This is a genomic window from Achromobacter sp. MUI-25009338, assembly GCF_057359325.1.
This window is the reverse complement of record NZ_CM170627.1, coordinates 5222590-5333647: the sequence shown is the minus strand read 5'-3', so window position 1 is coordinate 5333647 and position 111058 is coordinate 5222590. Positions and strand designations below refer to the sequence as shown.

The following is a 111058-nucleotide window of genomic DNA, read 5'->3' as shown; positions in this document are numbered from 1 at the left end:
CGGCCTGGGGATGGTGGAACGGGCCACCCGGCTGCGCCGCCACCGGCCGATGGTCATGATAGACCTGGCCGTGCCGCGCGATATCGAGCCCGAAGTCGGCCGCCTGGACGACGTCTATCTGTATTCGGTGGATGACCTGGGCCGGCTGGTCCAGACCGGCACGGACGCGCGCCGCGCCGCCGTGGTGCAGGCCGAAGCCATCATCGAAACCCGCGTCCAGGGCTTCATGCACTGGATGCAGTCGCGCGAAGTGGTGCCTGTCATCCGCGACCTGCACCAGGCCGCCGAGGACGTCCGCAGCGCCGAGCTGGAGCGCGCCCGCAAGCTGCTGGCGCGGGGCGAATCGCCCGAGGCCGTGCTCGAGCAGCTGGCCCACGGCCTGACGCAGAAATACCTGCACGGCCCGCTGGCGGCCCTGAACCGCAGCGAAGGCGAGGACCGCAAGCAGCTGCTTGCCTGGATGCCGCGCCTGTTCCCCGGCCGCGACTCGCGCCGTTAGCGACGCTGTCCCACGTCCCGCCCTCTCTGGCGGGCGTTCCGTTTCTGGGCGCCCGCTGTCCTGCTTTTCTTTTTGGTCATTCCCCATGAAATCTTCCATGCGCAGCCGGCTGGAGCATCTGTGCCACCGCCTCATCGAGGTCGACGCCATGCTCGCCGAACCGGAAACCGCCTCCGACATGGAGCGCTTCCGCAAGCTCTCGCGCGAACGCGCCGAACTGGAGCCCGTGGTCGAGGCGTTCACCGCCTTCACGCGCACCGAGGAGGACCTGGCGGCCGCCCAGGAGATGCTGGCGGACCCGGACCTGAAAGCCATGGCCGAGGACGAACTGAAGTCCGGCCGCGCCAGGCTGGAGGAGCTGGAAGCGGCGCTGCAGGTGCTGCTGCTGCCGCGCGACCCCAACGACGGCCGCAGCGTGTTCCTGGAAATCCGCGCGGGCACGGGCGGCGACGAGAGCGCGCTGTTCTCGGGCGACCTGCTGCGCATGTACACGCGCTACGCCGAGCAGCGCGGCTGGCGCGTGGAGCTGATGTCCGAAAGCCCGTCCGAACTGGGCGGCTACAAGGAAGTGATCGCGCGTATCGACGGCGACGGCGCCTACGGCCGCCTGAAGTTCGAATCCGGCGCGCACCGGGTGCAGCGCGTTCCCGCCACGGAGGCGCAAGGCCGCATCCACACGTCAGCCTGCACCGTGGCGATCATGGCGGAAGCCGACGAGATGTCGGACATCGTCATCAACCCGAACGACCTGCGCATCGACACCTTCCGCGCCAGCGGCGCGGGCGGGCAGCACATCAACAAGACCGATTCGGCCGTGCGCATCACCCACCTGCCTACCGGCCTGGTGGTCGAGTGCCAGGACGACCGCTCGCAGCACCGCAACAAGGACAAGGCCATGCAGGTGCTGGCCGCGCGCCTGAAGGACAAGGAAGTCCGCGAGCGGCAGAGCAAGGAGGCGGCCGAGCGCAAGAGCCTGATCGGCTCGGGCGACCGCTCCGAACGCATCCGCACCTATAACTATCCGCAGGGCCGCGTGACCGACCACCGCATCAACCTGACGCTGTACAAGCTGCAGCAGATCATGGAAGGCGATCTGGAGGAACTGACCGGCGCGCTGATCGCCGAACACCAGGCCGAGCAGCTGGCGGCGCTGGGCGACGATCTCTGACCGGAGCCGCGCCATGACGCCGCCGCAGCTCAAGACCCTGCTGCTCGATGCGCGCCTGCCGCGGCTGGAGGTGCGCATGCTGCTCGAGCACGTGCTGGGCAAGCCGCGCGCCTGGCTGCTGGCGCATGACACCGATGCGCTCGCGCCGGAAGTCGCGGCCGCCTACGAGGCGCTGGCGCAACGCCGCCTGGCCGGCGAGCCCATGGCCTATCTGGTGGGCCATCGCGAGTTCATGGGCCACCGCCTGCGGGTCACGCCGGACGTGCTGATTCCGCGCCCGGACACCGAGGTGCTGGTGGAAACCGCGCTGGAATGCCTGGCCGGCCTGTCCGCGCCGGCGGTGCTGGACCTGGGCACGGGCAGCGGCGCGATCGCGATTTCGATCGCGCTGGCGCGCCGCGACGCGCGCGTGATGGCTTCGGACGTCAGCGCGGCCGCGCTGGCGGTGGCGGCGGGCAACGCCTGGGACCTGGCGGCCTCGGTCCGACTGGTCGAGGGCAGCTGGTACGAGGCGGTGCCGGCGGGCGAGGGTTTCGACCTGATCGTGTCCAACCCGCCGTACGTGGCCAGCAACGATCCGCACCTGGAGCAGGGCGACGTGCGCTTCGAGCCGCGCGGCGCGCTGACCGACGGCGCCGGCGGCCTGCAGGACCTGTCCCGCATCGTGCAGGGCGCGCGGCGCCACCTGAAGCGCGGCGGCTCGCTGTGGCTGGAGCATGGCTGGGACCAGGCGCAGGCGGTGCGCGACATGCTGGCCGCCGCCGGATTCGAGGCCGTGCACAGCCGGCGCGACCTGGCCGGCATCGAGCGCATCTCCGGCGGCCGGCTCCCCGCCTGAACGATACCCCGGGCCGCTCCCGGGGTATCCGGGCGATTTTTCCCGCTGTACCTATAATTGACGTATTCCCCTACGCCTGTCCAAGAGACCACCATGAGCGACGTTCAAGAATTCATCCGCGAAACCGTGACCCAGCACCCCGTCGTGCTGTTCATGAAGGGCACCGCCCAGTTTCCGCAATGCGGCTTTTCCGGCAAGGCCATCCAGATCCTGAAGAGCTGTGGCGTGAAGAAGCTGGTCACGGTCAACGTGCTGGAGGACGAGGAAGTCCGCCAGGGCATCAAGGAATTCTCCAGCTGGCCCACCATTCCGCAGCTGTACGTGGGCGGCGAATTCGTCGGCGGCTCGGACATCATGAATGAGATGAACGAGTCCGGCGAACTGAAGACCCTGCTGGAGCAATCCGGCGCAATGGCCTGAGCAAGCCCGTGCGGCGGCTGGTCATCGGCATCACGGGCGCCACCGGGGCGCTCTACGCGGTGCGCATGCTGCAGGCGCTGCGCGGCGTGGACGACGTGGAGACGCATCTGGTGGTGTCGGCGTCCGGCGTGCTCAACATCAAGCACGAGCTGGACGTCAGCCGCCACGACGTCTACGCCCTGGCCGACCACGTGCACAGCGTGCGCGACGTGGGCGCCACGCTGGCCAGTGGCGCGTTCCAGACCGCCGGCATGGTGATCGTGCCCTGTTCGATGCGCACGCTGGCGGCCGTGGCCCACGGCCTGTCGGACAATCTCATCACGCGCGCCGCCGACGTCACGCTCAAAGAGCGGCGGCGCCTGGTGCTGATGGTGCGTGAAACCCCGTTCAACCTGGCGCACCTGCGCAACATGACGGCCGTCACGGAAATGGGCGGCATCGTCTTTCCGCCGCTGCCGGCCTTCTATCACCGCCCCGCGTCCATCGAGGAAATGGTGGATCACACCGTGGCGCGCGTGCTGGAACTCTTCGATATCGCCGTGCCCGGCCCCCACTGGGAAGGCATGAAGTAGGTCCTACTGGACCAGGCCCAATCCGTTCAGCGCCGCCAGGTTCTCCGGCCATTGCCGGGCCCTGGCATTTTGCAGTTCGATGCGCGCCCAGGCCATCCATCCGGCCCATTCGATGCGCTTGTCCCAGGCCGTGCCCCAGGCCTGCAGGGCCGCGAGGCCGGCGGCGGCATGCGCCTGCGCGGCGTCGAAGTCGCCCGCGGTCAAGGCCAGCTGCGCGAGCAGCAGGCGCGGCTCGCCCACCCAGGGATTGTGCGCCACGGCGGCTTCCAGCAAGTGGCGCGCGCTGTCCATTTCGGTCATCGGGTGCATGCGGGTCACGACCTGCCAGTACAGCGCGCTGGCGGCGGCTTCGTCGCGCGGGCTGAGGGTGGCGCGGCAGCCGTCGAACGCGGGCGGGACCGGAATGCCGGTGTCGGCGGGCATGCGCGACAAGGGCGCCAGCAGGTGCGACAGCATGGACAGGATGTTCGACGGCGGCTTGAGCGGACCGGGCCACATCGAGGCGGCCCAGTTCGTCTTCAGGTCGCGGCGCTGCTGCTGCGGATAGCCGGCGAAGATCTCGTCCTGCCAGCTGTGCCATTGCTCGCCGATGTCGGCGGCCGACACGACGATGAAAGCGGCGACCTGGCGCGGCGTGAGCGCATAGACCTGGCCGTCCGCGCCTTCGAGCTTCAGCCCGTCCGGGCCCGCGCCCTGGCCTTGCAGGATGGCCTGCACGAACTTCGTGCGCGGCATGGCGCAGAACAGGCTCACCCATTCCTCGGCCTCGGCGCCCAGCGCCTCGCGCAGCGTGCTGCGCTCGCGCTCGCGGTCGAACAGGGTGAGGTCCACGTATTCATTGCCGTAGACGCTGTGGAACAGGCCCAGCAGGCGCACTTCGCGCGGCTGGTTCCACAGCGCCAGCGTGCGGTAGACGCCCAGCAGGTGGTGCTTGAAGGTGCCGGCCTTGTGCCAGTCTTCGCCGGCGCTGCGGGCGAACAGCAGGTCCAGCAGGGCGGGTAGGTCGGCGTCCACAGCGGCGTAGTGGTCGGAGAGCAGGGCGCGCGCGTGGGGGTGGAGTTCTGTGGTGGCGGACATGGGATCGCGATGAATGAAAGCAAGCCCGTATTGTGTCCGGATGCCGCCGGCTTGTCATGGCGCGCGGCTTTATATCGTAATTCGCATATCAATATGAATATTCATCGCTTCCGGTTTTGAAGCCCGCTCACTAGAATGCGGGGTCTTTCCTACCGACTTTGCGAGACTCGTATGCGCCTACGCCATTTCCTGGCCGTTTTCACCGCCCTGGCGGGCTTTGCCGGCACCCAGGCCATGGCGCAGGACGCCGAACTGACGGTGGGCGTGACCGTCGGCCCGCACGCGCAGATCGGCGAGGTCGCGCAGCGCGTGGCGGCCAAGGACGGGCTGAAGGTCAAGCTGGTGGAGTTCAGCGATTTCATCCAGCCGAACGCCGCGCTGGACGCCAAGGAGCTGGACCTCAACATCTACCAGCACAAGCCCTTCCTGGATTCGCAGAACAAGGCGCGCGGCTACAAGCTGGTGCCGGTGGCGACCGCCGTGGTGCAGCAGATGGGCATCTATTCCAAGCGCCTGAAGTCGCTGGACGAGCTGCCGCAGGGCGGCAAGGTGGCCATCCCGAACGATCCCACCAACGGCGCGCGCGCCCTGCTGGTGCTGGCCGCCGCCAAGCTGATCACGCTCAAGGACGGCGTGACCGTGACGGCTTCGCTGTTCGACGTGGAGCAGAATCCGAAGAAGCTGAAGTTCATCGAGATCGAGGCCGCGCAACTGCCGCACTCGCTGTCGGACGTGGACGCGGCCGCGGTGAATTCGGCCTACGCGATCCCGGCCGGCCTGTCGCCGGCCAAGGACGCGCTGGCCCTGGAAAGCAAGGACGCGCCCTTCGCCGCGGTGGTGATCGCGGCCCGCGAGGACAACAGGAATGACCCGCGCGTCGCGCGCTTCATCAAGGCCTACCAGTCGGACGAGGTGAAGGCCTTCGTCGCCCGGCAGTTCCCCGGCGCCTATTCGACCTCCTGGTAAGCCCGCCGTTTACACGTACTTGCCGGTAAGCCCGCCGTCCACGACCAGTTCCGTGCCGGTGATGTAGGACGCTTCATCCGACGCCAGGAACGCGACGGCATTGGCCACTTCCCACGGCGTGCCCATGCGCCCCATCGGGACCTGCTTGTCGCGCGCCGCGCTGGCGGCCTTGGCGTCGGCGTCGAACATGCGCGCCACATTCTTCGCCACGCGCGGCGTGTCGATCAGGCCCGGAATCACGGTGTTCACGCGGATGCGGTCGGCGGCGTATTGTTGCGCGGCCATGCGGGCGAAGTGGATCACGGCCGCCTTGGTCACGCTGTACGCCAGGTGCGGATAGCCCGTGTAGCGGATGCCGGCCACCGACGAGACAGTGACGATGGCGCCGCCGCCTTGCCCGCGCATCAGCGGGGCCAGCAGCCGCGTGGCGATGAGCAGGCTGGTCACGTTGACCTGCTGGATGCGGTCCCAGTCCTGCAGCGAGATGTCCTCGGGGCCGCCGACCTTGCCGATGCCGGCGTTGGCCTGCAGCACGTCGATGCGGCCATAGCGGCGCAGCGCCGCGTCCACCGCGGCCTGCATCGCGTCCGGATCGGCGACGTCGGCCTGCACGGGCAGGGCGCTGCCGCCGGCCAGTTCGACTTCGTGGGCCGCGTCTTCGGCCGCTTCCATGCTGGCGTCCAGCGCGACGATGGAGGCCCCCTGGCGCGCCATGGTCACGCAGCTGGCCTTGCCGATGCTCCAGCCGGCGGCCGAGGCGCCGGCGCCGGCCACCAGCACGATCTTGCCCGCCAGGCGGGTGTCGTTGACGGCGGTCATGACTGTTCCCCGCCCTGCTGGTGCGACTTGCCCGCGCCCACGTACGGAATGGCGTGGTCGATGGTTTCCCAGATATAGCGGCCCGAGGGGCTTTGCTGTTCCTCGGCCACGTGCGACACCAGGCCGGCGGCGCGCGAGATCACGGCGAAGCCGCGCATCAGGTCGGTGGGCACGCCGATCTCGCTCAGCAGCGCGGCCACCGCGCCGGTGGCGTTGATGGTGATGTGCTTGCCGTAGGTGGCGTCGATGGCCGAGGCCAGCAGGCGCAGCGCCTTGAGCGAGTCTCCCGGCAGATCCGGCTCGGCCTCGGCCAGCGCCAGCAGCTTGATCGAGCGCGGATCGTCCGGCTTGTGCAGATGGTGGCCGAAGCCCGGCAGGGGGCGGCGCGACTCGCGGAATTCGCGCGCGATGGCCAGCGCCTCGGCCTCGCCGTCGGCGGCCTGGCGGATGCGGTCCAGCAGGCGCGAGCAGTTCTCCATGGTGCCGACGAACTGGCTGCCCACCGCCATCAGCCCGGAGGCCACGGCGCCCTGCAGGTTTTCCGGCGCGCTCATGTAGATCAGGCGCGTGGTGATGGCGCTGGGCGTCAGGCCGTGTTCCATCAGCGTGACCAGCACCGCGTCGACGATGCGCAGGTCCACCGGGCGCGCCTCGCGGCCCAGGATCTGCATGATCATGACTTCGGTGAAGGTTTTCTTGCCGATCAGGTCCTCGACCAGATCGACGTCGCGGTAGGACATGCCGGTGAGATGATGCGCGCACAGGCGGGTTTCGGGCGTTTTCATGCTGTCTCCTTGAGGGCCGCGTCGCGCACGGCGTTCTTCAATACCTTGCCCACGTTGGAACGCGGCAGGCTGTCATGGATATGGAACTGCTTGGGCGTGGCCACCGGCCCGAGCAGGCCGCGCACGTGCGCCTTGAGCTCGTCGGCGCTGGCCTGCGCCCCGGGATGGAACTGGACGGCGGCGTGCACGGCCTCGCCCCATTTGTCGTCGGGCAGGCCGAAGACCGAGCATTCGTACACGGCGGGATGCGCCGACAGCGCATTCTCGACGTCCACGGGATAGATGTTGAAGCCGCCGGTGATGATCACGTCGCGCAGGCGGTCTTTCAGGAACAGGTAGCCGCGCGCGTCGATCAGGCCGGTGTCGCCGGTATGCAGCCAGCCGTCGACGATGGTCTCGGCGGTCTTTTCCGGCAGGCGCCAGTAGCCGGACATCATCAGGTCGCCCTGCACCACGACTTCGCCGATTTCGCCGCGCGGCAGCAGCGCGCCGTCCGGTCCCATGATGGCCACGTCGCTCAGCCAGGTGACGCGCCCGACCGAGGCGCGGTTCTCCGGCGCTTCGAGGTCGGCGGGGCGCAGCACGGTGACGATCTGCGGCGCTTCGGTCTGGCCGTAGGTGGTGCCCAGCACCGGGCCGAAGAAGGCGCGCGCCTTGTCGATCTTTTCGACGGGCATGGGCGCGCCGCCATAGATCAGGTTGCGCAGGCGCGGAAAGTCCGCGCGCGAGACGCCCGGCTGCGCCATGATCATGTAAATCAGCGTGGGCGGCATGAAGCACAGCGTGCCGCCGCGTTCGCGGAAGGCGGCGGTGATGCTGGCCGGGGTGACGGTGTCGAGCAGCAGATGGGTGCCGCCCTGGGCCAGGACCGGCAGCAGGTAGGTGCCGGTGCCGTGCGTGACGGGGGCGGCCACGACGTAGCGGTCGTCCTCGGTCAGTTCCCAGCTGGCGATCTGGTTGACGATGCCGGCGTTCCAGGCGTGGTACGGCTGCATCACGCCCTTGGGCAGCCCGGTGGTGCCGCCGGTGAACTTGATGGCCTGGGTGGCGTCGCGCGGCAGCGCGTGCCGCACCGGCGTGCGTCCGGCGTTGCTGGCCAGCAGGGCGTCCAGGGCCAGCGGCGCCGAGCCGTCTTCCAGGTGGATGCGATGGCGGCCCTGGGCCTCGGGCGCTAGGGGCGCGCCCACGCCGTCCACGATCACGATGGACGGCTCGGTGGCCTCCAGGATGCGCCCGATCTCGCGCTCGGTGCTGCGGTAGTTCAGCGGCACCCAGACCTTGCCGCTGGCCAGCACGGCCAGCAGCGCCAGAATGTGCCGCGCGGAATTGCCGGCGCAGATCGCCACGCGGGTCTGCGGCGCCGGGTCCAGCTCCTGCAGCGCGGCCGCCAGGGCGCGCACTTCGGCGGCCAGCCGGGCATACGTCGCCTGGCCCTCGGGGCCGTCCAGCGCGATGCGGTCCGGATGGCGTTCGGCGGCGCGGAAGAAGAAATCGATCGGGTACACCTGTGCTCCTTGGTCTTGATGGGGCCTAGTTGGCCTTGATGTCGGCGCTCTTGATGACGGCGCCCCACTTGTCGATTTCGCTGGCGATCTTCTTGCCGAACGATTCGGGCGTATTGGGGGGCTGCGGCGCGTAGAAGCCCGACTGCTTGTAAGAGGCCTGCAGCGCCTGGCCGGCCAGCGCCTTGTTCAGCGCCTGGTTGAGGCGGTCGATGACCGGCTTGGGCGTGCCCGCGGGCGCGACCAGGCCGAACCAGGATTCCACGTCGAAGCCGGGCAGGCCGGATTCGGCCAGCGTGGGCGTATCGGGCAGCGAGTCCAGGCGCTGCGGCGACGTCACGCCGATGGGGCGCAGCTTGCCGGCCTGCACGTGGGGCAGCGACGAGGGCAGGTTGTCGAACATGGAGTCCACCTGGCCGCCCAGCAGATCGGCCACCGCCGGGCCGCTGCCGCGGTAGGGCACGTGCAGGATGTCGGCGCCCGTCTTCATCTTGAACAGTTCGCAGGACAGATGGATGGACGAGCCGGTGCCCGAGGACGCGCAGCTCAGCTTGCCGGGATTGGACTTGGCGTAGGCGATGTATTCCTGCACCGTCTTGACCGGCATCTTGGGGTTGACCACCAGGACGTTGGGGATGGTGGCCAACAGGCCGATGGGCTCGAATCCCTTGACGAAATCGTAGTTCAGCTGGCTGTAGAGCGTGCGGTTGATGGTGTTGGCGATGGAGCCCACGTACAGCATGTAGCCGTCCGGCGCGGCGCGCGAGACGATTTCCGCGCCGATGTTGCTGTTGGCGCCGGTCTTGTTCTCGATCACGAAGGGCTGGCCCAGCTCCTCGGCCAGAGATTTGGCCACCAGGCGCGCGACGATGTCGGTGGCGCCGCCGGCGGCATAGCCGACCACCAGCGTCACCGGGCGTTCGGGATACTGGCCCGCCAGGGCGGGGGCCGCGAACATCGTAGTCAGGGCAGCCGCCGCGGCCCACCGCTTGCTGAAAATCTTCATTGTTGTCTCCGTCCTGTGTTGTCTAGAATTTGGACAGTTCTTTGCCTGTCCCGCCCCATAATGGGCTTTGATAGGGTCCCCATCAACGCAACTTGTCCAAAAATTGAACAAAACGGAACCGGAATCGGAAGGCTCGGGCCCGCGCGTGCTGCGCCGCGGCCTGCGCGTGCTGGGCGTGCTGCGCCAGGCCGGGGCGGCGGGCATGCACGTGGTCGACATCGCGCGCGCCGCCGGCATGCAGCGCTCCACTGTCTATCGCTACCTGGACGTGCTGGTGGAAGAGGGCTATGCGCTGCGCGAATCGGAGGCGCCGCGCTGGCGCGTGGCCGAGCTGGGCGTGATGATGGCGGGCGATCCCCATGCGCAGGCGGTGCGCGGCCTGCGGCCGGTGCTGCGCCAGATCAGCGACGTGAGCGGCGATTCGGTATTCCTGATCTGCCGGGCGGGCAGCGATTCGCTGTGCCTGCACCGCGAGGTCGGGAACTACCCCGTGCAGGTGCTGGCCGTGACGGTGGGGCATCGCCAGCCGCTGGGCGTGGGGGCGGCCGGGCTGGCGCTGCTGGCGGCGCTGCCGCCGGACGAGGCCGAGGAAGTGATGGCGCAGAACGAACGGGCGCTGCGCGCCTACGGCGGCATGACGGTGGCGCAGATGCGCCGCCTGGTGGAGAACACCCGCGGCCGCGGCTGGTCGGTGGTGGGCAACTCGGCGGTGCCCGGCGTGCTGGGCGTGGGCGTGGCGCTATGCGACGCCGGCGGCTATCCGCGCCTGGCGGTCAGCGTGTCCAGCCTCATCGACCGCATGCAGGCGCAGCGCCAGCGCAGCATCGCCGACCTGATCCGCGCGCAGCTGGCGCCCGTGCCGATGTTCTAGGCGAGCGCCGGCTCGGGCACGCGGTAGGTCTTCTGGTAATGCACGGTGAACGTCCGGAAGGCCTCCAGCGCCTTGTGCGGATCGTGGCCGGGCTTGACCAGGAAGCTGTCGAAGCCGACCCGCGCCTGGTAGTGGATGGTGTCGATCATCACGTCGCCGACCGCGCGCAGCTCGCCCTGCCAGCGATAGCGGGTGCGCAGCAATTGCGCCAGCGAATAGCCGCGGCCGTCGGTGTAGACCGGAAAGTCCACCGCAATGAAGGCGATGCCGGCGGGGTCCAGCACGCCGTCGGCATCGGCCAGCTCGCGCAGGTCGGCGTCCGGCTCCAGCAGGATCGCGACCGGGTGGCGGTGGCGGCGCAGCGTGGCGCGCGAGGTCTTCCAGACCGCCAGCGGCACGATCCAGCCCGGCTCGTCGCCGGGCACCTGGCCTTCGGCGGCCACCTCGGGTTCGGGCACGAACGGGCGGGACGTGTCGGCCTCCAGCCGGCCGTCGCGGATCAGGTGCGGGCCGGGAGCGTCGTGGGCGTAGATCTCAGACATGGGCGGGTTGCTCGATGGGCGCGGGTTTGGCGAAGGCGGGGTCCGAATACACGTCCTGCTTGAACGGCTCGATCCCGACGCGGTCGACCACGTCGATGAAGCGTTCCGCCTCGCTGTCGCGCAGGCCCAGGTAGGTGCGTATCAGGCGGTCGACCACGCCGGCGACCTGGTCGCGCGCGAAAGACGGGCCGATGATGCGGCCGATCGCGGCGCCGCCGCCGCGCGTGGATTCGATGTCGGGCAGCGGCTTGGCCGCGCCGTTCTGGCGTCCGCCTATGGTGACCTGGTACCACTCCTCGCCGGCCTTGTCGACGCCGAGGATGCCGATATGCCCCACGTGATGGTGGCCGCAGGAGTTGATGCAGCCCGAAATGTTCAGGTCCAGCTCGCCGATCTCGAACAGGTAGTCCAGATCGTCGAAGCGGCGCTGGATCGCTTCGGCCACGGGGATCGACACGGCATTGGCCAGCGCGCAGAAATCCCCGCCCGGACAGGCGATGATGTTGGTCAGCAGGCCGATGTTGGGCGTGGCCAGGTTGAGCGCCTCCAGCGCCTTCCACAGATCGTGCAGGCGCGCGCGGCGCACGTCGGCCAGGATCAGGTTCTGCTCGTGCGAGACGCGCAGCTCGCCGAAGCCGTAGTCGTCGGCCAGGTCGGCCACCGCGTCCATCTGGTCGGCGGTGACGTCGCCCGGCGGCACGCCGGTGGCCTTCAGCGACACGGTGACGGCGGCGTAGCCGGCCACTTTGTGCGGATGCACGTTGGTGCGCAGCCAGCGGGCGAAGCGCGGGTCGGCGGCCGCCTGCGCGGCGGTGTCGTCGGGTTCCTGCGCGGCGGCGGCGTCGTACTGCGGCCACACGAAACGCGACTTGATGGTGTCGACGAATTCCTGCGTGATGGTGTCCGGCCCGCCCTTGATCAGCTGCCACTGTTCATCGACCTGCTGGGCGTAGACCTCGGGAGTCAGGTCCTTCACCAGGATCTTGATGCGCGCCTTGTACTTGTTGTCGCGGCGGCCGTGCAGGTTGTAGACGCGCAGCGCCGCCTGCAGGTAGGTCAGCAGGTCCTGCCATTCGACGAAGGGATTGATCAGCTTGCCGACGATGGGCGTGCGGCCCAGGCCGCCGCCGATCCAGACGCGAAAGCCCAGCTTGCCGTCGCGCTCGACCGCCTGCAGGCCGATGTCGTGCACGCCGACGGCCGCCCGGTCCTGCACCGCGCCGCTGACCGCGATCTTGAACTTGCGCGGCAGAAAGGCGAATTCGGGGTGCAGCGTGGACCACTGGCGGATGATTTCGCACCAGACCAGCGGATCGACCAGCTCGTCGGGCGCGACGCCGGCGAAGTGATCGGTGGTGGTGTTGCGGATGCAGTTGCCGCTGGTCTGGATGGCGTGCATCTGCACCGTGGCCAGTTCGGCCAGGATGTCGGGCACGTGCTCCAGCCTGGGCCAGTTGAACTGGATGTTCTGGCGCGTGCTGAAATGGCCGTAGCCGCGGTCCCACTTGCGCGCGATGTGGGCCAGCGTGCGCAGCTGGCGCGAGGCCAGCATGCCGTACGGGATGGCCACGCGCAGCATGGGCGCGTGGCGCTGGATGTACAGCCCGTTCTGCAGGCGCAGAACGCGGAATTCGTCTTCGGTGAGCTGGCCGTCGAGAAAGCGGCGCGTCTGGTCGGCGAACTGCGCGACGCGCTGCTCGACGAGCTGCTGGTCGACGGGGTCATACACGTACATGTCACTGCCCTTGAAGTCTTCGGTCGGCGCAAGGCGCGAGGGGTTCATAACCGTAGCAGGCAGCCGCCGGGGCCGTCTAAGTCATTGTGGTAATAAGGTAATGTCGCGGCAAGGCGATGGGTTGCGCGCGCGACCGGGCCTTCGTAGGATGGGTGCAGCGCGAGAATCCTTGCGCAAAAAACCGGATATCGAGCGCGCGCAACCCATCGGCCACCCCGCCTCCCGCATCGTAGCCCCCTCCCGCTCCACACCAAAGACTCCCCGCAGCACGCATTTGACCCTGCGCAAGCAACCTGCCTGCGCCTTATTCGACCGACGGCGACGCGCCGATGCCGCGCACGATGTGCTCCAGCAGTTCGCGCGCGGCCGGGGAAATGTGACGGCCGGCGCGGCTCAGCACCTGCAGGCTGCCCTGGTTGAGGATGGGGTTGGCCAGCGGCAGGCTGGCCAGGCGCCGGGCGCGCATGTCGGCCGTGACCGCGATGGGCGGGGTCAGGGCATAGCCGATGCCGGCGGCGGCGAACTGCCACAGCGCCTTGAACGAGGAGGTGGTCAGCACGTTGCGCAGCCGCACCTGCTCGCTGATCTCGGCGGCCTGGATGTGCTGGCGCACGCCGAAGCCTTCCTGCATCGCGGCCCCGGGATACTCGGCCAGGTCGGTCAGCAGCAGGGGGCGGCGCAGGCGGGCCAGCGGATGGTCCTGGCGCACGATGGCGCGGATCGGCTCGGGGCGCGCGTAATGGGCGCGCAGCCGGGCGTCGTTGGGCGGCTGGAACACCAGGCCGATATAGGCGCGGTCGTCGACGATGCGCTGCACGATCTCGGAGGTGCGGGCCACGTCGATGTCCAGCGTGACTTCCGGATGGCTGCGCCAGTAGCCGGGCAGCACCTGGTCGAACATCAGCTCGACGAAGCCTTCGCCCAGCACCAGGTCGATATGGCCGCGCTCGGCGTTGCGCAGGCTGTCGATCTCGGAGAAAAAGCTCTCCTGGATGTTCTGCTGGCGCTTGACGTAGCGCGCCAGGATGTGGCCGGCGTCGGTGGGCACCACGCCGCGGCCGCGGCGTTCGAACAGCGTCATGCCGCAGTCGCGCTCCAGGGCGGCGATGGCGCGGCTGACCGCCGAGGGGTCCATGTCCAGCGCCTCGGCGGCGCCGCGCACGGAACCCCGGCTCATGACCTGCATGAAGTAATGGGTGCGTCGGGCGTCCAGTTTTTCGTCCATGGCGGCGGGAAGTGCGGCGGCAGGTCCACAGGTCGATGCTAGGGTTTACCCTTGCTTTATCCGGGATCATGCAAAATTTTCCCTGGAAAAGCATATGCGTTGCATTTTACGCAACGCTTGGACGCTTGTCCTGTCATGGTTGCATGCCAGCCCCGGGGCGAAAATCGGCCCTGCCGCGCGCAACGCCGGCGCCTGCGGTCCGGCCAACCGTCGCCGCGACCCATTCACGTTCACCAGGGGAATCCGATGTCTCTAGCCAGCGCCAGCCTGGCCGCGCCCACCATGCCGCTTTCCAGCCGCATCCGCATGCTTGCCGCCATCTTGCTGGTGGTGGTGATTGCCGAAGCGATCGGCAGCCTGACGTTCACGGTGGGCCCGGGCAAGATCATCCTGCAGCCGATGCTGTGGGCCATCTTCATCGGCGCGATCGTGGCGGCCTTCGGCCAGCGCCTGCCCGCCGCCGCCGGCGTCGACACCGCCATGCAGACCCGCATCAGCGGCTATCTGCAATATGCGCTGCTGCCGTTCCTGGCCAAGCTGGGCCTGATGGTCGGCGGCGCGCTGCCGCAGGTGCGCGAAGCCGGCTGGGCCCTGGTGTTCCAGGAGTTCGGGCATTTCTTCGGCACCATGGCCGTGGGCCTGCCGCTGGCGCTGCTGCTGGGCATCAAGCGCGAGGCGATCGGCGCCACCTTCTCGGTGGGCCGTGAGCCCAGCCTGGCCATCATCGGCGAGCGCTACGGCATGAACTCGCCCGAAGGGCGCGGCGTGATGGCCGAGTACATCACCGGCACGGTGATCGGCGCGCTGTTCGTGGCGCTGATGGCCGGTTTCATCACCAGCCTGAATATCTTCGACCCGCGTTCGCTCGCCATGGGCGCCGGCGTGGGCTCGGGCAGCATGATGGCCGCGGGCGTGGGCGCGATCGCCTCGCAGCAGACCCCCGAGATGGCGCACCAGGTGGCCGCGCTGGCGGCCGCCGCCAACCTGCTGACCACGGTGGTGGGCGTGTACTTCACGCTGTTCATCTCGCTGCCGACCACCATCTTCCTGTACGGCAAGCTGGAGCCGGTGCTGGGCCGCTTTTCGCGCGGCAAGGCGCCGTCGGCCATCGAGGACGGCGTGTCCGAAGACGCGCCGGTCCACGGCGCCAAGCTGGGCTTCGGCGACCGCCTGACGGCCTACATCGTGTGCGGCCTGTTCGCGCTGGTGGGCAACCGCCTGGGCTATGGCGTGCCGTTCGCCGACGCCCTGCCGGGCATGGCCATCATCGTGCTGCTGGTCGTCATTACCGACCTGGTGCTGCGCGTGGTGCCCAAGCTGCCGGCCGTGTTCGTGCTGTCGGTGATCGCCATGACGGCGGGCTGTCCCGGCGTGCTGCCGTACTCCGACCAGATCATCGCGATGGTCGGCAAGGTGAATTTCCTGCCTTTCACGACCGTGATCCTGGCGATGGCCGGGCTGTCCATCCTCAAGGACCTGCCGGCCTTCCGCAAGCTGGGCTGGAAGATCGTGGTGGTGTCCCTGGCCGCCAACGCCGGCACCTTCCTGGGCGCGACGATGATCGCCGAGTTCTTCCACTAAGACCAAGGCTGAGGCGCGAAGCCCGGACGGTAGCGCGCCTGGTCGGTGGCGTTTTCCGTGGCGCCGATGCTGGCGACCTTGGGCACGGCCGCGCCCATGGCCTTGACGGCCGCGGCGGCCTGCCATTCCTGCACCTGCGGGTTGCCCATGGCCAGGCGGTAGGGCTGCAAGGGCGCCAGGCCTTCTATGGTGCCCCAGTCGTTGGCCCGGGCCGCCGCCTCGGCAGGCGCGGCGGCGTAGTCGGCGATGGCGCGGCGCATGCGCGCCTCGGCGTACTGGTCGCGCAGCAGGTCCGGGTCGGGGCGCGGCGCCATGCCGGCGATGGGGGCGGGCGGCGCCTGGTCGCGGCTGCGCGCAGGCTGCGGGGCGGGTGGGCTTTCAGCCGCTTCAGCCGCCCGAGGCGTCGCCCAGGCGGGCCGGGTCTCGTCGATCAGCGGCACGCGCGCCGGGTAGGGCGCGGCGACGCGGGCAATGGCGGGGATCGCTGCAATGTCCATGCGAGGCTCCCTGTCGTGGCCGGTCCGCGGGCGGGCCGGTTCAGCGGGTCACAAGTCCAATGTAGCAGGAAACGCCCCGGCGCTCCGGGGCCGCGGCTCATTCGACGATGCCGGTTTCCAGGCAGGGATTGAATTCGCCCGTCTTGGGATCGCGCAGGAACAGCACGCCGGTGGCCACGCCGAAGTAGGTGCCGTGCAGCTCCAGCTCGCCCTTCTGCACGCGGCGGCGGATGGACGGGAACGTCATCAGATTCTCCAGGCTGTGCTCGACCGTGGCCAGCTCCAGGCGCTTGAGGTTGGCCTGGCGGTCGCCGGTGGCCGGGCCGAGGCGTTCGGCCACGGGCTCGATCTGCGACATCCACTTGCCGATGAAATCGCCCTTGGACAGCGGCTTGGCGCCGTCGAAGAAGGAGCGGATGCCGCCACAGGAGGCGTGGCCCAGCACCACGATGTGCTTGACGTTCAGGCCGTTGACGGCGAATTCGATGGCGGCGCTGGTGCCGTGGTAGGAGGATTCGGTGTCGGGGTCGCAGGGCGGCACCAGGTTGGCGACGTTGCGGATCACGAACATTTCGCCGGGGCCGGCGTCGAAGATGACTTCGGGCGAGACGCGGGAGTCGCAACACCCGATGATCAGGATTTCCGGGCTTTGCCCAATTTCGGCCAGTTTCTGGTATCGGCTGCGTTCCGAGTGGAAACGGCCTTTCAGGAATGATTGATAGCCTTCAGAGAGTCTTTTTGGAAACATGATCTTTTCTTCCTCGTTGCGCCGACATACGCGACAAGGGGCTTCGTTGGAAGCCCCTTTTATCGAGTCGACAGCCGTGATTTTCCCACACCTGGACCCGCGCCACGGCCGCTAAACCCTGATGAAATCAGGGTTTTTGGCGGCGGGCTGGCCGGCTAGCGGGCGTCTACGTCCAGCGCCGTGACGCGGGCGAACCGCAGCGGCGTGACCGCCCGGATCGGCTTGATCTGACCGGGCGCAAGCGGGCCGGGCACATCGTTGCGCAGGCGGCCCACTTCGCGGCCCTGCTCGTCGTACAGCACGAAGGTCAGCCAGACGCCGTCGATGGCGCGGTCGGACTGGTTGGCCAGCAGGCCGGTGATGGCCGAGAGGTTCTGGCTGACGTCGCGCACCGCCTGGACGTTGCCCAGCGTGACGCCATAGACGAGATCCTGCGCGCCGGCCGCAAGAGGCAGGCCGGCGAGCAGTGCGCAGGACACGAGTACGGATTTCATGGCGCTCTCCTGTGCGGCCGGGACGGATTGCGCCTATCTCACACCTTTCCGGGCGCGGACACAACAGGGCAAAGGTATGAATCGCCGCCTTGGCGATTCTTGACTTTCCGGGATCTTGCGGCGGCGTCCGGTTTGTTCGATGATGACCGGGCCGGCGATTGGGCCGGCGGATCGAGCGGTCCGCGTCGCGCCTGACCCCGAGGCGCGCGGACGCCCAAGGGAGGAACCATGCTTTCCCGTACCAGCCAGTTTGCTTCTGCCATCCTGTTGTCCGCCTGTTTCGCCGGCGCGTCCTGGGCCCAGACGCCGGCCGCGACCACGCCCGCCAAGACCCCCACGCCGCAGCAGCAGCGCATGACGGACTGCAACAAGTCCGCCGAAGGCAAGAAGGGCGACGAGCGCAAGGCCTACATGAGCAGCTGCCTGAAGGGCGAGACCGCGCCGGCCAAGCAGCTCACGCCGCAGCAGCAGAAGATGACGGACTGCAATGCGAAAGCCGGCGAGCAGAAGCTCACCGGCGACAAGCGCAAGGCCTTCATGAGCACCTGCCTGAAGGGCTAGCGCCGCGGCTCGGCGCCTCGGCCTACACCGTCGCGACCGGCGTCACCGGCGAACCGATGGCGTGCGGCAGGCGCAGCGGCGGCGCCGTCAGCATGAAGCGGTGGCGGCCGTTGGCGTGCAGCCAGTCGGCCAGCTCCTTCAGGTACCACAGCTCCGCCAGGGGCAGGCCCAGCTTGAACAGGCAGTGGTGGTGCAGCGGGAGCATGGCGCGCGGCCCGCTTTTTTCGCGGGCCGGGTAGGCCTCGACCGCGTAGTTGTCGGCGCAGATGGCGGCGATGCCGCTGTCGGTGATCCATTGCAGCAGCGCCGCGTCGGTGCCGTCCAGCGCGGCGCCGTAGCCATGCAGCACTTCGGCGTCGGGCTTGCCGTTCATGGCGACGACCGCTTCGGCGTAGCCGGTGCGCAGCACCAGCATGTCGCCGGCCTCGATCTCGATGCCGTCGGCCTCGAGCGCGCGGATCAGTTCCGCGTGGCCGATCAGCGTGCGCCCGGGGCCGTAGTGGCGCAGCAGGTCCACCAGCACGCCGCGGCCCTGCATGCCTTTCTGGGCCAGGTTTTCCACGCCCAGCTTCAGCGCCGCCGAGGGGCCGCCGCTGTTGCAGCCGCAGCCGGTGTGGTCGCCGTCGGCCGGGCCGATCACGTCCACGCCGGCCTGGTAGCCGTTGTAGTAGCGCAGTTCCGGCTTGCCGTCGCCGTCGGCGTCGAACAGCGCGCCGACGTGGGCCAGCGCGTCCCACTGGGTGGAGTACTGCATGGACAGCAGCACCTGGTCGTCGCTCAGCACGTCCACGGCGTCCGGGTTGACGTTGCGCAGCGGAAAATTCAGGTACGGCGTGTCCGCCAGGCGGGTGGGGCTGAGCTGCGGCGGATGGCGCCGCGGGTTGAGCACGTTGCCGCCCGGCAGGTCCAGCGGCAGCGACAGGCAGAAGGTCTTGCCGGCGCGGATTTCGCGCGCGCCCTTGAGGACCTGTTCTTCGGTGATGAGATTCAGGCGGCCGAGTTGGTCGTCGGGCCCGAAGTCGCCCCAGTTGGAGCCTTCGGGCCGCTGTTTCCAGCGCTGCATGCGGGTTACTCCGTCAGGAAGTCGAGCACCGCGCGGGTGAAGGCTTCCGGTTGCTCCCAGTTGGAGATGTGGGAGGTGTTCAATTCGAGATAGCGCGCGCCCGGGATGGCGGCGGCCAGTTCCTGGCCCTGGGCGGGCGTGGCGGCCAGGTCGTGCGTGCTGCTGATGACCAGCGTGGGCGCAGAGATGGAGGCCACCTGTTCGCGGAAGTCCGCGTCGCGCAGCGCGGCGCAGTTGCCGCAATAGCCGGCGTCCGGCGTGCGGCGCAGCATGTCGACCAGCACCTGGGTCAGGCCCGGCTCGGCGGCGCGGTAGCCGTCGGTGAGCCAGCGCTCGACCAGCGTCGGCGCCATGTTCTCCAGCTTCTGTTCGGTGACCGCGGCGATGCGGGCGCTCCAGCCTTCGGCCGAGCCGATGCGCGCGGCGGTGTTGCACAGGATCAGCCGGTCCACCAGTTCGGGGCGCGCCAGCGCCAGCCACAGGCCGGTGGGGCCGCCCATCGACAGGCCGCAGAAGTGCGCGCGCTTGATGCCCAGGTGCGCCAGCAGTTCGGCGACGTCGTTGCCCAGTTGCTCGAAGCTGTATTCGCCTTCGGGGACCGAGGATTTGCCGTGGCCGCGGGTGTCGTAGCGCAGCACGCGGAAATGCTTGCTCAGTTCGGGGATCTGGCGGGCCCACATGTCGGCGCAGGTGCCCAGCGAATTGGAGAGCACGAGCACCGGCGCGTCGGCGGGGCCATCGATGACGTAGTACAGCCGGGCCTGGCTGAGATCGGCGTAAGACATGTGGGTTTCCTTCAATTACAGATAGCAGGCGCCGTCGACGTAGGCCTTGCGCCAGCGCGTGATGGTCACGCGTTCGAACAGGTCGGCCTTGGAGAACGGATCGGCGTCGATGAATTGCTGCGCGGCTTCGCGGCTGTCCAGGTCGACCACGTACAGGCCGCCGCCGGCGTCCGTGCCGTCGTCATGCAGCTTGGCGCCGCAGGCCAGCAGCAGCCGCTTGTTGGCGTCCAGGAATTCCAGGTGGGCGGCGCGGTGCTGCTTGCGCACCTCCAGGTGGCCGGGCTTGTCGAAGGTTTCGATGATGTACGGCATGGACGCCTCCGTTCAGATCGCCGAGGGATGGCGCGCCAGCGCCGTCACCTGGATGTCCATGTAGGGGAACAGCGGCAGCGACGACAGCAGCGTGTGCAGCTCGTCATTGCTTTCGACGTCGAAGATGCTGACGTTGGCGTAGCGGCCGGCCACGCGCCAGAGGTTCTTCCACTTGCCGTCGCGCTGCAGCTGCTGCGCCAGCGCCTTTTCGTCGGCCTTGAGCTTGTCGGCGCGCTCGGCCGGCATGTCGACGGGAAGATTGACCTGCATTTGGACCATGAACAGCATGATGATTCTCTCCGTAAAAAAATCCGCCCCGGCGGGACCGAGGCGGCGCTTCGAAACTCAGTTGGAAAACTTCAGCGGCAGGCCGGTCAGGCGCAGCAGCTCGTCGGCGGTGGTGCCGCCGAACATGTCGGTGACGGTCACGCCGTCGGCGCCGATGTCGAACACCGCCACGTCGGTGTAGACGCGCGACACGCAGCGCACGCCGGTCAGCGGATAGGTGCAGGCTTCGACCAGCTTGCTCTGGCCGTCGCGGGTCTGCAGCTCCATCATCACGAACACGTCCTTGGCGCCGATGGCCAGGTCCATCGCGCCGCCCACGGCGGGGATGGCGTCGGGCGCGCCGGTGTGCCAGTTGGCCAGGTCGCCGTGCTGCGACACCTGGAAGGCGCCCAGCACGCAGATGTCCAGGTGGCCGCCGCGCATCATCGCGAACGAGTCGGCGTGGTGGAAGAAGGAGCAGCCGGGCAGCTCGGTCACGGGCTGCTTGCCGGCGTTGATCAGGTCATAGTCTTCCTCGCCCTTGGCCGGCGCGGGGCCCATGCCCAGCATGCCGTTCTCGGTGTGCAGGATGACTTCGCGGTCGGCCGGCAGGTGGTTGGCCACCAGCGTGGGCAGGCCGATGCCGAGGTTGACGTAGGCGCCTTCGGGGATGTCCCGGGCGACGCGGGCGGCGATCTGGTCGCGGGTCAGTTTGGTGCTCATTGCTGCTCCTTGGGGGCGGGGCGGGCATCGATCTGCACGACGCGCTTGACGAAGATGCCGGGGGTCACGACGGTTTCGGGGTCCAGTTCGCCCAGTTCCACCACTTCGCGCACCTGGGCCACGGCCACGCGCGCGGCGCTGGCCATGATGGGGCCGAAGTTGCGGGCCGTCTTGCGGTACACCAGGTTGCCCCAGCGGTCGCCGCGCTCGGCCTTGATGAGCGCGTAGTCGGCATGCAGCGGATATTCCAGCACATACTGGCGGCCGTTGATTTCCCGGGTTTCCTTGCCGTCGGCCAGCGGGGTGCCGTAGCCGGTGGGCGAGAAGAACGCGCCGATGCCGGCGCCGGCGGCGCGGATGCGCTCGGCCAGGTTGCCCTGCGGCACCAGTTCCAGCTCGATCTTGCCGCTGCGGTACAGGCCGTCGAAGATCTGCGAGTCCACCTGGCGCGGGAACGAGCAGATGATTTTGCGCACGCGGTTCGCGCCCAGGAGGGCGGCCAGGCCGGTGGTGCCGTTGCCCGCGTTGTTGTTGATGATGACCAGATCCTTGGCGCCCTGTTCGAGCAGCGCGTCGATCAGTTCCATGGGCTGGCCGGCGGTGCCGAAGCCGCCGATCATGACGGTGGCGCCGTCGGGGACGTCGGCGAGGGCGTCCGCAGCGCTTGCAACGAGTTTAGAGATCATGGTGTTCGCTCATAAGGTGGCGTGTCATAATTTGTTCTCAATTAGAACTTTCGTTCTTCAGAAGAACATTGATTTCATGGGGGATGGCAATGCTGCGCCGCCCCGGTACAGGGTTGCCGACCAGGGCAACGTTTCTCTTCGCGGTAGACGGATGGCCGAGCAAATCACCCAGCAACCCAGCGACAGCTACGTTCAATCCTTTGCGCGCGGCCTGTCCGTGATCCGGGCCTTCGGCCCCGAGCGTTCGCAGATGACGCTGTCCGAGGTGGCGGCGGTGACCGGCCTGACGCGCGCCGGCGCGCGCCGCATCCTGCTGACGCTGGAGCACCTGGGCTACGTGACCGTGGACGACCGCAAGTTCTCGCTCACCCCGCGCATCCTGGAGCTGGGCTACGCCTACCTGTCCGGCACGCCGCTGTGGAACCTGGCGCTGCCCTACATGGAAGAGGTGGCCGAAGAGACCCGCGAATCCTGCTCCGTGTCGGTGCTGGAGGGCGCGGACATCGTCTATATCCTGCGCCTGTCCACCCACAAGGTGATGACCATCAACCTGGCGGTGGGTAGCCGCCTGCCCGCCTGGGTCACGTCCATGGGCCGCGTGCTGCTGGCCGGCCTGACGGAACCGGAGCTGGACCGGGTGCTGGCGATGAGCCAGATCCGGACCTATACGCCGCACACCATCACCGGCATCGACGCGCTCAAGCGCGTGCTGGCCGGCGTGCGCGCCGACGGCTACGCCTGCGTGGCGCAGGAACTGGAGCCGGGCCTGCAATCGGTGGCCGTGCCCATCATGGACCGCAGCGGCCGCGTGATCGCCGCGATGAACGTCAGCGGCCATGCCAACCGCTATTCGCGCCAGGAAATGCTGGCGGCGTTCCTGCCGCCGCTGCGCCGCGCCGCCGACCAGATCAACCACGCCCTGCTGCGCCGCTAGGCGGCGCAGGCAGGACGGGAGGAAGGACGGCGTGCGCATGGCGGGCCTCAGACGGGCGCGACGCCCAGCGTCGTGCCGCCGCAGACGTACAGCGTCTGGCCGGTGACGAAGCCGTTGTCCGGCGACAGGAAGAACATCGCCGCGCGCGCCACGTCTTCGGGCGTGCCCAGGCGCTTGACCACGATGCTCTTGATGATGCGCTCGGTCTGCGGGGCGCCGGCGGGATTGCTCTTGGTGAACAGTTCGGTGGCGATGGGGCCGGGGCCGATGGCGTTGACCGTGATGCCGTCGCCGCCCAGCTCCATGGCCAGCGTGCGCGTCAGGCCCAGCAGGCCCGCCTTGGTGGCCGAATAGACCACGCGGTCGGGCTTGCCCAGCGCCGCGCGCGAGGCCATGTTGACGATGCGCCCGAAGCCGGCCGCGCGCATGGCCGGCAGCACCGCCTGCACCAGGATCAGCGCCGTGCGCAGGTGCAGGTTGACCACATAGTCCAGGTCCGCCAGCGTGGCGGTGTCGGCCGAGCCCGGGCGCGTCGCGCCCGCGTTGTTCACCAGCCCGACGATGTCGTAGGCGTCGGTCACTTCCTTGGCCACCGCCTTGGTGCGCGCTTCGTCGGTCAGGTCGGCCTGGTACGACACCAGCCCGGCGGGCGGATTCTCGGGCAGCTTGTAGTCGATGTTGACGACCTTGTGGCCGGCATCGAGCAGCATGCGGATGATGGCCGCCCCGATCCCGGCGCTGCCGCCGGTCACGAGATACGCGGTAGGTTTGCTCATATCAACTCCGTTCCGGAAGAGTGCGTGTGGCTCAATGGGTCAGATAGCCCCAGAGGAGGACGGCCGTGATGTGGATCACGCCGACCCACAGCATCATGATGACGGTATAGCCCATAACATCGCGCAGTTTCAGCTTGGACAGCGCCAGCGCCGGCAGAATCCAGAAGGGCTGCACCAGGTCGTTCCAGGCGTTGCCCAGCATGACGGCCATGGTGGTCTGGTTCAGGGCGCTGCCGATTTCCTTGGCGGCGTCGATCATGAACGGACCCTGGATGACCCAGTGGCCGCCGGCCGACGGCGCGAAGAAGTTGATGACGAAAGAACTGATCAGGCCCCAGAACGGCAGCGTCTCGGGCGTGGCCACGTCGACGAAGACCGCGGAAATCGTGGTGACCAGCCCCGAGGCGGCCATGATGGCCATGATGCCGGCGTAGAACGGGTATTGCAGGATGATGCCGGAAATCGTCTTGATGCCTTCGGTCAGCTTGGCCACGTAGGCGGCCGGCGTGCCCAGCAGGATGATGCCCAGGAACAGGATGATGAAGTTGATCAGGTTCAGGTCCAGCGAGCCGCCGTCCATGAAGTGGAACACCACGTAGGCCACGCCCAGCGCGCCGATCAGCAGGCTCAGCAGGCGGCTGTTGTTCAGGCGCGAGGCCAGCGTGCCCTTTTCCAGCAGGTCTTCGGCGGCGTTGGCGGCGGTGGTGTCGCGGTCGATCGCGGGATCGACCTCGATGACCTTCTCGCCCTTTTTCGGATGCAGCCAGGCGTTGAGCAGCGGCAGCGTGACGATGATGACCAGGCTGGTGATCAGCATGGGCATCGAGAAAATCGTTTCCGACAGCGGGATGGTGCCCATCTGCTTGGCGGTGGGATGGTTGGGCGTGGCCACCAGCACCGGGATGCTGGCCGACAGGCCCAGGCCGTACATGGTGAAGCCGCTGTACGCGGCGGCGATGATCAGCGGGTAGTGCACGCCCTTGACCTTCAAGGCCAGCTTCTTGGCGACGATGCCGCCGATGACCAGGCCGAAGCCCCAGTTCAGGTAGCTGCCGATGCCGCCGACCAGCGTCGCCACGATGATGGCGGTGTGCGGCTTGTGCACGTGGCTGACGATGCGGTTGAGCATGCGGTCGGTCAGCGGGGCGGTGGCCAGCACATAGCCCATCGCCAGGATCACCGCCATCTGGGTGGTGAAGGCCAGCAGGCTCCAGAAGCCGTTGCCCCAGGCGCGGGTGATGTCGCCCAGGCCCTTGCCTTCGACCCCCATGGCCAGCAGTACGGTAAGCAGGGTCAGCGCGATGGCGAAGACAAAGGGATCGGGCAGATACTTGCGCATCAGCTCCGTGAAAAATGAAGCCAGTTTATTCATGGTGCCTCCAACGAACTCCGGTAAGGCTGGTTTTCTGTGATCGGTTTTCTTTGCGTGGCGGGGCCTTGGGGCCCGACGGCGCGGTAGCGGCAGGCTCCGCGCCTTATGTAGTAATGGGTATGCGCCGGCCTCAGGCGTCGTCGGCCCGGGCGTTGAGCCAGGCGGCCAGTTCTCCGAGCGCCGCGCTCTTCTCGCGCAGCACGCGTTCGCGGCGCTCCGGGCTCCAGGTGTAGAAACCCTGGCCGCTCTTGGCGCCGATCTGCCCGCTTTCGACCTTGCTCTTCAAAAGCGCCGAGGGCTCGGTGCGGTTGTCGAGATCCTTGTAGAGGTAGCTGGCGATGGCGTAATGCACGTCGATGCCGTTCATGTCGCGCTGCTCCAGCGGGCCGGACAGCGCAAGCCGGATGCCCAGGCTCCACTTGACCACTTCGTCGATGTCCTCCGCGCTGGCGACGCCTTTTTCCAGCAGCGAAATGGCTTCGCGCGCCAGCGCGTGCTGGATGCGGTTGGCGATGAAGCCGGGAATGTCCTGGCGCACCAGCACCGGCCGCTTGCCGGCGTGGCGCAGCGTGGCCATGACGCGCGCCACCGTCTCGTCCGACGTGGCGTCGTTGCGCACCACCTCCACCAGCGGAATCACGTCGGCGGGGGTGAAGAAGTGCGTGCCCACGAAGCGGTCGCGCCGCAGCACGGCGGTGGCGATGGCGTTGATGGACAGGCCGGAGGTATTGGTGGCGAAAAGGGTGTGCGCCGGGCACAGCGCGTCGAGCCGGGCGAACAGGTCGCGCTTGAGCTCGAGGTTTTCGGGTACGGCCTCGATCACCAGGTCGCTGTTGCAGGCCGCTTCCAGGCCGGGCGACAACTGGATGCGCTGCATGGTTTCCTGGACCCGGCCGGGCGCGTAGACGTTCAGTTGGCGGTCTATCGTCTTGAGCGCGCGCTCCAGCGCGCCTTCGACCGGGTCGATGAGGACGATGTTCAGTCCCTTCGAGGCGAACAGGGCCGCGATGCCGCTGCCCATGGCGCCTGCGCCGACGATGGCGAGATTTTTGAGGGGAGTATCCATGATGGTTCGCTCGGGCTGACTCGCCGGGCTTGCGGCGGGCACGCGCGGAACCAGGGATTGCCGTCTCTTCCGGGTGTGCCTTCCTGTGCGCCTGGCCAGAAAAATCGTTATGTTCTAGATACGAACATTTGTGCGTATATAGAATTAATGAAAACGATAGTACTAAATGTCGCGGGGGGCGGACAAATCAGGGATTTTGGGTGTCCGGCTGGTGGACGGGGGGCGTGGGGACGTAGGATGGGTGCAGCGCGGCACCGGCGGGGTAAGAAGCCGGACGCCGAACGCGCGTAACCCATCGGCCGGCGAGAGCCGGCTTTATTTCTTGCCACGAAGCGAGAGCCGGCTTTGTCTCTTGCCACGAAAAGCGGCGGCTGGCGCCGCCTGATGGGTTACGCGCGTTCGATATTTGAGTTCTTGCTTAAGGGCTCTCGCGCTGCACCCATCCTACGCCCGCCCACGATCAGCCTGGTCCGGCGCTGTTGGACCAACCCTTGGACAGCTCCACCGCCTGCCGCCAGCGCGCCATCCGCGCTTCGCGCACGGACGCGGGCCAGCTCGGTTCGAACGTGCGTTCGGCCTGCCACTTGGACGCGAATTCGTCCTGGCCGGACCAGAAGCCCACGGCCAGGCCGGCCAGGCCGGCCGCGCCCAGCGCGGTGGATTCGGGCACGCGGGGGCGCACGACCGGCACGCCCAGCAGGTCGGCCTGCATCTGCATCAGCAGGTCGTTGCGGGCCGCGCCGCCGTCGACGCGCAGCTCGGTCAGGGCGATGCCGCTATCGGCGTTCATGCAGGTCAGCAGTTCGGCGCTTTGCAGGGCGATGGATTCGAGGGTGGCGCGCGCGATGTGGGCGCGGGTGGTGCCGCGAGTCAGGCCCACCAGGGTGCCGCGCGCGTAGGGGTCCCAATGCGGCGCGCCCAGGCCGGCGAAGGCCGGCACCATGAAGACGTCGTCCGTGCTGGACACGCTGGCGGCCAGCGCCTCGATCTCCTCGGAGCGCTGGATGATGCCCAGGCCGTCGCGCAGCCACTGCACCGCCGCGCCGGCCACGAACACGCCGCCTTCGAGCATGTAGGTGGGCTGCCAGCCGCCGCCGTCGCGCGGCAGGCCCCAGCCCACGGTCGACAGCAGGTTGTTGCGCGACTGCACGGGCTGCCCGCCCACGTTCATCAGCATGAAGCAGCCGGTGCCGTAGGTGTTCTTGGCCATGCCCGGCCTGTAGCAGGCCTGGCCGAAGGTGGCGGCCTGCTGGTCGCCCGCCACGCCGGCGATGGGGATGGCGCCGCCCAGCCATTCGGGCAGGGTGTCGCCCACCACGGCGCTGCTGGGGGCGATCCGTGGCAGCACGCTGCGCGGGATCTTGAGCAGCGCCAGGATGTCGTCGCTCCAGTCCTGGGTATGCAGGTCGAACAGCATGGTGCGCGAGGCGTTGCTGGGGTCGGTGCTGTGGACCGCGCCGCCGGTCAGCTGCCACACCAGCCAGGTGTCGACGGTGCCGAAGGCCAGTTCGCCGCGCTCGGCGAGCTGGCGCGCGCCGGGCACGTGGTCCAGCAGCCAGGCCAGCTTGGTGCCCGAGAAATAGGCGTCCACCACCAGGCCGGTGCGCGATTGCAGGAAATCGGCGTGGCCGTCCTGGCGCAGCTGGTCGCACATGGGCGCGGTGCGGCGGTCCTGCCAGACGATGGCGCGGGCCAGCGGCCGGCCGGTGGCGCGCTCCCAGATCAGCGTGGTTTCGCGCTGGTTGGTGATGCCGAGGGCGGCGATGTCGGCCGCGGCCGCGCCGGCGTTGCGCAAGGCCTCGCGGGCCACGTCCAGCTGGCTCTGCCAGATTTCGCCGGCGTCGTGCTCGACCCAGCCCGGACGGGGATAATGCTGGCGGAATTCGCGCTGGCCTACGCCGCGCACCACGCCTTCGCGGTCGAACACGATGGCCCGGGAGCTGGTGGTTCCCTGGTCCAGGGCCAGGACAAATTCATTCGTCGTCACGATTCTTTGCGCCGTTCAGGTGAGCCCCGGCCAGCGGGTCGAGGCGTCCAAATGAGAAGACCGAGGCCATGCACAGCACGCCGATGACGATGAAGCCCGCGACCACGTCCCGTATCGCCAGCGTCTCGGCGCCGCGCAGGGCCATGCTGATGTTCAGCGTGACCGCCGCCACGCCCACGCCCAGGCTGATGCCGAGCTGCTGCGCCATGGCGGCGAAACTGCTGGCGCGGCTCATCTGGGTCGGGGGAATGTCGGCATAGGTTAGCGTATTTACCCCCGTGAACTGCAGCGAGCGGAAAAACCCGCCCACCAGCAGCACGGCGATCATCAGCCAGACCGGCGTGGCGGGCGTGAAGGCGCCGCAGACCACGATGAAAATGCCGGTCAGCAGCGCGTTGACGGTCAATACCCGACGAAATCCGAAGTGCTGCACGATGGGGGTGGCGACGAACTTCATCAGCAGCGCGCCGGCGGCGCTGGCGAAGGTGATCAGCCCGGCCGAGAACGGCGACAGGCCGAAGCCCACCTGCAGCAGCATGGCCAGCAGGAACGGCGTGGCGCCCACGGCGAAGCGGCACAGGTTGCCGCCCAGGGTGGCGATGGCGAAGGTCGGTATCCGCATCAGGGACAGATCGATGATGGGATGGGGCGCCCGGCGCGCGTGCCAGCCGTAGAGCAGGCCGCAGGCCAGGCCGGTGGCGATCAGGCCCAGCAGCATGGGCAGTGGCATCACGTCGCGGCCGATCGCCTCGAAGCCGCTGACCAGCGTCGCCAGGCAGATGGCGCTGAGCAGAAAGCCCGGCCAGTCCAGGCGCGGCGCGCCTTCCACGCGGATTTCCTCCACGTAGCGCAGCACCAGGAAAATGCCCAGGATGCCGATGGGAATGTTGATCAGGAAGATCCAGTGCCACGACATATAGGTGACCATGAAGCCGCCCAGCGGCGGCCCGATCACCGGCCCCAGCAGGGCGGGGATGGACAGGAAGGACATGGCCTTGAGCAAGTCCTGCTTGGGCACGGTGCGCAGCAGGATGATGCGCCCCACCGGCACCATCATCGCGCCGGCCATGCCCTGGACGACGCGGGCCGCCACCAGCTGCGGCAGGTCCTGCGACAGGGCGCAGGCCACGGAGCTCAGGGTGAACAGGCCGATGGCCGCCACGAACACGCGCCGCGCGCCGTAGCGGTCGGCCGCCCAGCCGCTGACGGGCACGAACACGGCCACCGACAGCAGGTAGGAGGTGATGGCCACGTTCAGCCGCACCGGGGTCGAGCCCAGGGCCCGCGCCATCGCCGGCAGGGCCGTGGCGACCACCGTGGCGTCCAGCATCTGCATGAACAGCGCGCAGCCGACGATGAAGGGAATCATGCGTGCCGCGCGCATCGCTTCCGGGGTGAGTGAGGGAGCGGGATGGGCGGCGGCGGCGGATTCTGCGGACATGGGCGAGGATACGTAGGGGGCCTCCAGATTGTAACGCCGGGGGAGGGGCCGTCGTGAAGTAAACTCCCCTCATCCGAAACCCACTGAAATTGGCGTCATGGCGACCAACTACGAATCCGAGATCACCCGTTTCCTGAAAGACTACAAGCAGTCGCATCCCGGCACCGAAGAGCGCCAGCGCGAGGGCCGCGCCCGTCTTTGGGACAAACCGCAGGACCCGGAGCTGCTGGAGGCCTTCCGCGCCGGCCGCGTGCCGCAGAAGCCGTACGTATACCAGGCCGACTGAGCCCCTTGCGGCAACCATGGCCCAGAACGCTTTCCCGGGCGACGCCCTGGCCGCGCTAGTGGAACCGCCCGTCGACAGCACCCCCGACACGGTAGACAGCGTGGCGTTCGCGCGCCTGTACGGCGAGCCGCTGTTCCAGATGCCGACCGACCTGTACATCCCGCCGGATGCGCTGGAGGTCTTCCTGGAGGCGTTCGAAGGGCCGCTGGACCTGCTGCTCTACCTGATCCGCAAGCAGAACTTCAACGTGCTGGACATCCCGATGGCGGATGTCACGCGGCAATACCTCTCGTACGTCGAGCAGATCCGCATCCACAACCTGGAGCTGGCCGCCGAATACCTGCTGATGGCGGCGATGCTCATCGAGATCAAGTCGCGCATGCTGCTGCCGGTCAAGAAGACCGACACCGGCGAAGAGCCCGAGGACCCGCGCGCCGAACTGGTGCGCCGCCTGCTCGAATACGAGCAGATGAAGCTGGCGGCCCAGAAGCTCGACCGTATGCCGCAGCTCGGCCGCGACTTCGTCAGCAGCCAGGCGGTGGCCGACCTGAGCGTCGAGCGCATGCTGCCCGAAGTCAGCGTGGACGACCTGCGCGCGGCCTGGGCCGACATCATGAAGCGGGCCAAGCTGAACCAGCACCACCACATCACGCGCGAACAGCTGTCGGTGCGCGACCACATGACGCACATCCTGCGGCGCCTGAACGACGTGCGCTTCATGGAGTTCGGCGACCTCTTCATGGAGCGTATCCGCGAAGGCGCGCCCGCGGCGGTGGTCGTGGTGCATTTCATCGCCATGCTGGAACTGGCCCGCGAATCCCTGCTCGAGATCACGCAGGCGGAACCCTACGCGCCCATCTACGTGCGCCTGGCCTATACCAGCGTGGCGGCGGTCGCGGCCTGAGGCCGGGCTGCGCGTTCCTACTTCCGGAGACTCCCCTTGAAAGTCGTACACACCATCCAGGAATTGCGCGACCACCTGCGCGGACAGAACCGCGTATCGTTCGTGCCCACCATGGGCAACCTGCACGAAGGCCACCTGGCGCTGATGAAGCTCGCGCGCCAGCATGGCGATCCGGTGGTGGCCAGCATCTTCGTCAACCGCCTGCAGTTCGGTCCCAACGAAGACTTCGACCAGTATCCGCGCACGCTGGCCGCCGACATCGAGAAGCTCGAACGCGAGCGCGACGTCTACGTGCTGTTCGCGCCCAACGAGCGTGAAATGTATCCCGAGCCGCAGAATTTCCGCGTGCAGCCGCCCGACGACCTCGGCGACATCCTCGAAGGCGAATTCCGTCCCGGCTTCTTCGCGGGCGTGAGCACCGTGGTGCTGAAGCTGTTTTCCTGCGTGCAGCCGCGCGTGGCCGTGTTCGGCAAGAAGGACTACCAGCAGCTCATGGTGGTGCGCAACATGTGCCGCCAGTTCCAGCTGCCGGTGGAAGTGCTGGCGCACGAAACCGTGCGCGCCGAGGACGGCCTGGCGCTGTCCTCGCGCAACCGCTACCTGAGCGAGGCCGACCGCGCCGAGGCGCCGGCCCTGTACGCCGCCCTGCAGCAGCTGGGCCAGCGCCTGGCCCAGGGCGAGCGCGACGCCGCCGCGCTGGAGCGCGAAGCCATCGACGGCCTGACCCGGCGCGGCTGGCAGGTGGACTACGTGGCGCTGCGCCGCCAGCGCGACCTGAAGCGCCCCGAAGCCGCCGACCTGCAGGCCGGCGAGCCGGTGGTGGCGCTGGCCGCCGCCAAACTCGGCGCCACCCGCCTGATCGACAATCTGGAACTGGTCTACACGGCCTGAGGCCCGGGCAGGGGGGGCGTTTATGTCCACCCTGACAGAATTGCCAGCTTCCGGCGGCTGGCGCGGCGGGGCAGACTCGATGCAAATCTACTTTGCAGGAGACAAGCCCCATGCAGCCCCGCCCCGACCTGGACGACGTCCTCGCCACCCTGACGCCGCGCGAACGCCAGATCGTCGCCTACGTGGCGGCGGGCAGCCCGAACAAGGTCATCGCCATCGACCTGGGCATTTCGCTGCGCACCGTCGAAGCCCATCGCGCCCGCATCTTCACCAAGCTCCGCGCCCGCAACGCCATGCAACAGGCCTGCCGGCTGTGCGCCCACCGGCGTTCGGGCGCCTCGCCCGTGCCGCTCATGCCGGAGGGCGATCCGCACGGCGGGGCCGTCACCCTGCATGAACAGCCCTCGCCCCGATACGCGCCGGCCAAGCCATGATGCCTGCGCGCCCAAAAACATCGGGCCCGGCGAACGAGGCGTTCGCCGGGCCCGGTGCCAGGCATGGATTCAAGCGCGCGCGGTGCTCAGGGGCACTTGGGCGCGGCGGCCTTGGCCAGCTCGTCGATGGGGTCCAGGTCCGGCTGGCGGGTCAGGTTGTAGTTCAGGTTCGGCGTCTGGCCGGCGATGGAGCGCACGCGCAGCACGTTGTTGGCGGCCACCACGAACTCGACGCGGGCGTTGCCCTGGCCGTCCATCAGGATGACGCGCGGCGGGCGTTCGTCGGTGGCGTCCCAGCAGCCTTGTTCGGCCACCGGCTGGCCCTTCTGGGGATCGTTCTCCAGGTAGGCGGTGCGGCCGCGCCAGCGGCCGTTGGGCGCCAGCGTCAGCGTCACGCGCTGCGCCGTGCACTGCATGACGGGCGAGAAGCACGGCAGCGTGCCCATGTAGGTCTGGGGTTGCGGCACCAGGCTGTGCGCGGCGGCATTGGGCGCCGGCGCGGGCGCGGGCGCGGCGGTCGCTGCGCCCGCGCTACTGCCGCCGCCCTCGGCGTGCTCGGGTACGGTCTGGCCGTCTTCGGTGGTTTCCGCGCCTGCCGCGGCCGCTTGCTGGGCCTGGTTCTGCGGCTTGCGGGCATCCGGCTTGAGCGCGATCTGCACCTGCGAAGGCGCGCGGATCACGGTGCGGTAGCCGGCGCCGGAGCCCTGGTACTGCGCGTCGGTCACGGTGCTTTCCGCGGGCGGGTCGTAATAGCCCTCGGTCTTCTGCTGGGCGCAGCCCGCCGCGCCTATGGCGGTGCCCGCCAGCAGCAGCCCCATGACGCTTAGTTTGCGGGAGCGGGTAACAATGTTGTCGACGCGCGCGGTCATGGCAGCTTATCCGTGAATTGAGTCTGTCTCCGATTTTACGCACTTATGCGAAGATTCGATACGTTGCCCTAGCCGCTCCTGGGTGTATTCCGCACTTTATGCACAAATTACGACATGGCCGCCGCCGGCCGGTTCTACATCGCGTCCCGGGCCCGATCGCGCACGCCGCCGGCGCGCGCATCGGATGACGGCGATGCGCTACGTCTTCGACCTGCCCCCGGGCCTGTTCATCGTCCTGGCGGCGCTGGCGGGCCTGGCCGTGGGCAACTGGCTGACGCTGCTGACGCACCGGCTGCCGCGCATGATGGAGCAGGAGTGGCAGGCGCACTGCCAGGAGGCGGCCGGCCAGGCGCGCACCGAAAGCCGCTACGGCCTGTGGTCGCCGGCGTCGCACTGCCCGGCCTGCGCCGCGCCGGTGACGGGCTGGCGCCGTGCGCCGCTGCTGGGCTGGCTGCTGCTGCGCGGACGCTGCGCCGCCTGCGGAACCGCGATAGGCTGGCGCTACCCGGCCATCGAACTGCTGACCTGCGCGCTGTTCGCCGCCTGCGCCTGGCGCTTCGGCGCCACGCCGCTGGCGCTGTGCGCGATGGGCCTGTCGGCCACGCTGGTGGCGCTGGCCTGGATCGATTTCGAATCGACGCTGCTGCCCGATGCGCTGACGCAGCCGCTGCTGTGGGCGGGCCTGCTGGCCAATCTGTTCGACGCCTACACCAGCGTGCAGATGGCGGTGGCCGGCGCGGTCGCGGGCTATGTGTTCCTGTGGGTTATCTTTCATATATTCCGCCTGCTGACCGGGCGCGAAGGCATGGGCCACGGCGACTTCAAGCTGCTGGCCGCCCTGGGCGCATGGTTCGGCATCGAGACCCTGCCGATGCTGCTGCTGGGCGCGTCGCTGCTGGGCGTGCTGATCGGCGGCGCGCTGACGCTGAGTGGACGCGCCAGCCGCGGACAGCCGCTGCCCTTCGGCCCTTATCTGGCGCTGGCCGGCATCGTGACGCTGCTGGCGGGCGGGCCGCAGGGGCTGTGGCAATGGCTGGGCTAGTACGCGACACGATGGGACGAGCGGCATGTACAAGATAGGATTGACTGGCGGTATCGGATCGGGCAAGACCCGCGTGGCGGACATGCTTGCGCAGTGGGGCGCGTCGGTGGTCGATACCGACGAGATCGCGCATACGCTGACCGCGCCGCAGGGCGCGGCCATGCCGGCGATCGAACGCGAATTCGGCCCGCGGGCGCTGACGGCCGACGGCGCGCTGGACCGCGCATGGATGCGCGAGCAGGCGTTCTCCGATCCGCAGGTGCGGCTGCGGCTGGAAGCCATCATGCATCCGGCCATCGGCCAGGAGACCGAACGCCAGGCCGCCGCGGCCGCCGGATCGTATCTGGTCTTCGTCGTGCCCTTGCTGGTGGAGTCGCTGCCGCGCTGGCGCGCGCGCCTGGATCGCATCTGCGTGGTGGATTGCGATCCCGAGACGCAGGTGGCCCGCGTGCGCGCGCGCAGCGGGCTGACGGAGCCAGCCATCAGGCGTATCATGGCAGCACAGGCTGCGCGCGCAAGCCGGCTGGAAGCCGCCGACGACGTCATCGTCAACGATGGCGCCACCACGCCCGAACAACTGCGCGCGCAGGCGAAGACCCTGCACGACCGCTGGCTGGCGCTGGCGGGCACGACAGACCGGCAAGCCCTGGGCCAGGCCGGCACCCCTGAATAACATTGGCCTGCCGGCCAACCACAGATGGGCCTGTAAAAAAGCGTGATTGTTTACGAATATCCCTTCAACGAGCGTATCCGCGCTTATCTGCGGCTGGAATTCCTGTTCGACAGGTTGTTCTTCTTTGCACGCGAGGGGGATTCACGACTGCACCAGGTCGCCGTCACCGCCTTGTTCGATCTGCTCGACGCCTGCGAACGCACCGACGTCAAGGGCGCCTTGCTGCAGGACCTGGAACGCCAGCGCCTGGCGCTGGTCGGCCTGCGCGACCATCCCGGCGTGGCGCAGGACGCGTTGGAATCCATGCTGCGCGAAATGGAAAAGGTCACCGGCGCGCTGGCCGTGCCCGGCAAGACCGGCCAGCCCCTGCGCGAGAACGAATGGCTCACCAGCCTGCGCGGTCGGCTTTCCATGCCCGGCAACGCCACGCAGGTCGACATGCCTTCGTATTTCGCCTGGCAGAACAAGCCCGAGTCGGCCCGCTGCGCCGACCTGCAATCCTGGATCGCGCCCTTCATTCCCCTCTACGACGGCCTGACCCTGGCGCTGCGCCTGCTGCGCGAATCCGGCCGCAAGACCGACATCGTGGCCGAGCAGGGCGCCTACCAGCAGATGCTGGGCGGCAAGCAGTTCCAGCTGCTGCGCGTGTGGGTGGACCCCGCCCACGGCGTATTTCCCGAGATCAGCGCCAATAAGTACATGATCTGGATACGTTTTTCCACGCAGGACGGCGAATTCAAGCCCCAGCAGGTGGCCCGCGACGTGGGGTTCCAGATGACGTTGTGCAACTCGTAGGATGGGTAAAGCGCGAGCGCATCTGAGCAAGAACCCGGCTCTCCAGCGCGCGACACCCATCAGGCGGCGCCAGCCGCCGCTTTTCGTGGCAAGAGACAAACACCCGGCTGCCGCCGGCCGATGGGTGTCGCGCGATGGGCAATTGAGTTCCTGCCCAAGAATTCTCGCGCTACACCCCTCCTGCGCAGGACCCACGTAGCCCCCCAGTACGCAGGAGGGACCCACCCACCCCCCCCCCCATTACCTGTTGCGGGGAGTTTCAACCGCCGCTCCCGGTGCTGGACTACGCGATGGTCTAGTAGACAATACGGCTTTCCCTGCCCGCGTCTGCAACGTACATGCCTGAAAGCCGTCCCGTTTCTCCGCCCGCCCATAGGTCCCGCCGCCGCCTGGCCGTGCTGGCGCTGTTGCTGCTTGCCGGGGCCGGCATCGCCTGGCTGCTGCTGCGGCCGGCGGCCAAGCCGGCGGGCGGGGGCCGTCCGCCCGGGGCGGCAATGGCGAACATGGCGGTGCCGGTGCGCATCGCCACCGCCGTCCGGCAGGACATCGACATTTTTCTGAAGTCGCTGGGCACGGTGACGGCCTACAACACGGTCACCGTGCGCAGCCGGGTCAGCGGCGAGCTGGTCGAGGTGGCCTTCCAGGAAGGCCAGCGCGTGAAGGCCGGCGACCTGCTGGCGCAGGTGGACCCGCGCGCCTTCCAGGTGGCGCTGGACCAGGCGCGCGGCACGCAGATGCAGAACCTGGCGCAGCTGGAGAACGCGCGCCGCGACCTGCAGCGCTACCAGGCCCTGTACAAGCAGGATTCCATCGCCAAGCAGCAGGTCGACACGCAGGCGGCGCTGGTGCGGCAGTACGAGGGCACAGTCAAGAGCGACCAGGCCAACGTCGACAACGCCCGGCTGCAGCTGGACTACGCGCGCATCACCGCGCCCATCGACGGCCGTCTGGGCCTGCGCCAGGTGGACCGCGGCAATCTGGTGTCCAGCTCGGACACCAACGGGCTGGTGGTGATCACCCAGACCCAGCCGATTTCCGTGGTGTTCACGCTGCCCGAGACCCAGCTGCCCGAGGTGCGCGCCGAACTCGCCGCCGGCCGCAAGCTGGCCGTGGACGCCTACGACCGCGCCGACACCCGCCGCATCGCCACGGGCCAGCTGGAAACCCTGGACAACCAGATCGACGTGACCACCGGCACCCTCAAGCTCAAGGCCCGCTTCGACAACACCGACGACGCGCTGTTTCCCAACCAGTTCGTCAACGTGCGGCTGCACGTGCTGACGCGCAAGGACGTCACCGCCGTGCCCACCGCCGCCATCCAGCAGGGTTCGGCCGGCGCCTTCGTATTCCTGGTGCAGCAGGACAACACGGTGCTGGTGCGCCAGGTGAAGCTGGGCGCGATCAACAACGGCATGGTGGCGGTCAACGAGGGCCTGCAGCCCGGCGACCGGGTGGTGGTCGAAGGCACCGACCGCCTGCGCGCCGGCGCCAAGGTGGAAGTGGTGGGCGACGCCGGCGTGATTCCGGTCCCGCGCGACAAGTCGCTGGGCGCGGGCGCGCCGGCCGGCACCACGCCGCCGTCGAAATAGACCGGGAAACGCCGTGAGTCCGTCGCGCCTGTTCATCCTGCGTCCGGTGGCCACCACGCTGTCGATGGTGGCCATCCTGATCGCCGGCTTCATCGCCTACCGGCTGCTGCCCGTCTCGGCCCTGCCGGAAGTGGACTATCCGACCATACAGGTGGTGACGCTGTACCCCGGCGCCAGCCCCGACGTGATGACCTCGCTGGTCACCTCGCCATTGGAGCGGCAGTTCGGGCAGATGCCGGGCCTGAACCAGATGTCGTCGACCAGTTCGGGCGGCGCCTCGGTCATCACGCTGCAATTCAATCTCACCCTGCCGCTGGACGTGGCCGAGCAGGAAGTGCAGGCGGCCATCAACGCCGCCTCCAACCTGCTGCCCGGCGACCTGCCGGTGCCGCCGACCTACAACAAGGTCAACCCGGCCGACGCGGCGGTGCTGACCCTGGCGATCACCTCGCCCACCATGCCGCTGCCGCAGGTGCGCGACCTGGTCGACACGCGGGTCGCGCAGAAGCTGTCGCAGATCTCCGGCGTGGGCCTGGTCAGCGTGGCGGGCGGGCAGCGGCCCGCGGTGCGGGTGCAGGTCAATCCGCAGGCGCTGGCGGCCAACGGGCTGTCGCTGTCGGACCTGCGCACGGCCATCGTCGGCGCCAACGTGAACCAGCCCAAGGGCAACCTGGACGGTCCGCTGCGCTCGACCACCATCAACGCCAACGACCAGCTCAAGACGCCCACCGACTACAACGACCTGATCATCGCCTACCAGAACAACGCGCCGCTGCGCCTGTCGGACGTGGCGCGCGCGGTCGAGGGCGCCGAAGACGTGCGGCAGGCGGCCTGGGCCGGCGACAAGCCCGCCATCCTGCTGAACATCCAGCGCCAGCCGGGCGCCAACGTGATCGAGGTGGTCGACCGCATCCAGGCGCTGCTGCCGCAGCTGCGGGCTGCCCTGCCGGCCACGCTGGACGTGAGCGTGGTGTCCGACCGCACCCAGACCATCCGCGACTCGGTCGCCGACGTGCAGTTCGAAATGCTGCTGGCGGTGGCGCTGGTGGTCATGGTGACCTTCGTGTTCCTGCGCAGCCTCACGGCCACGCTGATTCCCAGCGTGGTGGTGCCGCTGTCGCTGGTCGGCACCTTCGGCGTCATGTACCTGGCCGGATTCTCGGTCAACAACTTGACCCTGATGGCGCTGACCATCGCCACCGGCTTCGTGGTGGACGACGCCATCGTCATGATCGAGAACATCGCCCGCCATCTCGAAGAGGGCGAGACGCCGCTGCAGGCCGCGCTCAAGGGCGCGGCGCAGATCGGCTTCACGCTGATATCGCTGACGTTCTCGCTGATCGCGGTGCTGATCCCGCTGCTCTTCATGACCGAGGTGGTGGGACGGCTGTTCCGCGAGTTCGCGATCACGCTGGCCGTGTCCATCCTGATCTCGCTGGTGGTGTCGCTGAGCCTGACGCCCATGATGTGCGCGCGCCTGCTGCGCGCCGAGTCGGCGCAGAAGCACGGGCGCTTCCATCGCGCCACGGGCGCCTTCATCGACCGCGTCATCGCCGGCTACGACCGCTGGCTGCAGGTCGTGCTGCGGCACCAGCCGCTGACGCTGCTGGTGGCGCTGGCGACCTTCGCGCTGACGGTGCTGCTGTACCTGGCGATACCCAAGGGCTTTTTCCCGCAGCAGGACACCGGCCTGATCCAGGCCATCACCCAGGCGCCGCAGTCGATTTCGTTCAAGGCCATGGCCGAGCGCCAGCAGGCCGCCGCGCGCCTGGTGCTGGAAGATCCCGACGTGCAGGCCGTGTCCTCCTTCATCGGCGTGGACGGCAGCAACGCCACGCTCAGCGCCGGACGCCTGCAGATCGCGCTCAAGCCGCATGCCGAGCGCGACGGCGACCTGCGCACGGTGATGGCGCGCCTGGACCGGGCGCTGGCCGCGCAGGACGGTCTCACGGTCTATATGCAGCCGGTGCAGGACCTGACCATCGAAGACCGGGTCAGTCGCACGCAGTACCAGATGACGCTGTCCAATCCGGACCTGAAGGTGCTGAGCGAATGGACACCCAGGCTGGTCGAGCGCCTGCGCCAGGTGCCCGAACTCAAGGACGTGACCGACGACCTGCAGGACGAAGGCCTGCAGGCCTGGGTCGAGATCGACCGCGACGCGGCCTCGCGCCTGGGCATCACGGCCGCCGTGATCGACGAGGCGCTGTACAACGCCTTCGGCCAGCGCCTGATCTCCACGATCTTCACGCAGTCCAACCAGTACCGCGTGGTGCTGGAAGTGCAGCCGCAGTTCCAGACGACGCCGTCCTCGCTGGGGCAGATCCGCGTGCCCACCGCCTCGGGCGGGCAGGTGCCGCTGTCGTCGGTGGCGCGCATCACCGAAGGGCGCACGGTGCTGGCCGTGAACCGGCTGGACCAGTTCCCCATGGTGACGGTGTCGTTCAACCTGGCGCCGGGCGCCTCGCTGTCCGGCGCGGTCGAGGCCATTACCGCGGCCGAGGCCGACATCGGCATGCCCACCGGCGTCGAGACGCGCTTCCAGGGCGCGGCGCTGGCGTTCCAGAATTCGCTGTCGAGCACGCTGTGGCTGATCCTGGCCGCGGTGGTCACCATGTACATCGTGCTGGGCGTGCTGTACGAAAGCTACATCCATCCCATCACCATCCTGTCGACCCTGCCGTCGGCCGGGGTCGGGGCGCTGCTGGCGCTGCTCATCAGCGGCACCGAGCTCGACATGATCGGGATCATCGGCATCATCCTGCTGATCGGCATCGTGAAGAAAAACGCCATCATGATGATCGACTTCGCGCTGGACGCCGAGCGCAAGCGCGGGCTGACCCCGCTGGCGGCCATCCATGAGGCGGCGCTGCTGCGCTTCCGTCCGATCCTGATGACCACGCTGGCCGCGCTGTTCGGCGCGTTGCCGCTGATGCTGTCGTCCGGCACCGGCACCGGCGCCGAGCTGCGCCAGCCGCTGGGCCTGGTGATGGTGGGCGGGCTGCTGCTGTCGCAGGTGCTGACGCTCTTCACCACGCCGGTGATCTACCTGATGTTCGACCGCATGTCGCGCCGCTGGCGCGGGGCGCGCGCCGCCGCGGCGGAGGATGCGTCGTGATCCTGTCGGCGCCCTTCATCGTCCGGCCGGTGGCGACCACGCTGCTGAGCCTGGCGGTCGTGCTGGCGGGCCTGCTGTGCTACTTCCTGCTGCCGGTGGCGCCGCTGCCGCAGGTGGACATCCCCACCATCTCGGTGTCGGCCAGCCTGCCCGGGGCCAGTCCCGAGACCATGGCCTCCAGCGTGGCCACGCCGCTGGAACGCTCGCTGGGCAGCATCGCCGGCGTCACCGAGATGACCTCCCGCAGCTCGCAGGGCTCCACCCGCATCACGCTGCAGTTCGATCTCTCGCGCGACATCAACGGCGCGGCCCGCGACGTGCAGGCCGCCATCAACGCGGCGCGCTCGCTGCTGCCGACCGGTCTGCGCAGCAATCCCACGTACCACAAGTCCAATCCCTCGGACGCGCCCATCATGACGCTGGCGCTGACCTCGGACACGCTCAGCCAGGGGCAGCTCTACGACATCGCCTCGACCATCGTGGCGCAGAAGCTGTCGCAGGTGGAGGGCGTGGGCGAGGTGACGGTGGGCGGCAGTTCGCTGCCGGCGGTGCGCGTCACGGTGCTGCCGGGGGCGCTGGCCAACCGCGGCGTGTCGCTCGACGAATTGCGCGCGGCCCTGGCCAACGCCAACGCCAACCGGCCCAAGGGCGTGCTGGAGAACGACCGCTACCACTGGCAGATCATGGCCAGCGACCAGCTCAGCCGCGCCGAGCAGTACCGGCCGCTGATCGTGGCCTGGCGCGACGGCGCGCCGGTGCGCGTGTCGGACGTGGCCAAGGTGGAGGACTCGGTCGAGGACCTGTACCAGACCGGCTTCTACAACCACAGCAAGGCCATCCTGATGATCGTGCGGCGCCAGGCCGACGCCAACATCATGGAGACGGTGGACGCGGTGCGCGCCCAGCTGCCGGTGCTGCAGGCCCTGATGCCGGCCGACGCCAACATGTCCGTGGCGCAGGACCGCACGCCCAGCATCCGCGCCTCGCTGCACGAGGCCGAATTGACGCTGATCATCGCGGTGGGCCTGGTGGTGCTGGTGGTGCTGCTGTTCCTGCGGCGCTGGCGCGCGGCCCTGATCCCCAGCGTGGCGGTGCCGGTGTCGCTGATCGGCACCTTCTGCATCATGTATCTCAGCGGCTTCACCCTCAACACGATTTCGCTGATGGCGCTGATCGTGGCCACCGGCTTCGTGGTCGACGACGCCATCGTGGTGCTGGAGAACATCATGCGCCACGTCGAGCGCGGCATGTCGCCCATGCGCGCGGCGCTGCGCGGCTCGCGCGAGGTCGGCTTCACGGTGCTGTCGATGAGCCTGTCGCTGGTGGCGGTGTTCATACCCATCCTGCTGATGGGCGGCGTGGTCGGGCGCTTTTTCCGCGAGTTCGCCGTGACGCTGTCGGCCGCCATCCTGGTGTCGCTGGTGGTGTCGCTGACCCTCACGCCGATGATGTGCGCGCGCCTGCTGCAAAACGAACCGCGCGAGCCGCGTCCGCCCGGCAGGCTGGCGCGCTGGGCCGAGCGCGGCTTCGAGGCCATGCTCGGCGGCTATCGCCGTACGCTCGGCTGGGCGCTGGCGCACGGCCGCCTGATGATGCTGACCCTGGCCATCGCGGTGGGGCTGAACGTCTACCTGTACACGGTGGTACCCAAGGGCTTCTTCCCGCAGCAGGACACCGGCCAGCTGCTGGGCTTTTTCCGGGTCGACCAGGGCACCTCGTTCCAGGCCACCGTGCCCAAGCTGGAAGCGCTGCGCAAGGTGGTGCTGGCCGATCCGGCGGTGCAGAGCATGACCGGCTACGCCGGCGGGCGCGGCGGCAGCAACAGCAGCTTCATGCAGATCCAGCTCAAGCCGCTGGAGGAGCGCAAGGTCTCGGCCGACGTGGTCATCAACCGGCTGCGCGGCAAGCTGCAGAACATGCCGGGCGCGCGCATGTTCCTGGTGTCGCAGCAGGACATCCGCATCGGCGGACGCCAGAGCCAGGGTTCGTACGACTACACGCTGATGTCGGGCGACCTGCAATTGCTGCGCACCTGGATGCCCAGGGTGCAGCAGGCCATGGCCAGGATTCCCGAAATCACCGACGTGGACGCCGACGTGGAGGACAAGGGCCGCCAGATCGACCTGGTGATAGACCGCGACGCGGCGACCCGGCTGGGCGTCAGCATGTCCGCCATCTCCACGGTGCTGAACAACTCGTTCAGCCAGCGCCAGGTCTCGGTGATGTACGGGCCGCTGAACCAGTACCACGTGGTGCTGGGCGTGGACCCCAAGTTCGCGCAGGACATCGAATCGCTCAGGCAGGTCGAGGTGATCACGGCGGCCGGCGCGCGCGTGCCGCTGTCGGCCTTCACCCGGCTGGAGAACACCAACGCGCCGCTCAGCGTGCAGCACCAGGGGCTGTTCGTGGCCGACACCATTTCGTTCAGCCTGGCGCCGGGCGTTTCGCTGGGCCAGGCGACCGCGGCCATCGACGCGGCGGTCGCGCGCATCGGCCTACCGTCGGATCAGATCCAGGCGGGCTTCCAGGGCACCGCCGCGGCCCTGCAGCAGACGCTGGCGCAGCAGCCCTGGCTGATCCTGGCGGCGCTGGTCACCATGTACATCGTGCTGGGCATTCTGTACGAGAGCTTCGTGCATCCGCTGACCATTCTGTCCACGCTGCCGTCGGCCGGGCTGGGCGCGCTGCTGGCCCTGCTGCTGCTGCGTTACGACTTCACGCTGATCGCGCTGATCGGGGTCTTCCTGCTGATCGGCATCGTCAAGAAGAACGCCATCATGATGGTGGACTTCGCGCTGGAGGCGGAACGCAGCCAGGGCATGAGCCCGCGCGACGCGATCTTCCAGGCCTGTCTGACGCGCTTTCGCCCCATCATGATGACGACCATGGCCGCCATCTTCGGCGCGCTGCCGCTGGTGCTGGCCACCGGCGCCGGCGTCGAGATGCGCCAGCCGCTGGGCATCACCATCGTCGGCGGCCTGGTGCTGAGCCAGATCCTCACGCTGTACACCACGCCCGTGGTCTATCTTTACCTGGACCGTTTCCGCCTGTGGGCCGCGCGCGGACGCGCCCGCCGCGATGGATCGGCCGCCTCCATAGAACAAACATGATGCGCAACGCCAAGCTGTCCGTGAATCGCCTTCTTCCCCGCGGCGCCGCCGCGGCCGCGCTGTGCGCGCTGCTGGGCGCCTGTGCCGTCGGTCCCGACTACCAGCGTCCGGCGCTGGACGTGGGCGCGGCCTACAAGGAAGGCCAGGTCCAGGTCGACGGCTGGAAGCCCGCCCGTCCGCGCGACGAGGCCGAGCGCGGCCAGTGGTGGCGGGTCTACGACGATCCCGTGCTGGACGATCTGGTCGCGCGCCTGAACGCGTCGAACCAGACCATCGCGCAGGCCGAGGCCAACTACCGGCAGGCGCTGGGGCTGGTGCGCGGCGCGCGCGCCGGCTTCTTCCCGACCGTGGGCGCGGGCGCCGGCATGAGCCGCTCGGGCAGCGGCGGCGGGCAGGGCGGCGCGACCTCCGCCTCCGGCGGCAACGTGTCCAACCAGTATTCGCTGACCGGCAGCGTCAGTTGGGAGGCGGACCTGTGGGGGCGGGTGCGGCGCAGCGTCGAATCCTCGGAAGCCAGCGCCGCGGCCAGCCTGGCCGACCTGGGCGCCACGCGCCTGAGCGCGCAGGCCGCGCTGGTGCAGTCCTACCTGCAGCTGCGGGTGCTGGACGAACAGAAACGCCTGCTCGACGCCACCGTGGCGGCCTACGAGAAATCGCTGCAGCTGACCCAGAACCGCTATGCCGTGGGCGTGGCCGGCCAGGCCGACGTGGCCGTGGCGCGCACGCAGTTGGAAAGCACGCGCGCGCAGTCCATCGACCTGGACTGGCAGCGCGGCCAGCTCGAGCACGCCATCGCCGTGCTCATGGGCCAGGCGCCGTCGCAGTTCAGCCTGGCGCCGGCCGTGTTCACGCTGCGCCTGCCGCAGATCCCGGTGGGCCTGCCGTCCGAACTGCTGGAGCGCCGCCCCGACGTGGCGGCGGCGGAACGCCGCGCCGCGGCCGCCAACGCCCAGATCGGCGTGGCGCAGGCCGCCTGGTTCCCCACGCTGACGCTGTCGGCCGACGGGGGATTTCGCAACGGCCAGTTCGCCGAGCTGCTGACCGCGCCGGCGCGCTTCTGGTCGCTGGGACCGGCGCTGGCGCTGACCATCTTCGACGGCGGCGCGCGCCAGGCGCAGGTCGAACAGGCCCGCGCATCCTACGACGCCCAGGCCGCGGCCTACCGGCAGACGGCGCTGACCGGCCTGCGCGAGGTCGAGGATTATCTGATCCAGCTGCGCGTCATGGAGCAGGAGCAGGCCGTGCAGCGCCGCGCGCTGGAAGCGGCGCGCGAATCGCTGCGGCTGATACAGAATCAATACCAGGCGGGCCTGGTGGATTACCTCAGCGTGGCCGTGGTGGACGCCACCGCGCTGGGCAGCGAGCGCAACGCGCTGAGTCTGCTGGGCAACCGCCTGGCCGCCAGCGTCAACCTGATCGTGGCGCTGGGCGGCGGCTGGGAGCCGCAGCCGACCGTCGCCCAGGCGCGGGATGCCGCGCCCGCGGCCGACTAGCGCGGCAACGGCGGCTACAGCCCGATCGCGGCGAGGCCGGGCCGGCGCAGGTGCCAGTCGGTCTGCGCCTGGAACGCCATGCCGATGCGGCCCAGCGCGCCTTCCCCGCCGGGCTTGCCCAGCAGCTGCACGCCGATGGGCAGACCGTCCGCGGTGAATCCCGCGGGCAGCGCCAGGCCCGAGGCGTTGACGTAGTTGCCGGGCCGGGTGAAGGCCGCCAGCGGCGTGGCGGCCTCGTCCACTTCCTCCAGCGGGCAGGCGGCGAAGGGCAGGCAGGGCGCCAGCAGCGCGTCGTAATCGCGCATCCAGTTGCGCCAGTCCTGGCAGGCGGCGGCGTGGGCCTGCAGCGCGCGGATGTAGTCGGCGGCGCTCACGTGCTTGCCCGCCAGCACCCGCGAGCGCACGTGAGGGCCCAGGGGCAGGTTCCCGTCCTCGATGTAGTCGCGATGCTGCGCATAGGCTTCGGCGGCGATGATCTGGCCGTTGCGCAGCATCATGTCGTGGAAATCGAAGGGGAAGGGCGCCTCGACCAGGTCCGCGCCCAGGCCCGCCAGCACGCGCCGCGCGTCGTCCAGGGCGCCTTGCACGGCCGCGTCCACCGCGATCGGATATTGCGCCGGCGGCATGAGCGCGATGCGCACGCCGCGCAGCGGCTGCGCGCCCGCGGCCGGTTCATGGAAGCGGAAGGCCGGCACGGCCTGCGTCACGGGATCGCGCGGATCGGGGCCGGACAGGGCCTGGGTCAACAGCAGCGCATCGCGCGTGTCGCGCGTGAGCGGGCCGATGGAGTCCAGCGTGTGCGACAGCGCCACCGAGCCGTGCAGGCTGATGAGTCCGCGCGTGGTCTTCAGGCCGGTGATGCCATTGAGCGCAGCCGGAATCCGCACCGAGCCGCCGGTGTCGGAGCCCAGCGCGGCCGGCGCCAGGCCCGCGGCCACCGCCACGCCCGAGCCGCTGGACGAGCCGCCGGGTATGCGGGCGCGGGCCAGGTCCCAGGGATTGCGCGGCGTGCCCATCACGGGATTCGTGCCCCAGCCGCCGAAGGCGAACTCCACCATGTGCGTCTTGCCCAGCACCACCATGCCGGCGTCGACCAGCCGCGTCACCGCCGTGGCGGTGACCGCGCTGCGGCGCTGCGTCCACGCCTGCGAGCCGGCCGTGGTGACCTGGCCTTCGATGTCGCACAGGTCTTTCACGGCCACGGGCAGGCCGTCCAGCGGACCGAGCAGCCCGTAGCCCGCGCGGCGCCGCGCGTCGGCGGCCTCAGCCAGCTTGAGCGCGCCTTCGCGGTCGACGCTGACGTAGGCGCCCAGCGCCGGATTGGCGCGGTCGATGCGGTCCAGGTAAAGCCGCGCCAGTTCCACCGAGCTATAGCGGCCCACGGCCAGCCCGCGCGCCAGTTCGCCCAGCGTGGCAAATGCGATGTCAGACATGTTTTCCTCAGAAGATGGACGAGCGGCACGCACCACCGTGCCCCCCGGCAAAAAAATGTTCCTGCCCCAACTTGCAACTGGCCCCCCCAAGCGGGGACACCGCCAGATCCGGCTCCGCCGGTCTGCAGGTGTCGCCCCCCTGGGGGGGCGCGCGTAAGCGCGTAGGGGGGGGGCCTCCTACCTCGCCTTCCAGTCAGGAGCCGGGTAAACCGGCTTCTGCGTGGCGACGTCCGCCGGCCACACCGGCACCATGCCCTTGCCGGGCAGCAGCTGCACCACGGGGAAGGGCATCAGGAGCTGCTTGCCCGTGTCGTCGATGGCGTACGGACCGGCCATGACGGTGAGCTTGCCGGACAGGTCCAGCGAGGCCTTCTTGAGCGCGGCGGCGTCGGTGCCGCCGGCCTTCTTCACGATTTCCTCGGTCAGCGCGCCCGCGCCGTAGGCCAGCGCGGTCTGGAAGTCGGGCGGGAACTCGGCCTTGGGGAACTTGCGGTCATAGGCGGCGGCGAACTGCTCGCGCGTCATGCCGGCGTTGACGTTCCAGTTGATGGCGGGATGGTAGTTGGTGTGGCTGTAGATGTAGTTGGCGTCCGCGCCGATGGCCTGGAACTGCGGCGTGGATGCATAGACCATGAAGACATACGGGAAGTTGATGTCCAGCTGCTTCATCTGGCGCGTCATGCTGATGAGGTCGCCTTCGTACGAGGTCGGCACCAGCGCCTCGGCGCCGGCCGCGCGGGCCTTCTGCAGGATGGTGCTGAAATCCTTCTGGCCCTTGGGATACTTCTCGAACAGCACCACCTCCATGCCGTTCTTGGTTGCCTGTTCGCGGCCGCCTTCGGCCAGGCCGGCGGGAAACGGTTCGTCCGAATACAGCAGCGCCACCTTCTTCACGCCCTGTCTGGCGGCCAGCTCCATGTTGGCGCGCAGCATGGCCGAGACCGGCATCTGCGTGCCGGACACCATGTTCTTGAAGCCCTGCTTGTAGAGATCGTCGCTGGCGGCCGACCAGACCATCATGTACTTGCCCAGGCGTTCGGTCACGGTGGCGGCCGCGGCCGTCAGCGTGGAGCCGAAGGGCGCGAACACCAGATCGACTTTTTCATCGACAATCAGGCGTTCGTAAACACGGGTCACCATCTGCTTGTCGCTGCGGTCGTCCAGCTTGACCAGTTCTACCGGGTATTTCTTGCCGTTGAGTTCGATGCCGCCACGGCGGTTGACGTCGTCGACCCACAGCTCCACGCCGCGCACGCCGGATTGCGAGGCCAGCGCGAAGCTGCCGGTGGACGACACGGTCATGCCCACCCGGATCTTGTCCGAGGTCTGGGCGGCGGCGAGGGAGGGCGTCAGGGCGGCCAGGGCCAGGGCCACGGCCGGTAAGCGGAACAGCCAGGATTTCGCGAACATGGGTTGTCTCCTATCGTTTTTGGACGTGGGCCCTGTCTCCCGCGCAGCTTGAGCGCCAGGCCCGGTGTTGGGCAATAATTGCCCAACACCCGAGAAAGCGTATAACAAATAGGCATGGAGTGCACGCCTTGAATAAATTGAACTACCGGCAGACCGAAATGCTTTGGGCCATCGTGATGGCCGGGTCGATCAGCGGCGCTGCGCGCCTGTTGAACATTTCGCAGCCGGCGGTCAGCCGGATGCTGGCGCAGACCGAGAAATCCCTGGGGCTCACGCTGTTCGAGCGGGTGCGCGGGCGGCTGCGGCCGACGCCGCAGGTGCACAGCCTGTTTGAGGAGATCGAAAAGACCCAGCGCATGATGCAGCGCGTCAACGATCTGGCCGACGCGCTGTCCGAGCACGGCACCGGCGTGCTGCGGCTGGCTTCCATCCCCAGCCTGGCGCAGTTCCTGGTGCCGCGCGCCGTGGCGCGTTTCCAACAGCGCCATCCCGAGCTGCTGCTGCGGCTGAACACCAGCGCGCTGCCCAGCCTGATCACCGAGGTGCTGCAGGGCGAGGCGGAGCTGGGGCTGGTGGTCATGCAGGCGGATCATCCTTTCCTGACGTCCGAGCTGCTGCACGTGGGGCGCATGGTGGCGGCGATCCCGAAATCGCACCCGCTGGCCGGGCGCAGCCTGGTCAGCCTGGCCGACCTTTCCCCGCATCCGCACATCGTGGTGGGCACGCGCATGCCCTTTGGCATGCTGGTGCTGGGGGCGTTCGAGCAGGCCGGGCTGCCGTGCAATATGTGCGCGGACGTGCCCTGGAGCCAGCTGGCCTGCGCCCTGGTCAACGCCGGCGTGGGCATCGCCATCGTGGACGAATTCACCGTCATGCAGAACACCATGCCCGACGTGGTGATCGTGCCGCTGGCCGAGCGCATCCCGCTGAACATCTCGGCCGTCTACGCCAGCGGCCGCGAGCCCTCGGCGATCGCCGTGGAGTTCATCAAGGGGCTGCGCCAGGTGCTGGCGGAGGCCTTTCCGGCCGAAAATCAGGGTTAATACTTAACCTAAAGTTATGGTTGTGTAGGCCATAATCTCCTCCAAAGAAATCGGCCGTCCACCCCGGACAGGCCCGGAGGAAGACACCATGAGCAGCAGTCCCGCCCTGGCGGCGGGCGCGGCTTCGCATCGCGCGCAGGATCAGCGCGCGGTGCGATTGCGCACCCGCATCGCAATCACCGTCTTTGTCGCGCTGACCGCCATCCTGGCCGCGATCCCGCTGGCGACCTCGAACATCTCGTTCGCGTTCTACCTGATGCTGTGGATCACCATGGCCAGCGCCATGAACATCTGCGTGGGCTTCACCGGCTACCTGCCTTTCGGCTATGTGGTGTTCTACGGGGTGGGCTCGTACGCCACCGGCATCTGCTACAAGATCCTGGGCTGGCCGATCCTGCCCTCGCTGCTGGCGGCCGGCGGCGTGGGCCTGGCGATCGCGCTGCTGCTGGCGCCCACGCTGCGCCTGCGCGGGGTGTACTTCGGCATCGTCAGCCTGGCGCTGGCCACCATCGTCAAGCTGGTCATCTCCAACCTGCCGCAGTCCTTCACCGGCGGCAGCATGGGCATCATCCTGTCCAACGCCAACAATCCCTCGCACAGCTACTACGCCATGCTGATCGTCATGGGCGCCACGCTGGCCACCGTGACGTGGCTGTCGGCCTCGCGCCTGGGCCGCGCGCTCAAGGCGATCCGCGACGACGACGGCGCCGCCGCCTGCGTCGGCATCCACGTTCCCAATACGCGGCTGAAGGCCTGGCTGCTGGCGGCGCTGTTTCCGGCCCTGGCCGGCGGCATCGAGGCCTGGTACACGAACGTGGTGGACCCGGAGTACGCCTTCCACGTGCTGATCACGGCCAAGAGCATCATCTACGCCATGGCCGGCGGCTTCGGCACCATCCTCGGGCCGGTGGTCGGCACCCTGGCGCTGCTGGGCATCGACCACATGATCTGGCAGAAATTCCCGGTGGTGAACCTGCTGCTGCTGGGCCTGATCATCGTGCTGCTGATGCTGTTCCTGCCGCGCGGCATCGTCGGCAGCCTGATCAAGCGCAAGCCGCAACTGCGCCGCTACATCGCCTGAGGAGGCCGCCATGACCGGACTGATAATCCAGGGCCTGATGAACGGCCTGATCCTGGGGGCCATCTACGGCCTGATCGGCGTGGGCCTGAACGTGGTGTTCGGCGTGCTGCGCGTGGTGAACTTCGCGCACGGCGAATTCCTGGTGCTGGGCGCCTATTTCGCCTACTACCTGATGGAGTACGCCGGCATCAATCCGCTGCTGGCGCTGCCGCTGGCCTTCGCCGCCTTCTTCCTGGCGGGCTACCTGCTGTACTTCGTGCTGATCCCGCGGCTGAACAAGGCGGACGATCCCGAGATCAGCTCGCTGCTGCTGATGTTCGGCGTGTCCATCATGCTGGGCGCGCTGATGTTGCTGGCCTTCGACGCCGACGCGCGTTCGCTGCCGTACGAGATCGATCCGGTGTTCCTGAAGTTCGGGCCGGTGCTGATTCCCACCGTGCGCCTGCTGGCGCTGGTCATCGCGCTGGCCATCATCGGCGGCCTGACCGTGTTCCTGTACCGCAGCCAGGTGGGCAAGGCGCTGCGCGCCATCATCATGAACCGCGACGCGGTGCGCATCGTGGGCATCAACGCCGAGCGCCTGTCCGGCGTGGCCTTCGGCCTGGGCGTGGGCCTGGCCGCGGCCAGCGGCGTGCTGGTGGCGATGGTGTTCCCGGCGTTCTCGCCCTTCATGGGCAACGACTACACGCTGATCGGCTTCATCGTCATCGTGCTGGGCGGCCTGGGCCATCCGGTGGGGGCGCTGGTGGGCGCGCTGCTGTACGGCATCACGGAGCAGGTGTCGGTGGTGTTCTTCAACCCGTCCATCGCGACCATCTGCGGCTTCGCGCTGATGGTGGCGATGATCTTCGTCAAGCCCAGCGGCCTGTTCGGCCGCCAGGCGCTGCGCTGAACGGGAGCCGTACATGTTGAAAGTCACGAATCTGAAAAAGCGCTTCGGCGGCCTGGTGGCCCTGCAAGGGGTGGACCTGCACGTGCCGCTCGGCTCCATCCTGGGCGTCATCGGCATGAACGGGTCGGGCAAGACCACCTTGCTCAACTGTATCAACGGCATCTACACGCCGGACGAAGGCCGTATCGAACTGGAGGGCCGGGACATCGCCGGCCGCCAGATCCACGAGGTGGCGAGGCTGGGAGTCGGGCGCACCTTCCAGGTGCCGCGCATCTTCCGCCAGCTCAGCCTGCTGGACAACCTGGACGTGGCGCAGCAGCAGGCCGGCCGCAGCGCCGACGAGCGCTATGCGCTGTCGGAGTACTGGCTGCACAAGGTGGAGCTGCACCGGCTGCGGCACAACTATGCCGAGGAGCTGTCCGGCGGGCAGCAGAAGCTGGTGGAACTGGCGCGCATCATGGTGGCGCGGCCCAAGGTCGTGCTGCTGGACGAGCCGTTCGCGGGCGTGAACCCGGCGCTGGCCGAGCTGCTGATTTCGGTGATCCGCGAGCTGCCGACCGAGCATGACTGCTCGGTGGTGCTGGTGTCGCACGACCTGACGTCGATCTACCAGCTGTCGCACCACATCATCGTGATGAACGAAGGCGCGATCCTGTGCGAGGGCGACGCGGACCGCGTGCGCACCGATCCGCGGGTCGTCGAAGCCTATCTGGGAGCCTGACATGAGCACGCCTATCATCGCGCTGGAGGACGTGACGGTCGCCTATCACGGCGACATCACGATCCTGAACCGCATCAACGTGCAGGCGCGCGCGGGCAAGGTCACGGGCGTGATCGGACCCAACGGCGCGGGCAAGTCCACGGTGCTCAAGACGCTGTTCGGCTTTCTGCCGCCGCGCACGGGCCGCATCGTGCTGCGCGGACAGGACATCAGCGCGCAGCCCTCGCATGAACGCGCCGGCCACGGCGTGGCGTTCGTGCCGCAGCACCGCAGCCTGTTCGGGGACCTGTCGGTGCACGACAACCTGCTGCTGGGTTGCTGGCCGTTCCGGCGCGACAAGGCGCGGGTGCGCCAGCGGATCGATTCGGTCTATGACCGCTTTCCGATCCTGGCGCAGAAGCGCAACGATCCCGTGTCGAGCATGAGCGGCGGTCAGCAGCGTTTCGTGGAGTTCGGGCGGGCCCTGCTGATCGAGCCTTCGGTGATCCTGCTGGACGAGCCCACGGCGATGCTGGCGCCCAAGATTTCCAAGGAGATCTACGGCTTGATCCGCGGGTTCGCCGACGAGGGGATGACGGTGGTGCTGGTGGACCAGAACGTGCGGCGCTGCGCGGAGGTGGCCGACTATATGTACATCCTGGAGCTGGGGCGCAACAAGGCCGAGGGCGGGCGCGAGTCTTTCGAGGACGGCGGCGGCCTGCGGGAGATGGTCGCGTCCTGGATGGATTACAGGATCGATTGACGCCGTGCGCGGCGCGGCCGCGCGCACGGCGTTTCTGGAACGCGAATCAGAGCAGGCCGCGTATCCCGGCGATGCCGTGCGCGCCATGGCGCAGCGCCGCCGACAGCGTGGCGGCGGACTGGCCGCCCAGCGCGAAGACCGGGATGCCGGCGTCGCGGTTGCCGGCGACGAAGCCTTCCCAGCCCAGCGTGGGCGCGCCCGGATGCGAGGCGGTTTCCAGGACCGGCCCGAGCACGGCGAAGTCCGCGCCGAGTTCGCGCGCATGCACGACTTCGGCGTTGTCGTGGGCGGATACGCCCACCAGCGCGCCGGCGGGCAGGGCGGGGCGGGCGTGCAGGCGGGCCGCGTCGGCGGCGCGCAGGTGCACGCCGTCGGCTTCCTTCCACCAGGCCGCGGGATGCACGCTGTTGACCAGCACGCGCGCGCCGGCGGCGCGGCAGCGCTTGAGCACGCTTTGCAGCACCTCATGCAGCGAGCTGGCGCCCACGCCGTCCGGCCATTGCGGCTCGCGCAGCTGCACCAGCTTCACGCCGCGCGCCAGCGCCGCCTCCAGGCGGCCGAGAAACGCGGGCACGCCGGCGCGCGAGCCGATGCCGCTGATGGCGTAAGCGGTGGGCAGCTGCAGCCAGCGCAGCGGCGGCAGCGTGGCGGGCAGCAGGTCGCCGACCGCGCCGGCCTCGGCCGGGTCCACCCATTCCAGGCGCTGGTTCTCCAGGCCGCGCGGCTCGCCTTCCCAGCCCGTGACGTGGCAGAAGGCCAGGCGCACGGTCGTATGCGGATAGGCGTGCACGTAGGTGACCCAGGGGCGCGACTGCGTGACGCGGATGCCGATCTCTTCGTGCAGCTCGCGGGCCAGGGCTTCGAGCACGGTCTCGCCGGGTTCGAGCTTGCCGCCCGGCAGTTCCCACCAGCCGGCCCAGGGCTTGCCTTCGGGACGCTGGCCCAGCAGCAGTTTGCCGTCCGGACGCAGGATCAGGCCGGCGGCGACGTCGACGATTTTTTCAGACATGCCGGGCCGCCCAGTCGCGCGCGAATTGATAGGCCACGCGGCCCGAGCGCGAGCCGCGTTCGATGGTCCACTGCAGGGCCTCGGTGCGCGAGGGCTCGATCTGCGCTTCGGGACAGCCCAGTTCGCGCAGCCAGTGGTAGACGATGTCGAGGTAGTCGTCCTGCTTGAAGGGGTAGAACGACAGCCACAGCCCGAAGCGCTCGGACAGCGAGATCTTTTCCTCGACCGTCTCGCCGGGGTGGATCTCGCCGTCGGGCTGGTGCTTGGCCGCCAGGTTCTCGCTCATGTATTCCGGCATCAGGTGGCGCCGGTTGGAGGTGGCGTAGATGAGCACGTTGTCGCCCGAGGCCGAAACCGAGCCGTCCAGCACCGACTTCAGCGCCTTGTAGCCGGCCTCGCCTTCCTCGAAGGAGAGGTCGTCGCAGAACACGATGAAGCGTTCGGGCCGGGCGGCCACCAGTTCGACGATGTCGGCCAGGTCGCCCAGGTCGGACTTGTCCACTTCGATCAGGCGCAGGCCGCGCTCGCCGTAGGCGGCCAGCATGGCCTTGACCAGCGAGCTCTTGCCGGTGCCGCGCGCGCCCGTCATGAGCACGTTGTTGGCGGGCTTGCCGGCGATGAACTGCTGGGTGTTGCGGTCGATGATGGCCTTCTGGCGCTCGATGTGCTGCAGGTCTTCCAGGTCGATGCGCGCCACGTGGCGCACGGCGTCCAGCCAGCCGCGCGAGCCGCGCTTGCGCCAGCGGAACGCGTGGGCGGTCCAGTCGATTTCGGGCGGGGCGGGGGGAAGCCAGGCTTCCAGCTGGGCCAGCACGCGCTCGGCGCGCTGGATGAGGGTCGAGAACTCGTTTGCGGTCACGGCTGCGGTCCGGAAAGTGCGGGGTTCAGGAACGGTAGTCGGCGTTGATCGACACGTACTCGTGCGAGAAATCGCAGGTATAGACCGTGTCGCTCACCTGGCCGCGGCCCAGCGCGATGCGCACCTGGATCTCGGCCTGCTTCATGACGCGCTGACCGTCGGCCTCCTGGTAGTCGGGATTGCGGCCGCCGTCCTTGGCCACCAGCACGTCATCCAGCCACAGGCGGATGCCGGACACGTCCAGGTCGTCGATGCCGGCGTAGCCCACCGCGGCCAGGATGCGGCCCAGGTTGGGGTCCGACGCGAAGAAGGCGGTCTTGACCAGCGGGGAGTGCGCCACCGCGTAGGCCACCTTCAGCGCCTCTTCGGTGCTGCCGGCTTCTTCGACGCGGATGGTCATGAACTTGGTGGCGCCTTCGGCGTCGCGCACGATCTTGGTGGCCAGGTCCAGCGCGGCGGCGGTCAGGGCCTCGCGCACGGCCGCGTAGGCGGCGTCGGACTCGCTGAGGATCTCGACGCCGGACTTGCCGGTGGCGGCGATGATGAAGGAGTCATTGGTGGAGGTGTCGCCGTCGACCGTGATGCGGTTGAACGAGGCGTCGGCGATCTCGCCGGCCAGCCTGGCCAGCAGCGGCTGGGCGATGCCGGCGTCGGTGGCCAGGAAGCTCAGCATGGTGGCCATGTTGGGGCGGATCATGCCGGCGCCCTTGCTGATGCCGGTGAAGGTGACGGTCTTGCCTTCGATCTGCACGCGGGCCGAGTAGATCTTCGGCAGCGTGTCGGTCGTCATGATGCCGTGGGCGGCGCTGGACCAGTGGTCCGGGCCGAGGTCGGCGATGGCGCGGGGCAGGCCGGCGACCAGGCGGTCCAGCGGCAGCGGTTCGAGGATGACGCCGGTGGAGAACGGCAGGATCTGGGCGGCGGGCACGCCCAGCAGCTGGCCCAGGGCGGCGCAGGTGTCCTGCGCTTTCTTGAGGCCTTCGGCGCCGGTGCCGGCGTTGGCGTTGCCGGTGTTGATGACCAGCGCGCTGATGGGGCCGCCGGCGGCCAGGTGGGCCTGGCAGACCTGCACCGGGGCGGCGCAGAAGCGGTTGCGCGTGAACACGCCCGCGACGCTGGTGCCTTCGGCCAGGCGGAACACCGTCAGGTCGCGCCGGTTGGCCTTGCGGATGCCAGCCTCGGCGACGCCGATTTCTACGCCGGCAACAGGGAAAATTTCGGACTCGGAGGGGATCTGCAGGTTAACGGCCATGACTTCGTCTCATGAATGAGCAGGACGGAATCGCCGCCAGGCGAGGCGGCGTACGAGGGAAAGCTTTGTATTATCCCACCGCTTTGGGGCGCCCGATGGGTTTCGCGCGCTCGATGGTCGCGTTCCTGTTTAAAGGATCTCGCGCTGCACCCATCCTACGATCATCGGTCGGTTCGTAGGATGGGTGCAGCGCGAGGTCCCTCGAGCAAGAACCCCGATATCGAGCGCGCGAAACCCATCAGGCGCCGCCAGCCGCCCACACCTCCCCATCAAGGCCCCATCCGCATCGCCGCAACGTCCAGAACGCCCGCTTCCCGGTTGCTGAGCACGCTGCGCACGGCGCCGTCCGGCGCCTGCAGCACCGATTGGCCGGCGGGCACGTCCTCGCCGCCGGCGCGCCGCGCCGAGCGCCCGCGCGAAGGGGAGAACAGCAGGTCACCCGGCCGCGCGCCGGGCAGGCCGGCGCGCGCGGCCAGCACCCGCGTGCCGGCGGGATAGGTCATGTCGCCCAGCGCGGTTTCGCGCGCCAGCAGGCCCTCGAAATCCAGCATGCGGCGCTGGCCGTCGAGCTGCATGTCGACCTTGAGCAGCGGCAGGGCGGCGACTTCCAGCGCGCCGCTGCCCTCGGTGCGCAGCAGCCAGCGCGGCGAGTTCGGCGCGGCGGCGTCGAGCGCCTTGAGCCAGGCGCCCGGGGGCACGGGCTGCTGGCCGAGGGTGTTGCCGATGGCCAGGTGGCAGCTGGCGAAATGCGGATTGCCGTCGTGCAGCGCGAACTCGACGCGGTGGCCGTGCGCGCACAGCCAGCCGTCCAGCGCCTGGTCCCGGGCGATCTCCGCCGACAGCGTCTCGGGCTGCCTGGCGTTGGCCGGGTAGCGGAACAGGCGCGTGGCGCTGATACCCAGGATCGAGGCCGGCTGCGTCTCGGGAAAGACGGCGCGGTCGAACGAGCCCAGGTCGCCGGGCGTGGCCAGGCGCAGCTCGGTGCCGGCCGGCATCTCCACGCCGGCCAGCCGCGTGGCCTGGGCCAGCACGGTCTTGCGGCCGGCGTCGGCCTGCGCGTCGCGCTGGGCCGCGAACCAGATACTGAATTGCTGATAGGGAAAAATCGAGCCGATGACGGCCAGCAGCGCCAGCAGCGTGGCGCCGGTGCGGCGATGGCCGCCTAGCCAGCGGCGCGCGCTGCGCGTGGTCGCCAGCACGGCCAGCCAGGTCAGCAGCGTGGACAGGCAGGCCAGCGAGACCGCCATCAGCACGTAGAAATTACCGCCAGGGAGGGAAACCGGAATCATGGCGGCAATTATGCGCCTATCGGCGGCCCTCCATCGGCTCAGTTCTTGGCCGCCGCCGAGCGGGTGGCGACCACCTGCAACTTGAGTTCGCCCAAGGCCTGAAACAGCGCATTGCGGGTGGACTCGGGCAGGTCGCCGAACATGGACTTGACCCAGGATTCATGGGCGCGCGCCATGCGCGCGAAGCTCTTCCTGCCCAGCGGCGTCAGCTTGATGAGCGAGCTGCGGCGGTCGGATTCGACCTTGGTGCGCACCACCAGCCCTTCTTTTTCGAGCTGGTCCGTGATGCCGGTGATATTGCCGTTGGTGACCATCATGTGGCGCGACAACTCGCCCATCTTCATGCCCTTGGGCGCGCGCTGCAGCTGCGCCATCAGGTCGAAGCGCGGCAGCGTGGTGTCGAACTCGGTGCGCAGGCGGCTGCGGATCTCGCTTTCGACGAGATTGGCGCAGGTCAGCATGCGCAGCCACAGGCGCAGCGCATGGTGGTCGTCCGGCGCGGCGCGGGATTCCAGGTCGGGGGCGTTGATCATGGCGGATTACCGGACGGTTGCCAGACCCATCTGCTCGAAGATGGCGCGGGTCAGCGGGCTGTTGGGATCGTTCAGACTGAGCACGATGTCGTAATGGTTGGTGCCGGGCATCGGCACATAACGGCCGGGGAACCCGCGTTCGCGCCAGGCGGCGAGATAGTCGTCGGACTGGCGCTTGAACTCGTCGGTCTCGGTTTCGCCGTAGCTCACCAGCAGCGGGCAGCCCGTTTGCGGCAGCTGCAGGGCGGGGCTGTTGCGGATGGCGTCGGCCTCGCTCATGCGCATCCACTCATTGATATGGGTGTGCACCAGCGGACGCAGGTCGAACAGGCCCGACAGCGGCGCCGCGCCGCGGATCACGTCGGGCGGGACCTCGTAGCCGGCATGCCAGCCGCCGGCCAGCAGCGCGCCCACCAGATGCCCGCCGGCCGAACTGCCGCAGATGTGGATGCGCGCCGGGTCGCCGCCGTATTCGGCGATATGGCGGTGGACCCAGGCCAGCGCGCGCCGGTTCTGGTCCACGATGCGGTCGAGCGTGACGGCCGGCGCCAGCGAATAGTTCACCGCCACCACCACCGCGCCGGCGCGGGTGAAGGCCGGCGCCATGTTGCTGGAATCGCTCTTGGACAGCAGGCGCCAGTAGCCGCCGTGGATGTATACGAACACCGGCGCGCCGCGCGCGCCGCCGGCGGCCGGGAAGATGTCCAGCGATTCGTCGGCATGCTCGCCATAGGACACGTCCAGCACGCAGTCCAGCGTGCGCCGCGCCAGCGCGCTGTCCTCGGCGTATTGCTTGAGTATGGGCTGGATGTCGGGTACTGTCGCGCGAGCGTTGTACTGGACGTCCAGCGCGGCGCGGTCATAATTGCGGTAGAGGGTGGCCATGGCGGTCGCCGTTCGTGAACCCGTTGGTAAAAACCCTAGACTTGTTTTGGGGGATACTTTAAACCTAAACTATGAACCACGCCAGCTTTCCCCCGTGCAACGACGGGGGATCGGGGTAGCCCCGGAGACGGCGCAAAACGCCGGCAGGCCGGGCACAGAAGTCTTTCGCATCGCACCCTGAAGAAGAACAACCTCTGCGCGGCTCGCGCACGGAGCACACCACCATGCGTTTGATCACTTCCCTTCTGGCCGCCGCGGCCCTGGCGCCGGCGCTGGCCGGCGCCGACACCATCAAGGTCGGCATCGCCAACGACATCTCCGGCCCGTTCTCGGCCCTGGGCGCCGAAGCCCGCGACGGTTTCAACCTGGCCATCAAGCAGCTCGGCGGCAAGCTGGGCGGACAGCCCGCCGAATTCCTGCAGACCGACATGGGCGGCAACCCCGATCAGGCGCGCCAGCTGGTCACGCGCTACATCCAGCGCGAAAAGATCGATTTCTTCACCGGCCCCATCGGCTCGAACGTGGCGCTGGCCGTGGGCCCGGCGCTGTTCGCGGCCAAGGTGCCCTACCTGTCGAACAATCCCGGCCCCAGCCAGTTCGCCGGCTCGCAGTGCAACGCCTACTGGTTCGGCACCTCCTACCAGAACGACGCCTTCCACGAGGCGGCCGGCAAGGTCGCCGCGGACCGCGGCTTCAAGAAGATGTTCATCATGGCCCCCGACTATCCGGCGGGCAAGGACGCGCTGGCCGGCTTCAAGCGCGGCTACAAGACGCCGCCGGGCGACGAGGTCTACACCAAGCTCGGCCAGATCGACTACGCCGCCGAACTGGCGCAGATCCGCGCGGCCAAGCCCGACGCCGTCTACATCTTCCTGCCCGGCGGCATGGGCATCAACTTCGTCAAGCAGTTCGTCTCGACCGGCCTGTCGCAAAGCGTCAAGCTGATCGGCCCGGGCTTTTCCGCCGACGAGGACGTGATCCAGGCGGTGGGCGATCCCATGCTGGGCATGTACAACACCGCGCAATGGGCGCATGACCTCGACGTGCCGCAGAACAAGGCCTTCGTCGAGGCCTTCCGCAAGGAATACAACGGCCGCTATCCCTCGGTCTACGCCGCCCAGTCCTACGACGTGATCATGGCCATGGACGCCGCCGTCAAGCAGGCCGGCGGCAAGGCCTCGGACCGCGCCGCCATCATCAAGGCGCTGGAGAAGGCCGACTATCCCTCGGTGCGCGGCAGCTACACCTACGGCAAGAACCACTACCCGATCCAGGCCTATTACCTGCGCGTCGTCGAGAAGGACGGCAGCGGCCGCGTCACCAACAAGCTGGTGGGCAAGGTGTTCGACAAGTACCAGGACGTGTACGTAGGCGACTGCAAGCTATAGGACGTTGCGGTTGTACGGTGCGGGGTCGCACGGAGCCGGCTTTGCCGGTCCGTCGCGACGCCCCCTTGAGGGGGAAGCGCGCAGCGCTTCGGGGGTGGGCTCTCCAGAGGAAATTTCATGACGTTTACGCTGATCGTCGAGCAATTGCTGAACGGTCTGCAGTTTGGGTTGATGTTGTTTTTGATCGCGGCCGGGCTGACCCTGGTGTTCGGCATCATGGACATCATGAATCTGGCTCACGGCTCGCTCTACATGGCCGGCGCCTACGTGGCGGCCGAGACCATGCAGCGCACGGGTTCATTCACCGCCGCCGTCCTGGTGGCGGCCGTCGCCACCGGCCTGGTCGGCGTGGTGCTGGAACTCGTGCTCATCCGACGCCTGGCGCTGCGCGACCACCTGGCCCAGGTGCTGGGCACCTATGCCGTCATTCTCATCGCCAATGACCTGGTCAAGATGATCTGGGGCCCGGCCCCGGTCATGCTGAACATGCCGGCCGCCCTGTCCGGGCCGGTGCGGCTGCTGCCCGACCTGCTGTATCCGGCCTACCGCCTGATGATCATCGTGTTCGGCGTGGCCGCGGCCGCGGGCCTGTACTGGTTCGTCACGCGCACCCGCGCCGGCGTCCTGGTGCGCGCCGGCGCGTCCAACCGCCAGATGGCCACGCTGATGGGCGTGCGGGTGCCGCTGCTGTTCCTGGGCGTGTTCGCGCTGGGCGCCATGCTGGCCGCCGTGGCCGGCGCGCTGCTGGGCCCGATCACCTCGGTGCAGGTGGGCATGGGCGAGGAAATCCTGATCCTGGTGCTGGTGTGCATCGTCATCGGCGGCATCGGCTCGATCCGCGGCGCCTTCGTCGGCGCGCTGCTGGTGGGCATGGTCGACACGGCGGGGCGCGCCTTTCTGCCCATGCTGCTGCGCCAGGTCTTTTCGCCGGCCGTGGCTTCCAGCGTCGGACCGACGCTGGCGGCCATCGCCATTTACGTATTGATGGCGGCGGTGCTGGTGTTCCGGCCGTCGGGCCTGTTTCCGGCGCGGGGTTGAGCATGAGATCGATCGTCTGGACCGTGGTCCTGCTGGCCGCGCTCGCGGTGTTTCCGCTGGTCGCGCCGGCCCTGGGCCTGGACTTCTACATTTCCTTCGTGCGGCGCGTGCTGATCTACGCCCTGGCCGCCACCAGCCTGAACCTGATCCTGGGCTATGGCGGCATGGTGGCGCTGGGCCACGCGGCGTTCTTCGGCGCCGGCGCCTACGCGGTGGGCATCCTGGCCATGTCGGGCGTGACCTCGGCGCTGGTCGCCTGGCCCGTCGCCATGCTGCTGGCCGCGGTGCTGGCCTGCATCACCGGCGCGATCTCGCTGCGCACGCGCGGCGTGTACTTCATCATGATCACGCTGGCCTTCGCGCAGATGCTGTTCTACATCTTCATCTCGCTGCGCCAGTACGGCGGCGAGGACGGCCTCAACCTGCCGGGCTATTCCAGCCTGCCCGGCATCGACCTGGCCAATGACGTCAGTTTCTATTACCTGGTGCTGGCGCTGTTCGCGCTGATCATGTGGGTGTTCGGACGCGTGGTGGCCTCGCGCTTCGGTACGGCGCTGCAAGGCATACGCGAGAACGAATCGCGCATGGAGTCCATGGGCTATCCGGTCTACCGTCTCAAGCTGACCGCCTTCACGCTCAGCGGCGCGGTGGCCGGGCTGGCCGGCGCGCTGCTGGCCAACCACAACCTTTTCATCTCGCCCAGCCTGATGCACTGGACCCAGTCCGCCAACCTGCTGATCATGGTGCTGGTCGGCGGCATCGGCCTGCGCTATGGCGGCGTGGCGGGCGCGGTGGTGATGCTGACCCTGGAGGAAGTGCTGCGGCTGTGGACGGAATACTGGCACCTGCCGCTGGGCGTGCTGCTGCTGTGCGTGGTGTTCGGCGCCCCGCGCGGCCTGGTCGGCCTGTTCGGCCCGCTCTTCGGCGGCCGCGCCGCCGCGCAATCCGGCAAGGTGGGATCATGAACGCGTCCGCAACCCCGGCCCTGCAGGCCACGTCGCTGGTGCGCCGCTTCGGCGCGCTGGTGGCCACCGACAACGTCTCGTTGACGCTCCGTCCCGGCGAGATCCACGCCCTGATCGGGCCCAACGGCGCCGGCAAGTCCACGCTGATCCATCTGCTGTCGGGCACGCTGGCGGCCGATTCGGGCACGCTGCTCGTGGGCGGGCGCGACGTCACCGGCATGAACGCGCACCAGCGCGTGTCCGCCGGCCTGTCGCGCTCCTACCAGATCACCAATATCTTCAAGCAGTCCAGCGTGCTGGACAACCTGGTGCTGGCGGTGCAGGCGCACGCGGGCTCCAGCTTCCGCTTCTGGAAGGCGCGCGCGGCCGAGGCCGCGCTGTACGAGCAGGCGCGCGAACTGGCGCGCGAGTGCGCCATCGACGCCAGCCTGCTGGCGCGCCCGGCCGGCACGCTGCCGCACGGCGAACAGCGCAAGGTCGAGTTCGCGCTGGCGCTGGCCGCAAGGCCGAGCGTGCTGCTGCTGGACGAGCCCATGGCCGGCATGGGGCCGGACGAGACCGTGCGCCTGACCGAACTGATCGAATCCCTGCGCGGGCGCGCCGCCATGCTGCTGGTCGAACACGATATGCAGGCGGTGTTCCGCCTGGCCGACCGCCTGTCGGTGCTGGTGTATGGCCGCGTCATCGCGACCGGCGCGCCGGACGAAATCCGCGCCAATCCCGAGGTGCGCCAAGCCTACCTGGGCGACGAGGAGACCGTGTGATGCTGACCATCGAAGCGGCCAAAAGCGGCTACGGCGCCAGCCAGGTGCTGTTCGGCGTGGACCTGCAGATCGGCGCGGGCCAGGTGGTGACGCTGCTGGGCCGCAACGGCATGGGCAAGACCACGCTGCTGCGCACCCTGTTCGGCCAGCTGCCGGTGCGTGGCGGCAGCATCCATTTCGCCGGGCAGGACATCAGCGGCTGGAGCCCGGACCGCATCGCGCGGACCGGCATGGCCATCGTGCCGGAAGGGCGCCAGTGCTTTCCCAACCTGACCGTGCGCGAGCACCTGACCGCCTTCACGGCCGGGCGCAACCCCGACATCGGCGAGCCCTGGACCCCCGAGCGCGTATTCGAGCTGTTTCCGCGCCTGCAGGAGCGCGCGCGCAACATGGGCAACCAGCTCTCCGGCGGCGAGCAGCAGATGCTGGCCATCGGGCGGGCGCTGGTGACCAATCCCCGGCTGCTGATCCTGGACGAGGCCACCGAAGGCCTGGCGCCCAAGATCCGCGAGGAGATCTGGAACTGCCTGGCGCGGCTGCGCCAGGCGGGGCAGACCATCCTGGTCATCGACAAATATGTCGAAAGACTGCTGAGCCTGGCCGACCGTCACGTGATCCTGGAGCGCGGCAAGGTGGTGTGGACCGGCGACTCGCAGGCCCTGGACGCCGACCGCGGGCTGTGGGAGCGCTATCTGGGCGTGTAGCGGGAAAGCTGCAGTGGCATGATGCCCGGCGGATTTGGATTGATATAAATTGCAATAAATCAGTATTTATATTGCAAATTTGAAACTTCCTCCGCCGTGAATGCTTACACTCGTTTTCGACTGTTTCATTTACATCTACTGTTATCTACACTTGTCGCGCCGGGCAAGCCGCGTGGTGCGCCCGCAACCGGAAGGCGGGGCGATCGCGCGGCAAATGGCCGTTTTTTGGCTGCGGCAAAGCTCGCGTCCCCTTTTTACGCACATCGCGTCTTATTCGAGCTGTCAGGAAGACTTCGCATGGCGAAATGGGGTTTGCGCAAAAAATCGTTGATGGCGCTGTTGCTGGCCTGTGTGGTCGCGCTGGCGCCGGCGGCCTTGATCGGCTGGCAGGTGCTGGACGGGGTCCGGGAATACTTCGGACGGGCCTACGCCGATAATTTCACGCAGTTGAGCCGCCAGCGCGTGCTGGCCCCGATCTCGCGCGAGCTGGCGCTGTCGCTGCGGCTGGCCGACAGCGAAGTGACGCGCCGCTGGCTGCGCCACGAAAGCGATCCGGCCGCGCGCGAACTGTTCTTCCGCGAAGCCGACGGCTACCGCCGCGACCTGCTGGGCCGGGCCTATTTCATCGCCAGCGCCGCTTCCGGCAATTACTACTTCAACGACGACCAGCCGCTGTCCGAGACGCCGCGCTACACGCTCAGCCAGACCGCGGCCGACGACGGCTGGTTCTACCTGACGCTGAAGTCGCCAGCCAAATACAACATCAACGTCAACCCGGACCTGAAGCTGCAGACCACCAAGGTGTGGATCAACGTGCAGGTGCGCGATGGCGACCGGGTCATGGGCCTGACCGGCTCGGCGCTGGACGTCGGCGGCTTCCTGCGCGAGTTCGTGCACAGCGGCCAGCCCGGCGTCACGCCCATCATCGTCGATGCCGACGGCGCGATCCAGGCGCACATGGACGCCTCGCTGATCGCCTACAACTCGGGCGCCGGCGGCGCCGACCAGGGCCGCGGCAAGGTGTTCAACCTGATCGACGGCAAGGGCGGGCGCGAGCGGCTGGCCGCGGCCATGCAGGCCGCCCAGGCCGATCCGCAGTCGGTGCAGTCGGCCTGGGTGACGATGGGCGGCGTGCGCCAGCTGGTGTCGGTGGCCTACATGCCGGAACTGCACTGGCACGTGCTGACCATGGTGGACCTGGGCGCGGCGCGCGTGCTGAACACGGACTGGGTATGGCCGGCGGCGATCGGCCTGGTGGTGCTGTTCGCGGCCATGCTGCTGTGCTTCGGCTACGCCATCGAGCGGCTGATGCTGCGCCCGCTGCGCCGCCTGCAGCAGTCGGCGCGGGCCATCGCCGACGGCAGCTACGACGTGCGCCTGCCGCCGGGCGGGCAGGACGAGATCGGCGACCTCAGCCGCGCCTTCGGCGTGATGGCCGACAAGGTGCGCCAGCACACGGCCGAGCTGGAGACCAAGGTGCGCGAACGCACCTCCGAGCTGGAGGACGCCAACCGCGCCATGGCCGCGGCCCACAAGAAGATCGACGACTCCATCGACTACGCCAGCCTGATCCAGCGCGCCATCCTGCCGGACCGCCAGATGACGCAGTCGCTGGGCGCGCACCATTTCGTGCTTTGGAAGCCGCGCGACGTGGTCGGCGGCGACTTCTACGTGTTCCGCTCCGACGGCGCCAACTGCCTGCTGGGCATCATGGACTGCGCCGGCCACGGCGTGCCCGGCGCGCTGATGACCATGCTGGCGCGCGCGGCCATCGACCTGGCCATCACCGAGGCCGGACCGGCCGATCCGGCGGCCATCCTGGGCCGCACCGACGGCGCGATCCGCGCCATGCTTGCGGACGCGCAACTGCCGCGGGCGCTGGCCACCAATACCGATGCCGGGCTGGTATATATTGACCGCCACGCTGGCCGGCTGCGCTACGCGGGCGCCAAGATCAGCCTGTACGCAAGCAACGGCGAGGCGCTGCAGGAAGTGCCCGGCGGCAGGCGCGCGCTGGGCGACAAGCGCAGCGCCGTCTACGAGAACGTCGAATTGAAACTGGAGCCCGGCTGGACCTATTACCTCGCCACGGACGGGTTCCTGGACCAGGCCGGAGGCGAGCATGGCTTCGGTTTCGGCAACACGCGCTTCGCCGCCATGCTCAAGCGGCATGCGCGCCTGCCGTTGAGCGAACAGGCGGCCGCCTTCACCCAGGCGCTGGCCGAGTACCAGGGCGGACTGCCGCAGCGGGACGACATCACCTTGCTGTCGTTCCGTTTCGAATAATCGTAATCAGGGCGTAACCCTCATGAATGCCTCCGATCTCTACGCATTGGGCGAACGATTCAACCAGAATCGCACCTTGCTGTGCTTCAACGGACCGATTTCCCGCAGCCTGATCGAAGAAATCGGCAATGCGCTCAAGAACTACCTGAACGCCGAGCACGCCCGGCCGGCCGAGGCCATGGACGTGTTCTCGGTCTACATCGAGATGATCCAGAACATCCGCCAGTACGCCGCCCTGCGCGGCGACGGCGATGCGTCGGCCACCGTCGTGATCGGCCGGCGCGACGACAGCCGCTACGTGGTGTCGGCCGGCAACCTGGTCAGGGACGAGGACGGCCAGCAGCTGGTCGCGCGCATCCAGGAACTGGCGGCGCTGGACAAGCCGGCGCTGAAGGCCGAATACAAGCAGCAGCTGCACAAGCCGCGCGCCCAGGGCGTCGCCTCGGGCGCGGGGCTGGGACTGATCGACATCGCCCGCCGCGCCGGCGCGCCGCTGCAAGCCAGCCTGACGCCCGCCGCGGGCGCGGGGCAGGCCTTCTTCAGCCTGAGCGTCGTGATTTGAAAGCGCGAGCGCCCCAGCCATATTTTCGGAGTAACGCATGAAAGACCTCAACATTCCGGGGACCCAGTCCACGCCCGCCATCGATACGGATGCCGCCGCCGGCGTGCTGTCGATGCGCGGCGACTCCTATCCCGAGAATTCCTTCGAGCTGTTCGGCCCGGTCATCGAATGGGTCGAGGCCTACCTGCAAGGCGGCACGGCGCCGCTGAAGCTGGAGCTGGAACTGCTGTACCTGAACACCAGCAGCATCAAGTCCGTCATGGACATCTTCGACCTGCTGGAGGCGGCGCACGGCAAGGGCCGCGAGGTCAGCGTGACCTGGTATTACGACATGCGCAACGAACGCGTGGGCGAGCTGGCCGAAGAATTCAAGGAAGACTGCACCTTTCCCTTTTCCGTCGTCGGCCGCCAATGAAACCCAACGCCGCCCTGCTGGACCAACATATCGCCGAGCTGCTGGCCGACCCCGCCTACGCGGGCCATCCGCTGCGCGAGGCGTTGGAGGCGCTGTGGCGGCATACGGCCGAGCAGATGGCGCGCATCGAGCGCGTGACGCAGCTGTCCGACGCCTACCAGAGCATGGCGCACGAGCGCGAACTGGGCCTGTGCGACCGCTTCGACCGGCAGTTGCGCAGGCTTACCCGCATCGCGCGGATCTCCGATCACTACCAGAGCATGATGCGCGACCTCAACGTCGCGCTCCTGGAGACCTCCAACCGCGATCCGCTGACGGGCCTGCTGAACCGGCGCGCGCTGATGGACATGATCAAGCAGGAGGTGCAGCGCGCGTCGCGCGGCGGCGAGAGCTTCGTGGTGGCGATGCTGGACGTGGACCACTTCAAGTCGGTCAACGACCGCTACGGCCACGAAACCGGCGACCGCGCGCTGGTCGAGCTGGCCGGGGTGCTGTGCAAGAACCTGCGCGAATACGACCTGTGCGGCCGCTGGGGCGGCGAGGAGTTCCTGGTGCTGCTGCCCAACACCCAGGCCGAGGCGGCCCAGCGCGTCATGGACCGGCTGGTCGGCGCGGTGCGGGCCTTGAGCATCGCCGCCGGCGACGGCATGCTGCGGCTGACCATCAGCATAGGCATGGCCTACCACCAGTTGGGAGAGACTTTTTCGGAGACGTTGAGCCGCGCGGACCAGGCCCTGTACCTGGCCAAGCAGGACGGGCGCGACCGTGTCGCGCTGGGTTTTCCCAAGCGTTGAATGAAACCGGATCAGCCGCTATCCGGCATGGAGCCCCTTATGCTTGAATCCAATCCAGGCGTTTCCCGAGAGCAGCAGCGAGGCGCCGCCTGGAGCACGGACCATTACCTGACTTCGATGGATCGGGCGCTGCTGCTGTTCGATTTCGATCCGGCCGGCGCCCTGCTGAACGCGAACGAAAACTTCCTCGCCGCGGTGGGCCATGACCGCGCCGAAGTCCCCGGCCTGCGCCACGACATGCTGTGCGACAGCATGGACGAGGGCAAGGGCATCGTCGGCGGCGAACAGATCTGGGCGCGCCTGCTGGGCGGCCGGCACTTCTCGGGCACCTGCCGCTACCGCTGCAAGCAGGGCGGTTTCCTGTGGATCGAGGCCACCTACCTGCCGATCCCCGGCCAGGACGGCGAGGTCGCCCGGATTTCCGTCATTTCGCGGCGCTCCATCGCCGACGCCGAGCGCCAGGAAGAGATCCGCCTGCTGCTGCTGGGCATCAACGAGACCGGCAACGCCGTCGCCGTGTCGGGCCGCGACGGCCGCATCGTGTATGTCAACGACGGCTTCAAGCGCATGCTGGGGTTCTCCCGCGGCGACGCGGTGGCCCAGGAGCTGGGCGAGCTGCTGTCGGGCGGACGCCAGGACGGCGGCACGCGCGAAGAGCTGGCGCGCCGCATCGCCTGCCGCGACGGCTACCACAAGGACGTGCTGGTCTACGACCGGGTAGGGCGGCCGATGTGGGTGTCGGTGATGGCCAACTCCGTATTCGACGACCGCGGCGCGCTGGTCAATATCGTCGACGTGCTGACCGACATCACGCCCACCAAGGTGCACGAGGTGCTGCAGCGCCGCGTGCTGCAGGCCATGGTGAACGAGGCCTCCGTGGTCGAGGTCATGAACATGGTGTGCCGCGAGGTCGAGCGCCTGGCCCCGGAGCTGGTGGCCTGCGTGCTGCGCGTGGACGAGGGCGGCCTGCTGCGTCCGCTGGCCGCGCCCAGCCTGCCGGCCGCCTACACCGACGCGCTCGACGGCGCGGCCATCGGCCCGCAGGCCGGCGCCTGCGGCACCGCGGCCTTTCTCGGCCGGCCGGTCATCGTGCCGGACATCTCCACCGATCCGCTGTGGGACGGCTACCGCGACCTGCCGCTGCCCGAGGACATCAAGGCCTGCTGGTCCTCGCCCATCAAGTCCAGCGACGGCCGCGTGATCGGCACCTTCGCCTTCTATTTCCGCGAACGCCGCCTGCCCGACGATTTCCACCACCGGCTGGTGGACGTATGCGTCTACCTGTGCGCGCTCGCGCTGGAACGCGAAGAGGCCCGCGCCCGCATCCGCCAACTGGCGTTCTACGACGAACTGACCGGCCTGCCCAACCGCAACCTGCTGCTGGCGCAGTCCGAACAGGCCATCGCGCGCGCCGAACCGGAACGCAAGCGCGTGGCGGTGCTGTTCCTGGACCTGGACCGCTTCAAACAGGTCAACGACACGCTCGGCCACCCGGTGGGCGACGCGCTGCTGCGCGACGTGGCCCAGCGCCTGCGCCGGCTGGTGCGCCCCAGCGACATCGTCGGCAGGCTGTCCGGCGACGAGTTCGTGATGCTGATGCCCGACTTCGAGCACGGCCGCCTGACCGCCGCCGCCGAACAGGTGCTGGTGACGCTGGCCCAGCCGTTCTCGGTCGGCGGCATCACGCTGAACCCGTCGGTCAGCATCGGCATCAGCGTGTTCCCCGAGAACGGCCGCGACATGGACACGCTGCTGCGCCATGCCGACATGGCGATGTACCAGGCCAAGACGGCCGGACGCAACCGCATCTCCTTCTTCAGCGCCGAAATGAACCGCCAGGCCCAGGAACGCCTGGCGCTGGAAGCGGCCCTGCGCGACGCGCTCGAAGAAAAGGCGCTGCGCCTGCACTACCAGCCCCAGGTCGGCCTGAAAAACGGCGCGCTCTACGGGGTGGAGGCGCTGGCCCGCTGGCGCCACCCGAACCTGGGCGACATCTCCCCCGCGCGCTTCGTGCCCCTGGCCGAGGAATGCGGCCTGATCGGCGACCTGGGCGACTGGGCCCTGCGCGAGGCCTGCTCGCAACTGGCGATCTGGCGCGGCAAGGGCCTGCAGGTCCCGTCGGTGTCGGTGAACCTGTCGGCGACCAACTTCCACAACCTCAACCTGCCGCGCATGATAGAGCTGACCCTGACGGAGTTCGGCCTGGCCCCCGCGGACCTGATGCTGGAAATCACCGAAAGCGTGGTGCTGGACGCCACCGCCGGCACGCTGCGCACCATCGCCGAACTGCACCGCCTGGGCGTGCGCCTGTCCATGGACGACTTCGGCACCGGCTATTCCAGCCTGGGCCACCTGCGCCGCCTGATCGTGGACGAACTCAAACTGGACCGCAGCTTCGTCCAGGGCCTGGAAAGCGACGACGCCGCCCGCGCCCTGACCAGCGCCGTCATCCGCATCGGCGAAAGCCTGAGCCTGCCCGTGGTGGCCGAAGGCGTGGAAAACGAGGAACAGCGCCGCTTCCTGATCGAACAAGGCTGCGCCGCCGGCCAGGGCTTCCTGTTCTCTCCGCCGCTGCCCGCCGACGACCTGGAAGACTGGCTGCGAAGCAGGTCCTAAAAGGCAAGCGTCAAAGCGGCGGGCAACCGCGCGCCGCCCATCACCCCCCCGACAAAAACCGAAGATCCATTAGCAAGCACCTCTGCGCAAGCGCGCAAGCGAACCCCCGCCCGCCACAAACATAGGCATATGCCGTTTTCGGCCGCCCGCGCGGCCGAAAACGGCGACCCTGCAAATCTCGTCGCAATCCCAGGCGCAGCAGCGCCCGCCCCGACGGGCGGCCCAAGCAAGAAAAAGCACCGCACCCCCCGCCACAAAATGCGTCCCCATTTAATACCGCCCAAGCCAAGGACAATCTAGATACTTTCCCCATTTGCACACCCCCACCATCAGGTATATATTTCAAGCCTAAACTATCAAGGTTTAAATTTCCGCGACCGCGGAACACAGAGACATCCGTCGCACATCACGGAGCGCATACGGCAATGAAGATAGTCTGCATAGGCGGCGGCCCCGCCGGTTTGTATTTCGGTCTGCTCATGAAACTGCAGAACCCCGAGAACGAAGTCACCGTGATCGAACGCAACCGACCGTATGACACCTTCGGCTGGGGCGTGGTGTTCTCCGACGCCACCATGCAGAACCTCCGTGACGCCGACCCCGTTTCCGCCCAGACCATCGGCGACGCCTTCAACCACTGGGACGACATCGACATCCACTTCAAGGGCCGCAGCATGCGCAGCAGCGGCCATGGCTTCATCGGCATCGGCCGCAAGAAACTGCTCAACATCCTGCAGGCCCGCTGCGAAGACGTAGGCGTCAAGCTGGTATTCGAGAGCTTCGTGCAGGACGACCAGGCCATCGCCCGCGAATACGACGCCGACCTCGTCATCGCCTCCGACGGCATCAACAGCAACATCCGCACCCGTTACGCCGACACCTTCCACCCGGACATCGACCAGCGCCGCTGCCGCTTCGTCTGGCTGGGCACCAAGAAAGTGTTCGACGCCTTCACCTTCGCCTTCGTCCAGACCGAGCACGGCTGGTTCCAGGCCCACGCCTACCGCTACGAAAACGGCATGTCCACCTTCATCGTGGAGACGCCCGAGGAGACCTGGCAGGCCGCCGGCATCGAACAGATGAGCCAGGAAGAAGGCATCGCCTACTGCGAAAAACTGTTCGCCCCGTGGCTCGACGGCAACCGGCTGGTCAGCAACGCCACCCACCTGCGCGGCTCGGCCATCTGGATCCGCTTCCCGCGCGTCATCTGCAACACCTGGGTCCACTGGAACAGCCTGCAGACCGCCCGCGGCCAGCGCCGCGTGCCGGTGGTGCTGATGGGCGACGCCGCCCATACCGCCCACTTCTCGATCGGCTCCGGCACCAAGCTGGCGCTGGAAGACGCGATCGAGCTGGCGCGCTGCCTGAGCGGCGCCGAAGGCAGCCTGGAGACCGGCCTGAAGCACTACGAGGAAGTGCGCAGCGTCGAGGTGCTGAAGATCCAGAACGCCGCGCGCAACTCCACCGAATGGTTCGAGAACGTCGCCCGCTACGCCGACCTGGAGCCCGAACAGTTCGCCTATTCGCTGCTGACCCGCTCGCAGCGCATCTCGCACGAAAACCTGCGCATGCGCGATCCGGCCTGGCTCGAAGGGTTCGAGCGCTGGATCGCCGAGCACGCGGGCGCCGCCCCGGCCCCGGGGCAGCGTCCGGCCCTGCCCATGCTCACCCCGTACACGGTGCGCGGGGTGCGGCTCAAGAACCGCATCCTGGTCTCGCCCATGGCCATGTATTCCTGCACCGACGGCGTGCCGGGCGACTTCCACCTGGTGCACCTGGGCGCGCGCGCCATGGGCGGCGCCGGCCTGGTGATGGTGGAGATGACCTGCGTCTCGCCCGACGCCCGCATCACCCCGGGCTGCCCCGGCCTGTGGAACGACGCGCAGCGCGACGCGTTCGCCCGCATCGTCGGCTTCGTGCACGCCAACAGCGACGCCCGCATCGGCATGCAGCTGGGCCACGCCGGGCGCAAGGGTTCCACCCAACTGGGCTGGCAGAAGATCGACCATCCGCTGCCCGAGGGCAACTGGCCGCTGGTTTCGGCTTCCGCGCTGCCGTACATCGAAGGCGTGTCGCAGACGCCGCGCGCCATGACGCGCGCCGACATGGACGAGGTGCGCGACAACTTCGTGGCCGCGGCGCGGCGCGCCGAGCAGGCCGGCTTCGACTGGCTGGAGCTGCATTGCGCCCACGGCTACCTGCTGTCGAGCTTCATCTCGCCGCTGACCAACCACCGCGAGGACGAATACGGCGGCAGCCTGGAAAACCGCCTGCGCTTCCCGCTGGAGGTGTTCCACGCCGTGCGCGCCGTCTGGCCCGAGAACAAGCCCATGTCGGTGCGGATCTCCGCCAGCGACTGGGTCGAGGGCGGCATCACGCCCGACGACGCGGTGGAGATCGCGCGCCACTTCAAGGCCGCCGGCGCCGACATGATCGACTGCTCCTCCGGTCAGGTCAGCAAGGAAGAAAAGCCGGTCTACGGCCGCATGTTCCAGACTCCGTTCGCCGACCGCGTGCGCAACGAGGCCGGCATTCCCACCATCGCGGTGGGCGCGATCTTCGAGGCCGACCACGCCAACGCCATCATCGCCTCGGGGCGCGCCGACCTCTGCGCGCTCGCGCGGCCCCATCTGGCCGACGCCTCCTGGACGCTGCGCGAAGCGGCGCGGGTGGGCTACCGTGACGTAGGCTGGCCGAGCCAGTATTTCGCCGGCAAGCGCCAGCTGGAGACCAATTTCGAACGCGCCGCCGCCATGGCGCAACTGGACATCAAATGAACGCAACTCCGCTTCCCCTGGCCGGGCGCCACGCCCTGGTGACGGGCGGGGCCCGCGGCATCGGGCTGGCCTGCGCCCGCGCGCTGCTGGCGCGCGGCGCCCGCGTCACGCTGCTGGGCCGCGACGGCGCGGCGCTGGAGGCCGCGGCCGACGGCCTGGCCCGCATGGGCCAGGTGCAGGCCGTCAGCGCCGACATCGCCGACGAGGCCTCGGTGCGCGCGGCCTTCGCCCAGGCCGAGGCCGAATTCGGGCCGGTCCTGGTGCTGGTGAACAACGCCGGCCAGGCGGTCAGCGAACGCTTCGACCGGACCGACGCGGCCTTGTGGAATTCCATGATTGCCGTCAACCTGACCGGCACATTCCACTGTATCCAGACGGCCCTGCCGGGGATGCTGAAAGAGAAATGGGGGAGGGTCATCAACGTGGCCAGCACCGCCGGCCTGATCGGCTACGGCTACGTCAGCGCGTATTGCGCGGCCAAGCATGGCGTGGTCGGGCTGACCCGCTCGCTGGCGCTGGAAACCGCGCAGAAGGGCGTGACGGTCAACGCGGTCTGCCCCGGCTACACCGAAACCGACATCGTGCGCGGGGCGGTGTCGAACATCGTCGACAAGACCGGCATGAGCCCCGAAGCCGCCCGCGCCAAGCTGGCCGAACGCAACCCGCAGGGCCGCCTGGTGCAGCCCGAGGAAGTGGCCGAGACGGTCGCCTGGCTGGCGCTGCCGGCCTCGGCCTCGATCAATGGCCAGGCCATCGCCGTCGACGGCGGCGAGGTGATGACCGGCTGAGGCCGGCGTCGCGTCCACCGAACAACCCTGAATGGAGACACCATGAGCACCCAGCCCGAAGAGCACACCATGAAGCACCACAAGCGTCCGATGGCCGGCTACCAGGCCAGGACGTTCCTGTGGCAGGTGTCGGCCGACGGCAAGATCGGCTCGATCACCCTCAACCGCCCGGAGCGCAAGAACCCGCTGACGTTCGACTCCTACGCCGAGCTGCGCGACCTGTTCCGTTCGCTGGTGTACGCCACCGACATCAAGGTGGTCGTGGTGACGGGCGCGGGCGGCAACTTCTGCTCGGGCGGCGACGTGCATGAAATCATCGGCCCGCTGACCAGAATGTCCATGCCCGAGCTGCTGGACTTCACGCGCATGACGGGCGATCTGGTCAAGGCCATGCGCGCCTGCCCGCAGCCCATCGTGGCCGCGGTCGACGGCGTCTGCGCCGGCGCCGGCGCCATGGTCGCGCTGGCCGCCGACATGCGCCTGGGCACGCCGGCGGCGCGCACCGCCTTCCTGTTCACGCGGGTCGGCCTGGCCGGCGCCGACATGGGCGCCTGCACGCTGCTGCCGCGCATGATCGGCCAGGGCCGCGCGTCGGAACTGCTGTACACCGGCCGCGCCATGACCGCGGAAGAGGGCGCCAGCTGGGGATTTTTCAACGCGCTGCACGAGCCCGGCGCGCTGGCCGAGGCCGCGCAGGCGCTGGCCGCGCAGCTGGCCGCGGGCCCGACATTCGCCCACGGCGTGACCAAGAAGCTGCTGCACCAGGAATGGAACATGGGCGTGGACGAGGCGATCGAGGCCGAAGCCGAGGCCCAGGCCATCTGCATGCAGACGCGCGATTTCCACCGCGCCTACGAGGCTTTCGTGGCCAAGCAGAAGCCGGTATTCGAAGGGAATTGATCATGCGCGACGCAAGCTGGCTGGACTGGCCGTTTTTCGACGATGCGCACCGCAAGCTGGCGCGCGAGGCCGACGCCTGGTGCGAGGCCTCCCTGGGGGACGTGGATCACCATGACGCCGACGGCGCATGCAAAAAGCTGGTGCGGGCCATGGGCCAGGCCGGCTGGCTGCGCTACGCCGTGGCGGCCGGTCCCGGCGGGGCCTGGGGCGGGGCGCTGCCCGAGGTGGATTCGCGCGCGGTCTGCATCCTGCGCGAGACCTTCGCCCGCCACGAAGGGCTGGCGGACTTCGCCTTCGCCATGCAGGGCCTGGGCAGCGGCGCGATTTCGCTGATGGGCTCCGAGGAAGTGCGCCAGCGCTACCTGCCGCGCGTGGCGCGCGGCGAGGCCATCGCCGCCTTCGCGCTGTCGGAGCCCGAGGCCGGCTCGGACGTGGCCGCGCTGGCCTGCGAGGCCCGCCAGGACGGCGACCACTACGTGCTCAACGGCACCAAGACCTGGATCTCCAACGGCGGCATCGCCGATTTCTATTGCGTGTTCGCGCGCACCGGCGAAGCGCCCGGGGCGCGCGGCATCAGCGCCTTCGTGGTGGACGCCGGCACGCCCGGCTTCGAGATCAGCGAGCGCATCGAACTGATCGCCCCGCATCCGCTGGCCACCATCACGTTCGACAACTGCCGCATCCCGGCCTCGCAGCGCCTGGGCGACGCGGGCCAGGGCTTCAAGCTGGCCATGATGACGCTGGACATCTTCCGCGCCTCGGTGGCCGCGGCCGCGCTGGGTTTTGCGCGCCGGGCGCTGGACGAGGCCCTGACGCGGGCGCGCTCGCGCCGCATGTTCGGCCAGACCCTGGCCGACCTGCAGCTGACCCAGGCGGCGCTGGGCGACATGGCGGCCGCCATCGACGCCTCGGCGTTGCTGACGTACCGCGCGGCCTGGATGCGCGACGTGCAGAAGCAGCGCACCACGCGCGAAGCGGCCATGGCCAAGATGACCGCCACCGAATCGGCCCAGACCGTCATCGACCGCGCGCTGCAGATGTTCGGCGGCGCCGGCGTGGTGTCGGGCATGCCGGTGGAGAAGTTGTATCGGGAAATCAGAGCGCTGCGCATCTACGAAGGCGCCACCGAAGTGCAGAAGTTGATCATCGCCCGCGAACTGCTGAAAACCTAAAAATGCCGACCGGCTCCGCCAAGGGGAATTCCATGGAAGCATCCGCCCACATCGACACTTTCGCCCGGGACAACCTGCCCCCGGCCGAACAATGGCCCGAGTTCCTGCTCGACGGTCCCGACGTGGCCTATCCCAAACGCTTCAATTGCGCCGTCGAGCTGGTGGACGCGATGGTGGGCCGCGGGCATGGCGAACGCGTGGCGCTGCGCTGGCGCCAGGACGGCAAGCCGGCCGCCATGACCTACCGCGAGCTGGCCGCGCTGAGCAACCGCATCGCCCGCGTGCTGGTCGAGGACATGGGGCTGGTGCCCGGCAACCGCGTGCTGCTGCGCGGGCCGAACAACCCCATGATGGCGGCGTCCTGGCTGGCCGCGATCAAGGCGGGCCTGGTCACCGTGCCGACGATGCCGCTGCTGCGCGCCAAGGAGCTCAAGCAGATCATCGACAAGGCGCAGGTGCAGGCGGTGCTGTGCGACGTGCGCCTGAAGGACGAGGCCGAATTCTGCGTGCAGCCCGGCCACGAGCACCATTGCCCGGCGCTGTCGCGGGTCATGTATTTCAACGATGCCGCGCCCGACGCGCTGGACGCGCTGGCCGCGGGCAAGCCGGACGACGCCTTCCAGGCCTGCGACACGGCCGCCGACGACGTCTGCCTGATCGCCTTCACCAGCGGCACCACGGGCGCGCCCAAGGGCTGCATGCACTTTCACCGCGACGTGCTGGCGATGTGCGACCTGTTTCCCAAGCACGTCATCAAGCCGGGCCCGGACGACATTTTCTGCGGCACGCCGCCCCTGGCCTTCACCTTCGGCCTGGGCGGGCTGCTGTGCTTCCCGCTGCGGGCAGGCGCCAGCGCCGTGCTGGCCGAGAAGCTGACGCCGGAAAGCCTGCTGCAATTGATTCAGGATTTCCGCGCCACCATCGTGTTCACCGCGCCGACCTTCTACCGGCAGATGTCCGCGCTGGCGGGCAAGTTCGATATTTCCTCGCTGAAGAAGAGCGTGTCGGCCGGCGAGGCGTTGCCCGACGCCACCCGCCAGCTGTGGAAAGAGGCCACCGGCATCGAGATGATCGACGGCATCGGCGGCACGGAAATGATCCACGTGTTCGTGTCCAGCCCGCCCGAGTCGGTGCGCCGCGGCGCCATCGGCCGCGTGGTGCCGGGCTATGTGGCGCGCATCGTGGACGACAAGATGCAGCCGGTGCCCAACGGTACGGTGGGCCGGCTGGCGATCAAGGGTCCCACCGGCTGTCGCTACCTGGCCGACGAGCGCCAGCTGCGCTTCGTGCAGGACGGCTGGAACCTGCCGGGCGATACCTTCGTGCAGGATGACGACGGCTATCTGTTCTATCAGGCGCGCAATGACGACATGATCGTCTCGGCCGGCTACAACATCGCCGGCCCCGAGGTGGAGGACGCGCTGCTGCGCCACGAGGCCGTGGCCGAGTGCGGGGTGGTGGGCGCGCCGGACGACGAACGCGGCCAGGTGGTCAAGGCTTTCGTGGTGCTCAAGCCGGGCTACGAGGCCGGCGGCGAGCTCACCACGGCGCTGCAGCAGTTCGTCAAGGCCACCATCACGCCTTACAAGTATCCGCGCGCCATCGAGTACGTGGATGCGCTGCCGCGCACCGAGACCGGCAAGCTGCAGCGTTTCGCGCTGCGCAAGATGGCTTGAACAGGCCGGAAGGAAACATCATGGCAGCTCCGTTCATCAGCCAGGTAGAGGTGCGTTTCCGCCACTGCGATCCGGCGGGCATCGTGTTCTATCCGCGCTATTTCGAGATGATCAACGATTTCGTCGAGGAGTGGTTCGACAAGGGGATGGGGCTGCCGTTTCATGCGCTGCACGTGGAGCGCCACATCGGCACGCCGACGGCGTCGGTGCAGTGCGATTTCAGCGCGCCGAGCCGCTGGCACGAGCGCCTGCGCCAGGTGCTGGAGGTGCAGCGCATCGGGGGGGCGTCGTTCAAGGTGCTGGTGAAGTTCGAAGGCCCGGACGGCCAGCTGCGGCTGGCGGCGACGCTGACGATCGTGACGGTGGATTTGCGGACGATGAAGTCCATGCCGCTGCCTGCGGACTTGCGCGAGCGGATGCAGGCCTACCTGGTTCCCGCCGCCTGAGCGGCGGGGACCGCCCTGTAGTTTGTTTTTTTGATAATAGGATGACGTTATGAAGATTCTGCAACCGCCGGATTGGATGGCGCCCCGGGGCTATTCGAATGGTGTGCTCACCGAGATGCAGGTGGGCAGCAAGCTCGTTTTCGTGGGCGGACAGGTGGGGTGGAATGGCCAGCAGCAGTTCGAGTCGGACGACCTGGCGGAGCAGGTGCGCCAGACGCTGGCGAACATCGTCGCGATCCTGGCCGAGGGCGGCGCGAAGCCCGAGCATATCGTCCGCATGACGTGGTACGTGACGGACAAGGACGAGTATGTGGCGGCCTATCCCGCCATCGGCAAGCATTACCGGGAGTACATCGGCCGGCACTTTCCGGCGATGACGGCGGTGGAGGTGGCCGATCTGGTCGAGGACCGGGCCAAGGTCGAGATCGAGGTGACGGCGGTGGTGCCGGCTTGATGGGCGCTTCTATAAACGCCCGTCGCGCGGGGCTGGCCTCCGGTTCTTGAGACGCCCGTCGCGGTGGGGCCCCGGGGTGCGCGGGGCCACGATTGCGGTCCGGAGCCTTCGCTCCGGACTACCCCTTCGTCATCTTCGTCACCGCCTTCGGCGGTTCCTTCAGATTCCCTCGGGCTTATCGACGCCCCGCGCACCCCGGGGCCCCACCACGCCGTGCTGCATCGGCCCTAATGTGGCGTTCGCCGGGAACGGGTGGGGTGCTTGGCATTCTGTTCGCGGGCGGCTGTGTTGCGAAGATCTTGCGGGGTCCGCCCCATGTCGGCCGCGCGGGCGGCCTCATGGGGCTTGCAGGCGTCTTGCGGCGCGGATTCGTTGAACCGGTGGTGTACGGAACGTTGGGCCGTAGGATGGGTGCAGCGCGCCAAGGACTAGGCAAGAATTCAATCGCCAAGCGCGCGTAACCCATCGGCCGGCGAAGCCGGCATCCAGCCCCGGCATCCGACCCTGGCATTCAAACCCGCCGCGTCTCCCGCGGCAATTCCCCGAACCGCTCCCGGTAATACTCCGAAAACCGGCCCAGGTGCCCGAAGCCCACGCCCAGCGCCACTTCGGTGACGCTGGCGCCGGCGTCGGATTTCAGTTTCTGCCTGGCCGTGTCCAGCCGCAGCGCGCGCAGCGCGTTCATGGGGGTGGTGTCGCGGTGTTCCTGGAACAGCCGCGTCAGCGCGCTGGCGCTGGCGCCGGCGTGGCGGGCGATGTCCATCAGGGTCAGGGGGGCGGACAGGTGCTCGCGCATGTAGGACTCGGCCAGGGCCAGGCGGCGGGGGACCGCCGAGGCCAGGCCGGCGCGCGCCTGCCAGCTGTTGGGCTGGTTGTAGAGCAGGTGCAGCATCAGGGTGTCTTCCAGGTGTTCCAGCCACGCCGCGGGCGGGCGCGGCGCGCCGTCGTCCAGCGTGGGCAGCAGATGGATCAGGCTTGCGACCATGCTGCACCAGGCGGCCCCTACGGGCGTGTCCAGGCGCAGCGCGGGGGCGAAGTCCAGCGGGCCGGCGGCGGCTTCGCCGAAGGCGCGCAGGCCGATGGCTTCGAGCTTGCCGCGCGGAATCTTGAGCAGCAGCTGTTCGCAGCCGGCTTCCCAGTGCAGGCGCAGCGGGCGGTTGGGGGCGATGACGGCGGCGCAGTCGGGGCCGGCGTCGACGCGGTCGGCGCCGCATTCGATGCAGGCGCGGCCGCGCAGCGGCACCTGCACCAGCATGAAGTCCTGGAGGCGGTCGGGTTCGATGTGGACTTCGGCGCCGTAGCGCAGCGTACAGACGGTCAGCGAGCCGAAGCGGGCGCGGTTGAGCTGCGCGTCCACGCGTCCGCCTTTCCAGGTCAGGCGGTGCTCCTTCAGCGCTTCGGACACGAGCGTGCGCGTCTCGTCCTGCTGCGTGGAGCTGAAGACGCGCCGCTGCAACAGGGGCGCCAGCGTGGATCGGGACCAGCCATGCATGCATGCCTCCGGCACGGGAACCCTCCCGTATCTGCGGCCAGGGTAATGTAAAGCGCGCGCGCGTGGAATTAAGTGAATCCCGGATAAGGCTGACAGGAATCGGATAGAGCCGCCCGGCCCGCCGGCCTAAGCTGGCAGGACGGCAGGGTGGACCGTGGCAGACGGCTTCTGTCAGCGTTGCGCCGGCGCGGCCGGCGGGGAAAACGGGGTGGCTCATGAATCGAAACCTATGGCGCCGGCGCGCGCTGGCGGCGCTGGCCTGTATGGCCGCCGCGGCGCATGCGTCGGCGGCCGACCAGATCAAGATCGGCCTGCTGACCACGCTGTCCGGGCCGGGCGCGGCGCTGGGCAACGAGATCCGCGACGGCTTCAATCTGGCGCTGCAGCATACGGGCGGCAAGCTGGGCGGGCTGCAGGCGGAAGTGGTGGTGGCCGACGACCAGCAGAAGGCCGACACCGGGCGCCAGGCGGTGGAGCGCCTGCTCAAGCGTGACCGCGTCGACGTGATGACCGGCATCGTGTTCTCGAACGTGCTGCTGCCGGTGATGCCCGCCATCCTGCAGTCGGGCACGATCTACCTGAGCACCAACACCGGTCCGGAAAACTACGCCGGCGCAGGCTGCAACCCCAATTTCTTCGCCGTGGCCTGGCAGAACGAGGACATCCCGGCCGCGATGGGCAAGTACGCCGCCGACCAGGGCTACAAGCGCGTGGCGCTGATCGCGCCGGACTATCCCGGCGGGCGCGAGTCGCTCAACGGCTTCAAGCGGCTGTACAAGGGCGGCCTGTCCGAAGAGATCTACACCCAGCTCGGCCAGCTGGACTACGGCGTGGAAATCACTCGGCTGCGCGCCAGCAAGCCGGACGCGGTGTTCTTCTTCCTGCCCGGCGGCATGGGCGTGAATTTCATCAAGCAGTTCAACGGCGCGGGCCTGGGCAAGGAGATCGCGCTGCTGGCGCCGGGCTTCTCGGGCGACGAGGACACCATCGCCGCGGTCGGCGCGCCCATCGAGGGCCTGCGCAACACGGCCCAGTGGGCCGCCGAACTGGACAACCCCGCCAACCGCAAGTTCGTCGAGGATTTCACCAAGACCTACAAGCGCAGCCCCACGCTCTACGCCTCGCAGGGTTACGACGCGGCCATGCTGCTCGACAGCGCGGTGCGCCAGACCGGCGGCAAGCTCGGCGCCGACGCGCTGCGCCCGGCCTTGCGGCGCGCGGACTTCAAGTCGGTGCGCGGCGATTTCAAGTTCAACACCAACCACTATCCGATACAGAACTACTACCTGCGCATCGTCGAGGCGGGCGCGGGCGGCAAGCTGTCCAACAAACTGTCGGGCACGGTGCTGACCCAGTACCACGACCCGTTCGCCGCTTCCTGCCGGATGAAGTAGGGCGGATGCCCGCAACCAGGAGACACGCATGACCCCCAGCATTACCACGCGCGACGTGACGGTCGCCTCGCACGACGGCAAATCCTTCGGCGCCTATCTGGCGGTGCCGGCCTGCGGGCACGGCCCGGGCCTGGTGCTGTGCCAGGAGATCTTCGGGGTGAACGACTTCATGCGCCGCGCCGCGCAGCTGCTGGCCGAGGAAGGCTACGTGGTGCTGGTGCCCGACCTGTTCTGGCGCCAGCAGCCCGGCATCCAGCTGACCGACGGCCCGGCCGACATGCCGCGCGCCTTCGAGCTGTACCAGGGCTTCGACGTGGAACTGGGCCTGCGCGACATCGGTTCGTCCGTCGCCGCGCTGCGCGATCTGCCCGAGCAGCGGGGCGGCGTGGGCGTGCTGGGCTACTGCCTGGGCGGCAAGCTGGCCTATCTGGCGGCGTGCAGGCTCGACGTGGACGTGGCGGTGGGCTATTACGGCGTGGGCATCGAACAGAGCCTGGACGAGGCCGCCGGGCTGCGCGGCCGGCTGGTGCTGCACATCGCCGAGCAGGACGGCTATTGCCCGCCGCCGGCGCGCCAGCGCATCCTGGAGGCGCTGGGCGGCAAGCCCGGCGTGGAGCTGTACGTCTACCCGGGCGTGGACCACGCCTTCGCGCGCACCGGCGGCGAGCACTACGACAAGCCCTCGGCGCTGATGGCGCACCAGCGCAGCATGGCCGCGCTGCAGCGCGCCATCGGGCCGGAGTTCGATTATTCGCACCTGTGGGACAAGCATTGCGAATACGAATTCGGCACGCGCGACGTGGCGGCCACCATGGCCACGATGGTGGCCGAGCCCTATGTGAACCATATCCCCACCATGACCGGCGGCGTGGGCTACAAGGAGCTGAGCCGCTTCTACCAGCATCACTTCGTCAACAACAACCCGCCCGACACCCGCCTGGTGCCGCTGTCGCGCACGGTGGGCGCCACGCAGATCGTGGACGAGCTGCTGTTCTGCTTCACCCACACCACCGAGATCGACTGGCTGCTGCCGGGCGTGAAGCCCACCGGCAAGTACGTGGAAATCCCGCTGGTGGCCATCGTCAAGTTCCGCGGCGACAAGCTCTACCACGAGCACATCTATTGGGACCAGGCCAGCGTGATGGTGCAGGTGGGGCTGCTGGACCCCAAGGGCCTGCCCACCGCCGGCCGCGAGACGGCGGCCAAGCTGCTCGACGAGACGCTGCCGTCGAACACGCTGATGGCGCGCTGGCAGGAAAGCGCGGGTAAATAGGAGGAAGGCATGTCATACACCGAAGCGCAACTGGCCGCCCTGGTGCGCGGCGACAGCGTGCATCGCGCGGTCTACACCGACCCGGCCATTTTCGACCTGGAGATGCAGCGCATCTACGGCCGCGCCTGGATCTACGTGGGCCATGAAAGCCAGGTGCCCAGGACCGGCGACTATCACACCACCCGCGTGGGCGACCAGGACGTGCTGATGGTGCGCGCCGCCGACGGCCGCGTGCACGTGCTGTACAACCGCTGCCCGCACAAGGGCGCCAAGGTGGTGGCGGACGGCGACGGCTGCGCCGGCAAGTTCTTCCGCTGTCCCTACCATGCCTGGACCTTCAAGCTGGACGGCAGCCACCTGGGCGTGCCGCTCAAGCAGGGCCTGGAGGGCACGGCCTACGACCCGGCCGATCCCGCGTTCTCGATGCGCCGGCTGGCGCGGGTGGAAAGCTACCGCGGCTTCGTGTTCGCCAGCCAGTCGGCCGAGGGGCCGGGGCTGGAGGAATTCCTGGGCGGCGTGCGCTCGTCCATCGACAACCTCTGCGACCGCTCGCCGGTGGGCGAGGTGGAGGTCGCCGGCGGCATTTTCCGCGTCATGCAGCGCTCGAACTGGAAGGTGTTCTACGAGAACCTGCACGACACCATGCACGCCCGCGTCACGCACGAGTCGTCCTATGCCGCCGCGCGCGACGAGGCCAAGGAGCTGGGCGAGATGCCGCTGGAGCTGCACATCATGGACGGCAACGGCGAGCCTTATGAATTCTGGGAAAAGCTGGAGCTGCGCGCCTACGCCAACGGCCACGGCTACATGGAAGGCATCTTCAACCCCGGCGCGGCCGAGCGCGATCCGGTGTCGCGCGCGCATTTCGAAACCCTGACGGCCGCCTATGGCGAGGCGCGGGCGCGCGAGATCCTGGGCATGAACCGCCACAACACCGTGATCTACGGCAGCGGCTCGCCCCACACCGTGTTCCAGCAGTTCCGCGTGATCCGGCCCATCGCGGTGGACCGGACCATGATCGAGATCCAGACCTTCCGCTGCAAGGGCGCGCCGGACGGCGTGTTCAAGCGCGCCATGCTGTACGCCAACGTCATCAACTCGCCCTCGTCGAACGTGATGCCGGACGACATCGAGCTGTACAACCGCTGCCAGGAAGGCAACGCCACGCGCGGCGGCGAGTGGGTCAGCATGCACCGCTACCACGGCACCGACCGCAGCGACCCCGACGGCATGGTGTCGGTCAACGGCACCAGCGAGCTGCCGATGCGCAATCAGTTCCACGCCTGGAAGACTTATATGCAAGCCGGCGCCACCACCACCGCCGCGGCCGCCGAGGGAGACCGAGCATGTTGCTAGACCTGGATTTCGACGTCGCCACCGACGGCCTGGCGCCGGCCGAGGTCCCGGCCGACGCCTATCACCGGATCGCGCAGTTCCTGTACCGCGAGGCGCGCCTGCTGGACGAGCGCCGCTACGCCGAATGGCAGGCGCTGTGGACGGACGACGGCATGTACTGGATGCCGCGCGTGCCCGGCCAGCAAAGCCCCTACGACCACATTTCGCTGTTCTGGGAGGACCGCATGCTGCGCGACGTGCGCGTGCGCCGGCTGGAGCATCCGCGCAACTGGTCGCAGCAGCCGCCCACGCGCAGCGTGCGGCTGGTGGGCGGGGTGCAGGTCGAGGGCGTGGACGCCGGCGGCAACCTGGTGGTGCATTCCGTTTTTCAGATGACCGAATGGCGCAAGCGCCAGCCGCGCCAGCTGGCCGGACGCTACACGCACAAGCTGGCCGCCGAGGGCGACAGCTGGCGCATCCGCATGAAGCGCGTGGACCTGGTCAATTGCGAGGACGTGCACGACGTGTTCGAGGGCTTCGTGTGACGGCGGCCGATACCGCGGTGCTGGCGCTGCACTACCAGAACGACGTGCTGCATCCGGCCGGCAAGATCCGCGTCGGGCTGGACGCCGACGGCGACACGCGGCGGCGCGTGCTGGAAGGCGCGGCGGCGCTGCTCGCCGGCGCGCGGGCCGCCGGCCTGCCCATCGTGCACGTGCGCATCGCGTTCCGGCCCGACTACGCCGACCTGCTGCCCAATTGCGCCATCTTCCGCAACGTGGCGGCGATCGGCGCGGTGCCCGACGGGCAATGGGGCAGCGAGTTCTACGAGGGCCTGCAGCCGCTGGCCGGCAGCGCGCGCGAATTCGTGGTCAAGCACACCCGCATCAGCGCCTTCTACGGCACGCCGCTGGAAGAAACGCTGCGGCTGCTGGGCGCGCGCCGGCTGGTGGTGGCGGGCGTGGCCACGCATTCGGTGGTCGAGGGCACGGTGCGGCATGCGGCCGACATCGGTTTCGACGTCATGGTGGCGCAGGACGCCTGCGCCGCGGCCGACCCGGCGGCGCACCAGGCCTCGCTGGCCAGCATGCGCCTGATCGCGCGGATCGGCACGGTGGCGGACGCGCTGCGCTGGGCGGCCGCGCCGCCTGGATAAGGAAGAATCATGGACTACACGGGTTTTCCAGGCGTGGCGGGCAGGACCGCCATCGTGACTGGCAGCACCCAGGGGCTGGGCGCGGACATCGCGCGCGGCCTGGCCGCGGCCGGCGCCAACGTGGTGCTGGTCGGGCGCAATGCCGAGGCCGGCCGGGCGCTGGAGCGCGAGCTGGGCGAACGGGCGCTGTACTGCGAGACCGACATCGGCCAGGACAGCCAGATACGGCGCTGCATAGACGCCGCGCTGGCGCGCTTCGGGCGGCTGGACATCCTGGTCAACAACGCCTGCCAGTATGCGGACCGCGGGCTGGCCTCCAGCCGCGAGGAGTGGCACCGCACGCTGGACACCAACCTGGTGTCGGCGGCCATCTTCACGCAGCTGGCCGCGCCGCTGCTGCCGCGCGGCGGCGTGGTGGTGAACCTGGGCAGCACGGGCGGCAAGTTCGGCGCGGCCGGGCGCGCGCTGTATCCGGCCTCCAAGGCGGCGCTGCTGCAGATCACCAAGAATTTCGCGGTGGAACTGGCGCCGGCCGGCGTGCGGGTGCTGGCGGTGTCGCCGGCCTGGACCTGGTCGCCGTCGGTGCAGCAGTTGTCGGGCGGCTCGCGCGAGACGGCCGACGCCGTGGGCGCGCATTTCCATCCGCTGGGCCGGGTCGGTTCGGGCGAGGAGGTCGCGGCGGCGGTCTGTTTCGCCTGTTCCGACGCGGCGTCATGGATGACGGGCGTGGACCTGCCGGTGGACGGGGGATTCTCCATCCTGGGGCCGGACCGCGGCATTTCGCCGCGCGCCTGGTTCCAGGAACTGGCGCCGCAGGACGGCGTCAGCGGATGACGATCTGGCCTTCCTCCAGGCCGGCCTTGCCGCCGATCTGGTCTTCCAGGAATTCCTGCATCTTGTTGCCCAGCTGAATCGTCACGCCGCTGCAAAAGCGCCGCGCCGCGACGATGGTGGCGGTCTGCAGCGGCTGCAATTCGCGCGCCAGCTGGGCCTCTTCGGCTTCCAGTTCGGCCAGGTCCTGGCCGAGCTTGAGGTGCGTGTTGCGCGCGCGCTCGGCCACGTCGGCCGGGGCGCGCTGCGGATTGGCCTGCAGAAAGGTCAGCAGCTTTTCGAGCTTGGCCTTTTCCTCGTTCATCTGCTGGCGCTTGCGGTTCAGCGCCGAACGCTTGATGTCGGCGTGCGGGTCCAGGCCGGCCTGCACCAGCGTCGGAATGCCCGAAGGCGCGCCGATGGTGCCGGCGCGCACGCCGGTCAGCGCGCGTGTCTGGCCGCCCACGATGGCGGTCTGCTGCGTGTTGGGCGGGCCGACGTTGATGCTGCCGCCGGCGGCGATGCTGCTTTGGCGGATCTCGCGCTCGACCTCCACGTTGCGGCCGGCGCTGACGATGGCGTTGGTGATGAAGCGGGCGCGCACCTCGCCGCCGCAGATGATGCGGGCGGTGCGCGCCGCGGCGGCGGCGTTCTGCAGCGCCTCGGCCGTGCCGATGATGCCGCCCTTGACCGTGACGCTGCCGCCAGCTTCCACCAGCGCGGCCTCCATCGTGCCGTTGACGACCACGTCGCCGGTCACGCGCACCTCCATGGTGGCGCTGATGTCGCCGCGCACCTGCAGCGAGCCCTCGAAATTGATGTTGCCGGTGGATAGGTCGACGGCGTCGACTTCCACCACCGGATTGACCTGCACGCCGTGGCTGACCAGGGTGGGCGTGCCCGAGACGGTGGCGCGCAGCAGCAGCGGGTCCTCGGGATCGACCTCGACGCCGGCCAGCTCCTTGGCGAAGGGCGTGTCGGGCATTTCGTCGGGCAGCACCGGCTGGCCCAGCACGTCGGTGCCGTCCACGCCGGGCAGGGGCGGCACGCGCCGCATCAGCGGCGTGCCCGGGGTGACCAGCAGCAGATTGCCCAGGTCGCGGTAATCGACCTGGGCCAGTTCGTCGATGTCCTCGCCGCGCGGTTTCAGGCGGTCCAGCAGGCTTTCGAAGCGGGTGGGCGTGCCGCGCACGGGCGGGGTGCCGCGCGCGACCTCCACGGTTCCGGGGGCGCCGCGCTCCAGCGCCGCGGCCAGTTCCTCTTCCAGCACGCCATGGACGATGCCCTGGTCGGCCAGCGCCTGGCGCACGTCGGCCAGCGCCACGGGCTTGCCGCCCTTGGGGGCGTGCAGGGTGAGCAGCGCCGACATGCGGGCGGGGTCGAGTTCGAGTTCGAAACTGCCGTCCACGACCATGCCGACCGCGCCCTCGACGCCGTCCTGGGCCTGGCGGCATTGCTCGATGAAGGCCTGGACGGCGTGGGCGTCGAGCGCTTCGGCGTTCCAGCCCTGCGCCGTGACGGCGGCGCTCAGCGTGTCCCAGGTGGGCAGATCGGCGGGGAAGCGGGGCGCATCGGCGGCCGGAAGATCGGGCGTCTCCGGGACGTCGGCCGGCTCCGGACGAGTCGGCGGCATGTAGCTTGCCGTCAGGACCCGGGTACTGGCGTCCAGCGCCAGCCGGAGCGTGTTTGTTGCGTCCATTTCAGCCTCTCCGCTTGGCACTGGCGGCCAAGTTCTTCATTTGGTAATGATGCGAAATATTAAGACATATTCTAGCGCAGGATTAGGACGTAGGTAGGAGCGACAAAACCGGCGGTCTGCAGCAGCATATGAGCTCGCCCACGCATCCGGAGCCCGACCCCATGCGCAGCCCCCTCCGCCCCTTTCTACCGGCCCTGCGCGCCCGCCTGGCGCGCGCCGGCGGCATCGCGGCGCTGGCGTGCGTCATCGGCGGGCCGCTGGCGTTGGCGCCCGCCGCCCCGGTCCAGGCGGCCGAGGTCTATCGTTACAAAGATCCCTATGGCGTCTGGCGGGCCATGAAGGTGCCCAACGGCTACGCCAAGCACTACAAGCGGGCCCAGGTCCGCGCCGGCTGGCGCAGCGCCGGCAAGCCGCTGTGCGTGACCTGCGAACCCCAGCCCGGCGACGGCGCGCGCCAGGCGCCGCTGGCGCCGGCTTCGCGCGCGGCGTACTGGGAAGGCAAGGGGGCCAGCGCGCACGACACGCTGATCGCGCGCGCGGCCCAGGATTCGGGAGTGGACCGGGCGCTGCTGACGGCGGTCATCGCCATCGAATCGGGTTTCCGCAGCGACGCGCGTTCGCCCAAGGGCGCGCTCGGCCTGATGCAGCTGATGCCGGCGACGGCGGCCACGCTGCTGACGGTGGACGACGTGGAGACGGCGCTGGTGGACCCCGCTACCAACGTGAAGGCGGGCTCGCGCCACCTGCGCCGCCTGCTGGACCAGTATCCGGGCCGGCTGGACCTGGCGCTGGCGGCCTACAACGCGGGCGAGGGCGCGGTGCGCCGCTACGACGCCGTGCCGCCCTATGCCGAGACCCAGGCCTACGTGCGCGACGTCACGGCCCTGTACGAGCACTACAAGGCGCCCTGAGCGGGCGCCCGGCTCACAGCGAGGCGAAGACCTTTTCCGCGATGTCCAGCGTGGACTGGATCACGGCGTCGTCGTGCGTGGCCGAGACGAAACCGGCCTCGAACGCCGAGGGCGCGAAATGCACGCCCTGCTCCAGCATGGCGTGGAAGAAGCGGTTGAACGCCGCCGTGTCGCAGGCCGAGACCTGGGCGAACGAGGCGGGCACCTGGTCGCTGAAGTAGAGGCCGAACATGCCGCCCACCGAATCCGCGGAAAACGGCACGCCGGCGGCGCGCGCGCGTTCCTGCAGGCCCTGGGCCAGCTTGGCGGTCTGGGCCGACAGCTGCTCGTAGAAGCCCGGCGCCGCGATCAGGCGCAGCGTGGCCAGGCCGGCGGCCACGGCCACCGGGTTGCCCGACAGCGTGCCGGCCTGGTAGACCCCGCCCAGCGGGGCGATGTGCTTCATGATCTCGGCGCGCCCGCCGAAGGCGCCCACCGGCATGCCGCCGCCGATCACCTTGGCCAGCGTGGTGAGGTCGGGCTGCACGCCGGTCAGGCCCTGCACGCCCTGCGGGCCGACGCGGAAACCGGTCATCACCTCGTCGAAGATCAGCAGCGCGCCGTGCTGCGTGCAGACTTCGCGCAGGCCTTCCAGAAAGCCCGGGGCCGGCTTGATCAGGTTCATGTTGCCGGCGACCGGCTCGACGATGATGCAGGCGATGTCGGCACCATGCTTTGCGAAGGCCTCGCGCACCGCGTCCAGATTGTTGTATTCCAGGGTCAGCGTGTGCGAGACGAATTCGGGCGGCACGCCGGCCGAGCTGGGGTTGCCGAAGGTCAGCAGGCCCGAGCCGGCCTTGACCAGCAGGCTGTCCGAGTGGCCGTGGTAGCAGCCTTCGAATTTCACGATCTTGGCGCGGCCGGTGGCGCCGCGCGCCAGCCGGATGGCGGTCATGGTGGCCTCGGTGCCCGAGCTGACCAGGCGCACCTGCTCCAGCGAGGGCAGGCGCGAGATCAAAACTTCGGCCAGCTCGATTTCCGCTTCGGTGGGCGCGCCGAACGACAGGCCGTCGACGGCCGCTTCCTGCACCGCGCGCACCACCTCGGGATGCGAGTGGCCCAGGATGGCCGGGCCCCACGAGCCCACGTAGTCGATGTACTGGCGGTCTTCGGCGTCCCACACGTAAGGGCCTTGCGCGCGCTTGATGAAGCGCGGCGTGCCGCCCACGGAACGGAAGGCGCGCACGGGCGAGTTGACGCCGCCGGGGATGCTGCGGCAGGCGCGTTCGAAAAGCTGGGCGTTACTGGACATGGCGTTCAAGGCTTGCGATTGGGGTTGGCGGAATAGGGCGCCGCGCAGGCCGCGGCGGCGGCGCGGATGCTGGGCGCTTCGAAAAGGCCGGTGATGACGGCGATGGCGTCGGCGCCGGACTGCGCCACCAGCGCGGCGTTGTCGGGCGTGATGCCGCCAATGGCGACGACCGCGGGGCGGGGCGCGTCGCGCTGGTCGGCCAGCTGGCGCGCCGCGGCCAGCACCGAGAGCGGCGCGCGCACCGTGTCCGGCTTGACGGTGGAGGGGAACATGGCGCCGAAGGCGATGTAGTCGGCGCCGGCGTCGAGCAGGGCCTGGGCGCGGTCCAGGTCGTCGTAGCTGGAGCCGCCCAGGATCAGGTCGGGACCGGCCTCGGCGCGGATGCGCGCCAGGCTGTCGTCGTCGCGGCCCACGTGGGCGCCATCGGCGCCGACTTCCAGCGCCAGACGCCAGTCGTCATTGATGAGGAACACCAGGCCCAGCTCGCGGCACAGCGGCGCCAGCGCGCGCGCCTGTTCGGCGCGCACCGCGTCGGGCACGTTCTTGCGGCGCAGCTGCAGCGAGCGCATGCCGCCTTCGGCGGCCTGGCGGACCGCCCGCAGCAGGCGGTCGGTGTCGTCCCATTCGGGGGTCACGCCGTACAGGCCGGCGGGGAAACGCAGCGCTTTCATTGGGGAGGAATCCGGTTGGGTATGCGCCGGCCCATGCCGGGCAGGAAACTGGCGGCGATCGCGCTGTCGGCATGCGCCAGGCCCTGGCGTACGGCCTCCGGCATGTCCAGGCCGCGGGCCAGCATGGCCGCGATCGCGGTGGCGGCCACGCCGCCGGCGTCGCCGTTGCGGTCGGGCGGCGCCTGCCAGGGCAGGGTGGCGGTCTGGCCGTTGGGGCCCAGCAGCATGTTGGCGTAATGGCCGGGACGCTGCGGGCTGCCCAGCACCAGCACCCATTGGGCGCCGGCGGCCACCAGGGCGTGCATGGGCGAAGGTGCGTCCCCGATATCGATGTCGCCGTCGGCGTGCCATTGCGCCAGGCGCAGGTGCTCGATGACCAGCAGGTCGGTCTGCGGCAGCACCAGCTCCAGCGTGGCGGCCAGCAGATCGTCGGCTTCGTCCTCGTCGGCGGCGTTGGCCGGCGGCTGGGCGCGCTGGCCCAGGTGCAGCACCAGCGGCACCTGGCTGTAGTCGGCCGCGACCTGCGCGGCTACGCTGGCCGTTTCGGCAGTGTATAGTCCGCCCACCTTGATGGCCTGCACCGGCATGTCTTCGAGCAGGCAGCGCGCCTGGTCGTCGAGCAGGTCGGGCGAAACGGGATGGATTTCTTCGATACCGGCGGTATCCCGCACGGTGAGGGCGGTCACGGCCGCCAGGCCGTGGCAGCCGAGGGCGGCGCAGGTGACGGCGTCCGCCGGCAAACCATCGGAGCCCGAGGGATCGAGCGGACCGAAGACCAGAACGAGAGGGGGAGTAACGGGGGCCACGTGCACAGCGCTTGAGTATGGCTATCCGGACTCATTTACGATGAATCAGGGGAAGCCCTATTGGGTTTCGGTAAGATTGTCCCCATTCTAATGGAAGCCCCTCACCTTTGCCCCGCCGCCGGGGCGCGGGCCGGGATTTGATGTAAGAGAGAACTATGCGTACATGGATGTGTTTGATTTGCGGCTGGGTCTACGATGAAGAAGCCGGCCTGCCCGACGAGGGTATTGCTCCCGGCACCCGCTGGGAAGACGTGCCGCCGAACTGGGTCTGTCCCGAATGCGGCGCGCGCAAAGAGGACTTCGAACTGATGGAAATCTGACGCGGCACTGCCGACAACTTCCGCCAAGGCTCGTAAGATGGGATCAAGCCCCATCCCTCGCGACCACGGGACGGCCAGGATGCGTTTGCGCGGCCGGTCCCTCGGTTCTCTCAGACTACCCACGAAGGGGTTGCCATGACGGAAAAGCACCAAGACGACACTACGACGCAGGCGGCCAATTTCGCCAACCAGTTCCTGATCGCCATGCCGGGCATGGTCGAAGGCAGCCTGGCGGGCTCGGTCATCTATGTCTGCGAACACACGGAACGTGGCGCGCTGGGCCTGGTCATAAACCGGCCCACCGACCTGACGCTGGGCACCCTGTTCGAGCGCATCGACCTGACGCTCGAAATCGGCCCCGTGAAGGACTCGCTGGTTTACTTCGGCGGGCCGGTGCAGACCGACCGCGGCTTCGTGCTGCACGCGCCGGCCGGCGACTACAGCTCCAGCATCAAGCTGGGCGGCATGGCGCTGACCACCTCGCGCGACGTGCTGCAGGCGGTGGCCGAGGGCAACGGGCCGGCGCGCATGCTGGTCACGCTCGGCTATGCCGGCTGGGGCGCGGGCCAGCTCGAAAGCGAGATGGCCCAGAACGCCTGGCTCAGCGTGGGCGCCGACGACAGCATCATCTTCGACGTGCCGCCCGAGGACCGCTACCCGGCCGCGCTGAAGCTGCTGGGCATCGATCCGGTGATGCTGGCGGGCGACGCGGGCCATGCCTGAAGAGACCCTGCTTGCCTTCGATTTCGGCGAGAAGAAAATCGGCATCGCCATCGGCAATACGCTGACGCGCCACGCGCGGCCGCTGGAAATCATCTTCAGCGAAGTCCGCGAGGCGCGCTTCGGCCGCATCGCGGCGCTGCTGCAGGAATGGCAGCCGCGCCGCGTGATCGTCGGGCTGGCGCTGGACGCCGACGGCGGCGAACAGCCGGCCACCGCGCGCTGCCGCCGCTTCGCCAACCAGTTGCACGGCCGCTTCGGCGTGGCCGTCGAACTGGTCGACGAACGCGGCTCCAGCATGGAGGCGCAGCGCCTGCTGGGCACCAACGCCGCCGATGACGCGATGGCGGCGGCTGTTATCCTGCAACGCTACCTGGATGCCTTGCCGGCGGCCTGAGGCCCGCGAACCGCCCCGCCTATGCTCAATCCGCAACTCGATCGCCGCGGCGAACCGATACACCTGCTGACCACGGAAGGCCTGCCCCGCCGCCACGTCGAGCGCCTGCTCGACATGGCGCTCGCGGCTCCACCCGCCGTGCGCGCGCAGCCGGCCTATCTGTGCCTGCCGGACGACGCCGCGACCGAGCGCGACGCGTACTCGGCCGCGGCCGCAAGCCTGGGCCTGCGCCCGGTGGCGCTGGCCGCCGACGCCGGCGAGACGCTGGCGGACGTGGCCGCCGCCCTGGAGCCGGGCCTGCTGGTGCTGCGCCACGCCGCCAGCGGCGCGGCGCATTGCGCCGCCGCCCATGCCGCGCCCGGCGTGCGCGTCATCAACGCCGGCGACGGCGGCCACGCCGATCCGTTGCCGGCGCTGGCGCTGCTGCAGGCGATGCGCGAAGCCCGCCAGGACCTGGCGAATCTTTCCGTGACGCTGGTGGGCGACCTGCGTCACTCGCGCGTGGCGCGTTCGGCCATCCACGCCATGACCACGCTGGGCGTGGCGCAGGTAAGCGCGGCAGGCCCGGGCACCCTGCAGCCCGAAGGCCTGGCTCAACTGGGCGTGCGCGCCTGCGCCTCGCTGCGCGAAGGCCTGGACGCCGACGTCATCGTCATCCTGCCGCTGGACGTGGAACGGATCAGCGGCGCGCTGCTGCCCTCGGCCCGCGAATACGAACAATCCTTTGGCCTGACGCCCGCCATCCTGGCCGGGGCCCGCGCCGACGCCTTGCTGCTGCCCGCGGGCGCGCTGACGCCGGGCGTCGAGGTCGACGCCGACGTCGCGGCCAGCCTGGCTCCCACGCAGGCGCGCCTGGCCGCACTCACGCAGCAGCTGCGCGTGGCGGCCCTGGCCATGCTGGCCGCAGACGCGCCATGAGGCTGCACATCGCCAACGGCCGCCTGATCGACCCGGCCAACGGCGTCGACGGATTGCACGATCTCTACCTCGCGGACGGCCGCGTCGCGGCGGTGGGCCGCGCGCCCGACGGCTTCCAGGCCGACCGCCGGCTGGACGCGGCGGGGCTGGCGGTGCTGCCGGGCCTGGTCGATCTGTGCGCGCGGGTCGCGCAGCCCGGCGCGGCGGCCTTCGCGCCGACCGAACTGCGCGCGGCCCTGGCCGGCGGCGTCACCACGCTGGTGCTGCCGCCCGACGCCGCGGCGCCGCTGGACGAGCCGGGCAAGGCCGAGGCGCTGCTGCGGCAGGCGCAGCCCGGCCAGTGCCGGGTGCGCCCGCTGGGCGCGATGACGGTGGGACTGGCCGGCGAAACGCTGGCCGAAATGGATCTGCTGGGCCGGGCGGGCTGCCTGGCCTGCGCCCAGGGCGAGCATGGCATTGCCGACACCCGCGTGCTGTGGGGCGCGATGCGCTATGCCAGCGGCCTGGGCCTGGCCTTGTGGCTGCGGCCGCAAGACCCGTGGCTGTCCCGCGGCGCGGCGGCCGCCGCCGGCGCCTATGCCGAACGCCTGGGCCTGCACGGCCTGCCGCCGCAGGCCGAGACGCTGGCCCTGCACACCATCTTCGAATTGCAGCGCGCCACCGGCGCGCGCGTGCACCTGACGCGCCTGTCCACCGCGGCCGGCATCGAACTGCTGCGCGCCGCGAAGCGCGAAGGCCTGCCGGTCACGGCCGACGTGTCGGCCAACAGCCTGCATCTGTGCGACGTCGACATCGGCTTTTTCGACACCCGCTTCCACCTGTCGCCGCCGCTGCGCGGCCAGCGCGACCGCCAGGCGATCCAGGCCGCGCTGGCCGAAGGCCTGGTCGATGCGCTGTGTTCGGACCATGCGCCGGTCGAGGCGCGCGCCAAGGCCATGCCCTTTCCGCTGTCCGAGCCCGGCGCCACCGGGCTGGAGCTGCTGCTGTCGCTGGCCCTGAAGTGGGCGCGCGACGCCCGCCGGCCCGTGGCCGACGCGCTGGCGCGCGTCACCAGCGGCCCGGCCGCCGTGCTGGCCGCGATTGCGCCGCAGGCGGCGCCCGTCGGCCAGCTGGGCGTGGGCGCGCAGGCCGACCTGTGCCTGGCCGACCTGGAAGCCGAATGGATGGTCGCGCCCGGCGCGCTGCACAGCCGCAGCGGCCAGACCCCGTTCGCGGGTATGATGCTGCCCGGCCGAGTACGCGCCACCGTCGTGGGTGGCAGCCTGGCCTGGGAGACTCCGGTTTGAAGCTGTTGCGCTTTGTCCTAAGGCTGGTCCTCGTGCTGCCCTGGATCGTTCTCGGCCTGCTCTGCGTGGGCCTGGCGTATCCGCTGCTCGGAATCCGCTCGCGCGCCTGGCTCAACCGCCACTGGTCGCGCTGCCTGATGGCGTTCTGCGGCCTGCAGGTCATCATCAAGGGCGAGCCGCGCCTGACCGGGCCGGTGCTGCTGGTGGCCAACCATGTGTCCTGGATCGACATCTTCGTGCTGAATTCGGCGCGCGCCACGTCCTTCGTCGCCAAGAGCGAGATCCGCAGCTGGCCCGTCATAGGCTGGCTGGTGGCCGGCGCCGGCACCCTGTTCATCGAGCGCGGCCAGCGCCACGCGGTGCACGCGATGGGCGAGGCCATGCAGGCGCGCTTCAAGCAGGGCGACGCGGTCGGCCTGTTCCCGGAAGGCACCACCAGCGAAGGCTTCGAGCTGCTGCCGTTCCACGCCAGCCTGTTCGAGCCGGCGCGCGCCGCCGCCGTGGAAATCCAGCCGGTCGCGCTGCGTTTCCTGCAGCATGGCAAGCGCAGCGGCTACGCCGCCTTCGTCGGCGAGGAATCGCTGGTGGCCAATCTGTGGCGGGTGCTGGGGGTTAGCGGACTGGCCGTGGAAGTGGTGTTCCTGCCGCCGCTGCCGGCGCGGCATCCGGACGGCAGCCTGCCGACGCGGCTGGAGCTGTCGCACCAGGCCAGGGACGCGATTTCGCGGGTGTTGTGAAGGGGGGCGATGGGTTCCGCGCGCTCGATGGTTGAGTTCTTGCTTAAGGATTCTCGCGCTGCACCCATCCTACGCTGCGAACCACGGCTCGACCGTAGGATGGGTGCAGCGCGAGAAATTCGACGCAAGAACCCCACCGTCAAGCGCGCGGAACCCATCGCCCCAAACCCTCATTCAGACAACGGGTCCTGGAACTGCGAGCATTTCACCTGCACCAGTTTGCGGTCCTGCAGGCGCAGCGCCGTCAGCGACCCGCCCCACACGCACCCGGTATCCAGGCAGATCGCGTCCGGCCGCAGCAGCAGCCCCAGCGTCGACCAGTGGCCGAACACCGTCGTGACGTCGCGGGTGGCGCGGTTGGGCACGTCGAACCACGGCACCAGCCCCGCGGGCCAGGCGCCCGGCGTCACCTTGGTGGCGAATTCCATGTGGCCGTTGGGCGTGCACAGGCGGATGCGCGTGAGCGCATTGATGATGACGCGCATGCGCTTGCCGCCCTTGTGGTCTTCCTTCCAGGTGGCCGGCTCGTTGCCGTACATCTTCTGCAGCGCCTTCTGCCAGTTCGGCCCGCGCAGCGCGTCCTGGACCTCGCCGGCCAGGGCCAGGGTCTTGGCGACGTCCCATTTGGCCAGGGTGCCCGCGTGCACCAGCAGATGGTTCTGCTCGAAATGCGCCAGCGGACGGAAGCGCAGCCAGTTGATCAGGTCGTCGGCGTCCGGCGCCCGCAGTATCGCTTCGAGCGTGTCCGACTTCGAGGGCTTGCGCACGCCGGCCGCGGTGGCCAGCAGGTGCAGGTCGTGATTGCCCAGCACCGAGGTGGCGCGGTCGCCCAGGTCGATGATGCGCCGTAGCGTCTCCAGCGACTGGGGGCCGCGGTTGACCAGGTCTCCGGCGAACCAGAAGCGCGATTGCGGATCGCCGACCACGTCGGGATGGGACAGCAAGCGATCCAGCGGCGAGCAGCAACCTTGCACGTCGCCGATCATCCAGATACTGCCGTTCATGCGGGACTTTTACTCCAGGGCCAGCGTTGTTGGATGACGCGAGTGATGGTGTGGCGGTATTCCATGTAGCTCATGGCTCCCAGCGCCAGGATCACCGCGCCCAGGTTCGGCCCCAGCGCGGTGAGCCAGGGCGGCCATTTGCCCAGCATGCCCACGTTCAACGCCAGCTGGTTGACCATGAAGAAGGCGACGCCGAGCAGAATGCCCACGAACACCTTGGCCCCCACGCCGCCGCGGCGGGTCTGCATCAGGCCGATGGGCGCCGCGATCGTGATCATGACGAGCAAGGTGAACGGATATGCCAGTTTGCGCCATAGGGCGACGACCTGGCGACCATATTGCAATTGGTTGTTGCGGAGATACTCCACATAGTCCAGCAGCGTCACGATGGACATGCGTTCCGGTGTCAGCACCCGCGCGATCAGGCGTTCGGCGCTGAGCGTGGTGTCCACCGTGCGCTCGGGCACCTTCACCACGGTGGCCGGCGGCTGCTTGGGCGGGCGCGCGTCGGCCAGCGCTTCGGCGGCGTTGTCGTCCAGCCGAGTTTCGGACACATCCTTGAGCACCAGGTCGCCGTGCGAGAAGACGCCGGTGGGCGCGGTCGACAGGGCCGACAGCGTCAGGTCCTTCTTGAACTCGTAGAGCGTCACGGCGTTGACCTGGCCGTCGCCGCGCAGTTCGCCGATATTGATGATGCGGGTGCCGCCGTTGGCGGTGGGTTCCTTGAACCAGTAGCCGCTCTTGAGGCGGTCGCCGCCGGCCTTGCCGCGGAACATCAGGTTGGCCTCGCCGGACTTGATTTCGGCCCAGGGGGTGACGTATTCGGACAGCAGGCCGGCGCCTATCATCAGCGGGATCGTGACGATCCACAGCATGCGCAGCAGCTTCATGCCGCTGACGCCCGAGACCCGCAGGATCACCAGCTCGTTGCGCTGCGCCAGCCCCGCCAGCGCCAGGATGGCGCCGATCAGCAGGCCGATGGGCAGCAGGTCGTACAAGCGGGTGGGAATGGCCAGCGCCTGCATGTAGAGCAGGGCCATCATGGAGAACTTGTCGCCCACGTTGTCCAGGTCGTCCACCAGCGCGAAGAACGTGAAAAGGCCCAGCAGGGCCATAAGGACCACTGCGCAAGAGCGATAGATCTCGCGGGCCAGGTAGCGACGTGCGGTACGCATGTAGGAAAGAGGGAGCGCGTAAACGTGAAAGCTTAACAAATCCTGCCGTCCCGGTCCGGGCCCGGAGGGTCCCGGCCGACGGCGCCTGTATCAGGGAATGTCGACCATGCGCATGCGGCGGGTCAGGACGCCGACCCGGGAGTTCAGGTAGCGGGAATTGCGGTGGCTGTCATAGAAGCGGGGGTTGGGCAGCATGGCCGCCAGCCGGGCCGACTGGCTGGCGCCCAGGCCGGCGGCCGAGGTGTTGAAATAGTGCCGGGCGGCGGCCTCGGCGCCGAACACGCCCACGCCCCATTCCGCCACGTTCAGATACAGTTCCAGTATCCGCTCCTTGCTCATGACGTGTTCGATCATGTAGGTCAGGACCAGTTCCTGGCCCTTGCGGATATAGCTGCGCGAACTCGACAGGAACAGGTTCTTGGCCAGCTGCTGGGTGATGGTGGAGCCGCCGCGCATCTTGCTGCGCCCGGCTTCCTGCTGCTTCTGGTTGTATTCCCAGGCCTTGCGGATGGCGTCCCATTCGACGCCGTCGTGCTCGGTGAAATTTGAGTCCTCGGAGGCCACCACCGCGCGCTTGAGGTTGCGGTTGATCTTGTCGTACGGCACCCACTCGTACTTCAGCTCCAGGGCCGGATTGGTCTCGCGCAGGCGCGACAGTTCTTCGCGCATGATGGCGCTGCTGCCCGGGTCGCGGTAGTTGTACCAGACGACCTGGGCGAACAGCCAGAACTGGTAGAGCAGGATGGCGCACCCCAGCGCCATCAGCGCGCCGGTGACGATGCGGAACCAGGAGCGGCCCTTGCGCGTCGCCATGCCGCTCACTGGCCGGCCGCGAGGTCCGCGCGCAACGCCGCGAGGACCGGCGCGGGGTCGGGCCGCAGGCCGTGCCAGATGAAGTAGCTCTCGGCCGCCTGGCCGACCAGCATGCCCAGGCCGTCGGCCGTGAGCGCGGCGCCGTCGGCCTCGGCCTGGCGCATGAAGGCCGTGGGCCGCGCGCCGTACATCATGTCGTAGGCGGCCGCGCCGGGGGCGTACAGGCCCGCGGGCAGGTCGGGGGCGGCGTCCTGCAGGCCGCTGGCGGTGGCGTTGATGACCAGGTTCCAGCCGCCGGGGGCGGCGGCGTCGGCCAGGCCGCCGGCGCTGACCCGGGTCTCGGGCGATACCCCGCTTTCGCGCCAGGCGTCGGCCAGCGCCTGGGCGCGCGCGGCGGTGCGGTTGACGATGTGGATGCGGGCGCAGCCGGCCTGCGCCAGCGGCTGCAGCACGCCGCGGGCCGCGCCGCCGGCGCCTACCAGCAGCACGCCGGCGCCATTCAGGCGCACGCCCAGGCGCATCAGGTCGGCGACCAGGCCGACCCCATCGGTGTTACAGCCGTGCCAGGCGCCGTCGCGCCAGGACAGGGTGTTGACCGCCCCGGCCAGCCGGGCGCGGGCCGACAGCCGGCCCGCGGCCAGGGCGTAGGCGTCCAGCTTGAAGGGCACCGTGACGTTCAGGCCGACCCCGCCGTCGGCCACGAAGGCCGCCACCGCCTCGGCGAAACCGTCCACCGGCGCCAGCAGCCGGTCATAGCGCAGCGGCTTGCCGGTCTGGCGGGCAAACATGGCGTGGATCTGAGGCGAGCGGCTGTGCGCAATGGGGTTGCCGATGACGGCATATCGGGCAAGAGGGGACGCCTCGGTCATGGGGCTTCGGTTTCCAGGGTGTCGTTGACGAAATGCCAGGTCCGGGTGATGACCAGCACGTCGGTGTCGCGGGCGACGTCGGGCGGGAAGGGCGGGAAGGGCGCGGCCAGCTGCACGATGCGGCGGGCGGCCTGGTTCAGCACGGCGTGCGGCGAGGGCTGGTCGATCTCGACGTCGGCGATGCTGCCGTCGGCGCGCACCGACACCGTGATCCGCAGCGAGCCGTAGATGCGGCCGCGCGCCTCGTCCGGGTAGTGCTGGGTGCCGACGGTTTCGATCCGGGTGCGCCAGGCGTCCAGGTAGGCGGCGTAGCGCGAGGCCTCGGCCGACGGCGCCACGAACTGCTTGCGCGGTTCGGCGCTGTACTGCTGGACGCGGGCCGCCAGGGCCGCCACCTGGGCGTTCTGCACCAGGCTGGCCTGGTCCTCGGCGTCGCGGCCGAGGTCGGCGCCGTCCGGCCAGGGATTGACGGCCTGGCGCTCGGCGCCGGCCTTGTCGGCCGAACGCAACTGGGTCATCAGGCGGGTCTGCTCGGCCTCGAGCTGCACCTGGCGGCGGCGCATGGCCTCCAGCACGATGGTCTCGGCCGATTCGCCGGTGCGCGGCAGCGGCGTGGTCGACATGCCGCGCTCGGCGTTGCCGCCGCCGCTCATCTGCTGCTGGGCCTGCGCGCGCGGCGTGTCCGGCGGGGTTTCGCTGCGGGCGTTGAGCAGCACGATCTCCAGGCTGGTGGCCGGCGGGCGCGAGGGCGCCGGCGCGCCGAAGCGCCACGCCAGCGCGCCGGCGTGCAGCAGCAGCGAGATCGCGATGCCGATGCGCAGGTGCTGCTGGGCAGGGGCGCCCAGCCACCGCAGGTAACGGCTCAGCGGAGAGGGGTGGTCAGCAAGACGTTGCACGCACGCATTGTAGAGCGACTCCCGCTCCCGCGGGCACCGGGGCGCCCGGGGCCGCCCGCGCCGACGAGCGGCCTACGAAGAAGAGGCCACGGCCGTCAGGACAAACAAACCCGCCTTACGACTCCCCGCCGACAGCAGGACTGACAACCCCCACATACCGGCAATCCAGCTCCAGCGACAACTCATCCATCCCCAGGATATCCAGCTCCACGGCAGTCCCCCGTTCCAGCTCCGGCATCCCGCCGACCCGCGTCACCAGCGGCGCATTGGCGAAGCGCACCAGGTCCTCCCGCAGCACGTGGGCCACCGTGCGCGTCACGTTGTGCTGCTTCAGCCAGCGCAGGCACCAGTAGCGCTCCATCGCGCTCTGGAATTCCGCCCACGCGGCGTATTGCGCGTCGAACGCGCCGATGATGGCGAACAGATCGGCGTCGCGCGGCTTGAACGGCGCCACCAGGCGCGCCGACACGCCATGCTCCACCGCCGCGATCAGCTGCCATTGGTTCACCAGGTCCACGTAGCGGCGCAGCGGCGAGGTGCTCCACGCGTATTGCGGCACCCCGATGGCTTCGTGCGGCAGCGCCTGCGTGCTCATGCGCACGCGCCCGGCCTGCTGCGAGCGGTAGATGCCCGGCACGCCGTGCTGGTGCAGCAGCCCGCCCCACAGGTTGTTCGCCAGAATCATGTACTCGGCCACCATCCGGTCCAGCGGCGCGTTGCGCTGGCGCGGCACCAGCCGCACCGGGGTGTCGGGATCGTCGGGATCGCCGTCCAGGTAGAAGCTGTATTCCACGCGCGAATTGTTCTCGGGCTTGCCGCGCACGTTCTCGCGCTGCGCGCACAGCGCCTGCGCCAGCTTCCACAGCGGGCGCAGCCAGTCGCCGTAGGGCAGTTCGGCCGAGGGATCGGCCAGGCTGGCCTCCGTGACGTGGGCGTCGAGCATGTTGTGGCGCAGGTTCTCGCGCACCACCAGGCGCTCCAGGCGCGTCTCCGACTCGATGATCTCGCCGGTCTCGGGGTTGGCCACCACGTACAGCGACAGCACCGGCGCCTCGCGCCCGGCGTCCAGCGAAAACGCCTGGATCACGTTGTCCGGCTGCATCGGGATCTTGTCGCCCGGCATGTAGACCGTGGACAGGCGCGCCCGCGCCAGCTTGTCGAAGTCGCTGTCGCGCGTCACGCTCAGGCCGGGGGCGGCCACGTGCACGCCGACGCGCACGCGGCCGTCGGGCAGGGTGCTGACCGACAGCGCGTCGTCGATTTCGGTGGTGGTGACGTCGTCCACCGAATAGGCCACGGCGTCGGACAGCGGCAGATCGCGGTCGATCGGCGGCAGTTCCAGCTCCGGAAAGCCCACGCCGCGCGGGAAGTTGGTGGCCAGGAAGCGGCGCTTGTGCAGCGCCAGCGCATGCGGCCAGGCGCCCAGCTCCAGCAGCAGGCGGTCGGGGCTCTTGCCCAGCTTGGCGCAGGCGGCGTCCAGGGCCTTCCATTGCTGGGAGTTCTTGTCGGGGCGGATCAGCAGGGACTCGGCGGCCTGCGCGATCGGTTCGGGCAGGCGCCCGGCGGCCATTTCGTCCACCCATTGCTGCTGCTGTTCGGCCTGGCGCTGCTTTTTCTCCAGCGCGGCCAGCGCGGCGGCGAGGATGTCGGGCGGGGCGGGGCGGTAGCGGCCCTTGCCGCGGCGGTGGAAATAGGCCGGCGCGCCGTGCAGGCGCATCAGCAGGGCGGCCTGTTCGACCGGCGTGGGCGCGTGGCCGAAGTAGTCGGCGGCCAGGGCCGGGGCGTCGAATTCTTCCTGCGGCGCGCATTCCCACAGGAACTGCAGGTCCAGCGCCTCGGCGGCCGCCGCCGCCTGGCTCATCAGCGCGGCCGGTTCCGGCGCGGCGAAGGTGAACAGCGTGTTGGCGCGCTTGATCTTGCTGCGCTTGCCGGATTCCGACTCCACCTGCAGGCTGGCGTCGGTCTCCGACAGGATATTGCCGGCCTTGAAGCTGCCGTCGTCTTCGTAAAACACATACATGGTGGGAATCGTCCTGGGCGGCGCGCACGCGCCGCCTTGCGCAGCTATATAGATAGGGTGTTGATGTTTGAAACTGATTATTGGGGGCGAACCTGCTCGTCGCCAAGGGCGAATTCAAGCACCTCCGGCATCCAGCGCTCGAAATCGGACAGCCCGTGGTCGCTGCCTTGCACGATGCGCTGGCGGCAGCCCGCGTACCGGTCGCGCATTTCGCGCCAGTCCAGCACCTCGTCGCCGGTGGCCGCGACCAGGAAGTAGCGGTCGGGCTGGGTGACGCGGGCGACGCGGATCGCAGCGAGCTCGTCCACGTAGCCGGGCAGGAAGGTGAACGGCGCGTCGGAATGATACATGCGGTGTTCGCCGACCTGAGTGGCCAGGTCGCGCGCGGCCTCGACGGCGGGGTTGAGCAGCACGGCCTTGCAGCCCAGCTGCTCGGCCAGCCAGGTGGCGTAGTAGCCGCCCAGCGACGAGCCGATCACGGTCAGCGCCCGCGCGCACGCCGCGCCTTCGAGCTGGCGCCGGGCGATGTCCAGCGCCAGTTCCACGGCCTCTTTGGGGCTGGGCGGCAGCTGCGGGCAGGCCCAGGCCGCCGACAGGCCGCGCGCGGCCATGGCGTCGGCCATCATCCGGGCCTTGAATGAGGTCGGCGAGGAACGGAAACCGTGCAGATAGAGAATCATGTCTCGCCTTTGCCTTGGGGTCTGGATCAGGGGCGCGCCTGCAGGGCGTCCAGCAGCTTGCCGTGCACGCCGCCGAAGCCGCCGTTGCTCATCACCAGCACCTGGTCGCCCGGACGGGCGGCGGCGGCCACCGCGGCCACCAGCGCTCCGAGGTCATCGTAGCTCGAAGCCCGCTCGCCCAGGGGCGCCAATACTTCCGCGGGATTCCAGCCCAGCGCGTGCTTGCCCGAATGGGCGCCGAAGCAGAACACCAGGTCGGCGTCGGCCAAGGCCTCGGGCAGGCGCGCCGCCATGGTGCCCAGCTTCATGGTGTTCGAGCGCGGCTCCAGCACCGCCAGGATGCGCGCCGCGCCGACCTGGCGGCGCAGCCCCTCGATGGTGGTGGCGATGGCGGTGGGGTGGTGCGCGAAATCGTCGTAGACCTTGATGCCGTTGACCGTGCCGCGCAGCTCCATGCGGCGCTTCACGCCGGCAAAGCGGGTGAGGGCCTCGATGCCCTGCGCCACCGGCACGCCCACGTGTTCGGCGGCGGCCAGTGCGGCCAGCGCGTTCATCCGGTTGTGCTCGCCGCCGAGGTTCCAGCGCACCGTGCCCGCCGGCTCGCCGGCGCGCAGCACCTCGAAGGCGCCGTCCGCGTCCGGCGCGCCCGCCTGCCAGGCGCCATCGGCACCGAACGTGACGGTTTCCGACCAGCATCCGCGCGCAATGACGCGGTCCAGCGCCTCGCAGTGCGTGGGCCGCACGATGCGCCCGGAGCCGGGAATGGTGCGCACCAGATGATGGAATTGGGTTTCGATCGCGGCCAGATCCGGGAAGATGTCGGCGTGATCGTATTCGAGATTGTTCAGGATGGCCGTGCGCGGACGGTAATGGACGAACTTGGAGCGCTTGTCGAAGAACGCGGTGTCGTACTCGTCCGCCTCGATCACGAAGGGCCGGCGGGCCGGATCGTAGCGGGCCGATACCTGCAGGTCCTGCGCCATGCCGCCGATCAGGAAGTTGGGCGCCAGGCCGGCGGCCTCCAGCACCCAGGCCAACATGGAGCTGGTGGTGGTCTTGCCGTGGGTGCCGGCCACGGCCAGCACGTGCGCGCCGGGCAGGATGTTGTCGCCCAGCCATTGCGGGCCCGACACGTAGCGCGCGCCCGACTCCAGTATGGCCTCCATCAGCGGATTGCCGCGGCTGACCACGTTGCCGATCACGTACAGATCGGGTTTGAGCGCCATTTGTTCGGGGCCGAAGCCTTCGATCAGCTCGATGCCTTGTTCGGCCAGTTGCGTGCTCATGGGCGGGTACACGCCCGCATCGCAACCGGTGACCTTGTGGCCGGCCGCGCGCGCGATCAGCGCCAGGCCGCCCATGAACGTACCGCAGATGCCTAGTATGTGCAGGTGCATTGAAAACTCTCCTGCCCTGCATTGTATATATAGCGACCCGGCGCCTGCCGCGGCCTTGCGCGTGCGCAGCGACAAGAAAAGGCGCAAACGGTTATGATCGCGCCATGAATCGACGTCTACTCCTGTCCGCCGGCGTGGCCATCGCGGCCGCTGTCGCTGGCGGCTATACGTTCATGGGACGCAAGGCGCCGGCGCCCGCGGCTGGGCCTGCCGGCGGCGGCGACCCGATAGCCGACCTGATGCAGCTGCAGCTGCCCGACCTGGCGGGGGCGTCCCATTCGCTGGCCGGCTGGAAGGGCCAGCCCATCGTGGTCAATTTCTGGGCGACCTGGTGCGCGCCCTGTGTGCGCGAGATGCCGGAACTGGACGCGCTGCAGAAAAAATACCCGGATATCCGCTTTGTCGGTATCGGTGTCGATTCCGCCGCGAACATTCAGAAATTCGTCGAGAAAGTGCAGGTTTCCTACCCCTTGTGGGTAATCGGCGCGGGTGCGATAGATACACTCCGCAAGCTGGGAAATCCCGCCGGAGGCCTGCCTTTTACTATTGTTTTCAATGCAGATGGCAGTATTAACCGGAAGATATTGGGTGAAATCCAGCCAGACGATCTGGACAAGACTTTATCTGGTTTAAAGGCGTAAGTCTGTTGGACAAATAGTAGGAATTGGCGTAAAAAGCTGGTTTATCGACTGTTTTGCCAACAATTGGCAAACCACTCTTGGTCAAGCGCATGGCGCAAAACATACTGGTATTGCATGGCCCGAACCTGAACCTGCTCGGCACCCGGGAACCTCATATCTACGGCAGCCTCACGCTGGCCCAGATCAATGAGGGACTGGAACTGCTGGCAGGCGAATTGGGCGCCACGCTGACAGCGTGGCAAGGCAACCACGAAGGCGCGCTGGTCGACCGTATCCAGGCGGCCCGGCAGGACGGCACTGACTTCATCATCATCAATGCGGCGGCCTATACGCATACCAGCGTTGCGATCCGCGATGCGCTGGCCGGGGTCGCGATCCCATTTATTGAAGTACATTTGTCCAATCTGTATAAGCGAGAGCCGTTCAGGCATCACTCTTATCTGTCCGATCTGGCGGTAGGCCTCATCAGCGGCCTCGGCGCGGACGGCTACGAGGCGGCGCTGCGTTACGCAGTGCGGCACTGATCTCGCACCAACTCACAGCAACTACATATCTTTACGGCGCGCGCCCGATGCAGGGACGTTGCCGACACTATCTCGGGAAGCAGCTTCTATGGACCTTCGAAAACTCAAAACCCTGATCGACCTGGTGGCTGAATCGGGCATCGCCGAGCTGGAAATCACCGAAGGCGAAGGCAAGGTAAGGATCGTCAAGTTCTCGCAAACCTTGCAGCCGGTCGCCTACCACCAGCCGGAAGCGGGCGTGCCCGCCGCGCCCGTGGCCCAGCAGCCCGCCGCCCCGGCCGCTCCCGCCGCCGAGGCCGCCCCGGTCATCCAGGGCCACGTGGTCAAGGCCCCCATGGTCGGCACCTTCTACCGCGCGCCGAACCCGGGCGCCGCGCCGTTCGTGGACGTGGGCGCCACCGTCAAGGAAGGCGACCCGCTGTGCATCATTGAAGCCATGAAGCTGCTCAATGAAATCGAGGCCGACAAGTCCGGCGTCATCAAAGAAATCCTGGTCGAGAACGGTGAGCCCGTCGAGTACGGCCAACCCCTGTTCGTCATTGGCTGATAGCTGAACATGTTCGAAAAAATCCTGATCGCCAACCGGGGCGAAATCGCCCTGCGCATTCAGCGCGCTTGTCGCGAGCTGGGCATCAAGACCGTGGTCGTGCACTCCGAGGCCGACCGCGAAGCCAAGTACGTGCGCCTGGCCGATGAATCCGTGTGCATCGGGCCCGCGCCGTCGCGCGAAAGCTACCTGAACATGCCGGCCATCATCTCGGCCGCCGAAGTCACGGATTCCGAGGCCATCCACCCCGGCTACGGTTTCCTGTCCGAGAACGCCGATTTCGCCGACCGCGTCGAGAAAAGCGGCTTCGTGTTCATCGGCCCGCGTCCCGACACCATCCGCCTGATGGGCGACAAGGTCAGCGCCAAGCGCGCCATGATCGAAGCCGGCGTGCCGGTGGTGCCGGGCTCGGAAGGCGCGTTGCCCGACGATCCGCAGGAAATCCTGCGCGTTGCGCGTGAAGTCGGCTATCCGGTCATCATCAAGGCCGCCGGCGGCGGCGGTGGCCGCGGCATGCGCGTGGTGTACACCGAGGCCGCGCTGCTCAACGCCGTCACCATGACGCGTTCGGAAGCGGGCGCCGCGTTCAACAACCCGGAAGTCTATATGGAGAAGTTCCTCGAGAACCCGCGCCATGTGGAAATCCAGGTGCTGGCCGACGGCGGACGCAACGCCGTGTGGCTGGGCGAGCGCGACTGCTCCATGCAGCGCCGCCACCAGAAGGTCATCGAAGAAGCGCCCGCGCCGGGTATCGCGCGCCGCCTGATCGAGCGCATCGGCGACCGCTGCGCCGACGCCTGCCGCAAGATGGGCTACCGCGGCGCCGGCACGTTCGAGTTCCTGTACGAAAACGGCGAGTTCTATTTCATCGAAATGAACACCCGCATCCAGGTCGAGCACCCGGTCACCGAGCTGATCACCGGCGTGGACCTGGTCCAGCAGCAGATCCTGATCGCCGCCGGCGAGAAGTTCACGCTGCGCCAGCGCGACATTTCGTTCAAGGGCCACGCCATCGAATGCCGCATCAACGCCGAAGATCCGTTCCGCTTCGTGCCCAGCCCGGGGCGCATCACCAACTGGCATACGCCGGGCGGCCCGGGCGTGCGCATCGATTCGCACGCGTTCAACGGCTATTTCGTGCCGCCGAACTATGATTCGATGATCGCCAAGGTCATTACCTACGGCGATACGCGCGACCAGGCGCTGGCGCGCATGCGCATCGCGCTGTCGGAAATGGTGGTGGAAGGCATCTCCACCAACATCCCGCTGCATCGCGAACTGTTGCAGGACGCCCGCTTCATCGAAGGCGGCACCAGCATCCACTACCTGGAAAACAAGTTGGCGCAGCGTCCCTGACCAACGATTCTGGGGCCTCACGGCCCCTTTTTGCGCCAAGGAACCCGTCTCTGCGGAGCCGCTCCAAAGCGATAGGGCCGACGGGCCGCGGCATGCGCCGCGGCCCGTCGGCCAGATGGAAGAACTATCATGCGTGAACTCGTGCTCCATTGCCTGGAGGCTCAGGCCGAGGCCCTGTCCGATGCGCTGCTCGAAGCGGGCGTGCTGTCGGTGTCGGTCGAAGACGCCGACCTGGGCACCGATGACGAGCGCCCCTTGTTCGGCGAGCCGGGCACCGAGCCCGACGTCCAGGCCTGGGACCGCAACCGCGTCGTCGCGCTGTTGCCCGATGGCGCCGATCCGGCCCAGATCATGGCCGAGGCCGCCGAGGCCGGCGAGCTCGACCCGGCGCTGTTCGCCGGCTGGAGCCTGCGCGAAGTCCCCGACGCGGACTGGGTGCGCCTGACGCAGTCGCAATTCGGCCCCATCCACATCGCCGAACGCCTGTGGATCGTGCCCAGCTGGCATCGCGACAATCCCGACGTGCCCGGTTTCGAGCCGGACGCGCCGGTGCAGGACGGCGCGATCCACATCGAGCTCGATCCCGGCCTGGCCTTCGGCACCGGCAGCCATCCGACCACGCACCTGTGCCTGGCCTGGCTGGAAGCCGACATGCCGCAGGGCGCCACGCTGCTGGACTACGGCTGCGGCTCGGGCATCCTGGCCATCGCCGCGCGCAAGCTGGGCGCGGGTCCGACCCTGGCGGTCGACATCGACGCCCAGGCCGTGCAGAGCACGGCCTTCAACGCCGGGGTCAACCAGGTCGAACTCCAGGCCATGCTGCCCGACGCGCTGCCCGAAGGCACGTTCGGCGTGGTGGTGGCCAACATCCTGTCCAATCCGCTCAAGGTGCTGGCTCCCATGCTGGCCGGGCGCGTTGCCGCCGGCGGCCATCTGGTGCTGTCGGGCGTGCTCGAGCGCCAGGCCGAGGAAGTCGCCGCCGCGTACGCGCCCTGGATCGCCATGTCGGTCTGGCGCGCCCGCGACGGCTGGGTCTGCCTGCACGGCCGCAAGGCCTGAGCGCCCGCGCCGCGTGACCGCGCCATGGCACTGACCACCCGCTGCCCGCAGTGCGGCACCTCCTTCAAGGTGGTGCCCGACCAGCTTCGGGTGCGCAACGGCCTGGTGCGCTGCGGAGCCTGCGCGACCGTGTTCGACGGCCGCGCCTGCCTGCTGCCGGAGGCGGGCGCACCGCCCGTCGCGCCGCCGCCCGCGGCGCCGTCCGTGCCGCCCGCGCATGCCAACGCCGCGCCGGTGCTGACGCCGCCGGCCGCTCCCGTCGCCGCTCCCGCGGAAATCCCTCCCTGGGAAGACGAGCCGCACATTCCTGCCGTCGCGCCCGAGCCGCCGCCTGCCCCCGCGCCGTCGCCCGCCGTGCTGCGCGGCCGCGACGACATCCGCCGGCGCGCCGAACCCATGATCGGCCCGTATGCCGATCCGGACGGCCGCAGCCGGCACGTGGACGTGCGCGACGAAGCGCGCGACGACGAGTACGAGGACGAAGACGAATACGCGCAGGACCAACGCGAGGACTACGACGATCCGCGCGAGCCGGTGCTGGGCGACACGCGCACGCGTTATTCCAGCGCCACCGACGTGGGCCGCGCGCCGCCCGAGTTCCTGGACCAGGACCGCGAGGACCGCCGCAGCCTGATCGGCAAGCTGTGGGGCGCGGCCTGCCTGGCCGGCCTGATCGCGCTGGCTTTCCAGTTGCTGTACGTGTATCGCAGCGACATCGCCAACGCCGTGCCGGCCTTGCGGCCGGTGCTGGAAAGCGTGTGCCGGCCGCCCCAATGCACCGTGGGCTACGCGCGCCGCATCGAGCGCATCGCGATTTCGTCGTCGTCGCTGCAGCCGCCGGCCGGCGCCGCCGCCATCGACGACGGGCGCACCCGGCTGGTGCTGCGCCTGGTGCTGCGCAACCGCTACGACAAGCCGCAGCACTGGCCGGCGCTGGTGCTGGACCTGACCGACCTGTCGGACACGGTGGTCGTGCGCCGCGTGCTGATGCCCGAAAACTACCTGACTCCCGAGCAGCTGCGCGGCCCGTTCGCGCCGGCCGGCGAGATGAAAGTCTCCGTACCCATTGAAGTGACCGGCGTGCAGGTCAATGGCTACCAAATCGATAAATTCTTTCCTTAAAGGATGACAAGCATGGCGACCCCCGTTCTGGTCTGCGGTTCGATGGCGTTCGACACCATCGCGGTGTTCGAAGGACGCTTCAAGGAACACATCCTGGCCGACCGCGTGCAATCCCTGAGCGTGTCGTTCCTGGTGCCCAGCATGCGCAAGGAATACGGCGGCTGCTCGGGCAATATCGCCTACAACATGCAGCTGCTGGGCGGCAAGCCGGTGCCGGTGGCCACCGTGGGCGAGGACGCCGGCGAATACCTGGAGCGCCTGTCCGGCCTGGGCATCGACGTCAGCCGCGTGAAGGTCGTGCCCGGCACCTTCACGGCGCAATGCTTCATCACCACCGACCTGGACGACAACCAGATCGCGGCCTTCCACCCGGGCGCCATGTCGCACTCGGCCGACAACGACCTGAGCGACGCCGACGCGGCCTGGGCCATCGTCGCGCCCGACGCCAAGGAGGGCATGTTCGCCCACGCCGAGCGCCTGAACAAGCGCGGCATCCCGTTCATTTTCGACCTGGGCCAGGCCATGCCGCTGTTCGACGGCGCCGACCTGGAGCGCATGCTCGGACTGGCGCAGGCGCTGGCCGTCAACGATTACGAGGCCGGCGTGGTGGAGCAGCGCACCGGCCGCAGCATGGCCGATATCGCCCGCTCGCTGCAGGCCGTGGTGGTGACGCGCGGCGGCGAAGGCGCCACGCTGCTGACCGAAGGCAAGACCATCGAGATCGAGCCGGTGCGCGCCGCCGCCGTGGTGGACCCCACCGGCTGCGGCGACGCGCAGCGCGGCGGCCTGCTGTACGGCCTGACCAGCGGCTCGAGCTGGCAAGACAGCTGCCGCCTGGGCAACGTCATGGGCGCCATCAAGATCGCTTCGCGCGGGCCGCAGAACCATGCGCCGTCGCGCGCCGAGATCGACGCGGTGCTGCACGCCACCTACGGCATCCGCCTGCCGGCCTGAGCGGCCGGGAACCCGGCGGCGCGGGCCAGGTCGAATCATCGTCGGGACGGCCGCCGCGCGGGCTGCGCTGTTTGCAGCTTCTGGCCTTGAGTTTCAGTATGTTGCAGCAGCGTGAACCGTCCCTCGCGGGCAGAGTATGATCGAATAGTCGTCGGCCTTGCCGATCGAGGAGTCCAAATGAACCAAAGCAAATCCATTACCCTGGCCGCGCCGCGCACCGGCCGCTGGCTCGCCATCGCCGCCGTCGTCACCTCGCTGGCCGTGCTGGGCGGCTGCGCCAACCGCAGCGCTTCCAGCGGCGTCTACAGCTATGACCAGGCGCAGCGCGAACAGATCGTGCGCACCGGTACCGTCACCGGCGTGCGCCCCATCGTGATCCAGGACGACAAGTCCAGCGGCGTCGGCATGGTTGCCGGCGGCGCGCTCGGCGGCGTGGCGGGCAACGCCATCGGCGGCGGCACCGGCCGCACCATCGCCACCGTCGGCGGCGTCATCCTGGGCGCGCTGGCGGGCAACGCCGTTGAAAACCGCGTCGGCAAGAGCTCCGGCTACGAAATCACCGTGCGCCTGGACAATGGCGAAACCCGCGTGGTCGCCCAGGAAGCGGACGTGCCCATCAGCGTGGGCCAGCGCGTCCAGGTGATCAGCGGCTCCGGCCCCACCCGCGTCACGCCGATGTAAATTGCCGCCATCCCGGCACCAAGCCCGCGCAAGCGGGCTTTTTTTCGGCCTGTCGCGGCGCCGCAACGCGGCGTCTCGGGACTTACCCGCAAGCGCCCGCCTACCGCAAAAGTTCAATGGCGGTCCGGCCGGCGTAGTGACATGATTGCGCCTGCGATCGACGCCGCCGCGCGTACATCATGTAACCATCTGCTTCGCGGCGTCGTTCATGGCGGGCTGGAATTTCAGTTCGGTTTCAGCATTTCCTCAGTAATCTCATCGTCCTCTATCCCAGGGCAGGGGACGTTCGCCCACAAGGCAACGCAACGCTGCACGAACCATGCATTCCGAGCAAGAACTCCACACCAGGATCGGCGAGATCGTCGAGTCGATCGTCATGAAGAAAGTCACTCCCGACACGCAGCTGATCGCCAGCGGCCTGGTCGACTCGCTGGCCGCCGTCGACATCACGCTGGCGGTCGAGTCGGAGTACGGTTGCAGCATCCCGGCTCCCGAGATCGCGGAGCATCTACAGTCGCTCCGCACGCTTGCCGGCTATGTCGCTGCCCATACTGCGTAATTCGCGCTTCTGTTCGCACGTCGCGGCCGCCGCGACGGCGGTGGCGCTGGCCATCGGCGCCTATTGGGGCGCCGACGAGCTGCTCAGCCGCATGGTGGTCCCCACGCAGCAGGCCGCGGTCGCGGCCGG

General features: G+C 68.8%; 110 protein-coding genes and 1 pseudogene (2 of these 111 running past the window's edge). 67 read left to right on the top strand and 44 right to left on the bottom strand.

Going from position 1 to position 111058, the window contains the following annotated elements; genetic code table 11:
- The 5 genes from hemA to AC1IQ6_RS25170 form a co-directional block, all read left to right on the top strand.
- Window positions 1-499: the 3' end of a glutamyl-tRNA reductase gene (gene hemA, locus AC1IQ6_RS25190; protein ID WP_102775665.1), read on the top strand. Its footprint begins 776 nt before the window's first position; the window shows 499 of its 1275 coding nt (coding positions 777-1275); its start codon lies off the left edge, out of view; it ends in the stop codon at window positions 497-499.
- Between the two features lie 85 nt (window positions 500-584).
- Window positions 585-1667 (top strand): peptide chain release factor 1, encoded by a 1083-nt coding sequence (gene prfA / locus AC1IQ6_RS25185; RefSeq protein WP_102775666.1) that lies wholly within the window; start codon window positions 585-587, stop codon window positions 1665-1667.
- A gap of 13 nt (window positions 1668-1680) precedes the next feature.
- Window positions 1681-2505, top strand: coding sequence for a peptide chain release factor N(5)-glutamine methyltransferase (gene prmC, locus AC1IQ6_RS25180; RefSeq protein ID WP_102775667.1), 825 nt, complete (start codon window positions 1681-1683; stop codon window positions 2503-2505).
- Between the two features lie 93 nt (window positions 2506-2598).
- Window positions 2599-2925, top strand: coding sequence for a Grx4 family monothiol glutaredoxin (gene grxD, locus AC1IQ6_RS25175; RefSeq protein ID WP_102775668.1), 327 nt, complete (start codon window positions 2599-2601; stop codon window positions 2923-2925).
- An 8-nt stretch (window positions 2926-2933) separates the two neighbouring features.
- Window positions 2934-3497, top strand: coding sequence for a UbiX family flavin prenyltransferase (locus tag AC1IQ6_RS25170; RefSeq protein WP_102775669.1), 564 nt, complete (start codon window positions 2934-2936; stop codon window positions 3495-3497).
- Between the two features lie 3 nt (window positions 3498-3500).
- Here the strand turns inward: AC1IQ6_RS25170 and AC1IQ6_RS25165 are convergent, their stop codons facing one another.
- Window positions 3501-4574 carry a DUF6817 domain-containing protein gene (locus AC1IQ6_RS25165; RefSeq protein ID WP_111826789.1) on the bottom strand — a complete coding sequence of 358 codons (1074 nt, stop codon included), beginning with the start codon at window positions 4572-4574 and terminating at the stop codon, window positions 3501-3503.
- 171 nt (window positions 4575-4745) lie between these two features.
- Here AC1IQ6_RS25165 and AC1IQ6_RS25160 point away from each other — a divergent pair, with 171 nt between their 5' ends.
- On the top strand, window positions 4746-5540 hold the full coding sequence (locus AC1IQ6_RS25160) for a MetQ/NlpA family ABC transporter substrate-binding protein (RefSeq protein ID WP_102775671.1): 795 nt from the start codon (window positions 4746-4748) through the stop codon (window positions 5538-5540).
- A 9-nt stretch (window positions 5541-5549) separates the two neighbouring features.
- On the opposite strand, the gene AC1IQ6_RS25155 is transcribed toward AC1IQ6_RS25160, so the two are convergent.
- The 4 genes from AC1IQ6_RS25155 to AC1IQ6_RS25140 are packed head-to-tail and all read right to left on the bottom strand — an operon-like array spanning window position 5550 to window position 9652.
- Window positions 5550-6359, bottom strand: coding sequence for an SDR family NAD(P)-dependent oxidoreductase (locus tag AC1IQ6_RS25155; RefSeq protein ID WP_485865456.1), 810 nt, complete (start codon window positions 6357-6359; stop codon window positions 5550-5552).
- Complete coding sequence (locus AC1IQ6_RS25150) at window positions 6356-7144, bottom strand: citryl-CoA lyase (protein ID WP_102775673.1); 789 nt, start codon at window positions 7142-7144, stop codon at window positions 6356-6358. Before AC1IQ6_RS25150 ends, AC1IQ6_RS25155 begins: the two co-directional genes overlap by 4 nt.
- Window positions 7141-8649 carry a class I adenylate-forming enzyme family protein gene (locus AC1IQ6_RS25145; protein ID WP_485865455.1) on the bottom strand — a complete coding sequence of 503 codons (1509 nt, stop codon included), beginning with the start codon at window positions 8647-8649 and terminating at the stop codon, window positions 7141-7143. Before AC1IQ6_RS25145 ends, AC1IQ6_RS25150 begins: the two co-directional genes overlap by 4 nt.
- A 25-nt stretch (window positions 8650-8674) precedes the next feature.
- Window positions 8675-9652 (bottom strand): Bug family tripartite tricarboxylate transporter substrate binding protein, encoded by a 978-nt coding sequence (locus tag AC1IQ6_RS25140; RefSeq protein ID WP_485865454.1) that lies wholly within the window; start codon window positions 9650-9652, stop codon window positions 8675-8677.
- A gap of 103 nt (window positions 9653-9755) precedes the next feature.
- Between AC1IQ6_RS25140 and AC1IQ6_RS25135 the strand changes: the two genes are divergently transcribed.
- Entirely contained in the window at window positions 9756-10523 is a 768-nt protein-coding gene (locus AC1IQ6_RS25135; protein WP_102775676.1) for an IclR family transcriptional regulator, read from the top strand.
- Here the strand turns inward: AC1IQ6_RS25135 and AC1IQ6_RS25130 are convergent.
- The 3 genes from AC1IQ6_RS25130 to AC1IQ6_RS25120 form a co-directional block, all read right to left on the bottom strand.
- Entirely contained in the window at window positions 10520-11065 is a 546-nt protein-coding gene (locus tag AC1IQ6_RS25130; protein ID WP_485865453.1) for a DUF934 domain-containing protein, read from the bottom strand. The genes AC1IQ6_RS25135 and AC1IQ6_RS25130 overlap by 4 nt on opposite strands.
- Entirely contained in the window at window positions 11058-12800 is a 1743-nt protein-coding gene (locus tag AC1IQ6_RS25125) for a nitrite/sulfite reductase (RefSeq protein ID WP_111826785.1), read from the bottom strand. The genes AC1IQ6_RS25130 and AC1IQ6_RS25125 overlap by 8 nt, the downstream gene beginning before the upstream one ends.
- A gap of 304 nt (window positions 12801-13104) precedes the next feature.
- Window positions 13105-14025 carry a LysR family transcriptional regulator gene (locus tag AC1IQ6_RS25120; RefSeq protein WP_111826784.1) on the bottom strand — a complete coding sequence of 307 codons (921 nt, stop codon included), beginning with the start codon at window positions 14023-14025 and terminating at the stop codon, window positions 13105-13107.
- Between the two features lie 246 nt (window positions 14026-14271).
- On the opposite strand from AC1IQ6_RS25120, the gene AC1IQ6_RS25115 reads away from it, so the two are divergent.
- On the top strand, window positions 14272-15606 hold the full coding sequence (locus tag AC1IQ6_RS25115) for a DUF3100 domain-containing protein (RefSeq protein ID WP_485865452.1): 1335 nt from the start codon (window positions 14272-14274) through the stop codon (window positions 15604-15606).
- Here AC1IQ6_RS25115 and AC1IQ6_RS25110 read toward each other — a convergent pair.
- From AC1IQ6_RS25110 to AC1IQ6_RS25100, 3 genes are all read right to left on the bottom strand, one after another.
- Window positions 15603-16103 carry a hypothetical protein gene (locus AC1IQ6_RS25110; RefSeq protein ID WP_485865451.1) on the bottom strand — a complete coding sequence of 167 codons (501 nt, stop codon included), beginning with the start codon at window positions 16101-16103 and terminating at the stop codon, window positions 15603-15605. The two genes, AC1IQ6_RS25115 and AC1IQ6_RS25110, sit on opposite strands and share 4 nt — an antisense overlap.
- Before the next feature lie 97 nt (window positions 16104-16200).
- Window positions 16201-16851: a carbonic anhydrase gene (locus AC1IQ6_RS25105; protein ID WP_102775682.1), complete on the bottom strand. Its 651-nt coding sequence runs from the start codon at window positions 16849-16851 to the stop codon at window positions 16201-16203.
- A 155-nt stretch (window positions 16852-17006) separates the two neighbouring features.
- The gene (locus tag AC1IQ6_RS25100; protein ID WP_485865450.1) at window positions 17007-17345 is read right to left on the bottom strand and encodes an FxLYD domain-containing protein; all 339 of its coding nucleotides are present in this window, start codon (window positions 17343-17345) and stop codon (window positions 17007-17009) included.
- 228 nt (window positions 17346-17573) lie between these two features.
- Between AC1IQ6_RS25100 and AC1IQ6_RS25095 the strand changes: the two genes are divergently transcribed.
- Window positions 17574-17906, top strand: a complete 333-nt coding sequence (locus AC1IQ6_RS25095) for a PsiF family protein (RefSeq protein WP_111826782.1) — start codon at window positions 17574-17576, stop codon at window positions 17904-17906.
- Window positions 17907-17928: 22 nt separating this feature from the next.
- Here the strand turns inward: AC1IQ6_RS25095 and AC1IQ6_RS25090 are convergent, their stop codons facing one another.
- From AC1IQ6_RS25090 to AC1IQ6_RS25065, 6 genes are read right to left on the bottom strand one after another with little or no spacing between them, the layout of a single operon-like run.
- A complete protein-coding gene (locus AC1IQ6_RS25090) occupies window positions 17929-18969 on the bottom strand; it encodes a cyclase family protein (protein ID WP_111826781.1) in 1041 nt (346 codons plus the stop codon).
- Window positions 18970-18974: 5 nt separating this feature from the next.
- Entirely contained in the window at window positions 18975-19754 is a 780-nt protein-coding gene (gene pcaD / locus AC1IQ6_RS25085) for a 3-oxoadipate enol-lactonase (protein WP_102775685.1), read from the bottom strand.
- Between the two features lie 15 nt (window positions 19755-19769).
- Window positions 19770-20066 carry a YciI family protein gene (locus AC1IQ6_RS25080; protein WP_102775686.1) on the bottom strand — a complete coding sequence of 99 codons (297 nt, stop codon included), beginning with the start codon at window positions 20064-20066 and terminating at the stop codon, window positions 19770-19772.
- Window positions 20067-20078: 12 nt separating this feature from the next.
- The gene (gene catC / locus AC1IQ6_RS25075) at window positions 20079-20354 is read right to left on the bottom strand and encodes a muconolactone Delta-isomerase (RefSeq protein WP_102775687.1); all 276 of its coding nucleotides are present in this window, start codon (window positions 20352-20354) and stop codon (window positions 20079-20081) included.
- Window positions 20355-20411: 57 nt separating this feature from the next.
- Window positions 20412-21056 (bottom strand): 3-oxoacid CoA-transferase subunit B, encoded by a 645-nt coding sequence (locus tag AC1IQ6_RS25070; RefSeq protein WP_102775688.1) that lies wholly within the window; start codon window positions 21054-21056, stop codon window positions 20412-20414.
- Window positions 21053-21742 carry a 3-oxoacid CoA-transferase subunit A gene (locus AC1IQ6_RS25065; RefSeq protein WP_102775689.1) on the bottom strand — a complete coding sequence of 230 codons (690 nt, stop codon included), beginning with the start codon at window positions 21740-21742 and terminating at the stop codon, window positions 21053-21055. Before AC1IQ6_RS25065 ends, AC1IQ6_RS25070 begins: the two co-directional genes overlap by 4 nt.
- A gap of 151 nt (window positions 21743-21893) precedes the next feature.
- On the opposite strand from AC1IQ6_RS25065, the gene AC1IQ6_RS25060 reads away from it, so the two are divergent.
- Window positions 21894-22676 carry an IclR family transcriptional regulator gene (locus AC1IQ6_RS25060; protein WP_102775690.1) on the top strand — a complete coding sequence of 261 codons (783 nt, stop codon included), beginning with the start codon at window positions 21894-21896 and terminating at the stop codon, window positions 22674-22676.
- A 47-nt stretch (window positions 22677-22723) separates the two neighbouring features.
- On the opposite strand, the gene AC1IQ6_RS25055 is transcribed toward AC1IQ6_RS25060, so the two are convergent.
- The 5 genes from AC1IQ6_RS25055 to AC1IQ6_RS25035 form a co-directional block, all read right to left on the bottom strand.
- Window positions 22724-23452: an SDR family NAD(P)-dependent oxidoreductase gene (locus AC1IQ6_RS25055; protein ID WP_209166924.1), complete on the bottom strand. Its 729-nt coding sequence runs from the start codon at window positions 23450-23452 to the stop codon at window positions 22724-22726.
- Between the two features lie 31 nt (window positions 23453-23483).
- A complete protein-coding gene (locus AC1IQ6_RS25050; RefSeq protein ID WP_111826779.1) occupies window positions 23484-24824 on the bottom strand; it encodes a short-chain fatty acid transporter in 1341 nt (446 codons plus the stop codon).
- Between the two features lie 130 nt (window positions 24825-24954).
- Window positions 24955-25890, bottom strand: coding sequence for a 3-hydroxyacyl-CoA dehydrogenase family protein (locus AC1IQ6_RS25045; protein WP_111826778.1), 936 nt, complete (start codon window positions 25888-25890; stop codon window positions 24955-24957).
- 460 nt (window positions 25891-26350) lie between these two features.
- Window positions 26351-27877, bottom strand: coding sequence for a glycerol kinase GlpK (gene glpK, locus AC1IQ6_RS25040; RefSeq protein WP_102775694.1), 1527 nt, complete (start codon window positions 27875-27877; stop codon window positions 26351-26353).
- Window positions 27864-29318 (bottom strand): MFS transporter, encoded by a 1455-nt coding sequence (locus AC1IQ6_RS25035; protein WP_111826777.1) that lies wholly within the window; start codon window positions 29316-29318, stop codon window positions 27864-27866. The genes glpK and AC1IQ6_RS25035 overlap by 14 nt, the downstream gene beginning before the upstream one ends.
- Before the next feature lie 97 nt (window positions 29319-29415).
- On the opposite strand from AC1IQ6_RS25035, the gene AC1IQ6_RS25030 reads away from it, so the two are divergent.
- The 4 genes from AC1IQ6_RS25030 (at window position 29416) to AC1IQ6_RS25015 (ending at window position 31833) form a co-directional block, all read left to right on the top strand.
- Window positions 29416-29604: a DUF3460 family protein gene (locus AC1IQ6_RS25030; RefSeq protein WP_102775696.1), complete on the top strand. Its 189-nt coding sequence runs from the start codon at window positions 29416-29418 to the stop codon at window positions 29602-29604.
- 16 nt (window positions 29605-29620) lie between these two features.
- The gene (locus AC1IQ6_RS25025) at window positions 29621-30508 is read left to right on the top strand and encodes a segregation and condensation protein A (protein ID WP_102775697.1); all 888 of its coding nucleotides are present in this window, start codon (window positions 29621-29623) and stop codon (window positions 30506-30508) included.
- 36 nt (window positions 30509-30544) lie between these two features.
- Window positions 30545-31399: a pantoate--beta-alanine ligase gene (panC, locus tag AC1IQ6_RS25020; protein ID WP_102775698.1), complete on the top strand. Its 855-nt coding sequence runs from the start codon at window positions 30545-30547 to the stop codon at window positions 31397-31399.
- Between the two features lie 110 nt (window positions 31400-31509).
- Window positions 31510-31833 (top strand): response regulator transcription factor, encoded by a 324-nt coding sequence (locus tag AC1IQ6_RS25015; RefSeq protein WP_485865449.1) that lies wholly within the window; start codon window positions 31510-31512, stop codon window positions 31831-31833.
- Window positions 31834-31919: 86 nt separating this feature from the next.
- Here AC1IQ6_RS25015 and AC1IQ6_RS25010 read toward each other — a convergent pair whose 3' ends face one another.
- Window positions 31920-32702, bottom strand: a complete 783-nt coding sequence (locus AC1IQ6_RS25010) for a copper resistance protein NlpE N-terminal domain-containing protein (protein ID WP_485865448.1) — start codon at window positions 32700-32702, stop codon at window positions 31920-31922.
- 193 nt (window positions 32703-32895) lie between these two features.
- On the opposite strand from AC1IQ6_RS25010, the gene AC1IQ6_RS25005 reads away from it, so the two are divergent.
- The 7 genes from AC1IQ6_RS25005 (at window position 32896) to AC1IQ6_RS24975 (ending at window position 44522) form a co-directional block, all read left to right on the top strand.
- Window positions 32896-33744 (top strand): prepilin peptidase, encoded by an 849-nt coding sequence (locus AC1IQ6_RS25005; protein ID WP_485865447.1) that lies wholly within the window; start codon window positions 32896-32898, stop codon window positions 33742-33744.
- Window positions 33745-33769: 25 nt separating this feature from the next.
- Window positions 33770-34417 (top strand): dephospho-CoA kinase, encoded by a 648-nt coding sequence (gene coaE, locus AC1IQ6_RS25000; protein ID WP_102775702.1) that lies wholly within the window; start codon window positions 33770-33772, stop codon window positions 34415-34417.
- 42 nt (window positions 34418-34459) lie between these two features.
- The gene (gene zapD, locus AC1IQ6_RS24995) at window positions 34460-35212 is read left to right on the top strand and encodes a cell division protein ZapD (RefSeq protein ID WP_102775703.1); all 753 of its coding nucleotides are present in this window, start codon (window positions 34460-34462) and stop codon (window positions 35210-35212) included.
- Window positions 35213-35550: 338 nt separating this feature from the next.
- Window positions 35551-36801, top strand: a complete 1251-nt coding sequence (locus AC1IQ6_RS24990) for an MdtA/MuxA family multidrug efflux RND transporter periplasmic adaptor subunit (protein ID WP_485865446.1) — start codon at window positions 35551-35553, stop codon at window positions 36799-36801.
- Window positions 36802-36814: 13 nt separating this feature from the next.
- A complete protein-coding gene (locus AC1IQ6_RS24985) occupies window positions 36815-39919 on the top strand; it encodes an MdtB/MuxB family multidrug efflux RND transporter permease subunit (RefSeq protein WP_485865445.1) in 3105 nt (1034 codons plus the stop codon).
- A complete protein-coding gene (locus AC1IQ6_RS24980; protein ID WP_111826773.1) occupies window positions 39916-43029 on the top strand; it encodes a multidrug efflux RND transporter permease subunit in 3114 nt (1037 codons plus the stop codon). The genes AC1IQ6_RS24985 and AC1IQ6_RS24980 overlap by 4 nt, the downstream gene beginning before the upstream one ends.
- On the top strand, window positions 43026-44522 hold the full coding sequence (locus tag AC1IQ6_RS24975; protein WP_485865444.1) for an efflux transporter outer membrane subunit: 1497 nt from the start codon (window positions 43026-43028) through the stop codon (window positions 44520-44522). Before AC1IQ6_RS24980 ends, AC1IQ6_RS24975 begins: the two co-directional genes overlap by 4 nt.
- A 14-nt stretch (window positions 44523-44536) precedes the next feature.
- Here the strand turns inward: AC1IQ6_RS24975 and AC1IQ6_RS24970 are convergent, their stop codons facing one another.
- Both AC1IQ6_RS24970 and AC1IQ6_RS24965 read right to left on the bottom strand, forming a co-directional pair.
- Window positions 44537-45955, bottom strand: a complete 1419-nt coding sequence (locus AC1IQ6_RS24970) for an amidase (RefSeq protein ID WP_485865443.1) — start codon at window positions 45953-45955, stop codon at window positions 44537-44539.
- A 177-nt stretch (window positions 45956-46132) separates the two neighbouring features.
- Window positions 46133-47365 (bottom strand): amino acid ABC transporter substrate-binding protein, encoded by a 1233-nt coding sequence (locus AC1IQ6_RS24965; protein ID WP_111826771.1) that lies wholly within the window; start codon window positions 47363-47365, stop codon window positions 46133-46135.
- Window positions 47366-47484: 119 nt separating this feature from the next.
- Between AC1IQ6_RS24965 and AC1IQ6_RS24960 the strand changes: the two genes are divergently transcribed.
- The 5 genes from AC1IQ6_RS24960 (at window position 47485) to AC1IQ6_RS24940 (ending at window position 51844) form a co-directional block, all read left to right on the top strand.
- The gene (locus tag AC1IQ6_RS24960) at window positions 47485-48408 is read left to right on the top strand and encodes a LysR family transcriptional regulator (RefSeq protein WP_102775710.1); all 924 of its coding nucleotides are present in this window, start codon (window positions 47485-47487) and stop codon (window positions 48406-48408) included.
- Window positions 48409-48496: 88 nt separating this feature from the next.
- Window positions 48497-49489, top strand: a complete 993-nt coding sequence (locus AC1IQ6_RS24955) for a branched-chain amino acid ABC transporter permease (RefSeq protein ID WP_102775711.1) — start codon at window positions 48497-48499, stop codon at window positions 49487-49489.
- A gap of 10 nt (window positions 49490-49499) precedes the next feature.
- Window positions 49500-50381 carry a branched-chain amino acid ABC transporter permease gene (locus AC1IQ6_RS24950; protein WP_102775712.1) on the top strand — a complete coding sequence of 294 codons (882 nt, stop codon included), beginning with the start codon at window positions 49500-49502 and terminating at the stop codon, window positions 50379-50381.
- Window positions 50382-50394: 13 nt separating this feature from the next.
- A complete protein-coding gene (locus AC1IQ6_RS24945; protein ID WP_485865442.1) occupies window positions 50395-51102 on the top strand; it encodes an ABC transporter ATP-binding protein in 708 nt (235 codons plus the stop codon).
- A gap of 1 nt (window position 51103) precedes the next feature.
- Window positions 51104-51844, top strand: a complete 741-nt coding sequence (locus tag AC1IQ6_RS24940) for a branched-chain amino acid ABC transporter ATP-binding protein (protein WP_102775714.1) — start codon at window positions 51104-51106, stop codon at window positions 51842-51844.
- A 46-nt stretch (window positions 51845-51890) separates the two neighbouring features.
- On the opposite strand, the gene AC1IQ6_RS24935 is transcribed toward AC1IQ6_RS24940, so the two are convergent.
- From AC1IQ6_RS24935 to AC1IQ6_RS24910, 6 genes are all read right to left on the bottom strand, one after another.
- Window positions 51891-52853: a Nudix family hydrolase gene (locus tag AC1IQ6_RS24935; RefSeq protein WP_102775715.1), complete on the bottom strand. Its 963-nt coding sequence runs from the start codon at window positions 52851-52853 to the stop codon at window positions 51891-51893.
- Entirely contained in the window at window positions 52846-53712 is an 867-nt protein-coding gene (locus tag AC1IQ6_RS24930; RefSeq protein WP_102775716.1) for an ATP-binding protein, read from the bottom strand. The genes AC1IQ6_RS24935 and AC1IQ6_RS24930 overlap by 8 nt, the downstream gene beginning before the upstream one ends.
- Window positions 53713-53737: 25 nt before the next feature.
- Entirely contained in the window at window positions 53738-54964 is a 1227-nt protein-coding gene (gene argJ, locus AC1IQ6_RS24925) for a bifunctional glutamate N-acetyltransferase/amino-acid acetyltransferase ArgJ (RefSeq protein WP_485865441.1), read from the bottom strand.
- A gap of 269 nt (window positions 54965-55233) precedes the next feature.
- Entirely contained in the window at window positions 55234-56253 is a 1020-nt protein-coding gene (locus AC1IQ6_RS24920; RefSeq protein WP_485865440.1) for a hypothetical protein, read from the bottom strand.
- Between the two features lie 38 nt (window positions 56254-56291).
- Window positions 56292-56786 carry a MarR family winged helix-turn-helix transcriptional regulator gene (locus AC1IQ6_RS24915; protein ID WP_102775719.1) on the bottom strand — a complete coding sequence of 165 codons (495 nt, stop codon included), beginning with the start codon at window positions 56784-56786 and terminating at the stop codon, window positions 56292-56294.
- 6 nt (window positions 56787-56792) lie between these two features.
- Entirely contained in the window at window positions 56793-57671 is an 879-nt protein-coding gene (locus AC1IQ6_RS24910) for an alpha/beta hydrolase (protein WP_102775720.1), read from the bottom strand.
- Between the two features lie 224 nt (window positions 57672-57895).
- On the opposite strand from AC1IQ6_RS24910, the gene AC1IQ6_RS24905 reads away from it, so the two are divergent.
- The 18 genes and pseudogenes from AC1IQ6_RS24905 to AC1IQ6_RS24820 all read left to right on the top strand — a co-directional run bounded on the left by AC1IQ6_RS24905 (window position 57896) and on the right by AC1IQ6_RS24820 (window position 77416).
- Window positions 57896-59059 carry an ABC transporter substrate-binding protein gene (locus tag AC1IQ6_RS24905; protein WP_102775721.1) on the top strand — a complete coding sequence of 388 codons (1164 nt, stop codon included), beginning with the start codon at window positions 57896-57898 and terminating at the stop codon, window positions 59057-59059.
- A 117-nt stretch (window positions 59060-59176) separates the two neighbouring features.
- Complete coding sequence (locus AC1IQ6_RS24900) at window positions 59177-60097, top strand: branched-chain amino acid ABC transporter permease (RefSeq protein ID WP_102775722.1); 921 nt, start codon at window positions 59177-59179, stop codon at window positions 60095-60097.
- 2 nt (window positions 60098-60099) lie between these two features.
- The gene (locus tag AC1IQ6_RS24895; protein WP_102775723.1) at window positions 60100-61062 is read left to right on the top strand and encodes a branched-chain amino acid ABC transporter permease; all 963 of its coding nucleotides are present in this window, start codon (window positions 60100-60102) and stop codon (window positions 61060-61062) included.
- Window positions 61063-61139: 77 nt separating this feature from the next.
- Window positions 61140-61541, top strand: a pseudogene (locus AC1IQ6_RS24890) (ATP-binding cassette domain-containing protein); the annotation flags it as partial.
- A gap of 54 nt (window positions 61542-61595) precedes the next feature.
- A complete protein-coding gene (locus AC1IQ6_RS24885) occupies window positions 61596-61826 on the top strand; it encodes an ABC transporter ATP-binding protein C-terminal domain-containing protein (RefSeq protein WP_479731834.1) in 231 nt (76 codons plus the stop codon).
- Window positions 61826-62530 (top strand): ABC transporter ATP-binding protein, encoded by a 705-nt coding sequence (locus AC1IQ6_RS24880; RefSeq protein ID WP_485865439.1) that lies wholly within the window; start codon window positions 61826-61828, stop codon window positions 62528-62530. The genes AC1IQ6_RS24885 and AC1IQ6_RS24880 overlap by 1 nt, the downstream gene beginning before the upstream one ends.
- 297 nt (window positions 62531-62827) lie before the next feature.
- A complete protein-coding gene (gene siaA, locus AC1IQ6_RS24875) occupies window positions 62828-64816 on the top strand; it encodes a biofilm regulation protein phosphatase SiaA (RefSeq protein WP_219929620.1) in 1989 nt (662 codons plus the stop codon).
- 22 nt (window positions 64817-64838) lie between these two features.
- On the top strand, window positions 64839-65378 hold the full coding sequence (siaB, locus tag AC1IQ6_RS24870) for a biofilm regulation protein kinase SiaB (RefSeq protein ID WP_479730563.1): 540 nt from the start codon (window positions 64839-64841) through the stop codon (window positions 65376-65378).
- Between the two features lie 37 nt (window positions 65379-65415).
- Window positions 65416-65793: a biofilm regulation phosphoprotein SiaC gene (siaC, locus tag AC1IQ6_RS24865; RefSeq protein ID WP_111826766.1), complete on the top strand. Its 378-nt coding sequence runs from the start codon at window positions 65416-65418 to the stop codon at window positions 65791-65793.
- Entirely contained in the window at window positions 65790-66587 is a 798-nt protein-coding gene (gene siaD, locus AC1IQ6_RS24860) for a biofilm regulation diguanylate cyclase SiaD (RefSeq protein ID WP_485865438.1), read from the top strand. Before siaC ends, siaD begins: the two co-directional genes overlap by 4 nt.
- 39 nt (window positions 66588-66626) lie before the next feature.
- Window positions 66627-69203: a sensor domain-containing protein gene (locus AC1IQ6_RS24855; protein WP_246842529.1), complete on the top strand. Its 2577-nt coding sequence runs from the start codon at window positions 66627-66629 to the stop codon at window positions 69201-69203.
- A gap of 425 nt (window positions 69204-69628) precedes the next feature.
- The gene (locus AC1IQ6_RS24850) at window positions 69629-71980 is read left to right on the top strand and encodes a bifunctional salicylyl-CoA 5-hydroxylase/oxidoreductase (RefSeq protein WP_485865437.1); all 2352 of its coding nucleotides are present in this window, start codon (window positions 69629-69631) and stop codon (window positions 71978-71980) included.
- Window positions 71977-72768, top strand: coding sequence for an SDR family NAD(P)-dependent oxidoreductase (locus tag AC1IQ6_RS24845; RefSeq protein ID WP_485865436.1), 792 nt, complete (start codon window positions 71977-71979; stop codon window positions 72766-72768). Before AC1IQ6_RS24850 ends, AC1IQ6_RS24845 begins: the two co-directional genes overlap by 4 nt.
- Window positions 72769-72810: 42 nt before the next feature.
- The gene (locus AC1IQ6_RS24840) at window positions 72811-73668 is read left to right on the top strand and encodes an enoyl-CoA hydratase family protein (protein WP_102775732.1); all 858 of its coding nucleotides are present in this window, start codon (window positions 72811-72813) and stop codon (window positions 73666-73668) included.
- Between the two features lie 2 nt (window positions 73669-73670).
- Window positions 73671-74840 carry an acyl-CoA dehydrogenase family protein gene (locus AC1IQ6_RS24835; RefSeq protein WP_485865435.1) on the top strand — a complete coding sequence of 390 codons (1170 nt, stop codon included), beginning with the start codon at window positions 73671-73673 and terminating at the stop codon, window positions 74838-74840.
- A gap of 32 nt (window positions 74841-74872) precedes the next feature.
- Entirely contained in the window at window positions 74873-76516 is a 1644-nt protein-coding gene (locus AC1IQ6_RS24830) for an AMP-binding protein (RefSeq protein ID WP_485865434.1), read from the top strand.
- Window positions 76517-76536: 20 nt separating this feature from the next.
- A complete protein-coding gene (locus tag AC1IQ6_RS24825; RefSeq protein WP_062685296.1) occupies window positions 76537-76962 on the top strand; it encodes an acyl-CoA thioesterase in 426 nt (141 codons plus the stop codon).
- Between the two features lie 49 nt (window positions 76963-77011).
- Entirely contained in the window at window positions 77012-77416 is a 405-nt protein-coding gene (locus AC1IQ6_RS24820) for a RidA family protein (protein ID WP_102775734.1), read from the top strand.
- A 511-nt stretch (window positions 77417-77927) separates the two neighbouring features.
- Here AC1IQ6_RS24820 and AC1IQ6_RS24815 read toward each other — a convergent pair.
- A complete protein-coding gene (locus AC1IQ6_RS24815; RefSeq protein WP_102775735.1) occupies window positions 77928-78908 on the bottom strand; it encodes an AraC family transcriptional regulator in 981 nt (326 codons plus the stop codon).
- A gap of 215 nt (window positions 78909-79123) precedes the next feature.
- Between AC1IQ6_RS24815 and AC1IQ6_RS24810 the strand changes: the two genes are divergently transcribed.
- Genes AC1IQ6_RS24810 through AC1IQ6_RS24785 form a run of 6 tightly spaced genes read left to right on the top strand, consistent with a single transcriptional unit; the run spans window position 79124 to window position 84900 of the window.
- On the top strand, window positions 79124-80302 hold the full coding sequence (locus AC1IQ6_RS24810) for an ABC transporter substrate-binding protein (RefSeq protein ID WP_111826758.1): 1179 nt from the start codon (window positions 79124-79126) through the stop codon (window positions 80300-80302).
- A gap of 28 nt (window positions 80303-80330) precedes the next feature.
- Window positions 80331-81575 carry a dienelactone hydrolase family protein gene (locus AC1IQ6_RS24805; protein ID WP_102775737.1) on the top strand — a complete coding sequence of 415 codons (1245 nt, stop codon included), beginning with the start codon at window positions 80331-80333 and terminating at the stop codon, window positions 81573-81575.
- A gap of 9 nt (window positions 81576-81584) precedes the next feature.
- On the top strand, window positions 81585-82931 hold the full coding sequence (locus tag AC1IQ6_RS24800) for an aromatic ring-hydroxylating dioxygenase subunit alpha (protein ID WP_102775738.1): 1347 nt from the start codon (window positions 81585-81587) through the stop codon (window positions 82929-82931).
- The gene (locus AC1IQ6_RS24795; RefSeq protein ID WP_102775739.1) at window positions 82922-83455 is read left to right on the top strand and encodes an aromatic-ring-hydroxylating dioxygenase subunit beta; all 534 of its coding nucleotides are present in this window, start codon (window positions 82922-82924) and stop codon (window positions 83453-83455) included. The genes AC1IQ6_RS24800 and AC1IQ6_RS24795 overlap by 10 nt, the downstream gene beginning before the upstream one ends.
- Entirely contained in the window at window positions 83452-84066 is a 615-nt protein-coding gene (locus AC1IQ6_RS24790) for a cysteine hydrolase family protein (protein ID WP_102775740.1), read from the top strand. The genes AC1IQ6_RS24795 and AC1IQ6_RS24790 overlap by 4 nt, the downstream gene beginning before the upstream one ends.
- A gap of 9 nt (window positions 84067-84075) precedes the next feature.
- A complete protein-coding gene (locus AC1IQ6_RS24785) occupies window positions 84076-84900 on the top strand; it encodes an SDR family oxidoreductase (RefSeq protein WP_102775741.1) in 825 nt (274 codons plus the stop codon).
- Here AC1IQ6_RS24785 and AC1IQ6_RS24780 read toward each other — a convergent pair.
- Window positions 84890-86575 carry a FapA family protein gene (locus AC1IQ6_RS24780; protein ID WP_209165605.1) on the bottom strand — a complete coding sequence of 562 codons (1686 nt, stop codon included), beginning with the start codon at window positions 86573-86575 and terminating at the stop codon, window positions 84890-84892. The two genes, AC1IQ6_RS24785 and AC1IQ6_RS24780, sit on opposite strands and share 11 nt — an antisense overlap.
- A 161-nt stretch (window positions 86576-86736) precedes the next feature.
- Here AC1IQ6_RS24780 and AC1IQ6_RS24775 point away from each other — a divergent pair, with 161 nt between their 5' ends.
- Window positions 86737-87486: a lytic transglycosylase domain-containing protein gene (locus AC1IQ6_RS24775; protein ID WP_102775743.1), complete on the top strand. Its 750-nt coding sequence runs from the start codon at window positions 86737-86739 to the stop codon at window positions 87484-87486.
- 13 nt (window positions 87487-87499) lie between these two features.
- On the opposite strand, the gene hemL is transcribed toward AC1IQ6_RS24775, so the two are convergent.
- From hemL to AC1IQ6_RS24760, 3 genes are read right to left on the bottom strand one after another with little or no spacing between them, the layout of a single operon-like run.
- Window positions 87500-88777: a glutamate-1-semialdehyde 2,1-aminomutase gene (hemL, locus tag AC1IQ6_RS24770; protein ID WP_102775744.1), complete on the bottom strand. Its 1278-nt coding sequence runs from the start codon at window positions 88775-88777 to the stop codon at window positions 87500-87502.
- Window positions 88778-88782: 5 nt separating this feature from the next.
- Window positions 88783-89448: a thiamine phosphate synthase gene (thiE, locus tag AC1IQ6_RS24765; RefSeq protein WP_111826755.1), complete on the bottom strand. Its 666-nt coding sequence runs from the start codon at window positions 89446-89448 to the stop codon at window positions 88783-88785.
- Window positions 89445-90254, bottom strand: a complete 810-nt coding sequence (locus AC1IQ6_RS24760; protein WP_181391079.1) for a hydroxymethylpyrimidine/phosphomethylpyrimidine kinase — start codon at window positions 90252-90254, stop codon at window positions 89445-89447. The genes thiE and AC1IQ6_RS24760 overlap by 4 nt, the downstream gene beginning before the upstream one ends.
- A gap of 155 nt (window positions 90255-90409) precedes the next feature.
- On the opposite strand from AC1IQ6_RS24760, the gene AC1IQ6_RS24755 reads away from it, so the two are divergent.
- From AC1IQ6_RS24755 to AC1IQ6_RS24730, 6 genes are all read left to right on the top strand, one after another.
- Window positions 90410-90574 (top strand): rubredoxin, encoded by a 165-nt coding sequence (locus AC1IQ6_RS24755; protein WP_003814980.1) that lies wholly within the window; start codon window positions 90410-90412, stop codon window positions 90572-90574.
- Between the two features lie 135 nt (window positions 90575-90709).
- A complete protein-coding gene (locus AC1IQ6_RS24750; RefSeq protein ID WP_111826754.1) occupies window positions 90710-91297 on the top strand; it encodes a YqgE/AlgH family protein in 588 nt (195 codons plus the stop codon).
- A complete protein-coding gene (ruvX, locus tag AC1IQ6_RS24745; RefSeq protein ID WP_102775748.1) occupies window positions 91290-91691 on the top strand; it encodes a Holliday junction resolvase RuvX in 402 nt (133 codons plus the stop codon). Before AC1IQ6_RS24750 ends, ruvX begins: the two co-directional genes overlap by 8 nt.
- 21 nt (window positions 91692-91712) lie before the next feature.
- Entirely contained in the window at window positions 91713-92609 is an 897-nt protein-coding gene (locus AC1IQ6_RS24740; RefSeq protein WP_485865433.1) for an aspartate carbamoyltransferase, read from the top strand.
- The gene (locus AC1IQ6_RS24735; protein ID WP_485865432.1) at window positions 92606-93895 is read left to right on the top strand and encodes a dihydroorotase; all 1290 of its coding nucleotides are present in this window, start codon (window positions 92606-92608) and stop codon (window positions 93893-93895) included. Before AC1IQ6_RS24740 ends, AC1IQ6_RS24735 begins: the two co-directional genes overlap by 4 nt.
- The gene (locus AC1IQ6_RS24730) at window positions 93892-94632 is read left to right on the top strand and encodes a lysophospholipid acyltransferase family protein (RefSeq protein ID WP_485865431.1); all 741 of its coding nucleotides are present in this window, start codon (window positions 93892-93894) and stop codon (window positions 94630-94632) included. Before AC1IQ6_RS24735 ends, AC1IQ6_RS24730 begins: the two co-directional genes overlap by 4 nt.
- 170 nt (window positions 94633-94802) lie before the next feature.
- On the opposite strand, the gene AC1IQ6_RS24725 is transcribed toward AC1IQ6_RS24730, so the two are convergent.
- The 8 genes from AC1IQ6_RS24725 to mpl all read right to left on the bottom strand — a co-directional run bounded on the left by AC1IQ6_RS24725 (window position 94803) and on the right by mpl (window position 103486).
- Window positions 94803-95636 (bottom strand): symmetrical bis(5'-nucleosyl)-tetraphosphatase, encoded by an 834-nt coding sequence (locus tag AC1IQ6_RS24725; RefSeq protein ID WP_102775752.1) that lies wholly within the window; start codon window positions 95634-95636, stop codon window positions 94803-94805.
- Window positions 95633-96811, bottom strand: coding sequence for an LPS export ABC transporter permease LptG (lptG, locus tag AC1IQ6_RS24720; protein WP_485865430.1), 1179 nt, complete (start codon window positions 96809-96811; stop codon window positions 95633-95635). The genes AC1IQ6_RS24725 and lptG overlap by 4 nt, the downstream gene beginning before the upstream one ends.
- Before the next feature lie 90 nt (window positions 96812-96901).
- Window positions 96902-97624 carry a monofunctional biosynthetic peptidoglycan transglycosylase gene (mtgA, locus tag AC1IQ6_RS24715; protein WP_485865429.1) on the bottom strand — a complete coding sequence of 241 codons (723 nt, stop codon included), beginning with the start codon at window positions 97622-97624 and terminating at the stop codon, window positions 96902-96904.
- A gap of 5 nt (window positions 97625-97629) precedes the next feature.
- Complete coding sequence (aroE, locus tag AC1IQ6_RS24710) at window positions 97630-98493, bottom strand: shikimate dehydrogenase (RefSeq protein WP_485865428.1); 864 nt, start codon at window positions 98491-98493, stop codon at window positions 97630-97632.
- Window positions 98490-99389: a TonB family protein gene (locus AC1IQ6_RS24705; protein ID WP_111826748.1), complete on the bottom strand. Its 900-nt coding sequence runs from the start codon at window positions 99387-99389 to the stop codon at window positions 98490-98492. Before AC1IQ6_RS24705 ends, aroE begins: the two co-directional genes overlap by 4 nt.
- A 115-nt stretch (window positions 99390-99504) precedes the next feature.
- A complete protein-coding gene (locus tag AC1IQ6_RS24700; RefSeq protein ID WP_111826967.1) occupies window positions 99505-101409 on the bottom strand; it encodes a ribonuclease catalytic domain-containing protein in 1905 nt (634 codons plus the stop codon).
- 77 nt (window positions 101410-101486) lie between these two features.
- Window positions 101487-102089 carry a YqiA/YcfP family alpha/beta fold hydrolase gene (locus tag AC1IQ6_RS24695; RefSeq protein WP_485865427.1) on the bottom strand — a complete coding sequence of 201 codons (603 nt, stop codon included), beginning with the start codon at window positions 102087-102089 and terminating at the stop codon, window positions 101487-101489.
- Window positions 102090-102115: 26 nt separating this feature from the next.
- The gene (gene mpl / locus AC1IQ6_RS24690; protein ID WP_485865426.1) at window positions 102116-103486 is read right to left on the bottom strand and encodes a UDP-N-acetylmuramate:L-alanyl-gamma-D-glutamyl-meso-diaminopimelate ligase; all 1371 of its coding nucleotides are present in this window, start codon (window positions 103484-103486) and stop codon (window positions 102116-102118) included.
- A gap of 104 nt (window positions 103487-103590) precedes the next feature.
- Between mpl and AC1IQ6_RS24685 the strand changes: the two genes are divergently transcribed.
- The 10 genes from AC1IQ6_RS24685 to AC1IQ6_RS24640 form a co-directional block, all read left to right on the top strand.
- Window positions 103591-104127 carry a TlpA family protein disulfide reductase gene (locus AC1IQ6_RS24685; RefSeq protein ID WP_485865425.1) on the top strand — a complete coding sequence of 179 codons (537 nt, stop codon included), beginning with the start codon at window positions 103591-103593 and terminating at the stop codon, window positions 104125-104127.
- An 89-nt stretch (window positions 104128-104216) separates the two neighbouring features.
- Window positions 104217-104651: a type II 3-dehydroquinate dehydratase gene (gene aroQ / locus AC1IQ6_RS24680; RefSeq protein ID WP_102775880.1), complete on the top strand. Its 435-nt coding sequence runs from the start codon at window positions 104217-104219 to the stop codon at window positions 104649-104651.
- Between the two features lie 88 nt (window positions 104652-104739).
- A complete protein-coding gene (gene accB / locus AC1IQ6_RS24675) occupies window positions 104740-105198 on the top strand; it encodes an acetyl-CoA carboxylase biotin carboxyl carrier protein (RefSeq protein WP_102775766.1) in 459 nt (152 codons plus the stop codon).
- A gap of 9 nt (window positions 105199-105207) precedes the next feature.
- A complete protein-coding gene (gene accC / locus AC1IQ6_RS24670) occupies window positions 105208-106554 on the top strand; it encodes an acetyl-CoA carboxylase biotin carboxylase subunit (protein WP_102775767.1) in 1347 nt (448 codons plus the stop codon).
- Between the two features lie 129 nt (window positions 106555-106683).
- Window positions 106684-107613 carry a 50S ribosomal protein L11 methyltransferase gene (gene prmA, locus AC1IQ6_RS24665; protein WP_209165616.1) on the top strand — a complete coding sequence of 310 codons (930 nt, stop codon included), beginning with the start codon at window positions 106684-106686 and terminating at the stop codon, window positions 107611-107613.
- Between the two features lie 24 nt (window positions 107614-107637).
- Window positions 107638-108735, top strand: coding sequence for a DUF3426 domain-containing protein (locus AC1IQ6_RS24660; RefSeq protein ID WP_485865424.1), 1098 nt, complete (start codon window positions 107638-107640; stop codon window positions 108733-108735).
- A 12-nt stretch (window positions 108736-108747) separates the two neighbouring features.
- On the top strand, window positions 108748-109689 hold the full coding sequence (locus AC1IQ6_RS24655) for a carbohydrate kinase family protein (protein ID WP_485865423.1): 942 nt from the start codon (window positions 108748-108750) through the stop codon (window positions 109687-109689).
- A 177-nt stretch (window positions 109690-109866) separates the two neighbouring features.
- Complete coding sequence (locus AC1IQ6_RS24650; RefSeq protein WP_102775771.1) at window positions 109867-110370, top strand: outer membrane lipoprotein; 504 nt, start codon at window positions 109867-109869, stop codon at window positions 110368-110370.
- 319 nt (window positions 110371-110689) lie between these two features.
- Entirely contained in the window at window positions 110690-110929 is a 240-nt protein-coding gene (locus AC1IQ6_RS24645) for an acyl carrier protein (protein WP_485865422.1), read from the top strand.
- Window positions 110907-111058: the 5' portion of a D-alanyl-lipoteichoic acid biosynthesis protein DltD gene (locus AC1IQ6_RS24640; protein WP_485865421.1), read on the top strand. Its footprint extends 1033 nt past the window's final position; only the first 152 of its 1185 coding nucleotides appear in the window; the start codon lies at window positions 110907-110909; its stop codon lies beyond the right edge, outside the window. Before AC1IQ6_RS24645 ends, AC1IQ6_RS24640 begins: the two co-directional genes overlap by 23 nt.

Coding starts and splice junctions, on each gene's coding strand:
- AC1IQ6_RS24810 (WP_111826758.1), top strand. CDS start 79,124: ATGAATCGAAACCTATGGCGCCGGCGCGCGCTGGCGGCGCTGGCCTGT.
- AC1IQ6_RS25010 (WP_485865448.1), bottom strand. CDS start 32,702: ATGACCGCGCGCGTCGACAACATTGTTACCCGCTCCCGCAAACTAAGC.
- AC1IQ6_RS25005 (WP_485865447.1), top strand. CDS start 32,896: ATGCGCTACGTCTTCGACCTGCCCCCGGGCCTGTTCATCGTCCTGGCG.
- AC1IQ6_RS24855 (WP_246842529.1), top strand. CDS start 66,627: ATGCTTGAATCCAATCCAGGCGTTTCCCGAGAGCAGCAGCGAGGCGCC.
- grxD (WP_102775668.1), top strand. CDS start 2,599: ATGAGCGACGTTCAAGAATTCATCCGCGAAACCGTGACCCAGCACCCC.
- prmC (WP_102775667.1), top strand. CDS start 1,681: ATGACGCCGCCGCAGCTCAAGACCCTGCTGCTCGATGCGCGCCTGCCG.
- AC1IQ6_RS24915 (WP_102775719.1), bottom strand. CDS start 56,786: ATGATCAACGCCCCCGACCTGGAATCCCGCGCCGCGCCGGACGACCAC.
- AC1IQ6_RS25030 (WP_102775696.1), top strand. CDS start 29,416: ATGGCGACCAACTACGAATCCGAGATCACCCGTTTCCTGAAAGACTAC.
- AC1IQ6_RS25065 (WP_102775689.1), bottom strand. CDS start 21,742: ATGATCTCTAAACTCGTTGCAAGCGCTGCGGACGCCCTCGCCGACGTC.
- AC1IQ6_RS25045 (WP_111826778.1), bottom strand. CDS start 25,890: ATGGATACTCCCCTCAAAAATCTCGCCATCGTCGGCGCAGGCGCCATG.
- AC1IQ6_RS25060 (WP_102775690.1), top strand. CDS start 21,894: ATGGCCGAGCAAATCACCCAGCAACCCAGCGACAGCTACGTTCAATCC.
- AC1IQ6_RS24795 (WP_102775739.1), top strand. CDS start 82,922: ATGTTGCTAGACCTGGATTTCGACGTCGCCACCGACGGCCTGGCGCCG.
- AC1IQ6_RS24950 (WP_102775712.1), top strand. CDS start 49,500: ATGACCGGACTGATAATCCAGGGCCTGATGAACGGCCTGATCCTGGGG.
- AC1IQ6_RS24945 (WP_485865442.1), top strand. CDS start 50,395: ATGTTGAAAGTCACGAATCTGAAAAAGCGCTTCGGCGGCCTGGTGGCC.
- AC1IQ6_RS25050 (WP_111826779.1), bottom strand. CDS start 24,824: ATGAATAAACTGGCTTCATTTTTCACGGAGCTGATGCGCAAGTATCTG.
- AC1IQ6_RS25110 (WP_485865451.1), bottom strand. CDS start 16,103: ATGGACATTGCAGCGATCCCCGCCATTGCCCGCGTCGCCGCGCCCTAC.
- AC1IQ6_RS24685 (WP_485865425.1), top strand. CDS start 103,591: ATGAATCGACGTCTACTCCTGTCCGCCGGCGTGGCCATCGCGGCCGCT.
- siaA (WP_219929620.1), top strand. CDS start 62,828: ATGGCGAAATGGGGTTTGCGCAAAAAATCGTTGATGGCGCTGTTGCTG.
- AC1IQ6_RS24655 (WP_485865423.1), top strand. CDS start 108,748: ATGGCGACCCCCGTTCTGGTCTGCGGTTCGATGGCGTTCGACACCATC.
- accC (WP_102775767.1), top strand. CDS start 105,208: ATGTTCGAAAAAATCCTGATCGCCAACCGGGGCGAAATCGCCCTGCGC.
- AC1IQ6_RS24990 (WP_485865446.1), top strand. CDS start 35,551: ATGCCTGAAAGCCGTCCCGTTTCTCCGCCCGCCCATAGGTCCCGCCGC.
- AC1IQ6_RS25165 (WP_111826789.1), bottom strand. CDS start 4,574: ATGTCCGCCACCACAGAACTCCACCCCCACGCGCGCGCCCTGCTCTCC.
- AC1IQ6_RS25125 (WP_111826785.1), bottom strand. CDS start 12,800: ATGTACGTGTATGACCCCGTCGACCAGCAGCTCGTCGAGCAGCGCGTC.
- lptG (WP_485865430.1), bottom strand. CDS start 96,811: ATGCGTACCGCACGTCGCTACCTGGCCCGCGAGATCTATCGCTCTTGC.
- coaE (WP_102775702.1), top strand. CDS start 33,770: ATGTACAAGATAGGATTGACTGGCGGTATCGGATCGGGCAAGACCCGC.
- argJ (WP_485865441.1), bottom strand. CDS start 54,964: ATGGCCGTTAACCTGCAGATCCCCTCCGAGTCCGAAATTTTCCCTGTT.
- AC1IQ6_RS24910 (WP_102775720.1), bottom strand. CDS start 57,671: ATGGCCACCCTCTACCGCAATTATGACCGCGCCGCGCTGGACGTCCAG.
- AC1IQ6_RS24785 (WP_102775741.1), top strand. CDS start 84,076: ATGGACTACACGGGTTTTCCAGGCGTGGCGGGCAGGACCGCCATCGTG.
- AC1IQ6_RS25160 (WP_102775671.1), top strand. CDS start 4,746: ATGCGCCTACGCCATTTCCTGGCCGTTTTCACCGCCCTGGCGGGCTTT.
- AC1IQ6_RS25090 (WP_111826781.1), bottom strand. CDS start 18,969: ATGCAGCGCTGGAAACAGCGGCCCGAAGGCTCCAACTGGGGCGACTTC.
- ruvX (WP_102775748.1), top strand. CDS start 91,290: ATGCCTGAAGAGACCCTGCTTGCCTTCGATTTCGGCGAGAAGAAAATC.
- AC1IQ6_RS24815 (WP_102775735.1), bottom strand. CDS start 78,908: ATGCATGGCTGGTCCCGATCCACGCTGGCGCCCCTGTTGCAGCGGCGC.
- siaC (WP_111826766.1), top strand. CDS start 65,416: ATGAAAGACCTCAACATTCCGGGGACCCAGTCCACGCCCGCCATCGAT.
- AC1IQ6_RS24965 (WP_111826771.1), bottom strand. CDS start 47,365: ATGTTCGCGAAATCCTGGCTGTTCCGCTTACCGGCCGTGGCCCTGGCC.
- AC1IQ6_RS25105 (WP_102775682.1), bottom strand. CDS start 16,851: ATGTTTCCAAAAAGACTCTCTGAAGGCTATCAATCATTCCTGAAAGGC.
- AC1IQ6_RS25080 (WP_102775686.1), bottom strand. CDS start 20,066: ATGCCGTACATCATCGAAACCTTCGACAAGCCCGGCCACCTGGAGGTG.
- hemL (WP_102775744.1), bottom strand. CDS start 88,777: ATGTCCAGTAACGCCCAGCTTTTCGAACGCGCCTGCCGCAGCATCCCC.
- AC1IQ6_RS24905 (WP_102775721.1), top strand. CDS start 57,896: ATGCGTTTGATCACTTCCCTTCTGGCCGCCGCGGCCCTGGCGCCGGCG.
- aroQ (WP_102775880.1), top strand. CDS start 104,217: ATGGCGCAAAACATACTGGTATTGCATGGCCCGAACCTGAACCTGCTC.
- AC1IQ6_RS24700 (WP_111826967.1), bottom strand. CDS start 101,409: ATGTATGTGTTTTACGAAGACGACGGCAGCTTCAAGGCCGGCAATATC.
- AC1IQ6_RS24920 (WP_485865440.1), bottom strand. CDS start 56,253: ATGATTCCGGTTTCCCTCCCTGGCGGTAATTTCTACGTGCTGATGGCG.
- AC1IQ6_RS24740 (WP_485865433.1), top strand. CDS start 91,713: ATGCTCAATCCGCAACTCGATCGCCGCGGCGAACCGATACACCTGCTG.
- catC (WP_102775687.1), bottom strand. CDS start 20,354: ATGCTGTTCATGGTCCAAATGCAGGTCAATCTTCCCGTCGACATGCCG.
- AC1IQ6_RS24830 (WP_485865434.1), top strand. CDS start 74,873: ATGGAAGCATCCGCCCACATCGACACTTTCGCCCGGGACAACCTGCCC.
- prmA (WP_209165616.1), top strand. CDS start 106,684: ATGCGTGAACTCGTGCTCCATTGCCTGGAGGCTCAGGCCGAGGCCCTG.
- AC1IQ6_RS24880 (WP_485865439.1), top strand. CDS start 61,826: ATGCTGACCATCGAAGCGGCCAAAAGCGGCTACGGCGCCAGCCAGGTG.
- AC1IQ6_RS25055 (WP_209166924.1), bottom strand. CDS start 23,452: ATGAGCAAACCTACCGCGTATCTCGTGACCGGCGGCAGCGCCGGGATC.
- aroE (WP_485865428.1), bottom strand. CDS start 98,493: ATGACCGAGGCGTCCCCTCTTGCCCGATATGCCGTCATCGGCAACCCC.
- siaB (WP_479730563.1), top strand. CDS start 64,839: ATGAATGCCTCCGATCTCTACGCATTGGGCGAACGATTCAACCAGAAT.
- AC1IQ6_RS24885 (WP_479731834.1), top strand. CDS start 61,596: ATGGCCGGCATGGGGCCGGACGAGACCGTGCGCCTGACCGAACTGATC.
- AC1IQ6_RS24970 (WP_485865443.1), bottom strand. CDS start 45,955: ATGTCTGACATCGCATTTGCCACGCTGGGCGAACTGGCGCGCGGGCTG.
- AC1IQ6_RS24940 (WP_102775714.1), top strand. CDS start 51,104: ATGAGCACGCCTATCATCGCGCTGGAGGACGTGACGGTCGCCTATCAC.
- AC1IQ6_RS24650 (WP_102775771.1), top strand. CDS start 109,867: ATGAACCAAAGCAAATCCATTACCCTGGCCGCGCCGCGCACCGGCCGC.
- AC1IQ6_RS25100 (WP_485865450.1), bottom strand. CDS start 17,345: ATGAAATCCGTACTCGTGTCCTGCGCACTGCTCGCCGGCCTGCCTCTT.
- AC1IQ6_RS25070 (WP_102775688.1), bottom strand. CDS start 21,056: ATGAGCACCAAACTGACCCGCGACCAGATCGCCGCCCGCGTCGCCCGG.
- AC1IQ6_RS25035 (WP_111826777.1), bottom strand. CDS start 29,318: ATGTCCGCAGAATCCGCCGCCGCCGCCCATCCCGCTCCCTCACTCACC.
- pcaD (WP_102775685.1), bottom strand. CDS start 19,754: ATGTCTTACGCCGATCTCAGCCAGGCCCGGCTGTACTACGTCATCGAT.
- AC1IQ6_RS25120 (WP_111826784.1), bottom strand. CDS start 14,025: ATGGACGAAAAACTGGACGCCCGACGCACCCATTACTTCATGCAGGTC.
- AC1IQ6_RS24695 (WP_485865427.1), bottom strand. CDS start 102,089: ATGATTCTCTATCTGCACGGTTTCCGTTCCTCGCCGACCTCATTCAAG.
- AC1IQ6_RS24725 (WP_102775752.1), bottom strand. CDS start 95,636: ATGAACGGCAGTATCTGGATGATCGGCGACGTGCAAGGTTGCTGCTCG.
- AC1IQ6_RS25140 (WP_485865454.1), bottom strand. CDS start 9,652: ATGAAGATTTTCAGCAAGCGGTGGGCCGCGGCGGCTGCCCTGACTACG.
- AC1IQ6_RS24955 (WP_102775711.1), top strand. CDS start 48,497: ATGAGCAGCAGTCCCGCCCTGGCGGCGGGCGCGGCTTCGCATCGCGCG.
- AC1IQ6_RS25115 (WP_485865452.1), top strand. CDS start 14,272: ATGTCTCTAGCCAGCGCCAGCCTGGCCGCGCCCACCATGCCGCTTTCC.
- AC1IQ6_RS24895 (WP_102775723.1), top strand. CDS start 60,100: ATGAGATCGATCGTCTGGACCGTGGTCCTGCTGGCCGCGCTCGCGGTG.
- AC1IQ6_RS24840 (WP_102775732.1), top strand. CDS start 72,811: ATGAGCACCCAGCCCGAAGAGCACACCATGAAGCACCACAAGCGTCCG.
- AC1IQ6_RS24825 (WP_062685296.1), top strand. CDS start 76,537: ATGGCAGCTCCGTTCATCAGCCAGGTAGAGGTGCGTTTCCGCCACTGC.
- AC1IQ6_RS24935 (WP_102775715.1), bottom strand. CDS start 52,853: ATGTCTGAAAAAATCGTCGACGTCGCCGCCGGCCTGATCCTGCGTCCG.
- siaD (WP_485865438.1), top strand. CDS start 65,790: ATGAAACCCAACGCCGCCCTGCTGGACCAACATATCGCCGAGCTGCTG.
- AC1IQ6_RS24750 (WP_111826754.1), top strand. CDS start 90,710: ATGACGGAAAAGCACCAAGACGACACTACGACGCAGGCGGCCAATTTC.
- AC1IQ6_RS25095 (WP_111826782.1), top strand. CDS start 17,574: ATGCTTTCCCGTACCAGCCAGTTTGCTTCTGCCATCCTGTTGTCCGCC.
- AC1IQ6_RS24835 (WP_485865435.1), top strand. CDS start 73,671: ATGCGCGACGCAAGCTGGCTGGACTGGCCGTTTTTCGACGATGCGCAC.
- AC1IQ6_RS25025 (WP_102775697.1), top strand. CDS start 29,621: ATGGCCCAGAACGCTTTCCCGGGCGACGCCCTGGCCGCGCTAGTGGAA.
- AC1IQ6_RS24660 (WP_485865424.1), top strand. CDS start 107,638: ATGGCACTGACCACCCGCTGCCCGCAGTGCGGCACCTCCTTCAAGGTG.
- thiE (WP_111826755.1), bottom strand. CDS start 89,448: ATGAAAGCGCTGCGTTTCCCCGCCGGCCTGTACGGCGTGACCCCCGAA.
- mpl (WP_485865426.1), bottom strand. CDS start 103,486: ATGCACCTGCACATACTAGGCATCTGCGGTACGTTCATGGGCGGCCTG.
- AC1IQ6_RS24975 (WP_485865444.1), top strand. CDS start 43,026: ATGATGCGCAACGCCAAGCTGTCCGTGAATCGCCTTCTTCCCCGCGGC.
- AC1IQ6_RS24645 (WP_485865422.1), top strand. CDS start 110,690: ATGCATTCCGAGCAAGAACTCCACACCAGGATCGGCGAGATCGTCGAG.
- accB (WP_102775766.1), top strand. CDS start 104,740: ATGGACCTTCGAAAACTCAAAACCCTGATCGACCTGGTGGCTGAATCG.
- prfA (WP_102775666.1), top strand. CDS start 585: ATGAAATCTTCCATGCGCAGCCGGCTGGAGCATCTGTGCCACCGCCTC.
- AC1IQ6_RS24805 (WP_102775737.1), top strand. CDS start 80,331: ATGACCCCCAGCATTACCACGCGCGACGTGACGGTCGCCTCGCACGAC.
- AC1IQ6_RS25150 (WP_102775673.1), bottom strand. CDS start 7,144: ATGAAAACGCCCGAAACCCGCCTGTGCGCGCATCATCTCACCGGCATG.
- AC1IQ6_RS24800 (WP_102775738.1), top strand. CDS start 81,585: ATGTCATACACCGAAGCGCAACTGGCCGCCCTGGTGCGCGGCGACAGC.
- AC1IQ6_RS24845 (WP_485865436.1), top strand. CDS start 71,977: ATGAACGCAACTCCGCTTCCCCTGGCCGGGCGCCACGCCCTGGTGACG.
- AC1IQ6_RS25130 (WP_485865453.1), bottom strand. CDS start 11,065: ATGTCTGAGATCTACGCCCACGACGCTCCCGGCCCGCACCTGATCCGC.
- AC1IQ6_RS25155 (WP_485865456.1), bottom strand. CDS start 6,359: ATGACCGCCGTCAACGACACCCGCCTGGCGGGCAAGATCGTGCTGGTG.
- AC1IQ6_RS24850 (WP_485865437.1), top strand. CDS start 69,629: ATGAAGATAGTCTGCATAGGCGGCGGCCCCGCCGGTTTGTATTTCGGT.
- AC1IQ6_RS24775 (WP_102775743.1), top strand. CDS start 86,737: ATGCGCAGCCCCCTCCGCCCCTTTCTACCGGCCCTGCGCGCCCGCCTG.
- AC1IQ6_RS25015 (WP_485865449.1), top strand. CDS start 31,510: ATGCAGCCCCGCCCCGACCTGGACGACGTCCTCGCCACCCTGACGCCG.
- AC1IQ6_RS24735 (WP_485865432.1), top strand. CDS start 92,606: ATGAGGCTGCACATCGCCAACGGCCGCCTGATCGACCCGGCCAACGGC.
- mtgA (WP_485865429.1), bottom strand. CDS start 97,624: ATGGCGACGCGCAAGGGCCGCTCCTGGTTCCGCATCGTCACCGGCGCG.
- AC1IQ6_RS24780 (WP_209165605.1), bottom strand. CDS start 86,575: ATGGACGCAACAAACACGCTCCGGCTGGCGCTGGACGCCAGTACCCGG.
- AC1IQ6_RS24900 (WP_102775722.1), top strand. CDS start 59,177: ATGACGTTTACGCTGATCGTCGAGCAATTGCTGAACGGTCTGCAGTTT.
- AC1IQ6_RS24820 (WP_102775734.1), top strand. CDS start 77,012: ATGAAGATTCTGCAACCGCCGGATTGGATGGCGCCCCGGGGCTATTCG.
- AC1IQ6_RS24755 (WP_003814980.1), top strand. CDS start 90,410: ATGCGTACATGGATGTGTTTGATTTGCGGCTGGGTCTACGATGAAGAA.